Here is a 112,317-nt window from a genome sequence, read left to right on the forward strand (position 1 = left end):
TATTCATCTGTCAAGGAGCTCCGCCTCAGGACAAAAAACCACCTCAGGGACACCTCCTTCCCAGGAAGCTTCCCATCCAGTGACCGTCCAACCCTTCGGCAGGTTCACCAGTCGCCGCCCGTCAGCCCCCTCAGGAACCAACCGCGCCGCCGGTGAACGGGCTTATACGGGGGAGCCGTGGGGCTGTCAAAGCCTTTTCGACAGCTTCGTGATGTTTTTCGATCAGCCCCATGACAAAGGCCCTGGCACCCGTCTGCCGGGCCCCGGCCTAAGCGGTGGGGATCGCCTCCCAACCCTGCTCCAGCCACTCCGCGGCAGCCAGCACCGCTTCCCGCTGCACGGCATGGGCCAAGCGGAAATCTTCCCCTTCGATCGTCTCATCCGGGAATTCCGTGATCAGAGCCAAAGGCGGCCCCGGCCTTGGCCGTGGCGCGAGACTGTAGGGGATCCCAGCATGGCTTGGCTGCGGCGCTTCCCCCAGATGCGCCTCATAGAGGGCCGCATGCCGCCGGTTGAAAGCTGCCAACCCCGGGATGGCCGCGACACGTGCGGCCACGTGGCGCATCAGCTCCCCCGCCATCCCCTCCAGCCCTGGCCCGTGACGGAGGATCAGGAAAAATCCCCGGGGAATGCTCCAGGACTCGAAGCCGCGCGGCAGGTAGCCCGAAAGCGGCCTTGTCCATTCATGGGCGGGATAACCGTGGAGATTCACATGCAGCCGGGCGCCGGTCCGGCGGAAGGCTTCCAGCCGGGCCGCCTTCTCGTGCCAGGGCGGCCCATCCCGCGCCTCCAGATCATCCCCGAGCGCCGTGTAGCGCGCGGCGTGATGCATGTGATGCGGATGCACCCGCCGGAACCGCTCGTGCAACGCATAACCATCCGGATTTTCCAGCGGAATCAGGGCGAAGCCCAGCCTGCCCGCGCCGGCCAGGATCCGCGCGGCCCGCAGCGCCCCGACCACGCCGGAGGTCTCGTTGGCATGCTGCCCCGCCGTCACGACCAGGCCGATTCCGGTCGCGCCCGGTACCTGCACCCCGCGCACCGGCCTGCCCTGCACCGACAGGGCCCCGAAACGCTCGCCGGGCAGGGCTTCGAGCTCCAGCGCCACCCGTTCCAGCGGCAGGGGCCGGTCCGCTGCTTCCAGCCCATCTTCCACCCTCGCAGGGGCATGGCCCGGTTCGCCGTCCCCAGCCGCCTCCGCCACCTTCCCCGGAAGAATGGCGATCCGCAGGCGGGTCTCTCCCTGGGCAGGCCAGATATCCGGAACGATCTGGCCGGGCCGCAAACGCCGGTCCCCGGGCGGCAGCCCCGCGCGTGCACCGAAGAACTCCAGGGCCGAGAAATACAGATCCTCGTGCAGGGCCTCCCGCGTGCTGAGGCATTCCGCACCATAGGGCAGAGGCCGCTCGATGCCCCCTGTCTCCACCCGCATCTCCAGCATGCCGAAACGCGCCCCCGCTTCGCCCCAGTCGTGCCGCTCCAGGCTCTCCATCGCGAACCGGAAGGCCGCCTCGTATTCCGTCTCGAAGGCTTCGTCCTCCATGGGCCGTCCATCCGGGGCCGCCTCCCGGGAACGCCACCAGCCACAGGGCGAAAGGCTTTCCCGGCCCAGCAGATCCCGCCGAAGCCGGTTTGGCGCGAAAACCCGGTGGATCTCCTCGTCCCCGGAGCCCCGCCACAGGGTGACCTCATAATGCAGGTCGTCCCCACCGGGCTCGAAGCGCAACGGGCGGCCGCCCAGCAGTGCCGCCAGGGGATAGGCCTCCATCCGGAAGCGGAGCGGATTCGCCGCGGCAGGGACGGGGTGGCGGACACGGATCGCCGTGACCCCCTCCAGCGCCACCTCCTCCAGAAAGAAGTGCAGCAGCGGCTTATAGGCGCTGCGCAGCCTGGCCTCGATGCCGGCTTCGCGCAGCCTCTCCTCCGCGCCCCGCCGCGTGGCCTCGTCCTCGAAGAGCCAGGCCTCCGCCCGCCGCCCCGGCCCGCCGCCGAGACAGCGCCCGACCAGGAGATCCAGGCTGCGCGGAATCGCGATGTCGGTCAGGACGGTCATACCGGCCATCCTGGCATGGGCCGGCGCGGACAGCGATCCGCCTCCCGTCCCACTTCGGCACCCCGTCTCAGCCGCCCTTGCCGAGATGCTCCCGCAGATGCTCGATCAGCCAGCGCCCCGCCCGGCCCGGGGGGCTCTGGCGCCGGTGCACCACGGACAGGGCCACGCTGAACCCATCGCGCTCCTTGGGATGCAGGCGCTTGAGCGCGCCGCTGCTCAGATGCGGCTTCACCAGATGCAGCGGCATGTTGCACCAGCCGAAGCCGCCCAGCAGGAATTCCAGACGGGTGTGCATGTCGGCGAAGCGCCAGATGTGATGGCTGACCACCCCGACCGACCAGCCGGTCTGCTCCGAGACATCCGTCAGCACGAGTTGCACATGCTCCGCCAGCACGTCGCGCGACAGGGACCCCTCCATCGCGGCCAGGGGATGGGTGCTGCTCACCACCGGCACCATGGCCACGTCGGTCAGGAACTCGCGCTCCAGATCGGTGGCCCCGGTGACGGCGGTGGCATAGACGGCCAGATGCGCCCGCCCCTCCCGCAGATAACGTTCCGGCGCGCCGACCCCTTCCGTCAGCAGCCGGACCTGAAGCTGCGGGAATTCCAGGCTCATCGCCCGCAGCGCGGACATGAGGGCATCCAGCGGCAGGAGCTGGTCCACTGCCACGGTCAGCTCCGCCTCCAGCCCCGTGGCGATGCTGGCCGCCCGTTCCCGCAGTGCCGCCGCGCTGTCGAGCAGCCGCCGCGCATCGGCGATCATCACCCATCCCGCCTCGGTGGGGCGGGGCTTCTTCTCGGACCGGTCGAAAAGGGTCAGGCGCAGCGTGCCTTCCAGCGCCTGGATGGACTGGCTGACCGCCGACTGCACGCGCTGCAGCTTGCGGGCGGCGGCCGAGAAGCTGCCCGTATCCGCCACCGCCACGAGGACGCGGAGCTGGTCCAGGGTCAAGGGATCGAGCATGGGCTCACTCCAGGGCCGTGCGGACCTTGCTCAGGCCCGCGGCAGGGAGGCCGGGGATGCCTCGGCCAGCGAAACGGCCGGCGGCGCGCCGGCCGCCTCCTCCAACTCCACCGCCGCCATGCGCTCGGAGGCGCGGACGATCTTCTCCGTGGTGATGTCGATCATCCGCACATCGTCCTGCATGTCGGAGAAGTGCTTCTTGAGCTTGGCCACCCGCGTGTCGAGGCGGCCGACCTCGGTGGCCATGCGCTTCACCTCGTCCTGGATCCGCCTGGCCTCGGCCCGGATGCGCACGTCCTGCATCAGCGCCCGCATCGTGCCGAGCACGGCCCAGAGGGTGGAGGGCGAGACGATATAGACCCCCATCCGCGCCGCTTCCTCGACCAGCGGCGCCTGGGTGGCGTGCAGTTCCGCATAGATCGCCTCGGAGGGCACGAAAAGCAGTGCCCCCTCCGCCGTCTCGCCGGGGATCAGGTACTTGGTGGCGATGTCGCCGATATGCTTGCGCATGTCGCTGGCGAAGGCCTTGGCGGCGGCGTCGCGCTCCCGCCCCTCGGAGTCGCGCTGGTTCAGCCAGCCCTCCAGCGGGAACTTGCTGTCCACCACCACCGGGCCGGGCGGGTGTGGCAGGTGGATCAGGCAGTCGGCGCGGTGCCGGTTGCTCAGCGTGTGCTGCCAGGAATAGCCGTCCGCCGGCAGCCGGTCCTCCACCAGCCGGCGCAACTGCACCTCGCCGAAGGCGCCGCGTGACTGCTTGTTGGCCAGGATGCCCGACAGCGTCGTCACCTGCGCGCCCAGCGCCTCGATATTCCCGCGCGCGGCGTCGATCACCGCCAGACGCTCGCCGATCGCCTTGGCGGTTTCCTGCGTGGCGGCGAACTGCTCGGTGAGCTGCCGCGCCACCCGCTCGCTCTGCCCGGTGAGCGCGGCGTTCAGGCGTTCGTTCTGCGCTGCCACCGCCTCGTTCACCCGCCGGCCCTGCTCGATCAGGCTTTCGGTCATGGCCTGGGTCGCCTGCGCCAGCCGCTCGGCCAGCGCCGCCTCCTGCGCCCTGGCCCGCTCCGCCGCCAGGGCCTGGGCCTCCGCCAGCCGCTGGTTCTGCGCCGCCAGCGCCGCCTCGACCTCCCGCGCCTGCTGTGCCAGTTGCTCGCCGACACCGGACTGAATCGCGCCCAGCCGCTCCACCAGGGGCATCAGCGTTTCCGCCGGCAGGGCGGCGGGAGAGGGACGGCGGAAGAGCAGCAGGAGCAGTGCCGCCAGCCCGGGCAGCAGGACCAGAAGGATCAGCCAGGTTTCCAATCCGGAACTCCCAAAACTCGGTATCGCCGCGGATTCGGCGGGAAACGGCGCGAAAGGACGCGTTTCGTTCCCCTGTTTCCTTATGGACTCTGTCCGGCTCAGGCCCAAGGGCAAAACCCGCCGCTTCTGTCGCCGGCAGTGCCCGGGCGCCTGCAACCAGCAAGCGAATCCTTCCAGGATCATCCGCGTGTGAGGATTTATGTTGCGGCCGTCATGAAACGATTCAGTAATGCGCCTGGATCGATCCTCCTCTTGTGACCCCCCTCATGAGGACGCCCGCATGCCAAGGAAAAGCCTTCTCCCGGAACTGGTCGGAACGCTGGCCGTCACCGGCACGCTGCTCATGGTCTATCTGGCCGCTTTCCTGGTGATGGAGGATCAGATGGACCATGGCACTGCCTGGCTGCCCGTCCGCGTCGCGCTGAACGAGGGGCCGCCCGCCGTTCTGCCCTGGGAGACCACCGGGGGCTCCGCCATCTCCCCCTGATCCCCCCTTGCCCTTCCCGCCAGGGCGTCAGCGCGGCCGGCTCTCTCCCGGTCTGGAGTGCTATCCTTCGGGGAGATCGTGCAATTTCCTAAAAAACGCCGATTCGCCGTGATTTACGCCACAGCAAAACGGATTATCGTGGCCTCTTACGATTCTGTTATCGGAAGGTGTGACCATGAAGCCGACCCGGCGCGATGCCCTGTTGCTGGCCCCTGCCCTGGCCGCCGGCACGCTCCTCGGGCGCCGCGCCCTGGCCCAGGCCCCTCAAGGGGCCGCCGGCGTCACCCGCGGTGGGGTGCTCACGGCGCATCTGGCGGGCGAGCAGCGCATCCTGAACCCCGCGCTGCGCGCCTCCACCGGCGTCTACATCATCACCAGCAAGATAATCGAATCCCTGGTGGACCTGGATGCCGAGGGCAAGCCGGTCGGCATCCTGGCCACGGGCTGGGAGGCGGCGCCGGACGGCAAGACCATCACCTTCAGGCTGCGGGAGGGCGTGAAGTGGCATGACGGCAAGCCCTTCACCGCCGCCGACGTGCAGTACAACGCGATGGAGCTGTGGAAGACCCAGCTCAACTACTCCACCCAGTTGCAGCAGTACCTGACCGCGGTGGACACGCCGGACGAGCACACCGCCGTCTTCCGCTACTCCCAGCCCATGCCGCTGAACCTGCTGCTGCGCGCGCTCTGCGACCTCGGCTATGTGGTGCCGAAGCACGTCTTCGCCGGGACAAACGTGCTGGAGAACCCGGCCAACACCGCCCCGATCGGCACCGGCCCCTTCCGCTTCGTGCAGTACGAGCGCGGCCAGTACGTGATCGCCGAGCGCAACCCGGACTACTGGCGCCAGGGCTTCCCCTATCTCGACCGGATCGTCTGGCGCTTCATCAACGACCGCTCGGCGGCCTCGGCGGCGCTGGAATCGGGGCAGATCCAGGTCTCGGCCTATAACGGGCTGCCGATGGCCGATCTCGACCGGCTGGCGAAGGACAGCCGTTTCACCGTGACCACCCGGGGCACGGAGGCGAACGCCTTCAACAACACGCTGGAATTCAACCACCGGCGCAAGGAGCTGTCGGATGTCCGGGTGCGCCGGGCCATCGCGCATGCCATCGACGTGCCCTTCTTCATCGAGAACTTCCTCTACGGCCAGGGCCGCCCGGCCAATGGCCCCATCCCCTCCTCCTCCACGGCCTTCTACCCGGCCGACGTGAAGTTCCCGTATGCCTTCGACAAGAAGAAGGCCGAGTCCCTGCTGGACGAGGCGGGCTACAAGCGCGGCGCCGGCGGGGTGCGCTTTACCCTGCGCCTCGTGCCGATCCAGAACGGCGAGGATGTGCCGCTGCTCGCCACCTACATCCAGCAGTCGCTCCAGGCCGTGGGCATCCGGGTGGAGATCGTGAACCTCGACATCGCCGGCGCCCTTTCGGCCGTGTACCGCGACTGGAACTTCGACCTGGCCACGGGCTGGCACCAGTACCGCGGCGACCCCGCGGTCTCCACCACCGTCTGGTACCGTTCCGGCAGCCCCAAGGGCGCGCCCTGGACCAACCAGTGGGGCTGGAAGTCCGAGACGATCGACGAACTCACCGACCGTGCCGCGGCGGAGCTCGACCCGGCGAAGCGCAAGGCGCTCTATGCCGAGTGGACGAAGGAGATCAACGAGGCGCTGCCGATCTGGATGATCACCGAGCGCGAGTTCCAGACCGCCGCCAGCAAGCGGGTGCGGAACGGCATGAACTACCCACGCTGGGGCTCCGGCGACTGGCACGACACCTGGCTCGCCGCCGGCTGATCCGGTGCGTGTCCTGGCGCTCGCGGGGCGGCGGCTACTGGCCAGCCTGCCGACCCTGCTGATCATCCTGGTCGGCCTGTTCCTGCTGCTCCAGCTCGCCCCCGGCGACACGGTGGACGCGCTGATGGCGCAGATGGGCGGCGGTGACCCGGTGCAGATGGAACAACTCCGTCAGTTCTACGGGCTCGACGCCCCGGTGGCGGTGCAGCTCGGCCGCTACCTGATGCGGCTGGTGCGGTTCGACCTGGGCTTCTCCGCCATCTACGGACAGCCGGTGGTGCGGGTGATCGGGGAGCGCCTGCCGGTCACGCTGCTGCTGATGGGCTCGGCGCTCTGTTTCTCCTTCGCGGCCGGCACGGCGCTGGGGGTGCTGGCGGCACGGCGGGTGAACCGCTGGCCGGACACGCTGATCTCCACGCTGGGGCTGGTCTTCTACGCCACGCCGTCCTTCTGGTTCGGGCTGATGGGCATCGTGCTCTTCGCGGTCCATCTCGGCTGGCTGCCGGCCGGAGGGTTCGAGGAGATCGGCGCGGGCCATACCGGCCTGACCCGCGCGCTGGACATCGCCTGGCACCTCGTCCTGCCCACCGCGACGCTCGCTTTGATCTTCCTCGCCACCTATCTGCGGATCATGCGCGCCGCGATGCTGGAGGTGATGACGCAGGACTTCATCCGCACCGCCCGCGCCAAGGGACTGGGCGAGACCGGGGTGGTGGTGCGCCACGCGCTGCGCAACGCGCTGCTGCCGATGGTCACGCTGGTGGGGCTGCAGGCCGGGACCATGCTGGGCGGCTCGGTGGTGGTGGAAAGCGTCTTCGCCCTGCCCGGCCTCGGCCGGCTCGCCTATGACGCGGTGGTGCAGCGGGACCTGAACATGCTGCTCGGCATCGTCTTCACCTCCGCCTTGCTGGTGATCGTGGTGAATTTCTGCGTGGACCTGCTCTACGCGAAGCTCGACCCGCGCATCGCCGCCGACCGCTGAACGAGGCCATGGACGCTTTCCGACGCTATCTTCGCAGCCCGCCGGCGGTGATCGGCCTGCTGCTGCTGGTCCTGGTGGTGGCGGCCGCCCTGGCCGCGCCGCTGCTCTATCCGGACGACCCGCTGCGCCTGGCCGGGCGGCCGCTGCAATGGCCCGGCGCCAATCCGCGCTTCCCGCTGGGCACCGATCCCTCGGGCCGCGACATCGCGGCGCAGATCCTCTACGGCGCCCGCGTCTCGCTGCTGATCGGCATCGTCGCCACGCTGATCTCGATCGCCATCGGCATCGTGGTGGGCGCGCTGGCGGGCTATTACGGCGGCTGGGTGGACGATGCGCTGATGCGCGTCACGGAGGCTTTCCAGACCCTGCCGAACTTCCTGCTGCTGCTGGTGCTGGTGGCGGTCTTCGGCTCCGACATCGTGACGGTGACATTGGCGATCGGCCTCGTCTCCTGGCCCGCCACGGCGCGGCTGACCCGGGCGGAGTTCCTGAGCCTGCGGCAGCGGGAATTCGTCCAGGCCTGCCGCACGCTGGGCATGGGCAACCCGCGCATCATCTTCCGCGAGATCCTGCCCAATGCCCTGCCGCCGGTGATCGTCTATGCCGGGGTGGTGATGGCGACCGCGATCCTGCTGGAAAGCGCGCTGGCCTTCCTCAACCTCTCCGACCCGAACATCGCCTCCTGGGGCAACCTGATCGGCGCGGGCAAGGGCGTGCTGCGGGCGCAGTGGTATGTCTCGGCCATCCCGGGCGTGGCGATCCTGGTGGCGGTGCTGGCCGTCTCCCTGGTGGGGCAGGGGCTGAACGATGCGCTGAACCCCCGCCTGAAAGGGCGCGGCCCATGAGCTGCCTGGAGATCCGCGGCCTTTCCGTCGCCCTGCCGCCGGGCGCCGACCGGCCCTATGCCCTCCAGGACGTGTCCCTGACGCTGGAGAAGGGGAAGATCCTCTGCGTCGTAGGGGAAAGCGGCTCGGGCAAGTCCATGACCGCCGGCGCGGTGATGCGCCTGCTGCCGGAAGGGGTGCGCGTCACCGCCGGGCAGGTGCTGCTGGCGGGCGAGGATCTGCTGACCAGGTCCGAGGCGGAGATGCGCCGCCTGCGGGGGGCGCGCGTCGCGATGATCTTCCAGGAGCCGATGACGGCGCTGAATCCGCTGCGCAGCATCGGCGACCAGATCGGCGAGAGCTTCCGCATCCACACCAGCCTTGATGCCGCGGAGATCGAGCGCCGGGTGCTCGCTTTGCTGGAGGAGGTGCGCATCCCCGATCCGCGCCGGGCGCTGAAAGCCTATCCGCACGAGCTGTCGGGCGGGCAGCGGCAGCGCGCCATGATCGCCATGGCCCTGGCGCTGGAGCCGGAGGTGCTGATCGCCGACGAGCCGACCACGGCGCTCGACGTCACCACCCAGGCGCAGATCCTCGCCCTGATCCGCGACCTGCAGGCACGGCACGGCACGGCGGTGCTGTTCATCACCCACGATTTCGGCGTGGTGGCGGAGATCGCCGACCGGATCGCGGTGATGCGGCAGGGCGTGGTGGTGGAACAGGGCGAGGCCGGGGACATCCTGAACCGGCCGGAGCATCCCTATACCCGCGCCCTGATTGCCGCCGTGCCGCCGCTGCGCCCCACCGCGCCGGATGGCCCGCCACGCCGCGCCGCGCCGGCGCTGATGGTGCGGGGGGTGAGCAAGACCTATGGCAAGGCGGGACTCTTCCGCCGCAACCGGCGCATCGTGAAGGCGCTGGACGATGTCAGCGTCAGCCTGCCCAAGGGCGGCACGCTGGGCATCGTGGGGGAGAGCGGCTCGGGCAAATCCACCCTGGCCCGCTGCGTGGTGCGGCTGCTGGACCCGGACGAGGGCAGCATCCGCCTGGGCGGCACCGACCTCGCGAAGCTCTCGGCGCGCGAGATGCGGGCGGAAACGAAGCGCATCCAGATGGTGTTCCAGGACCCTTTCGCCTCGCTGAACCCCCGCCGCCGGGTGGGCGAGCTGGTGGCGCAGGGGCCGATGGTGCATGGCACGCCGCGCGCGGAGGCCATGGCCCGCGCCCGCGACCTGTTCGAGCTGGTCGGGCTGCGCCCCGATGCCATGGACCGCTACCCGCACGAATTCTCCGGCGGGCAGCGGCAGCGCATCGGCCTGGCCCGGGCGCTGGCCTTGCAGCCCGAGGTGCTGGTGGCGGACGAGGCGGTCTCGGCCCTGGATGTCTCGGTGCAGGCGCAGGTGCTCCGGCTGCTGGCGGGGCTGCGGCAGAGGCTCGGCCTCTCGGTGCTGTTCATCACCCATGACCTGCGCGTCGCGGCGCAGATCTGCGACCGGATCGCGGTGATGCACCGGGGCCGCGTGGTGGAGGAGGGTCTGGCGGTGCAGGTCTTCGGCGATCCGCAGCACGACTACACGAAATCGCTCCTGGCCTCGGTGCCGGGGCGCGGCTGGACGCCGCCGGGCGATCTCGCCCCGGTGCCGGAGGAAATCGCGTGAGCGGCCTCGCGGCGCTGGAAGCGGAGGTCCGCTGCGACCTCGCCCGGCTGAACCACCCGCCGGCCAACTGGCCCCTCGGCATCCCCCTGGGTGACGGGGCAGCCGACGGGGCGCCGGTGCTGGACGTGCTGGTGGTGGGCGGCGGCATGTTCGGGCAGACCGCCGGCTTCGCGCTGATCCGCGACGGCATCCGCAACATCCGTATCGTCGACCGCGCCCGGCGCGGCGAGGAAGGCCCCTGGGGCACCTATGCCCGCATGCCCACCCTCCGCTCGCCCAAGCACCTGACCGGACCGGATCTCGGCATCCCCTCCCTCACCTTCCGCGCCTGGTGGGAGGCGCAGCACGGCGCCGAGGGCTGGGAGAGGCTCTACAAGATCCACCGGCTGGACTGGCTCGCCTATCTGCTCTGGCTGCGCGACGCGGCGGGCATCCCGGTGGAGAACGAGACGGCGCTGACCGCGCTGGAACCGGTGGCGGCCAGGGGCGCGGGGGATTGCTCCGCGCCACGCTGCGCGGCCCGGGCGGGGAGGAAAACCTGCTGTGCCGGCAGGTCGTACTGGCCGGCGGGCGGGACGGTGCGGGCGGACCGAACATCCCCGCCTTCCCTTCCCTGCCGGCCGGGCTGGATGCGGCGGCGCGTGCCACGGGCCGGGTCTTCCACTCGGTGGACCTCGCCATCGATTTCGAACGCTTCCGGGGCGGGCGGATCGCCGTGCTGGGTGCCAATGCCTCGGCCTTCGACAATGCCGGCACGGCGCTGGAGGCCGGCGTCGCCGAGGTCACCATGTTCGCCCGCCGCGCCTTCCTGCCGCAGGTGAACAAGACGCGCGGCATGGTCTTTTCCGGCTTCCTGCGCGGCTTCGGGCGGCTGGACGATGCGACGCGCTGGCGCTTCCTGACCTATACCGCCGGGGAGGCCTCCCCGCCGCCCCATGAATCCGTGCTCCGCTGCGAACGGCATCCCGGCTTCCGGCTGGTCTTCAACGCGGGCTGGCGCGACGTGGCGGCGGATGCGGAGGGCGTCACGGTCACCATGGCGGAGGGGTCGCAGCGCTTCGACGCGGTGATCTTCGGCACCGGCTTCACGGTCGATCCGGCCCGCATGCCGGAACTCGCCGCCTTCCGCGACGCGATGCAGCTCTGGGGCGGCCGCGTGGCGCCGGAGGAAGCCGCGCGCTATCCGGAACTGGCGCGCGCACCCTATCTCGGCGAGGGATTCGAGCTGACCCCGCGCGACCCCGCCTCGCCGCTCGCGGGCGCCCTGGCGCGGCTGCGGCTGCTCGGCCCCGCCGCGGCCTCCAGCCACGGTATCCTGTCCGGCGACATCCCCGCCGTGGCCACCGGCTGCACCACCCTGGCGCGGGAGATCGGCCAGGCGCTCTTCGCCGAAGAGGTGGAGCGGCACTACGATGCCGTCGTCGCGTTCGAGGAGCCGGAACTGGCCCCGACGCCCTATTTCGTGCCGCCGGAGCAGCGCCTCCGTCGCGGCTGAGGAGTTTCCGATGTCGCAGGACCAGACCATCACCCCGATCATCGAGCGCCGCCGCATCGAGGCGGAGTTGCTGAAGGAGGTCTACGAGACGCTGAAGGCGAAGCTGGGTCGGGAGCAGGCGCAGGATCTCATCGCCGAATCCGTCCGCCGCTCCGCCATCGCCCAGGCCGCTGAATTCGCGAAATCCGCCCCCGGCGGCACCAGCCTGCAGAGCTTCGTGGACATCCAGCGCCACTGGACCGCCGGCGGGGCGCTGGAGATCGAGACGGTGGGCCGCGACGCGACGCATTTCGCCTTCAACGTCACCCGCTGCCGCTATGCCGAGATGTACAAGGCGATGGGGCTGGGCGAGATCGGGCACCTGCTGTCCTGCCAGCGCGACGGCGCCTTCTGCGAGGGCTATGACCCGAAGCTGAAGATGGAGCGGACGCAGACCATCATGGGCGGCGCCTCGCATTGCGACTTCCGCTACCGCTATGAGGAAAGCGCCGCCTGACACCGGTGGCCGAAAGCGACGGGGGAGCGGCATTGGCCAGCGAAGGGCGCATCATCTGCATCGGCGGTGTGCTGTGGGAGACGAGCTTCCTCGTCGATGAGATCCCCGGCCGTGGCATGAAGCTCCTCCCACGCGGGATGCAGCAGATCGCCTCCGGCATGGCGGTTAGCGCGGCGGCCGCGATCGCCCGGCTGGGCCATCCGGTGGAGCTCTGGTCCCTGGTGGGGCAGGACGCCAACGGGCGGGCCTGCCTCGACAACCTGGCCGCGGACGGCATCGATGTCGGGCACCTGCTCCGCCTGCCGGAGGCCCGCACGCCCGTCTCGACCATCCTGGTGGACCCGGCGGGGGAGCGGCTGGTCGTGCCCTATTTCGACCCCCGCCTCTATGCCGCACCGCTGGCCCTGCCGCTGGAACGGCTGGAGGGGGCCGGGGCTGTGCTGGTGGATATGCGCTGGGCCGATGCCGGGGAGGTCGCGATGCGCCATGCCCGCTCCCTCGGCGTGCCCACGGTGCTGGATGCGGACCTCGCCCCGCCGGAGCGCCTGCGCCGCCTGATGCCGCTGGCCGACCATGTGCTCCTGTCCGAAGTCGCCCTCGACGCCCTGTCCGGCGGCCAGCCGCCCGACGGGGCGCTGCGCGGCCTCATCGCGGAACTGCCCGGGGCCGCGGTCGTCGGTGTCACGCTCGGCCCGGAGGGGGCGCTGGTCTGGGAGCGCGCGGCGCCGGATCTGCTCCAGTCCTTCCCGGCGGAACGCATCCAGGCGGTGGACACGCTCAACGCGGGCGATATCTGGCACGGCGCCTATGTCCATGGGCTGGTGCGCGGCCTCGGCACCAGGGAGCGGGTGCGCTTCGCCCATGCCGCCGCGGCCATCAAATGCGAACGCCCCGGCGGACGCCTGGGCGCGCCCACACTGGCGGAGGTGCTGTCCCGCCTCGGCTGACCCCGTCCCCCCCGGTTGCCATCCACCCCCGGAACCGCCATATGTCGCCTCGGAAGGCCGGCCGCGGACGGGCGCCTCGCCAACCCGGTCAGGTCCGGAAGGAAGCAGCCGCAACGAGTTTCCGCCCGGGTCGTGTGTCGGTCTTCCACCCCGAGCAGGACCGCCTTCCCCCGCCGGTTCCGCAGTCGCCCCACCTGTCGTCCACGACGCCCTTTCCCCGGGACCGGATGCCCAGCGACCTTCCCTCGACCGAGAACGAGATCCCCGAGCCGCCCGCCGAGGGTCCCGGCCTGTTCGGGGAGGCCCCGGCTTCCCCGGCCCCCGGCCCCCTTCCTCCGCCGGCCGCCGCTCCGGCGCCCGCGGAGGCTCCGGCCCAGCCCTACCGCGTCCTCGCCCGGAAGTACCGGCCCAGCAGCTTCGCGGATCTGGTCGGGCAGGACGCCATGGTCCGCACCCTGCGCAATGCCTTCGCGCAGAACCGCATCGCCCATGCCTTCATGCTCACCGGCATACGCGGCGTGGGGAAGACCACCACCGCCCGCATCATCGCCCGCGCGCTGAACTGCACCGGGCCGGACGGCCAGGGCGGCCCGACCGTGGAGCCCTGCGGCGTCTGCCCCGACTGCCGCGCCATCCTGGCCGACCGGCACCCGGACGTGATGGAGCTGGACGCCGCCTCCAACAACGGCGTGGACAATGTGCGGGAGCTGCGGGAGCAGGTGCGCTTCCGCCCCGTCCAGGGCCGCTGCAAGGTCTTCATCCTGGACGAGGTGCACATGCTCTCCGGGCCGGCCTTCAACGCGCTGCTGAAGACGCTGGAGGAACCGCCGCCCGGGGTGCGCTTCATCTTCGCCACCACGGAGCTGCGCAAGGTCCCGGCCACGATCCTGTCGCGCTGCCAGACCTTCCACCTGCGCCGCATGTCGCAGGCGGAGCTGGCCGGCCTCTTCTCCCGCATCGCGGAGAAGGAGGGCGCGAGGCTGGAGGACGAGGCGCTGGCCATGATCGCCCGTGCCGCCGACGGCTCGGCCCGCGACGGGCTCTCCCTGCTCGATCAGGCCATCGCGCTCTCCGAGGATGGCGGCAGCGTCACCGCCCAGGCGGTGCGCGACATGCTGGGCCTCGCCGATCGCGCCCTGGTGCTGGATGTGATGGAGGCCGCCATGCGCGGCGACGTCGCCGCCATGCTCGCCACCATGGACCGGGCGCATGAGGTCGGCGCCGATCCGGGCGTGCTGCTTTCCGACCTCGCCGACCTGACGCACCAGCTCACCCGGCTGCGCTCCGTGCCCACGCTGCGCAACGACCCCACCCTGCCGGAGGAACTCCGCGGCCGTGGCGCCGCCCTGGCGGACAGGCTTTCCATCCCCGTGCTGGGCCGTGCCTGGCAGATGCTCCTGAAAGGGCTGGAGGAGATCGCCCTCGCCCCCGACCGCCGCGCGGCGGCGGAGATGGTGCTGATCCGCCTCGCCCATGTGGCGGAGATGCCGACGCCGGGCGAGATCCTGCGCCGCCTGCAGGAAGGCGGCAGCGTCCCGGCCCGCGCCCCCTCGCCGGGAGGCGGCCCCGCCCCCAATGGCGGCGCCCGCATGGCCGGTGGCGGCGGTTCCATGATGGCCGCCGGTGGCGGCGGGGCGGTGGCCTATGCCGAGGCCGCGCCCGCACCGCAGCCCGGCTCCTTCCGCGAGGTCGTGGCCCTGGCCTCGGGCCGCAAGCCGATGCTGCATGCCCATCTGGTGCACAGCGTCCGCCTCGTTTCCTTCGGGCGCGGCCGGCTGGAGCTGAACCCGACGCCGCAGGCGCCACGCGACCTCGCCGCCCAGCTCACCGCCCTGTTGAACGAGGTGACGGGTCAGCGCTGGACCGTGGTGCTCTCCAATGCCGGGGGCGAGCCGACCCTGGCCGAACAGGGCAAGGCCGTCGCCGCGCAGGCCCGCGAACTGGCCGAAAGCCACCCGCTGGTCCAGGCCGTGCTGGCCGCCTTCCCCGGCGCGAAGATCGAGGATGTGCGGGACAACACGCTGGACGAATACGGCCTGCCCCCCGCCGCCGCCGAGGAAGCCGCCTTCGGCACCGCCGGGATGGAGGAAGGCGACGACCGCGAGTTCGCCCCGCCGGATGCCGAGCCCGCCGGGATAGACGATCTCGACTGATCCGGACGACGACCCGGTCTGGCGTCGCTCTGTCCCGGGGGACAAGGCTCCGCCTTTTCCCCCGGCCCCCTTATCCGCCAGGACCCTGAGGGTCCTGGACCTCCCATTCGTTGGTACTTCCTGCGCCCGGATCACACCGGAGAGCTTGGCTCTCCGGCGACTGCCGGTGCCACCAGCGCGGAGAAGGATTCTTTCTTTTCGGGAGCTGCGCTGATCCACCTGCGCTCAGGAATCGGACGGCAGACTGACGACCACCATCGGTGCCAACGAAAGCCCGGGGTCCGGGGACCGGCTTCGGTCCCCGGCGGAGAGGGTGTGGGAGAGGCAGCGCCTCTCCCACGGAGGCATCCGGCGGCGACGCCGCCTCAGGACATGGCGGGCGCCGAGGGCATCGGCCCGTCGGGCAGCGGGATGAATTCCTGGTCGTCCGCATCGGGCAGCTTCATGCGCCCGGCCCGCCAGTCAGCCGCCGCCTGGGCCAGCCGGTCCTTCGAGGAGGAGACGAAGTTCCAGTAGAGATAGCGCGGCCCGACCGGCTCGCCGCCCAGGATCATCACGGTCGCCTCGCCGATGGCACGGAGCGAGGATTCCCCCCGGCCCAGCACCAGCATCCGCCCCGGCCCGTACTGCACGCCGCCCATCTCCACCGCGCCTGTGGCCACATAGAGCGCGCGTTCGGCGAAGCCCGCCGGGATCTCAGCCCGTGCCCCGGCTTCCAGCCCGAGATGCACGTAGAAGAGCGGCGAATGGGTGCGCGCCGCGGCATTCAGACCGTAGGCGCTGCCGGCGATCACCTGGCCATGCACACCACCTTCGCTCCATTGCGGCAGGTCGGCGCCGGCGTGATGGGAAAAGGCGGGGTCGGTCTCCTCCGCCCCGCTGGGCAGCGCGACCCAGGCCTGGATGCCATGCAGGCGGTCGCCTTCGGCGCGCGCCTTCTCGAATCGCTCGCTATGCGTGATGCCGCGCCCGGCCGTCATCCAGTTCACCTCGTTCGGCCGGATCGGCTGCTTCGAGCCGATGCTGTCGCGGTGCATGATCTCGCCGGAGAAGAGATAGGTCACGGTGGAGAGGCCGATATGCGGGTGCGGCCGCACGTCCAGCGACCGGTCGATGCCGGGGGCGAGCTCGATCGGGCCCATATGGTCGAAGAAGACGAAGGGCCCGACCATGCGCCGCTTCGCGAAGGGCAGGACGCGCCCGACCTCGATTCCACCGCCCAGGTCGCGGCGGCGCTGCTCGATCACCAGTTCCACCAGAGGTTCGGCCATGGGTCTCTTCTCCGCCGGAAGGGGAGTCAGCCTATCCCCCAATAGGCGTGATGGTCGAGGAAAGCGCGCAGGGCCGGAAACCCTGCGCGCCCCGGCAACCATGACGGCCCGTTGCCGGCCGCGTCAGAGCGTGGCCCGCAGGCTGAAGCTCGCCACCTCGATATCGAAGCTGCCATCGGGGCCGATGGCGAAATGCGCGCGCACCTGCGCCGGCGCGCCATCCTGCAGGGCGCGGATCGCCGTGGTCATCTCCGGCGGGGTGCGGGTGCGGGCGGCCCAGACGGGGAACTCCATCCGCAGCCGGTGCATCCCCATCCCCTCCACCGCGAAGCCGGCACGGGCCAGGGCCGCGACCCATTCCGCGACGCTGTAGTTGCGTACATGGGAAGCGTCGCGCAGCAGCTCCACCGCCTGGAGATGCGTGTCCAGCGCCCGTTCCGCCGACGCCACCGTGTCGATGAAGATCGCGCGCCCATCCGGCTTCAGCACGCGCCGCGCCTCGCGCAGCCCGGCCTCCATCTCCTGCCAGTGATGCGTGGTGAAGCGGCACAGCACCCAGTCGAAGGAGGCATCCGGGAAGGGCAGCCGCTCCGCCGGCGCCTGCTGCGTGGCGATGTTGGCCAGGCCGCGCTCCGCCGCCGTGGCGGCCACGGCCCGCAGCATGTCCGGCGTCACGTCGCAGGCCACGACCTCCGCCACATGGGGCGCGGCGCGATAGCTGACATGGCCGCCGCCGCAGCCGAGGTCGAGCACCCGCGCCCCGGACTGGCCGCGCAGGGCCTCCTCGATCCGGTCGAGATCCGCCCCGGCGCTGTGGACTGCGCTGGTGACGTAGTCCTGGGCCCGCGCCCCGTACTGGGCGGCGGCGAAGGCGTGCTGTGCGTGGCTCATGCGGGCTGTTCTCCGTGTCTGGCAGACTCCTTCTGCCCGTGTTCAGTGACTAGTATAAGTTGTCCGTTTATACGGGTATGAAAACTTCCCCCATCCAGGATTCCGCCCGCATGACCTCCATGGCATGACCCTTCCGGCCGAGCAGCGCCGGCTCCTCGGCGCCTTCCTGCGCGCGCATCGCGAGGCGCTGAGCCCCGAGGCCGCCGGGCAACCGACGAATCCCTTCGCCCGCCGCCGCACGCCGGGCCTGCGGCGGGAGGAGGTGGCGCAGCTCTGCGGCCTCAGCACCACCTGGTACACATGGGTGGAACAAGGCCGCGACATCGCCCTGTCCGCTGCCGCCCTGGCGCGGCTGGCCGACGCGCTGCGCCTGAATTCGCCGGAACGGCACTACCTCTTCGAACTGGCAAGGCGCCTGGACCCGGCCCCGCCACCCGCCGAAGCCGATGCCGCGGCCCCGCCCGAACTCCTCGCCGTGCTGGAGAGCCTGCCGCATCCGGCCTATCTGCTCGACCGGCTCTGGCATGTGCGGGGGCGCAACGCGGCGGCGGAGCGGCTCTTCGCGCCCTGGTTCGCCAGCAGCGAGCCCTGCCTGCTGCGCTGGGTCTTCCTCGACACCGCGGGGCGGCGCTTCATCCTGGACTGGGACAACCGCGCCCGGCGCCTCCTGGCGGAGTTCCGCGCCGACACCGCGCATCATCCGGAAGACCCGCCCATGCAGGCCCTGGTGCAGGAGCTGCTGCGGCACAGTCCGGACTTCGCCCGCTTCTGGAACAGCCACGCCGTGCTGGCGCGGGAAGGCGGTCTGCGCTGCTTCCTGCATCCGGAGGATGGGGAACTCCGCTACGAGCAGGTCACCCTGATCCCGGCGGCCCATCCCGAGCACAAGCTCGTCACGCTGCTGCCCGCGGCCTCCGGCTGAAGCCTTACGGCACGCGATGCGTGTCGTCCGGCCGCTGCGGCGGCAGCTTGATCGCCAGGACGCGGAACCGCCCTTCCGTGGCGTGGGAGCCGGCATGGACCGTGCCCTTGGGGATGGTGATCAGGTCGCCCGGCTTCACCTGCACCTCGCGGTCGCCCAGCCAGAAGGTGCCGCTGCCCGCCAGCACCAGCTGCACCTCGTTGGCATCGGCATGGTAGTGCTTGAAGACATTGCCGCTCTGCACCGCCACGGTGCCGTATTCCGTCGTGACCAGGGTCCGCGAGCGCAGGTCGGTGCCGCTGACCAGGGGGCCGATCTCCTCCTCGCTCAGCCCGGTCAGGTTGAGCAGACCCGGCGTCAGGGGAGGCGGGGCCGCCGGGCTGGCCGCCGTTTGGGCCCCCGCCGGGGTGGTGAGGCGCGGCAGGTCGGGCGCCGCCAGCAGCCCGGCCACGAAGCCGATGCCGAGACTGCCGCAGAGAAGCATGAGGCGCATGGTCGTTTCCCCTGGAATTCCTTTTGTTCCCAGGAGCATGGGGCCAGGACCACGGCTTCGGCAAGCATGCCGTGGCGATGCCCCTCAGCCCGCTGGCACCGAGGCGCAGAATTCCACCAGCCGGTCGATCTCGGCCTCGTTGTTGTAGTAGTGCGGCGAGGCGCGCAGCAGGCTGGGCAGGCCGCGCCTTTCGGCATCGATGCGCGTGCTGCCGGGTTCGGAGGCGCCGATGGTGATCCCCGCCTCCCCGGCCTGGGCAACCACGGCGCGGGCATCCCGCCCTTCCAGAGTGAAGCTGACGATGGCCGAGGGGTTCCGTCCCAGGTCGCGGAGCATGGCGCCGGGGATCGCGCGCAGCCCCTCCCGCAGACGAGTGGCCATGGCGTGGCAGCGCGCCTCGATCGCTTCCAGCCCCAATGTCAGCGCATAGTCCACCGCCACCCCCAGCCCGGCGCGGGCGGCGTAGTTGTTCTCCCAGGTCTCGAAGCGCCGGGCATCCGCGCGCAGCCGGCACTCGCCCCGGCTGACCCAGGGCGCGGCGAAATGGTCGATCATCACCGGCTCCAGCCGCTCCAGCAGCCCCTGCCGCACATAGAGGAAGCCCGTGCCGCGCGGCCCACGCAGGAACTTCCGCCCGGTGGCGGACAGCATGTCGCAGCCGAGGGCCTGCACATCCACCGGCATCTGCCCCACCGCCTGGCAGGCATCGAGGAGATAGGGGATGCCATGCGCCCGGGCGATCCGCCCGATCGCGGCAGCCGGGTTGGCCAGCCCGCCATTGGTCGGCACCCAGGTGACGGCGATCAGCTTCACTCTGCCATCGATCATCCGCTCCAGCGCCGCGAGGTCGAGTTCCCCAGTCGCGTCGCTCGGCACCACCTCCACCACCGCGCCGGTGCGCCGCGCCACCTGGAGGAAGGCGACGTAGTTCGCCGCGTATTCCGCCTCGGCGGTCAGGATGCGGTCCCCCGGACCGAAGCGGAGGCTGTAGAACGCCATCTGCCAGGCGACGGTGGCATTCTCGGTGAGGGCGATCTCCTCCGGCGCCGCGTTCAGCAGCCGCGCCACCGAGCGGTACACCCCGTCCAGCCGCACGGCCTCCTGCGCCGCGGCGGCATAGCCGCCGATCTCCGCCTCCAGGTCCAGATGCGCCTTGACCGCCCCGACCACCGGCACGGGCATCAGACCGGCCCCGGCATTGTGCAGATAGGCCCGCCGGGCCGTGGCCGGCGTGTCCGCCCGGACCCTCTCGATATCGATCATGCCACCCTCCGAAGCCGGCCTGGAACTCCGGGGCCAGCTTCATCCCCGCCGCCAGGGCTGCCAAGGCCACCAGCCGGCGCGACCGGGGCGGCCGCCCGGAATAAGGCACCGGAAACCGGGCGGGCCGGTGACGCAGGCCGACCCCTGCCCTAGATACCGGGGGAGACAGCTTTCCCCCCGGCGGCGGCCTCCGGCACGCCCCGGCAACCCTTAGCCAGGACATCCACGCATGAAGAACCTGACCAACATGCTCAAGCAGGCCCAGCAGATGCAGTCGAAGATGCAGGAGATGCAGGCCAAGCTGGAGGCCCAGGTGGTCGAGGGCCAGTCGGGCGCGGGCATGGTGAAGGTCTCGCTCTCCGGCAAGGGCGACCTCAAGAGCGTGACGATCGACCCCTCCCTGATGTCGGCGGAGGAGCGCGAGGTGCTGGAGGACCTGCTGATCGCCGCCCATGCCGATGCCAAGACGAAGGTGGAAGCGATGATGGCCGAGGAGATGCAGAAGGCCACCGCCGGGCTGAACATCCCCGGCATGGGTGGCGGCCTGCCGGGCGGCTTCAAGCTGCCGTTCTGAGCGGAGCCCGGTTGCCGGAGACGGTCCGGGGCCAATTCCTGGGGCCGCTCCCGGGAAGGCGGCGCCAGCGTGGCCCCCCGGCCGGAAGCGGTTCCAGCATCCGCGCCCCGGGGCGCCGGCAAGGCGGGGCCGGTGGCCCACCGCGACATGGGCCGGCACGGTGGGCACCCTCGCGGAACTCCCGGCCGATCCCTATATGTTCCGGGTATCGGTCAAGCCCGGTTCGCGCCCCGCGGCGGTGCGGAAGGTGCCGCGCGGAGCATGGAATGAGCCATCCCAACGACCCTGTCGAACAGCTTGTCGGCCTGCTGTCCCGCCTGCCCGGCTACGGCCGGCGCTCGGCGCGGCGGGCGGTGCTGAAGATGCTGCAGGACCCGCAGCGGCTGATGCTGCCCCTCGCCGACGGGCTGCGGATCGCGGCCGAGGCCGTGCGGCCCTGCGAGGTCTGTGGCAATCTCGACACCGCCTCCCCCTGCCATGTCTGCCGCGACCCGCATCGCGAGCGCGGGCTGGTCTGTGTGGTGGAGGGGGTGGCCGATCTCTGGGCGCTGGAACGGGCGGGGGCGCATCGCGGCCTCTACCATGTGCTGGGCGGCGTGCTGTCGCCGCTCGGCGGGGTGGGGCCGGAGGATCTGCGCATCCAGTCCCTGGTGCGGCGCGTGGCGGAGGATGGCATCCGCGAGGTGATCCTCGCCCTCCCCGCCACGGTGGAGGGCGCCACCACGGGCCACTACCTGCATGACCGGCTGCACGACCTGCCGGTGCAGGTCACGCGCCTCGCCCAGGGTGTTCCCATGGGGGGCGCACTGGATGTGCTCGACGATGGCACCCTCGCCGCCGCCTTGCGGGCACGCCGGCCGGTTTAGCCAGCCCCGTCCCGCGCGGCAGGATACGGCCGGGGCCACTGCCTTGGCCCTATCCCATCAGTCACAGTTTCCCGCCACGGGCGACAGGCGGCTCGTGAGACCGGACACATCGAAGGCCGCTACCCGCCCCTCCCCCGAACGCCGCATCAGTTCCACCGTGATGTTCCTGGCGGTCTCTATCCGCGCCAGCAACACGGCGGGCACGGGCGCATATGTTCGCTGCCGGTCTCCGGAAAGGCGCCAGACGCTGACCATGGCGGCATCCCTTTCGATCAGGACGGACACCCTGGGGTCCACGGAAGCGGCCGGCACCTTCCAGTCGATCCACAGGACGGCGTTGCCATTGCGGCAGCCGACCACAAGCTGCGGCCGTTGGCCATTCGTTCCACGGAAGGTTCTGGCCTCCACCCTGTGGACCGAAGTGACGATGTCCCCTCCACCGGGTGCCGCCACGTCGCCATCCTCGGACGATCGCCCCGGGGAGGGGAACTGCACGGGCGTTGCCAGGCCGGAGGGCAAATCCAGGGATCGCGCTTCCGGGAATGATACGCCCCGGAGTGGGTAAGCACGTGCCGCATCATCGGCCGCCCCGGCAGCGTCGGGGAGAATGTTCGATAGAACAAGGGCAAGAACCGCCAGCTTGGTCAGACTGCCAGCCGTCTTACGGCCGCACAGGGACATGGCAGTTTCTCCAGTTCAGGGAATGAGCAAAAGCTGCGGAACGCGACAGCCATCCCCCTGCTCTCAATGCAACCGCCACAACCCACAAGGCAACCATTGAAGGTATTTCTGCAAACATTCACACTTTTTTGTGTAAAATCTTAAGTTTCATACAACCATGGCGCCTCATATGGGTTCGCCCCCGAGAAGCCCCTCCTGGTCCGGTTCCGCCGCTACGGCACCGGCAGATCCGTCACCTCCGCCTCCACCCCGGCCTCGGCGGTGCCCAGGACGGTCAAGGCGTCGTTCTCCGGCACCACCTGTTCCAGGCGCAGGCTGGGCTTCGTCAGGGTCACGCGCAGCCCGCCGGTGAAGGCAGGGTCCGAGAGGCGGCGGCGCAACTCGGCCATGGCGCCGTCCATCACGTCCTTGAGGTCATAGACGGCGAGCTCGCTGATCCGCTCGCGGAGCTGGCGCTCGAAGATCAACGTGGCCAGCGACCAGGCCGTGCTGTCCAGGCTGCGGGCGAAACGCAGATCCTCCAGCCCGATCCGCGTGCCGCCCCGGCTCAGCACCGGCCGGGCCGAGAAGACCACCCGCCCCGTGGTGTCGGGCCAGAGGCCCGGCAGGTCGGCACTGAAGCGCACCGCCAGGGCGATGGCGGGGGCGCTGGGATACAGGAAGATCTCCTGCACCCGCAGCCGCGCCGTTCCCAGCGGAGTCTCGACCGGGATGTCGCGGTGACCGAATTCCCGCATCAGCCAGTCGCGGATCATGTCATAGCCGGCACGCACCGGAACGGAGAGACGCAGACGCCCGTCACGCTCGTTCCAGCGTTCCGGCAGGGTGTCGAGCGGCGGCAGGAAGCCCGGCGGCGCCTCCTCCGGCTTCCGCGAGGCGATGCTGGTGCGGGCGCGCAGACCCAGCACCACCCGCAGCCGTTCGGGCTCCACGAGCAGTTCCGACAGGCCCACCGATTGCGGCTGGATGCCGATCCAGAGCGGCGGCGCGGCGGGAAGCTGCACCCGGATGTCGCGCGGCTGCCAGAGTTCCAGCGCCTGCCGGCGGATGGCGTCGCAGGGCATCAGCTTGGCGAGTTGTTCCGGCAGGCCGCGCAGGGCCGTCTCGATCTGCGCCCGGACCCGCTCCTCGATGCCGATCCAGACGCCGCCGAGGATCTCCAGCCGCGGGCTGCGGGTCCAGCGATAGTCCACCGCCATGTCCACCACGGGGCACCAGCCCCGGTCGAGGGTCAGGCCCAGATCCGCCCGCACCATGGCGGCGGCGTCGATCTTCTTCTCGTCGAGCGACAGGAACTCCGCCAGCCCGCCGCCGAGCCCCACGGAGCCGGAGACGGAGAGCGGCACCTGGACCCGCAGCCTTCCCCCGGCATCCGAAAGGACAAAGCCTCCCTCGCGCCGGATCACCAAGTCATAAAGCGTTTCGGCATCCGCCTCGCTCGCTTGGCGGAACTCGGCCGGAACAGCCCGTTCGGCGGCTTGGCGCAGCAGGCCGAAGGGCAGGCGCAGTTGCAGGGCGACGGCACTCTCCCTCGCCGGCAGGTCCAGCCGGGCGGCGCGGCGCTCAGGTTCAGTGGCCAGCAGCATGTCCCGGTCCCGCAGCCAGAGGAGCCCACCCGCGGCGGCGAGGAGAATCAGGCCCGCCAAGAGCCCACGCGCCAGCCGGCGCGGCCACCGCCGGGACGGGGTGCCTGTCGCCTTGCGTTCCGCCACGGTCAGCGCGACAGGCCTGGGCGACAGGCCGGGGGCGACGCCCCGCGAAGGCAGCCCGTCACGCCTCTCCGCCCCCATTCCTCTGGGCACGCGGGCCGAAATGCTCCGTCAGGAAATCGATCAGGGCGCGGGTCTTGGGGACGGGCAGATGCCCCGGCGGCTGCACGGCATGGAGGATGAGTTCCCGCCCGCGGAATTCCGGCATCACCTCCACCAGCCGCCCTTCGCGGATGGCTGTCTGGGTCAGGTTCAGCGGCAACAGGCAGAGGCCGGCGCCATCCAGCGTCGCCTGCATCAGCACATCCACGTTGTTGACGGTGAAGCGGCTGGTGACCGGCACGGACACCGCGCCATCCGGTCCCTCGAAGCTCCAGGTCTGCCAGGCCGTGCCGATCAGGTGCAGGCAGGCATGCCGCGCCAGATCGGCCGGGTGGCGGGGCGTGCCGTGCTTCTCCAGATAGGAGGGCGAGGCACAGAGGAGCATCCGTGAGGTCGTGATCCGGCGGGAGATCAGGCTGGAATCGGGCAGGCGACCGACCCGCAGCACGAGGTCGTAGCCTTCCTCCACCAGATCCACGACACGGTCCGTCAGCACCAGCTCCAGCTCGATCTCCGGATAGCGGGCGAGGAAGGTGCTGACGAGCGGGGCGAGATAGTGCTGGCCGAAGGAGACGGGCGCGTTCACCCGCAGGCGCCCGCGCGGGGTCAGGGCGCCGACGCTGGCCTCCTCCTCCGCCAGGCCGATCAGGTCCAGCACCTGGCGGGCCCGCTCCAGGAAGACCTGCCCCTCGGATGTCAGGCTGACGCGGCGGGTGGTGCGGTTCAGCAGCCGCACGCCCAGATGCCGCTCCAGCTCCGCGACATGGTCACTGGTGGCGGAGCGCGACAGGTCCATGGCCTCGGCGGCCCGGGTGAAGCTGCCGGTTTCCGCGACCTTGGCGAAGACCTCCATGGCCTGCAGCTTGTTCATGGCCGTCCGGGGTCTCCGCTGTGCCGGGGCGGCTGTCAACCGTTGCGCACCACCGTGCCCGCAACGCCCCCGGCGTGGATCATAGGGCGTCCGGTCCGGGCCGGTGTCGTTCCCCGCCTTCACAATGGTTCGAGAGCGGGGGTTCGAGAGCGGGGGTTCGAGAGCGGGCGAGCCGGGGAAGGTTTCCGGCCCGCCCGCGGAGCCCGCATGAAGAAAGGGCGCCCCCATCCGGAGCGCCCTTGCATCGTATCGAGAGGGAGGGAGCCGCCTTAGCCGAGCCGGGGCGGCTGCTGCGGGTGGCCGGAAAGCCAGTCCAGCAGCAGCAAGATCCAGAGCGGGGAGGACGCGCTGTTCGTATCGTTTCCGGATTCCATGGTCCGACGTCCTTTCAAAAGGCTGGCCGAAAGGCCGGCGGTCAGCGCGAGGCCACCAGGGTGTGGTGGAAGGTGCGGGCCTGGGTGCCGTAGCCACCGCCCACCGCACTGGAACCCGAGCCCGAGAAGTCGGTGGGCGAGGCGCCGATGCTGTTCTGGCTGAGCATCACCTGCTCCGCCGCCAGGGGAGAGCCGATGCCGACGGCCGAGGAACCGGCATTGCTGGTGTTCCGGGGGGTGGAGCCGAACAGGGCATGGGTGGTCGCCTCATAGGAAGGCGTGCCCTGAATGCTGGAGGAGCCGGCGTTGGAGAAATCCGTCACCTCGGCGGCCCCGGCGAAGGGAGCGGCGAAAGCGCCCAGCGACAGGGCCAGGGTGGCAGCGGCGATACGGGAAGAGATGCGGGACATCGTCTGGCCTCTTTGAGCCGGTCGGGCCTGATTGCCCGTCGGTAAGGACGATATGCGCCGTGTTTGGCATCGCGAGAACGGGCAAAAAACTGATTGTACCGATCAGTTCATGTGATGCTCAGGAGGTTTCTTCAACCTTTCGCCGCTACCGGTCCCTCCCGGGCCGGGAGCACCGGATAGGCGCGTGAACGGGCCGATCCGGGACTGGCGGAGCAGGAAAGTCGGGAAAGAGGCCGCTGTCGGCGGCGCCATGGAGTAGGGCACCGGATAGGAAGGGGAAGCATCGGCCAGGGGCCAGGGCCGGCAGGAAATCCCGCACGGGGTGATCCGGCCCGGAAGAAGCCCGGGCCGGATCCGTCGTCTCAGGCGGCGGCCTTGATGGCGGCGGCCTTCACATCCTCGCCCACCGCGCTGGCGAAGGTCTCGAAGTTCTTCTCGAAACGCCCCTGCAGGTCGGCGGCGGTGCGGTCATAGGCGGCCTTGTCCGCCCAGGCGGCGCGCGGGTTCAGCACCTCGGAGGGCACGCCCGGCACGTTCTTCGGGATGGACAGCCCGAAGAAGGGCTCCGTCTCGAACTCGGCCTGGGCCAGCGAGCCGTCCAGCGCCGCGCGTAGCAGGGCACGGGTGTGCTTGATGCTCATGCGGCTGCCAGTGCCATAGGCGCCGCCCGACCAGCCGGTGTTCACCAGCCAGCAATCGGCGCCGTACTTCTCGATCAGCTCCGAGAGCATCTTGCCGTACACCTCGGGGAGGCGCGGCAGGAAGGGTGCGCCGAAGCAGGTGGAGAAGGTCGCCTGCGGCTCCTTGCCCAGCCCCTTCTCCGTGCCAGCGACACGCGCCGTGTAGCCGGACAGGAAGTGGTACATGGCCTGGGCCGAGGAGAGCTTGCTGATCGGCGGCAGCACGCCGAAGGCGTCGGCCGTCAGCATCACCACGTTCTTCGGCACCGCGCCCATGCCGCCCGGCTGGGTGTTGGGGATGAACTCGATCGGATAGCAGGCGCGGGTGTTCTCGGTCAGCGAATTGTCTTCGAGATCGAGGTTGCCGCGCTCATCGGCCACCACATTCTCCAGCACCGTGCCGAAGCGGTGGGAGGCGTTCCAGATCTGCGGCTCGGCCTCCTGGCTCAGCTTGATGACCTTGGCGTAGCAGCCGCCCTCGAAGTTGAAGACGCCCTTGTCCGACCAGCCATGCTCGTCGTCGCCGATCAGCTTGCGCTCGGGATCGGAGGAGAGGGTGGTCTTGCCGGTGCCGGACAGGCCGAAGAACAGCGCCGTGTCGCCATCCTTGCCGACATTGGCGGAGCAGTGCATCGGCAGCACGCCCTGGGCCGGCAGCAGCCAGTTCATGACGGTGAAGATGCTCTTCTTGATCTCGCCGGCATAGGAGGTGCCCGCGATGCAGATCAGCTTCTTCGCGAAGGAGAGCGCGATCAGCGTGGTGGAGTTGGCGCGGCCGCCATGCTCCGGCTTCGCCTCCATCTCCGGCGCGTGCAGGATCACGTAGTCCGGCTCGAAGGAGCCTCCCCCTCGGCCAGTTCCTCCACCGGCGGGCGGATGAACATGTTGCGGGCGAAGAGCGCGTGCCAGGCATTGGTGGTCACCAGCCGCACCTTGATCCGGTGCGCCGGGTCGGCGCCGGCATAGAGGTCCTCGGTGAAGAGCTCCTCGCGCTGGCCGAGCCAAGCGCGCACATCGGCGGTGAAGCTTTCGAACTTCGCCGGGTCGAGCTTCTGGTTGACCTTGCCCCACCAGATCTCCTTGGAGATCTCGGGGTCGTCGGCCACGAACTTGTCCTGCACCGAGCGGCCGGTGTGCTGGCCGGTGACGGCCATGAAGGCACCGTCCGCGGAAAGCCGGCCCTCGCCGCGCCGAAGGGCATGGGCGTAGAGACCCGAGGCCGTCAGATTCGCGTGAACCGTGTCGGCCGAGACGCCGGTACCCTTGAGAGCCGTGAGGGGCGTGACTGACATTCCGGCATGACCTCCTGAGAGAAGACGGTGGCTGAGTCCGCAGCCATATAAAAGATCCAGCCTCGCCTTGCTATCCCAGCATGTGGTCACGGGGGTGGATTTCCGATAAAAAACGTTTCCTCGTCTCAATAACGTCGATTTTCGCAACGGTTTCCAGCCGCCAGCGGGCGTCTCAAACCTGCCGGCCGAATCTCACAACAACGCGAGCAGCTCCTCCCGCAGCGCCTCGGGTGAACTGGCAGGGACCGGCAGGGGCAGCCTGACCACCGCCTCCTCGAGGCCCAGATCGGCCCCGTCCACATCCAGGCCGAGCAGCCTCCACTCCCCTGCCCTGCCCCCGGAAAGACGGGCGCCGGCGGCCGCCAGGGCCGTGGCGTGTCCGGCGTTCAGCGCCTCCAGGAGTTCCGCCTCGGCGCCGGCCAGGGCCGCCACCGCGCCCGGCTCCGGGGCCAGTTCCCCACCGCGCAGGCGGCGGGCCTGGGCGAAGCCCGCGACCAGCAACGCGCCGCCGGGCCGCACCCGCCAAAGGTCGAAATCGCCGAATCCCGCATAGAGCGCGGCATAGGGATGCCGCAGCAGCCAGCGCGACTTGAGCGCATCCGCCTCGTCTTCCGGCACGGGGATGGCCAGGCCGGTCACCGTCACGCGGGGGGCGGTCTGCGGGTTGATCTCCGGCGCGGGGCCTGTGAAGAGCAGGGCACAGCGCGGCTCGGCCATGAGATGGCGGGTGTGCTCGGACAGGGTCGAAAGGAAGAGCAGGACCGAACCGTCCGGCGCCACGGCGGGGGTGACGAGGCTGGCGAAGGGCTGTCCGCCGGCCTGGGTGGCCAGGGTGGCGGCCGCCGCGCCCCGCATCAGGCCCCTGGCCCTCGCACCGGCCGCGAAACCATCCTCGTTGCCGCTCCCCGGTTGCGCCACAATCTACCTCCAGTATCCAGAACCCAAGACCACGGAACGCCTGGACTCCCCTATAACATGCCTCAGACCATCGCCCTCGTGGATGACGACCGCAACATCCTCACCTCGGTCTCCATGACCCTGGAGCAGGAGGGCTATCAGGTGCGGACCTATACGGACGGGGAAAGCGCGCTGCAGAGCCTGCTCGCCCGGCCGCCCGACCTCGCCGTGCTCGACATCAAGATGCCGCGCATGGACGGGATGGAGCTGCTGCAGCGGCTGCGCCAGCGCACCAGCCTGCCGGTGATCTTCCTGACCTCGAAGGATGACGAGCTGGACGAACTGATGGGCCTGCGCCTCGGTGCCGACGACTACATCACCAAGCCCTTCTCCCAGCGCCTGCTGCTGGAACGCATCCGCACCTTGCTGCGGCGCAACGAGGCCTCCCGCGCCGAAGGATCGGGCGTGGCGGCCACCGGCGTGCTGTCGCGCGGCGACCTCGTGCTGGACGAGACCAAGCACACCTGCCTCTGGAAGGGGCAGCAGGTGCAGCTCACGGTCACGGAATTCCTCCTGGTCAAGGCGCTGGCCATCCGCCCCGGCATGGTGAAGAACCGCGACCAGCTCATCGACGCCGCCTATGGCGAGAACATCTATGTGGATGACCGCACCATCGACAGCCATGTGAAGCGGGTCCGCAAGAAGTTCCGCGTGGTTGATCCGGAATTCTCCCAGATCGAGACGCTCTACGGCATCGGCTACCGCTACAAGGAGGCCTGATGCCCGACGGCAGCGCCCCCCTCGGCCCCGCGGCCTCCCCGCCGGGCGGCCCCGCCCATGACGCCGTCGCGGCCTCCGCCCGCGACGAGCGGCCGCGCGGCTGGCTGGGCATGCGCCGCAACGTGTCGCCGCTGCTGCGGCGCATCCTGCTGCTCAACGCGCTGCCGCCTTTCCTGCTGGCGACCTCGCTGCTCTACCTCGACCAGTACCAGAACGGGCTTCTGGCCGGAGAGGTGCAGGCACTGCGCACCCAGGCGCGATCTATGCCAATGGCGTGGCCGAGGCCGCCGTCCGCATCCAGGACGACCATCCGGTGCTGGTGCCCGACATCGCCCGGCCGCTGCTGCGCCGCCTGACCGAGCCGAGCCCGGCCACCCAGGCCAAGCTCTTCGACAACAACGGGCTGCTGGTGGCCGACAGCCGGGTTCGGGAAAGCGCCAACGGCAATATCGTCGCCGAGCCCCTGCCCCCGCCCAGCCCGCCCGGCCCGGTGGGCGGCTTCGCCGACCGGCTGATCACCACGCTGCTGCGCTGGGGCGTGCCGCGCGCGCCGGACGACGTGGTGGTGGATGTCGGGCCGGATGCCCCTTCCTTCGACTGGCAGCCGGAATTCAACAACACCGCCGGTGGTCCGGACCGGCGGGAGGAGCTGCGCTTGGCGCTGGAGGGCGGCGTGGACCCCTATGTGCGCCGCACCGCCGACGGGCGCCTGCTGGTATCCGTGGCGGAACCGGCGCGGCGGGCCAACCAGCCGGTCGGCATCGTCCTGCTGACCCGCGAGGCGCGGGAGGTGGACCAGCGGCTGATCGAGATCCGCGGCTCGGTGCTGGCACTCTTCTCCATGGCACTGGTGCTGACGGTCGCGTTGTCCCTCTATCTGAGCCGCACCCTGGCCTCGCCGATCCTGGCACTGGCCTCCGCCGCCCGGGCCATGCGCCAGGGCAAGGGCCGCGCCGGCTCCGTGCCGCAACGCCTGCTGGAGCGGGGCGACGAGATCGGCACGCTGGCCCGTGCCTTCCAGGAGGCCGCAACCGCGCTCTGGGCGCGGGTGGACAGCAACGAGCGCTTCGCCGCCGATGTGGCGCATGAGCTGCGCAACCCGCTGACCTCGGTGCGCTCGGCCATCGAGACGCTGCGGCGGATCGAGAACCCGGAGCACCGCGCGCGGCTGCTGGCCATCATCGCCGAGGATGCGGTGCGAATGGACCGGCTGATCGGCGACATCTCCGATGCCTCCCGCGTCGATGCGGAGCTCTCCCGCACGGCGACGGAACCGGTGGACATCGCGCCCATCCTCTCGGCGCTGACCGAGCTGCATGCCGCGACGCGCGAGAACAGCCCGCTGGGCGAGGACGCGCCGGTCATGGTGCTGGAGGCACCGCCGAAGGGCCTGGTGGTGCGCGGCGTCGAGGGGCGGCTGGTGCAGGTCTTCCGCAACCTGCTCGGCAATGCCGTCTCCTTCTCCCCGCCCAGGGGCACGGTCTGGGTGAAGGCGCGCACCACGGGCAACGTGGTGGAATTCGCCGTGGAGGACGAGGGCCCCGGCATCCCCGAGGCGAAGCTGGAGAACATCTTCGACCGCTTCTACAGCGAGCGGCCCAAGGGCGAACAGTTCGGCCAGCATTCCGGCCTGGGCCTGTCCATCTGCCGGCAGATCGTGGAGGGGCTGAACGGCCGCATCACGGCCGAGAACCGCCGTGGCGAGGATGGCGGCATCGCCGGCGCCCGCTTCGTGGTGCGCTTGCCGAAGGGCTGATCCGGACCGGCGCCCGTCAGAGCAGGGGGTGGCGCAGCGAGGACAGCCCGCGGAACCAGCTTTCCCATTCATCGGCCGGCAAGGGGCGCCCCAGATAGAAGCCCTGCGCCTCGTCGCAGCCTTCCTGGCGCAGGCGATCGAGGATCCCCGGATTCTCCACCCCTTCCGCCACCGTGGTGACGCCCAGGCCGCGTGCCAGGCCGATGATGGCGCGCACGATGGCGGCATCCTCGCGCTTCTGCGGCAGGCCCTGGATGAAGGAACGGTCGATCTTGATCCGGTTGACCCGGAAGTGGCGCAGGTAGTCCAGGCAGGAAAAGCCGGTGCCGAAATCGTCCAGCGCGACGCTGACGCCATCGCGGCGGAGCGCGTCGAGGGTCTGGGCGGTGCTGGCGCTGCGGTCCATCACCACCCCCTCGGTCAGTTCCAGCTCCAGCCGCGACGGGTCGATGCCGGCGGCCTGGGTGGCCTGCATCACCAGGCGGTGCACGTCCTGCCGGCGGAACTGGTTGGGCGAGACGTTGATGGCGACGCGCAGGGGCGGCAGGCCGCGCGCCTCCCATTGCCGGATCTGGGTGCAGGTCTCGTTCAGCACCCATTCAGTCAGCAGCACGATCAGCCCGCCATCCTCCGCGGCGCTGAGGAAGCCGGCGGGCGAGCAGAGGCCGTGGCCGGGGCGGTTCCAGCGCAGCAGGGCCTCCAGCCCGATCACCTGCCCCGAATGCAGGTTGACCTGGGGCTGGTAGTGCAGGACGAACTGGCCGCCGGCGATCCCTTCCCGGATCCCCGCCTCCAGCGACTGCGCCTGTTCCAGCCGGAGCCGCAGGTCCGGGCGGAAGAAGCGGTAGCCGTGGCGCCCCTCGGCCTTCGCCTGGTACATGGCGAGGTCAGCGTTCTTCAGCAATTCGTCGATGTTCGAGGAATCGCGGCCGCAGACGGTGATGCCGATGCTGGCGCTGATGTTGACCTGGTGCCCGCGCACCTGGATCGGCTCCGCCAGGACCTGGCCGACCGAATCCGCCAGCGCCGCGGCCTCGCGGGTGTCGGAGATGCCTTCCTGCAGGATGGCGAACTCGTCGCCGCCGAGGCGCGCCACCGTGTCGTGCTCCCCCACATGCGTGCGGAGCAGCCGGGCCACGGTGATCAGAAGCTGGTCGCCGAAATCATGGCCCAGCGAATCGTTCACGTTCTTGAAGCGGTCGAGATCGAGAAAGTGCAGCGCGCAAAGGCGGCCGGAGCGCGCGGCCCGCTCGATGCCTTCCTCGATCCGCTGCGCCAGCAGGGAACGGTTGGGCAGATCGGTCAGCGCATCGTGGCGGGCCAGGTGGTGCAGGTGGCGCTGCGCGCTCTTCTGGTCGGTGATGTCGAGCGAGGTGGTGAGCACGTTCACCACCTCCCCGATGCTGTTGCGGAGCGGCGACTTGGTGGTGAGCTGGGTGCGCAGCACGCCATCCCGGTCGATGAAGTTCTCCTCGTAGCTCGGCAGGGCCGCGCCACGCTCGAAGACCAGGCGGTCGAACAGCACGTCGCGCTCGATCTGGTCGCGCGCCGTCAGCTCCTTCATCGGCAGGCCGACGCATTGCTGCACGCTGCGCCCGACATGGCGCGCATAGGCGGCATTGGCGAAGCGGCAATAGCCTTCCGGATCGGCGGTGTGGACCAGCACGGGCATGGTGTCGATGATCTGGGCCAGCAGGTCGGCCCGCTGCGGTGCCGCCCCGGGTTCCCTGACGCCGCCATGGATCTGGTCGTTGGCGGGCGGCGGGGGGAGGGATGGCGCGCGGCGTCCAGCAGGTCGCGGACCTGATTCTGGAATTCCGCATGCTTGATCGGCGTCTGCAGGAAGCCGGTCGCGCCGGCCTCCAGCGCCCGGATGCGGAAATTCGGGTCGTCATAGGCGGTGATGACGAGGATCGGCGTGGCGGCGCAGCCGGCGATGGCGCGCACGGAACGGGTGAAGTCGGCCCCGTCCATGCCCGGCATCCGGTAGTCGGTGATGATCAGGTCGGGGCGATGATGCGCGATCCAGGCCAGGGCGGCATTGGGGTCGGCGAAGGCCTCCGCCGTGGTGCCCTGCGTGACCGACTTGGCCAGCATCGTGAAGACTTGCCGATTCGTATTCTGATCATCGACAATCGCAATGACTGGCATCGGCCAAATACATCCACATCCGGACCTTGATCCAGATCGACCCGAGTGACGTGCATCGTGCTGGATGTTTTCATTTCATAGTGAAAAAACGCAATAAACTCAACTTAAAATTGCCGTGTTCAAAGACCGGACGCCTGATGCAGCCGAACGTTACGCGGCAGGTACCTTGCGTTGGTTGTGCCTTGAATGCCCAATGGCTGATTTTCTAACTTGAAATTGCAACGCCTGTTCCGGCCCGCCTGCCGGGCGGCGGGCCTCAGCCCGCCGAGGCGTCTCCGGCATCGCCGAAGGCCATCCAGCCGCCATCGACGCTCAGAACCGTTCCGGTGATGTAGGAGGCAGCCGGCGAGCAGAGGAACCAGGCGGCCTCGGCGAGTTCCTCCGGCTCCGCCAGGCGGCCCATGGGGATGCGGCGCCGGATTTTCGCCCCGTCCAGCCGCCCCTCCGCTTCCAGCTTCGCGACCAGGGCGGTGCGGACATAGCCGGGGGCGATGGCATTCACCCGGACGCCCTGCCCCGCCCATTCGCAGGCCATGCCGCGCGTCATGGCGACGATGCCCGCCTTGGCCGCGCCATAGGCGTTGCGGCGTGGCAGGCCGGTCAGCCCGGCGATGGAGGCGAGGTTCAGGATGGCGCCGCCGCCCGATTCCGCCATCGCCCGCGCCGCCTCGCGGGAGGCGGTGAAGCTGCCCTTCAGGTGCACCGCCAGGATGCGGTCGAAGGTCGCGACATCCTGTTCCAGCGTCGGGCGCTGCGGGTCACCGATGCCGGCATTGTTCACCAGCACGTCCAGCCGCCCGAGCTGTTCCAGCGTGTCGCCGACCATGCGGATCACCGCCGCCTCCTCGGCCACATCGGCGGCCAGGGCGACATGCCCGCGGCCGAGCTCCCAGGCGCGCTCCCGGACCCGTTCCTCCGCCAGGTCGGCCAGGACGACGCGGCAGCCGGCGGCGGCGAAGCGGCGGGCGATGGCCCAGCCGATGCCGTCCGCCGCGCCGGTGACCAGGGCGACCGGCTTGCGGCCGGCGCTCATGCCGGCCGCGCCTCGCCCGGCTTCCCGAAGCCGGGGCGCGGGATCAGGTTCATGATGCCGCGGGTGAAGCCGCCATCCACCACGATCTCGTCGCCGCTGACATAGGCGGCGCGGTCGCTGGCCAGGAAAAGCACGGCATCGCGGATATCCTCCGGCTGGCCGATCCGCCCCACCGGCACCACGGCGTTGCGGCGCTCCGTCACGCCCGGCGTGTCGTAGAAGCCCTGGCTGAGCGGCGTCACCACCATGCCGGGGCTGACCACGTTGCTGCGGATGCCGGCGGGGCCCCATTCGGTGGCGATCTGCCGTGACAGCATCACCGCCCCGGCCTTGCTGACGCTGTAGGCGCCGCTGAAGCCCTGGGCATGGCCGGCGGCGATGGAGGCGACATGCACCAGCGCGCCCCGCCCCGCCTGCCGCATCTGTGCGCCGAAGGCCTGGGAGCAGAGGAAGTAGCCGGTCAGGTTCACCGCGAGCAGCGCGTTCCAGGCGGCCAGCGTCAGGTCTTCCAGCGGGCCGGGGCGCAGCAGGGCGGCGTTGTTCACCAGCACATGGGCGGGGCCGAAGGCCTCCTGGCTGGCACGGGCTGCGCCGGTCACGCTCTCCGGGTCCGAAACGTCGCAGGCCAGGGCGAGCGGGGCGGCGCCCAGCGCCCGCGCCGCCGCCAGGGTGCCGTCCATGGCCTCCGCCGTGCGGTCCAGCAGCACCAGCCGCGCCCCCGCCGCGGCGAAGCCCAGGGCGATGGCGCGGCCCAGCCCGCCGCCCGCGCCGGTCACCACGCAGATCCGGCCTTCCAGGCCGAGCCAGCTCGTCTCCGTCATGGCAGCGTGCTCCTCAACCGGCCAGGGAAGGCATGTTGGCGCGCAGGATCAGCCGGTTCTCCTGCGCCACGATCAGCTCGGCCGAGGCCCTGAGATAGGCGGGCCAGTCGGGATCCCTGTCGCGCTCGGCGTGCCGGCGCTGGAACTCGCCCATGTCGTCGAAGCCCCAGAGGTGAACCACCTGGTTCAGCGGCCCGACGGCGCTGGTGAAGATGCCCAGCGGCCGGCCCAGGTAGCGGAGCTGCACCGGCATGGCGAGGCGGTCGAAGACCTCCAGGAACTCGCCCATGCGGCGCAGGCGGATGGTGTAGGTGCGCAGATCGACCAGCGGCTTGCTGTCCGTCATGGGCGGGCTCCTTCTCGTGCTTCAGCTACGGGTGATGGGGCAGCCGCCATCGGCGATGGGGCGGAAGGCCTCTTCCGCGCCGATGGCGGAGACCAGCTTGTAGATGTCGCCGGCCTTCTGGCTGTCCCCGGGCGGCTTCACCTGGAAGAGATAGGCCGGGTGGAGCTTGCGCCCGTCGGCGCGGATGCTGCCGGGGCCGAAGGCATCGTCGTCGGTGGGCAGGCGCTTCATCATCGCCACGGTCTCGCGGCCGGAGGCCTTGGCCTTCCCGACACCGAGTTCCTTCACCGCCTTGAGGTAGTGCAGCAGGCCGGAATAGTCCCCCGCCTGGCTCATGTTCGGGAAGGTGTTGGCGGGCAGCTTCGGCCGGATGCGCTCCATGAAGGCGCGGGTGCGGTCGTTCAGGTCCCAGTAGAAGGTCTCGGTGAGCGTCAGGCCCTTGGCCACCGGCAGCCCCATGCCGAGAACGTCGGTGATGTAGCCGACCATCGCCGCCATGCGCACGCCGCCGCGCGAGAGGCCGAATTCCTGCGCCTGCTTCAGGCAGTTGATCAGGTCCGTGCCGGAATTGGCGAAGGCGATGACATTGGCGCCGCTGCGCCGCGCCTGCAGCAGGAAGGAGGTGAAGTCCGTGGTGCTGCCATAGGGATAGCGCACGGCGCCCAGCACCTTGCCACCCGCGCTTTCCACGAAGCGCGTCGCATCCGCCTGCGCCGCATGGCCGAAGGCGTAGTCGGCGGTGACGAAGAACCACTTGTCGCCGCCGGTCTTCACCAGGCTGGTGGCGGTGGAATGCGCCAGGCACCAGGAGTCCCAGGACCAGTGCAGCGTGTTGGCGGAACAGGCCTTGCCGGTCAGGTCGGAACTGCCGGCGGAGGTGACGATGGAGACCTTGTCGCGCGCCTCCACCAGATCCCTGGCGCCCAGCGCCACGGAGCTGTTGCCGACATTGGTCAACACATCCACGCCGCCCTGGTCGAACCACTGGCGGATGATGGAAAGGCCGATATCGGCCTTGTTCTGATGATCGGCCACCAGCAGTTCCACGCGGATTCCCGGATTCTGCGCGGTGAACTCGTCGATCGCCTGCTGCGCGCAGGCAACGCTGGTCGGGCCTTCCACGTCGCGATAGACACCCGACATATCGGTGATATGGCCGACCCGGATCGTGCTGGCCGCCTGCGCGCGGGATGGCCCCGTCGCCAGCATGGCGGCCGCGGCGAGGCCGGAGGCCAGGATGTCACGCCTGTTCCACTGCATCTTGTCCGTTTCCCTGTTCTTGTCGTGGTTTTCGTCGCCGCTTCCGGCGCCGCTCAGTGCGGGGCGCCGGCCGTCTCCCGGCCCGTCCGGGCATCCTGTGCCGGCGCCATCTCCTGGCCCGCCAGGTGGTGGCCCAGCACGTAGCCGAAGGTCAGGTGCGGCCCGAGGGTGATGCCCGCGCCGGGATAGTTGCCGCCCATGATGCTGGCCGCGTCATTGCCCAGCGCGTAGAGGCCGGGGACCGCCTGCCCGTCCTCACCCAGCACGCGGCAGGCGGCGTCGGTGCGGATGCCGTTGAAGGTGCCGAGGTCGCCGACATAGAGCTTCACCGCGTAGAAGGGGCCTCGCTTCACCGGCGCCACGTTCGGGTTCGGCTTGTGCGCGGGATCGCCGAGGAAGCGGTTGAAGGCGGTGCTGCCGCGGTGGAATTCCGGGTCCTCGCCCCGCTCGGCAGTAGCGTTGTAGCGGCGCACCGTCTCCTCCAGCCCGGCGGCGTCGATGCCGGCCTTGCGCGCCAGATCGGCAAGCGTCGCGCCCTTCAGCAGGTAGCCGCTGCGTGTGTAGAGGGAGAGTGGCATCGGCGCCGGCTTGGCGAAGCCCAGCCCGTATTTGCGGATCGTGGCATGGTCGGCGATCAGCCAGGCGGCGGTCTCGCGCTCGCCCTCGCAGGTCCGCTGCATGGCGGCGCCGACATCGTGGTAGCTGTTGGACTCGTTGCAGAAGCGCTGCCCGTGGCGGTTCACCGCGATGATGCCGGGCTTGTAGCGGTCCACCAGATGCGGGAAGACGCCGGTCTTCCTGCCGCCGAGCGGCACCTTGGAGACGGGGATCCAGGCGGCGGCCTCGGGATAGTCGGTGACCATCCCGGCGCCCACCGTCCCGGCCAGCCGCGCGCCGTCGCCGGTATTGCCCGGCGGCGCGGGCGAGACATGCTCGCCGCCGCGCTTCACATGGCGGAACTGCTCCCCGGTGCGCTCCGGGTTGCGCGGATAGCCGCCCGCGGCCAGCACCACGCCGCGCCGCGCCAGCACGTGCACCGGCCCGTCCTTGCCCTGCACCACCGCGCCGGTGACACGGCCACCCTCGCGCAGCAGCTCGCGCGCCGGGCTGTCCGTCCAGATCGGGATGCCGAGGTCGAGCGCCGATTTCGCCAGCCGCGCGGCCAGCGCGTTGCCGGCGGTGAGCTGCACTCCGCGGCGATGCGTGGCGAGGTCCTTGAAGTGGCTGGCGAGCCGCTTGGCCACATAGGCGGCGGAGACGGGCGAGCGGGTGACGTTGAAGAAGTGCTTCAGGTCGGCGTTCGAGGAGTTGAACATCATCCCCAGGAAGGTGATCGTGCGCAGCGGCGGACGCAGCCGCGCCAGCTCCTTGCCGAGACGGCGCGCGTCATAGGGCGCCGCCACCACGGAGCGGCCGACCGCCACGCCGCCCTCCACATCCGGGTGATAGTCCGGATAGTCGGTGGCGATGAAGCGGACCTCGGTGTCCTTTCCGAAGAACTCGATCATGCGCGGGCCGTTCTCGAGGAAGACCTCGGCCTTCTCCGCATCGAAGCGGTTGCCCGCCTCGTGGCGCAGGTAGGTGCGCGCCGCCTCCTTCGTGTCGGCGATGCCGCGCGCCTTCGCCTGCGGGTTGCCGGGAATCCACAGCACGCCACCGGAGAAGGCCATGGTGCCGCCGAAGAAGGGCTCCTTCTCCACCACCAGCACGTCGAGGCCGAGCTTGCGCGCCGTGACGGCGGTGGAAAGCCCGCTGGCACCGGCGCCGATCACCAGGACGTCGCATTCGACGCCGCGCTGCGGGGAGGTGGATTCCGGGGAAAAGGGCATGGCAAGGGCGTTCCTGTCCAGCGGTGGTGGCCGGCCGGAGGCACAGGCCATGCCGCGATCGCGGCGGGGCCGGCCTGGAGCGGCGGGAGGGAAAGGGCAGGGGGGATGATGCAGGGGGGGGCATCGCCCCGGCCGGGGGAGATCAGGGCCGCTGGCTCATGGTGGTTTGCGGATCATGGATGCGGTTCCTCCTGGGCGGCGTCTTCGCCACGGGTTCCAGCCCCGGGGGGCGCCTCGATGCCAGGCAAGCTAGTCCTCGCTGCGCTGCACTCTCCATGGACACAACCCGGTCCTGCTTGCACTTTTCCCGGCCCCGTTTGGCGGGACAGGACAAGGGAAGGGTCCGGGGGAAGCAGTCCCGGCGGAACGCGGAGGAAGGACGCCATGGGAGGCAAGGCCCCGGAGAAGGGCACCGAGATCGAACGCTATGCCCTCTATGGCGAAAGCCTGGACGGCAGCGCGGTCCGCTTCCTGCACCTGGAGCCGATCCATGAGCGCAGCGGCGCGCATGGCTGGACCATCGCCCCCCATGCCCATGCCGGGTTGCATCAGATCCTGCTCGTCGAGGTCGGCGGCGGGCACATGCGGGCCGAGGCCACCCGTTTCGTGATCGAGCCGGCGGCGCTGGTGCTGGTGCCGGCAGGCATCGTGCATGCCTTCGGCTTCCGCCCGCAGACCGATGGCTGGGTGATCACCGTGGCCGATGCGCTGGTGGCGGAGGTCACGCGGGGCGACCCGGCGGTGGCGGCCCTGCTGCGGCAGCCCGCCTGCCTGGGCAGCCTGCCCGGCGCGGCGCGCGGCGCGCTCTCCGCGGTCTTCGCCGAGTTGTCGCGGGAGTTCCACTGGTCCGCCCCGGGGCGTTCCCTGGCCATCGAGGCCGCGCTGCTGCGCCTGCTGGTGCTCTGCCTGCGCGAGGCAGCGGAGCGCAGCGAGCTGCAAGGCGGCACGCGCAGCGCCGATGACAGGCTGACGGACCGTTTCCGCGCCCTGGTGGAGGAGGATTTCCGTGGCGGCGCGCCGGTCGCCGCCTATGCCGCCAAGCTGCATGTGACGGAGGACCGCCTCCTCGCCGCCTGCCGCCGCCGCCTGGGCGACACGCCGAAGGCTCTGGTCCAGCGGCGCGTCATGCTGGAGGCACAGCGATACCTGCTCTACACGAGCCTGTCCGTCGGGGAGATCGGGGCGGCGCTCGGATTCGAGGACCCGGCCTATTTCTCACGCTTCTTCCACCGCCATGCCGGGCGCTCGCCCAGCGCCTTCCGCACGGCGCAGATGCCGGAGATCTGACGGCGCCCCTTCCCCCCTCTCGCCTCCCGGCCGGTTTTCGCGCAGTTTAGGCAGCGAGGATGCAGAGTGCGAAACGGAGGCCCCGGATGTGCCGGGATGACGCCCGCCGGCCCGTTGCCGCATCCGCAGATCCGGCCGGAACCGCCGGCTGGAACCGAACGGCCATCGATGCGGCCCCGGAGGCGATCGCGCCTCGCCGGGCCGTGGGGACGGGAGTGGTATGATGCAGTTCTCGCGCCGCCTGCTGCTGGGCGCTTCCCTGACTCTTCCCGCCACGCTCGCCCGGCCCGGCCTGATCCGCGCCCAGGGCACGGCGCCCATCCGCATCGGCGAGATCAACAGCTACACCACCCAGCCCGCCTTCACCCTGCCCTATCGCGACGCCATGCATCTCGCGGTGGAGGAGATCAACGGCAAGGGCGGCGTGCTCGGGCGGCCGCTGGAGCTGATCACGCGCGACGATGCCGGCAAGCCGCAGGATGCCGTGCGCCTGGCGGGCGAACTGCTGAACGAGTCGAAGGCGGATGTGCTGGCCGGGGCCTATCTGTCCAATGTCGGGCTGGCGCTGGGCGAGTACGCCGCGCAGAACAAGCGCCTCTACGTGGCGGGAGAGCCGCTGACTGACGCGATGGTCTGGGAGAAGGGCAACCGCTTCACCTTCCGCCTGCGCCCCTCCACCTACATGCAGGCCTCCCTCCTGGCGGAGGAGGCGGCGAAGCTGCCGGCGAAGCGCTGGGTGACGGTGGCGCCGAACTACGAATACGGCCAGTCGGCGGTGAAGTGGTTCCGCCAGATCCTCTCGGCCAGGCGACCGGACGTGCAGTTCGTGGGCGAGCAGTGGCCCGCGCTGGGCCGCATCGATGCCGGCGCCACGGTGCAGGCGCTGGAGGGGATGAAGCCCGAGGGCATCTTCAACGTGCTGTTCGGGCCAGACCTGACGAATTTCGTGCGCCAGGGCAACACGCGCGGGCTGTTCGAGGGGCGCGGCGTCGCCTCCATGCTGACGGGAGAGCCCGAATACCTTGACCCGCTGGGCGACGAGGCGCCGGAGGGCTGGATCGTCACCGGCTATCCCGGCGAGGCGATCGACACCCCGGCGCACAAGGCCTTCGCCGAAGCCTATCGGGCCAAGGTCAAGACCAAGCCGATGTGCGGTTCGCTGGTCGGCTTCTCCCTGATCCATTCCATTGCCGCCGGCATCGCCCGGGCCGGGGCGCTCGATCCCGACAAGCTCGTGGAAGGCTTCCGCGGCGTGGAATTCGCCACGCCGGCCGGGCCGGTGGGCTATCGCGCCATCGACCACCAGAGCACGCTGGGCGTCTTCGTCGGGCGGACGGCGCTGAAGGGCGATGCCGGCGTCATGACCGACTGGCGCTATGTCGATGGGCGCGACCTGCTGCCGGGCGACGAAGTGGTGCGGAAGCTGCGTCCTTCCGAAAGCTGATCCGTCCGGCGTTGCGCCTCACGCGTCTGGCGTTGCGCTTTTCCCGGGGGACAAGGCTCCGCCTTTCCCCCGGCCCCCTATCCGCCAGGACGCTGCGCGCCCTGGACCCCATTCGTTGGCGCCTGCTGCGGCAGATCGCGCCGGAGAGCATGGCTCTCCGGCGACTGCGGGTGCCACAAGCGCGGACAAGGTGTTCTTTTTCTTTTCAGGATCCCCGCTGATCCACCCGCGCCAAGGGGACCAGCCTACAGACCAATGGCAGCCACCAGCACCAGCGAAAGCCCGGGGTCCGGGGACCGGCTTCGGTCCCCGGCGGAGTGGGGGTCCGGGGGCGAGGCGGAGCCTTGCCCTCGGAGGGCCACCACGAAGCGGAACGGTCCGCTCGTATCACCCCGGCCCGGCGATGCAGGCCGCCATGACCTGTTCGATCTCCGCGGCCGAGAGGGCACCGATCTCCGCGATGAAGACGATCCGCGCGCGGGGCAGGTCCGGCGGCGGCGGACCGGCCGGGGCCAGGGTTGCCCGTCCTCGGCGAGCTGGAACAGGAATTGGCGGCCCGGCTGCTCCACGGTCTCGAACAACCCCTTGGCGCGGGCGAGGCGGGGGGCGAGCCGGGCGATGGCCTGCTGCAACCGGGGCAGCGAGAGGGGCCGGCCGGAGGTCCAGCTCAGCGTCTCGAAACGGTCGGCGGATGGGCGGCGGCGGCCCGGGTCACGCGGCGCCGGCAGGTGGGCGGGGTCTTCCGGGAAGAGCAGTTCCAGCGGCACCCGGCCCTGCGGCGCATCGACGACGACCGCCGCCGGGCGCAGCGCCTTCACGGCGGCACGGACCGCGTCCCGCCCGGGGGCATCGGCGAGGTCCACCTTGCTCAGCGCCACCACATCCGCGGCACGGAGCTGGGCGCGGAGCAGCGGATCCTCCAGCGCCGCCGGCGGGGCGGCCGCATCCACCACGCAGAGCACGGTCTCCAGCGGCGCCTCGCGCCAGATCACCGGGTCCATGAGGTTGCGGACGATGTCGCCGGGCTCGGCCACGCCGCTGGTCTCGATCACGATGGCCTCCGGGCGCGGGTCGCGCCGCAGGAGGGTGGCCAGCGTGCGCAGCAGGTCGCCTTCCAGCGAGCAGCAGATGCAGCCGTTGGACAGGCTGACGACCCCGTCGCTGGCGCCGGCGATCAGCTCCGCGTCGATGTTGATCGCGCCGAAGTCGTTGACCACGGCGGCGATGCGCCGCCCCCCGGCATGGGCCAGGAGATGGTTCACCACCGTGGTCTTGCCTGCCCCGAGGAAGCCGGCGACCAGCAGGACGGGGACGGGCATGCCGCTCAGCGGGCGATGGCGGGGCGGCGCACCGGCCGGCCGGGCCGCGCCGCCACGTCCATCACGCCATCGGCGATCACCGGCTCGCCGCTGACGATCAGGTGCCGCACGCCTTCCGCAGGACGGTTCATCGCGGTGAACTCCGCCTTGTCGCTGAGCGTGTCGTAGTCGAAGACCACCACATCGGCATCGGCGCCCAGGGTCAGGCGCCCCTTGCCGGCCATGGCGGGCGTGCTGGCCTCTAGGATCTGCGCCGGGATCAGCGAGCACTTGCGGATGCCCTCGATCAGCGGCACCGCCTGGCGCTCCCGCACCCAGTGGCGGATGAAGCGGGTGAAGCAGCCGGCGGAGCGCGGGTGGGAGGTGGCTTCCTCCGGCAAGGGCCAAGCATCGCCCGTATAGGTGCTGCCATCCGGCATGCTCCAGGGCATCGCGTCCGAGGCGATGGCGCCGTCCGGATAGAGCACGGCCATGTCGAGCAGCTCGCGGTGGCGTTCGTTGTGCTCCGTGTCCAGCACGTGCCAGAGCACGAGCTGCGAGGGGTCCTCCGCCTGCGCCGCCAGCAGCTCCTCACGGTCGCGGAAGCGGTGGCCGTCCGTCACGCGCTGCACGGAATCATAGCCGAGGCCATTGCGGGACTCGAAATGCGGATCGCTGAAGAAGGCGGCCGCCAGCACGGTCGAACCGGTGCCGTAGGGATAGGCTTCGACGGTGATGTTCAGCCCCTTGCGCTGCGCGTTGCGCACCAGCTCGGTGCAGCGGGCGATGTCCGTCTTGCTGGAACTGTTGAAGTGGCAGATGTGCATGTGCGCGCCGGTCGCCGCGGCATAGCCGATCAGGCGGATATAAGCCTCGGCCGCGCTCTGCGGATCGATGCGCGCCATGTAGGCGACATGCGTGAAGGTCGGCACGTTCCTGGCGGCGGCGAGACGGCAGACCTCGATCAGCTCCTGCACGCCGGCGCCGGGCGCATAGGCGTTGAGGATGCCGATGCCGATGCCGCCCTCGTCGAGCCCCTGGGCCAGGCGCTCCAGGATGCCCTTCACCTCGGCCTCGGTCGCGATGTTGTCCATCCAGCGGCGGTCGCGCATGGCGCGGCCGAAGGCCTCCAGCGAGGATTCCTCGTTGGTGCCGACCATGGCGCCGATGCGGGCGAAGGCCCAGTTGGTGGCGGCACCGTAGTTCAGGATGCGGCCCTGTTCCGCCTGCCGCCGGTACCAGGAGGCGACGGGCATCACGCCGGCCTCCAGGTCGAGCGTCGTGGTCACGCCGTCGAAGGCCTGCATGCGGTCGGCGGGGATCGACTGGCCATGCGCGTGCAGGTCGATGAAGCCCGGCGCGACCACGAGCCCGGTGGCGTCGATCACACGCTCGGCGCCGCCCAGCCCGGTGCCGACAGCGGCGACCTTGCCATCCACCAGGGCGACGTCGCCCACGGCGTCCATCCCGCTCGCCGGGTCCACCACCCGGCCGCCGCTGATCACCAAGCCGCCCATTCCGTCACCTCGCGCGCCAGACATCCGCCCACGCACCGTGCCGGCGGCGACGCGTGCGGCCAGCCCGGTGCGGGCGCGGCACTAGAAACAGATTCTCCAGGGCTGGCAATCGCAGGGGACGGTTCCATGCGCGGGCCCAGGGTGCAAATCGTCCTGGCGGAGAGGGGGTTCCGGGGCGAGAGGCAGGGCCTCTCCCCCCGGGGCTGGCCACGAGGCGCGGCGCCGGACCCTCGCAGGCCCGTATTCGCACTTTGACGGCAAGAGCCCGCCGCCCTTAGGCTCAGCCCAGGGACAGGACAACACCAGCGCATCGCGGCTCCACCAGGATTTCGGGACACTGCGCAGTGGAACATGCGGGAAACGATGCGGTGCCTGTCCGCCATGATCCGGCGGCCGCCGCTTCCGTCCCGCTCGCCGGACGCGGATGCCGGCACGCCCTCCCCCCGACCAGGACCTTCGGAGAATGACGGCATGAGTGGCCATCGTCGCGACATGAAGCTCGGCTTGAACATCGTGGCCAACGGCGCGCACTCCGCGGGGTGGCGGATGCCCGATGCGCAGGAAACGGCGGCCATGGACTTCGCGCTCTGGAAGCGCCTGGCCCAGGCGGCGGAGCGGGCGCGCTTCCACTTCATGTTCTGGGCCGACGGCATCGCGGTCCGCCATTCCGCCAGGAGCGATGACGAGCTGAGCTACCTCGCCCGCATCGATGTCTTCGAGCCGCTGACGCTGATCGGCGCCCTGGCGGCGGTGACGGAGCGGCTGGGCTTCGTGGCCAGCGCCTCGACCACCTATAACGAGCCCTATCACATCGCGCGCAAGTTCGCCTCGCTCGACCATATCAGCGGCGGCCGCGTGGGCTGGAACGTCGTGACCTCCTGGAGCGAGCAGGAGGCGCACAACTTCGGCAGTGACCGGTTGCTGGCGCACGAGAACCGCTACCGCCGCGCCGAGGAATTCGTCGATGTCGTCTTTGGCCTCTGGGACAGCTGGGAGGACGATGCCTTCATCCGTGACAAGGTCTCGGGCCGCTACTTCGACCCGGCGAAGCTGCACAACCTGCGCCATGAGGGCGAGCATTTCCGCGTGGCCGGGCCTCTGAACGTCGCGCGGCCGGTCCAGGGCTATCCGGTGATCGCGCAGGCGGGCTCCTCCGGGCCCGGGCAGGTGCTGGGCTCGCGCATCGCCGACATCATCTACACGGCGCAGAAGTCGCGCGAGGATGCCGTCGCCTTCTACAGCAGCGTCAAGTCGCATGCCGCGGGCACGGGCCGCGATCAGGAGAGCATGCTGGTGATGCCGGGCATCATGCCGATCCTGGGCCGCACGCGTGCCGAGGCCGAGGGCAGGTTCGCGCAGCTCCAGGACCTGATCCACGAATGCCTGGGCCTGCCGATGCTGGCCTCCTCCTTCGGCGACCTGTCGGGCCTGCCACTGGACGGGCCGCTGCCCGCGCCGCTGGAGAACAGCAACGCGGTCAAGAGCGGGCACGAGAAGCTGGTGCGGATGGCCCGGCAGGAAGGCATGACGATCCGCAAGCTCTACCAGATCGTCGCCGGTGCTTCCGGCCATAACCTCGTGGTGGGCACCGCCGCCGACGTGGCCGACCTGATGGAGGACTGGTTCACCGCGCGCGGCTGCGACGGGTTCAACATCATGGCCTCCCACCTTCCGGCGCCGGCCTACGAGGCCTTCGAATGGCTGGTGCCGGAACTGCAGCGGCGCGGCCTGTTCCAGACCGAGTATGGCGGCGACGGCACCTTCCGCGGCAGCCTCGGCCTGGCGCGGCCGGCACACGGCTCGCACCGCAGGCGCGCCTGAGGCCATGATGCCCTTGTGAGCGATGTGGGCCTGGATGGAATGGAGGCCATCCGCCCGCGCGGTGTCAGCCCTGGCGCCGTGCCGGCACCTGTCCGGCGGCATGGTCGCGGGCGCTCATGGTGGGCAGGTCGAAGCGCTGGCGGGTGCCGGCATAGCCGTGCCCGCCCATGCGGCCCACGGCATCGATGACCGACGGGTCGATGTGCAGCCGCTCATCCACCGCATCGGCACGCAGATGCGCGTGGAGAACCTCGCCCAGCACGATCTCGCGGGAGTTGCCGATCTCCAGGAAGGAATGCAGGCGGCATTCCAGCGCGGCGGGGGCCCGGGCGATCCAGGGGCAGGCGACGGCATGGCCGGGGCGGATCTCCAGCCCGGCCTCGGCCAGCTCGTCCACGCCCGGATCGAAGGGGGTGGCGCAGACATTCATCGCCTCCACCAGCGCGTCGGAGACGATGTTGACGGTGAAGCAGCCCGTGTCGCGGATGTTGCGGCCGGTGTCCTTCGGCCTGCCATCGGCGCGGAACTCGATGCCCAGGGCCACGATGGCGGGATCGGCGGAGAGGCAGTTGAAGAAGGAGAAAGGCGCCGCGTTCGCGCGCCCATCCGCCCCGACCGTCGTCACCAGCGCGATGGGGCGCGGCACGACGCTGCCGATCAGGATCTTGTAGCGCTCGCGCGGGGACAGGGCGGCGAAGTCGAAGCCCAGGCTCCCTGTGGTGCTTTCCGTGGCGCCGGCGCGGGTGATGTCGCTCATGTCTCGTTCCTTCGGCATCGTCGCCAGACCGTATCGGTGGCCGCAGGTGGGAGGCTCCGGGATGCCATCGACAGCGGCCCCCCGGCAAGTTCCGCCCGGCCGGCTTGAATCCCGGGGATCGCCGGCGCTTCATGGCGGCGCGCGGCCGGGAGGGTCCGGCCCGCCATCGCCCCACCTGGAGGAAACGCCCCGCATGACGCATGACCTGCTGCTCCGGAACGTCCGGCCCATGGGGGGCGGGGCCACCGACGTGCTGGTCCGTGACGGGCGCGTGGCCGCCTGGGGCGCCGGCCCGGATGCCCTCCTGGAGGCGCCCGGCGTGCCGGTGGAGGATGGTGCCGGGGCCCTGCTGATCCCGGGCTTCGTCGAGGCGCACACGCATCTCGACAAGTCGCTCTGGGGCATGGGCTGGCGCCGGCACCAGGCCGGCCCGCGGCTGATCGACAAGATCGAGACCGAGCGCCGGCTGAAGAAGGAATGGGACATCGACCCGGCCCGCCAGTCGGCGCGGCAGGTGGTGCAGTCGCTGCGCATGGGCACGACGCATATCCGCACGCATGTGGATGTGGACGATGCGGTGGGCCTCGCTGGCATGGAGGGCGTGCTCGCCACCAGAGCCGCCTATGCCGGGGTGATGGAGATCGAGACCGTCGCCTTCCCGCAATCCGGGGTGATGGCCCGCCCGGGCGTGGCGGAATTGCTGGAAGAAGCGATGCGCATGGGTGCGGATGTGGTGGGCGGGCTCGACCCCTGCGCCATCGACCGCGACCCCAAGGGGCAGCTCGATCTGGTCTTCGCCCTGGCGGAGCGCTTCGGCAAGCCGGTGGACATCCACCTGCACGAGCCCGGGCAGCTCGGCGCCTTCAGCCTGGAGCTGATCATCGAGCGCACCCGGTCGCTGGGCATGGCCGGGCAGGTGACGGTGAGCCATGCCTTCTGCCTGGGCGACCCGGACCCGGCGCTGGTGAACCCGCTGCTGGAGCGGATCGCGGAGCTGGACATCGCCATCGCCACCACCGCGCCCGCCAGCCGCCCCGTGCCCGCCGCCGCCGCGCTGCGCCGCATGGGCATCCGGCTCTGCGCCGGCTCCGACGGCATCCGCGACACCTGGGGCCCCTACGGCAATGCCGACATGCTGGAGCGGGCGATGCTGATCGGACTGCGCAACAACTTCCGCCGCGACGAGGAGGTGGAGATGGCGCTGGACATCTGCACCCGGGGCGGTGCCGGAGTGATGCGGCTCGCGGGCTATGGGATCGAGCCCGGCTGTCAGGCGGATCTCGTGCTCGTGGACGGGGAATCGCTCACCGAGGCCGTGGCCGCCCGTCCACCGCGCCGCCTCGTGGTCAAGCGGGGCCGGGTGGTGGCGCGCAACGGCGCCTCCCTGGTCGAGGCGCCCTGACCCCCGCCCATCGCGACGGGGCGCTGCCGGCGCCCCCACCGCGATGTGAATTCCGCCTCTTCCCTGCCCCCGGCAAGGTCCGGAACAATGGGCTGCCGGTCGTCGACCAGGGATGCCGGCGGGTTCCATGGCAGGGAAAAGGCGAGGCGCATGGCTGAGGACCGCAGTCACAGGACCATGCTCGGCAACCACCGGCTGAGCCCCGAGACGCTGATGCTGGGTTATGGCTACGACCCGGCCCTGTCGGAAGGCGCGGTGAAGCCGCCGGTCTTCCTCACCTCCACCTTCGTCTTCCGCTCGGCGGAGGAAGGGCGCGACTATTTCGACGTGGTGGCCGGGCGCAAGCCGGCGCCGGAGGGCGGGGCGGGCCTGGTCTATTCCCGCTTCAACCACCCGAACAGCGAGATCGTGGAGGAGCGGCTGGCCCTCTACGAGGGGGCGGAGGGCGGGCTGCTCTTCGCCTCCGGCATGGCCGCGATCGCTACCACCATCCTGGCCCATGCGCGGCCGGGGCAGGTCATCCTGCACAGCCAGCCGCTCTACGGCGGCACGGAAACGCTGCTGGCCCGCACCCTGGCGGAATACGGCATCCTGGCCGAGGGCTTCTCCCACGGCACCGATGCCGGTGCCATCCGCGCCGCGGCGGACCGCGCCATGGCACGCGGCCCGGTGACGATGATCCTGGCCGAGACCCCCTCCAACCCGTTGAACACGCTGGTGGACCTCGCCCTGCTCCGGGAGGAGGCCGAGCGCGTTGGGGCTGCCCAGGGCGGGAAGCGCCCGCTGCTGGTCTGCGACAACACCCTGCTCGGCCCGGTCTTCCAGACGCCATTGGCCCAGGGGGCGGACATCTCCGTCTATTCGCTGACCAAGTATGTCGGCGGGCACAGCGACCTGATCGCCGGCGCGGCGCTGGGGTCGCGCGCGGTGCTGCAGCCGGTGCGGTTGTTGCGCGGCGCCATCGGCACGCAGCTCGACCCGCATTCCTGCTGGATGATCGGCCGCTCGCTGGAAACGCTGTCGCTGCGGATGCGGGCGGCGGCAGCCAATGCCGAGGCAGTGGCGGAGTTCCTGTCCGGCCATCCGCATGTGAGCCGGGTGCACGCGCTGGGGCCGGACCGGGGCGACGAGGCGACACGGCGGGTCTATGCGGCGCAGTGCAGCGGCCCCGGCTCGACCTTCAGCATCGAGCTGCGGGGTGGGCAGGCCGAGGCCTTCCGCATGCTGAACGCGCTGCGGGTCTTCAAGCTGGCAGTCAGCCTGGGCGGGACGGAATCGCTGATCAGCCACCCGGCCTCCACCACCCATTCCGGCGTGCCGGCGGAGGTGCGGGCACGGATCGGCGTCACCGACGGGCTGGTGCGGCTGAGCATCGGCATCGAGAACCCGGACGACCTGATCGCCGATCTCGCCCAGGCCCTGGCGGCGCTGGACGACTGACCGCCCGCCCCCGCGCAGGAGAGCACGGGCCGGGGCTGTGGCCCTGGCCAAGCCGGGCGGTTCATGCAAAGGGTTCGCAACAACTTCGCGGCCTCCCGTCGCCCCCGCCGGGCGCGGGGCCACCGGAAAGGCGTTGCGCCATGCCCGAGACATCCTCTCCCCCTGCCCGCCCCGCCGGGCCGTGCTGCGCCACGGGCTGGCCCTGGCTCTTTCGGGCCTTGCGGCCCCGCTGGCGGCCCCCACCGTGCTGCGGGCGCAGGAAGCCCCCCGCGCGCGCGACCTGCTGGGCCGGGAGATCGTCCTGAAGCAGCCGGCCCGGCGGATCGCCCTGGGCCAGGGGCGGCACCTCGCCGTGCTGAACCTGCTGCACCCCGACCCGGCCAGCCTCGTCGTCGGCTGGGCGGAGGACATGCGGCGCGGCGAGAAGGGGGAATACCAGGCTTATCTGCAGCGCTTCCCCGCCCTGGACAGCCTGCCGGTGCTCGGCTTCTCCACCGGGGTCGGAGTGCTGGAGCAGTTGCTGACGGTGAAGCCGGACCTGCTGCTGCTGAGCCGCCGCAATGTCGCCAGCCTGGGCGGCGACGCGGCCGCCGCCAGCTTCTTCGCGCCGCTGGAGGCGGCGGGCGTCGCCGTGGCGGTGGTGGACTTCTTCGTCCGCCCGCTGCGCGACACGGAGCCGAGCCTGGAGATCCTGGGGAAGCTGCTGGGGCGGGAGGAGCAGGCCGGCGCCTTCCTGGACTTCTACCGCGCGCGCATGCAGGCGGTGCAGGCGCGCCTCGCCGGGATCGGGGAGAACCGCCCCCGCGTGATGATGCACGCCCATGCCGGGGGGCTCGCCTGCTGCTTCTCCCCGGGCCGGGGCGTCTATGACGACTTCATCCGCTTCGCCGGCGGGCACAATATCGGCGCGGACAGCATCGCCACCGAGACCGGCCAGCTCAGCCTGGAATACGTGCTGACGCAGGATCCGCAGGTCTATATCGCCACCGGCGGCCCCTATGGCGGGCGCGGCGGGGTCAGCCTGGGGGCCGGGGTCGATCCCGCTTTGGCCCGGTCGAGCCTGGCGCAGGTGATCGAGAGCCAGCACCTCTCCGGCCTCGGCGCCGTGAAGCAGGGCCGGGCCCATGCGCTCTGGCACGCCTTCAACGACTCGCCCACCCATCTCATGGCCATCGAGGCCATGGCGCGCTGGTTCCACCCGGAGGCCACGGCCGGGATCGACCCCGCCGGCACGCTGGCGGCAATGAACCAGCGATTCGCCGCCGTGCCGATGCAGGGAACCTACTGGACCGACCTGGGCGCCTAGGCCCCTCCCCCGCCCTTCCGCATACGAACCATTGTGGAGGTGGCGGCATTCTTGCTCTGCTCCCCATGGCGGGGCCGGTTCATCCCGGCTCCGGGGGACAGCGAGGGGGTACACACCCGATGGACGACCAGACCAACCGCGCCAATCTCGTCCGGCGCGGCTTCTTCGGGCTTTCGGCGCTCGGTGCCGCGATGGGGACGGGCCTCGGCCTGCTCACGCCCAAAGCGGCACATGCCCAGGCGGCGGGCAGGAGCCGGTTGCAGGTGGTGAAGGACCGCGGCAAGCTGATCGTCGGCACCGGCAGCACCAACCCGCCCTGGCATTTCGAGGATTCCAGCGGGAAGCTGGTGGGCATGGACATCGACCTCGCCCGGCTGCTGGCGAAGAACCTGTTCGACGACTACGACAAGGTGGAGTTTGTGCTGCAGGGCTCCGATGCCCGCATCCCGAGCCTGGTCACCGACAAGGTGGACATCGTGGTGCAGTGGATGACCGTCACCGGCGGCCGCGCGCAGCAGGTGGAGTTCACCATCCCCTATTACCGCGAGGGCGTGACGCTGCTGATGCTGGCGCGCGGCGGCAAGTACAAGACCTTCGACGAGCTGAAGGCCGCCGGCGGCGGCGTCACCATCGGTGGCATGCAGAACGTCTTCCTGGAGGATTGGGTCCACAAGGCCCTGCCGCAGGCGAAGGTCGATGCCTTCGAGAGCCCCGACGCCGCGATCCAGGCGCTGAACGCCCGCCGCATCGACGCCTCGATGCAGGACCAGTCCGCCGCGCGCTGGCTGATGCAGCAGGCGCCGGGCCGCTTCGTCGATGCCGGCTATGGCTGGATGCCCAACTCCTATGCCTCCGCCGTCAAGCCGGGCGACCAGGTGTGGCTGAACTACGTCAACACCGTGTACAAGGAGGCCATGATGGGCGTCGATTTCGACTACTTCGCCGCCTCCTACAAGAAGTGGTTCGGCATCGAACTGCCGACGCCCAAGGTCGGCTTCCCGTCCGAATTCTCCTGATCCCCCCGCCGCCCCGCCGGAACCGTCCGGCGGGGCCCGCATCCTTTTGCACGCAGCGACCGGGACAGGCATGATCGACTACCATTTCGACTGGTCCGTCATCTGGCGGAACTGGGACCGTTTCGCGGCCTCGCTCGGCCTGGGCCTCGGGCTGGCGCTCGCCTCGCTCGCCATCGGCACGGCGATCGGCCTCTTCTGCGCCATGGGGCGCGTCTATGGGCCACGCTGGATCAGTTGGCCGGTCTGGGCCTATGTGGAGATCATCCGCAACACGCCGCTGCTGCTGCTGGTCTTCTTCATCTATTTCGGCCTGCCGGAGCTGGGTATCTACTGGCTGGACAAGATCCAGTCCTTCATCCTCACCCTCTCCATCTATGCCGGCGCCTATATGTGCGAGGTCTTCCGCGCCGGCCTCGGCACGGTGCCACGGCAGTACATGGAGGCCGCCAAGGCCATCGGCATGCGGCCCTGGCAGCGGCAGCGCCACGTCATCCTGCCCGTGACCTTCCGTATCACCCTGCCGGCGATCAGCAACAACCTGATCTCGCTGTTCAAGGACACCTCGCTCGCCGCCGCCATCGCGGTGCCGGAACTGACCTTCACGGCGCGGCAGATCAACGCCAACACCTTCCGCGTGATGGAATCCTGGCTCACCGCCAGCGCGCTCTATCTCGTCACCGCCTATGCGATCGCCTTGCTGCTGCGGCAGGTCGAGCGCCGCTACGCCGTGATCCGCTGAGGGAGAAAGAAGATGGATCTCGACCTCTTTCTCGAACAGGCCTGGCTCGCCCGCTTCTCGCTGCTCTCCGGCCTCCAGGTCACCATCGGCACCTCGCTGCTCAGCATCCTTCTCGCCACCCTGGCCGGGCTGGCGATGGGGGCCGTGCTTGCCTATGCCTGGGCCCCCTTCCGCTGGCTGGCGCGCGCCTATGTGGATTTCATGCGCGGCATTCCGGTGCTCGTGCTGATCCTCTTCACCTTCTACGGCCTGGCGCTGTTCAAGGTGAACGTCGCCCCCTTCACCGCCGGGGTGATCGCGCTCTCCGCCTTCGCCACGGCGCATGTGGCGGAGAACCTGCGCGGCGCGCTGCAATCCGTGCCCGCCGGGCAGATGGAGGCGGCCAAGGCCATCGGCCTGACCTTCCCGAAACGCCTCTGGTACGTGATCATCCCCCAGGCGGTGCGCCGCGCGCTGCCGCCCTGGGTGAACATCTGCCTGGAGATCGTGAAGGGCTCCACGCTGCTTTCGGTGATCGGCGTGGTCGAGCTGCTGCTGGCGACGCAGCAGGCGATCTCGCGCAACTACATGATCATCCAGTTCTACCTGCTCGCGGCGATCCTCTACCTGATCGTCAACTTCGCCATCGCCCAGCTTGGCGCGCTGCTGGAGCGGCGCTTCTCCTATATCCGCAGTTGAGGTTCCCATCATGAGCCAGAGTGACGGCGCCCAGCCCCTTCTCCGTGCGCGCGACGTGCACAAGAGCTTCGGCCCGGTGGAAGTGCTGAAGGGCATCGATCTCGAAGTGCGCCAGGGCCAGGTGGTCTCGCTGATCGGCGCCTCCGGTTCCGGCAAGACCACCTTCCTGCGCTGCGTGAACCTGCTGGAGGAACATGACGGCGGCGAGATCCTGCTTGATGGCGACCCGATCGGCTACCGCGTCGAGAACGGGCGGCGCCGGCGGCTGAGCGAAGTTCAGGTGTCCGCCCAGCGCGCCCGCATCGGCATGGTGTTCCAGAGCTTCAACCTCTTCCCGCATCTGACGGCGGAGGAGAACGTGATGCTCGGCCTCGTCCGCGTCCTCGGCAAGCGGAAGCCGGAGGCGCGCGACATCGCGGGACACTGGCTGGACCGCGTGGGCCTGGGGCCGCGGCGCGGGCATTATCCCTACCAGCTTTCCGGCGGGCAGCAGCAGCGCGTGGCCATCGCGCGCGCCGTGGCCATGCAGCCGCGCCTGCTGCTCTTCGACGAGGTGACCTCCGCCCTCGACCCGGAGCTGGTGGCCGAGGTGCTGGGCGTGATGCAGAACCTCGCCGAGAGCGGCATGACCATGCTCCTGGTCAGCCACGAGATGCTCTTCGTGCGCGACGTGTCGCACCATGTCGTCTTCATGGATGGCGGCCGCGTCGCCCAGGCCGGGCCGCCGAAGGAGATCTTCGGCAACCCTTCCAGCGACAGGCTGCGCAGCTTCCTCGGGCGCTTCCACGGCATCTTCGGGACCATGGGCTGACACCCGGCCCACTGTTCCGGCATTGCTCTGTCCCTCCGGGGGACAAGGCTCCGCCTTTTCCCCCGCCCCCTTATCCGCCAGGACCCTGCGGGCCCTGGACCCCGTTCGTTGGCACTCTCTGACGCTGGATCGCGCCGGAGAGCGATGCTCTCCGGCGACTGTGGATGCCACCAGCGCGGAGAAGGATTCTTTCTTTTCGGGAGCCCCGCTGATTCACCTGCTTCCCGGGTTTGGGCCACAGCACAGCGGCACCCACCAGGGCCAACGAAAGCCCGGGGTCCGGGGACCGGCTTCGGTCCCCCATCATGGTCATGGGCGGAGTGAGGGTCCGGGCGGAGAGGCAGAGCCTCTCCCCCGGGGCCAGCCATGGAAAGCAAGGACGATCAGACGAAGGCGATGCCGTTGTGGATACCGTCGCTGCCGGTGTTCGCCTTGGTCAGCGCCTGGTGTTCCGGGCTCTCGGACACGGCCAGCAGCACTCCCCCACGCGAAAGGGCGTGGGTTTCCAGCAGGTTCATGAAGAAGGCGTAGCCCCCCGCATCCGGCTCGCGATGCAGGGCGGTGTGATAGAGGCCGCTGACGAAGGCCGCGTCGCTCTGCTGCCCATGCACCATGTTCCATTCCGGCGTGGTCAGCCACAGTTCCGGCAGTTGCGCGAAGGTGAATTTCTCTCCCTTCACCGCCGTCACCCAGTTCTCGAGCCCCTCTCGGTCCGGCAGGCGCCCGAAGGCCGCGTCGTAGAGGCGGGCGATGGGGACCGCGGTCTGGTCGGGGATCCAGATTCCTGCCTCGATCTGGCTGGCCGTATTGGCGCGGTTCTCCCGCCCCTCGGACATCGACAGCACGGCCTGTTCCAGCCCCTCCGACGAGAAGGCGGACAACGAGACGATGCCGCTGGAGGCCGATCCGTAAACATGGCTCTCGATCCGCGCCAGGATGCCCGCCAGATCCGTCGCGCCTCCCGCCCGGAATTCCGGACTGGCCAGGAAGTCGTGCGCCAGTGTCTCCAGGCTGCCGCCCGCCTCCAGGAAGGCGACGTGATGCTGCAGGCCGGCCTGGTCCGGCAACCGGTTCAGGATGGATTTATAGAGCCGAACGACCTCCGCCGCCGCATCATCCGCGCCGAAGACCAGCCGGCCATCCGTCAGGGTGACGACATCCAGCGCCGCGGCGTGATAGGCGGTGCTGCCGTGCAGGATGGTGACGCCGCTGCTGCCGTCGCTGACCTGGACCTCCCGCAGCCCGGTCGCGTGCAGGGCGGCGACGCTCCGGCCCGCCGCATCCTGGGTGACGGCCAGGGCCTGCAACACCCCGGTGGTCACAGCCACGCCGGTGGCGGGAGTCCAGAGCGGCAGGCCCTGATCGTCATAGACCGCATGGCCCTGGCCCGAGCCGCTGTTATCCGCAAGCCGGCCATAGCCCCAGCCGTAATGGAGCGTCCCGCCCGTCAGCGGCAGGTCCGACGCGAAGTCCAGCCGCAGCGTGTCGCCATCCACGACCGTGACATGCGTGGCGGCGATGGAGGTTCCATCCGCCAGCCGGACCGTCCATCCCAGGCCGGAGGCCGCCGCGTCGCTGAGCGCGGCGAAGGCATGGGCGCCGTCATGCTGCACATCGACGGTCAGGCTGGTGGCGCCGATCCGCCGCGCCCAGATGACCTCCGGCCCCTCATTGTCGATATGGCCCAACGCCAGCGCGAGGGGTGAGCCGGGCAGGGCGTATTCCGCCCAGCCCTCCGCGATGCTGAGCGCGGCGCGCTGGATCACCAGAGCGGCATCGCCGGCAGACATGTGGCCGCCACCGTAATCCGTGGTGGCCGCATTGGCGTCGAGGTTGTCGAAACTCATGTCCAGGTCGAGGGCCCGGGCGGCGATCACGGCATTGAAGCTCGCATCGGCCGCCAGCTTCTCCATGACCTGGCGGATCACCTGGAGGCCATCAGGCGCGTAGTCGCGATAGGGGATCGCGCTGACGAAGTCATAGGACATGTCCAGCGCCGAATCGCCGAAGGCCGCGCGCAGCAGCGCGGCGTCGTAGCGGACAGCGCTTTCCCACATCGCCGCCGCGGTGGCCGTGGTGAGGCTGCCGTTCTGGATGCCGTGCTGCAGGGTCAGGCTGTCGGTCTCGTTGTGCAGCCAGAGCACGGTGGTGGGATTGTCCCGCAGATCGGCGGAAAGGCCCTGGACGTAGTTCAGCAGCCGCTGTTCCACCGTGCCGGCTGTCCAGCCCTGCTGCCAGTCGCCGTTCACCGCCGTCAGCCAGTCGCCCAGGAAGCCGGTGGCGCCCTGGATGGTGGTGGCCGTGCTGTCCGAGGCACTGAGAGGTCCGGCCAGGATATGGACCTGGTTCTGGACGCCATCGAAGCCGAGAAGCGCCTCGACGGCCTGTTTCAGCCTGTTCGCGCCGCCGAAATTGAGCGCCAGGAGCTCAGCATTGGACTGGCCCCGCACCAGAATGTTGAGATCCAATGAATTGCCCCCGCAAGAAATTCATTGGATGTCCAATACGCGCCCCGCATGTAATTTCCCTTAATCGAGAAAATTTCTATTTTTTATTGATTTCGTTTTGCCTTGTGGGTTCTTTGTTCATCACTTGTTCGTGGTTTAACCAGCGGACAACATTCCGAATCAGGAATTTCCCCTTTCCGGGCGGGTGACTGCAGCACGCGGATCCGCAAGTATGTCGGGCAGACGGGCGGCAAGCTCGCCACGCCCACCGTCATCACCACGGCCTTCACCGATGCGCCGTCCGGCCACACCGGCATGATCGCCGGGGCCATGTTTCACATGACCGGGGCCTGGCAGCAGTCCGCCGATGTCCAGAAGGAGGGCTTCTACCTCGCCGCCGCCCACAACGCGGCCTCGGGTGTCGAACTGATCCGGGTTTCCGATCCCGCCAAGGCCGACATCACCCCGCACTACGAGGAGGCGACGGAGGATGCCATCGGCCTGAGCATTCCCTTCGCCGGTACCTACAAGCGGCCGGAATACGAATGGAGCCGCGCCTATAGCGTGATGACCCAGCCGCCATGCCCTGAACCGGGAGGCCGATGCCGGCGGCCACGCGGCCTGGACGCAGATACTCGACAGCGGCGCGATGAGCCGGACCCAGGTGCTGCTCAACTTCGCCCATGGCGAGGCCCATCTGAGCGTGGACAAGGACCAGGTGATGAGCGACATCCCAGAGGCCACTACGGCATCGCCTTCGCCTGACAGCCCTGCCCGCTTCCTGGCGGACAGGCGCGCTCAGCGCGGCCTGTCCGTCAGGCTCGAATGGACCCAGCCCCAGGGCTGATCCGCCCCCACCTGGTACCAGCCGCCTAGGGCCTCCCGGAAGACGGACAAGGCGGTGCCGCGCGGCAAGGTGCGCAGGACCTGCGACGGGTTCCGTGGCTCGGTGCGCAGGTTGCCGGCCTGCCTCATCGTGATCCTCGCGATGACCGGGGCGGCCGGTGCCGCTTCCTCCACGCGCCGGGCCTGAGCGGGGGTTCCGCATCCGGTCTGGCCGGCACCGGCGCGGCATCCGGCAGGCGGGCCGCCGGGCGGGGATCATCCGTTCCCGGCCTCGCATCGGGGGCCGGCATGGGCGGCCGTGGCGATGGCGCCTGAGCCGGGGGGATGGCTCCGGGATCAGCGGAAGGCCCCGGCAGGGGCTGGGCCGGGAGAGCTTGAGGGGGAAGAGGCCGGGCGGGGGGTGGCTGAGGAGGCGCAGGGAAGAGCAGGGTCCGGACAGCCTCCACCCCCTCCGTGGGAAGCAGGATCCAACCACCGGCCAGCAGGCCGGCGCAAACCAGCAGGCCAGCCATCCACCCCCTGCCGTGGCGGGTGCCGGGCGGCCGGGATGCCTCGGGGTCGGAAAGTGGCGCGGGCCGATCGGCCAGTTGCTCCGCCCATCGCTCCCGGGAAGCCTGGGAAGTCGAGAGAAGCCGTTGGACCGCCATCAGCGTGGCCCGCATCTTTGCCGGGTCAGGCTGCTCGGCCCGAAGCTGCGTCCGGATGTCGAGCAGCAGGAATTCGATATTGGCACGTGCAGGATATGGGATGGAATGCAACCTGCCGGCGATGTCATCGACCGTTGCCAGGATCCTGAGGGCTTCGAATCTCCGCTTCGCCGTCTGTCCAGCCTGTGCGCCGAATTCCGCCTTGTTCGTTCCCTGCCGCGATCGCGCATCCTGCTGGAACATATTCACCCCTGATCTTCCCAGAGTAGCAAAAGGAACATCGCATCAACTTACGATGTTCCCGCGCAAGCCAGCGAAAGAGATCCTCCTCGTCGCCTCGCTCTTCGATTTCAGGGGACTTAAAAACAGACTCCGGGCATGAGTGCAAATTCCATCGGCGTGCCGCAGGAATTCTTTGGATGCCTGGAGTCAGGCTTTCTTGCCCTGCCCGGAAGACTCATCCGGACCACCGGATCGGGCAGCGAAACAATGGGCGGGACGCGCCGTGTCAGCCAAGCCCCTCTGCTTACCGGAGCAGAGGGGCATGCATCAGATCAGCGCGGCGCCTGCTGCCGACCCTCCGCCGGGGTGCCCGCAGCAGCAGCGGATATCCTGATCACCCCGACATCGCCATCCGTCTCTATGACGGTGTTGAAGGGCCGTGAGAAATCCTGCAGATCCTTCAGGATACGCTGCGCGACATCATGGTCCGGCACGCGCGGCGTGCCCATCTGCGACCCGTGCCGGTTGCGGCCCAGATCGAGCGGATAGAGCCGGATTTCGGCGAAGCGACCATTCCCGTAACGGGTCGTGGCCAGGACCGTCCCGAGATTGCAGGAGTTTGCAGCCAGGCCCAGCAGCGGGCATTCAACTGCCCGAGCCCCATGGCTGTCGTCGTCGGGCCCGGCATGATCTCGGTCTGGAACACGTGGCTGGACAGGCCGTAGAAGATTGGCCGCCCCTGTAGATCGCCGCCAGCAGGGCCTCGCCGGCGGTGCTGCCCAGGAGCAGCCGGTTTGGCTCCTCCCCCACAACGATGTACCACGGACAGATGCGCGGTGCGGGAGCGCCAGCCCTTGGTCCGGGGATGATCGGGCCAGGGATCGTTGCCGAGCAGGGCAAGGTGTTCAAGGCCATGGAGCGGCGAATGGCCGCCGAACCGGATGAAGAGTGCGTCACCCGCCACGTCACGTCGGAAGGACAAGAAAACCGGATGGTCACGTGATGTCCGGCGACAGCGAAAGACCCATGGCAGGCGTTGCTTTCGCCATCGCGCCTGCCATGTCCTTCTGGATCAGCCCTTCTGGATCAGCCCTTCTGGATCAGCCCTTCTGGGGCATGCCCTGCGGCACCACGGTCCTCACGATGGACGCATCCAGCGCCTCGTAATCGCCATAGCCGATGGTGGCGTAGAGTTCCGCACGGGTCTGCATGCGGTCGAGCATCTTCTGCGTGCCGCCGTCGCGGCGGATGGCGGCATAGAGTTCCTCCTGCGCCTTGTTCGCGACGCGGAGCGAGGAGACCGGCCAGATCACCATCGAATAGCCCATCTCCTCGAACTCCTGGGCCGTGAAGAAGGGCGTGCGGCCGAACTCCGTCATGTTGGCCAGCAGCTTCACCCCCGGCATGCGGCGGGCGAACTCGCGGAACATCTCCGCATTGGTCAGCGCCTCGGGGAAGATCGCATCCGCCCCCGCTTCCAGATAGAGCCTCGCCCGCGCCACGGCACCGTCGATGCCCTCGCTGGCCGCCGCATCGGTGCGCGCCACCAGAACGAGGTGCCGCCGCGCCCGCGCCGCCGCGGCCACCTTCGCCGCCATGTCATGCGCGTCGGCCAGCTTCTTGTCGTTCAGGTGCCCGCATTTCTTGGGCAGGAGCTGGTCCTCGATATGCACCGCGCCGGCCCCCGCCTCCTCGAAGGCGCGGACCATGTGCATGACGTTCAGCGCCTCGCCATAGCCCGTGTCGCCATCCACCAGCAGCGGCAGGCCGGAGGCACGCGCAATCTGGCGGATGAAGAAGCAGACCTCGTCCACCGTGATGATGCCGAGATCCGGCAGGCCCATCGAGGCGGTCATCGCCGCGCCGGACAGGTACAGCCCCTCGAAGCCCGCGGCCTTCGCCTGCAGCGCCGCCTGGCCGTTATGCGCGCCGGGGAGCTGGAGGATGCCGGGGCTGTCCAGCAGGGCGCGGAACCGTTCCCCGGCCGGACGGTCGGGGAGGTCGCTGGCGGTGAGATAGGTCAAGACAGGCTCTCCCGCTTCTCCAGTGGCACGAAGGGACGGTCCTCCGGGCCGGTGTAGTGGGCATTGGGACGGATGATCTTGTTGTCCGCCCGCTGTTCCAGCACATGGGCGGACCAGCCGGCCGTGCGGGCGATGACGAAGAGCGGCGTGAACATCGCCGTCGGCACGCCCATCATGTGGTAGGAAACGGCGGAGTACCAGTCGAGGTTCGCGAACATCTTCTTGGTGTCCGCCATCACCGCCTCGATGCGCTCCGCGATGCGGAACATCTTCATCGACCCGGCCTGCCGCGACAGATCCTCCGCCACCGCCTTGATCACCGCGTTGCGCGGGTCGGAGACGGTATAGACCGGGTGGCCGAAGCCGATCACCACCTCCTTGTTCTCGACGCGGCGGCGGATATCCGCCTCGGCCTCGTCCGGATCGGCATAGCGCTTCTGCACGGCGAAGGCGAACTCGTTGGCGCCGCCATGCTTGGGCCCGCGCAGCGCGCCGATGCCGCCGGCGATGGCGGAATAGAGGTCGGACCCCGTGCCCGCGATCACCCGGCAGGTGAAGGTGGAGGCGTTGAACTCGTGCTCGGCATAGAGGTTCAGCGAGGTGTGCATCGCCCGCACCCACTCCGCCGGCGGCTCGCGCCCGTGCAGAAGGTGCAGGAAGTGGCCGCCGATGCTGTCATCGTCCGTCTCGACCTCGATGCGCCGGCCGTTCTGCGAGAAGTGGTGCCAGTAGAGCAGCATCGAGCCAAGCGAGGCCATCAGGCGGTCGGCGATGTCGCGCGCACCGCTCGGGTTGTGGTCCTCCTGCTCCGGCAGGACGCAGCCCAGCGCCGAGACGGCGCTGCGCATCACATCCATCGGATGCGAGGCCGCGGGCAGCGCCTCCAGCACCTGCTTCACCGCATGGGGGATGCCGCGCCAGGAGCGTAGCTTGGCCTTGTAGCCGCGCAGCTCCGCCTCGGTGGGCAGGGAGCCATGGACGAGGAGATAGGCGATCTCCTCGAACTCGCATTGCGCCGCGATCTCCAGGATGTCGTAGCCGCGGTAATGCAGGTCGTTGCCGCTGCGCCCCACGGTGCAGAGCGCGGTGTTGCCGGCGACGACCCCCGACAGGGCGACGGATTTCTTGGGTTTCGGCGTGCCCGTGGAGGCATGGGTCCCGCTCATGGCTTCTCCTCCCTTACCCGTGCCAGCCAAAGATGCCGCGCCGCTCGTTGCGCGCCAGCCTGCCCTGCGGCAGCGCCACGGTCAGCCCGGCGAGTTCCTCCGCCCGCAGTTCCGGCAGGCGCTGCACCAGCGCGAGGAAGCGCTCCGCCTCCGCCGTGTCGAGGATGCCTTCGGTCAGCGTGCGGAACTTGCGGATGTAGTCCGGCCGCTTCCAGGGGGTGGCGCCCAGGCTGTGCGCATTGGCCACGGCCAGCTCGTCGCTGATCGTGCTGCCATCCTTCATCCGGATGGTGATGCGGCCACCGAAGGCCTTCACCGCCGGGTCATGCGTGTGATAGCGCTCGGTCCATTTCGGGTCCTCCACCGTGCGGATCTTGTGCCAGAGCCGCACCGTGTCGGGGCGCCGCGCCCGCTCCGGGGCATAGGAGCGCACATGGTGCCACTCGCCGTCCTGCAGGGCGACGGCGACGATGTACATGATGGAATGGTCAAGCGTCTCGCGCGACGCTTCCGGGTCCATCTTCTGCGGGTCGTTGGCGCCGGTGCCGATGACGTAATGCGTGTGATGGCTGGTCTCGATCAGGATGTCGTCCACATCCTCCCAGTCCTTCACCTTCCGGCCCATGCGGAAGGCGAGGTCGATCAGCGCCTGGCTCTGGTATTCCGCCGAATGCTCCTTGGTATAGGTGTCGAGGATGGCGCGCTTCGGCTCGCCCTTGCCCGGCAGCGGCACGCGGTAATGCGCGTCCTTGCCGTCCAGCATCCAGGCGATCACGCTGTCCTCGCCTTCGTAGATCGGGCTCGGCGCGCCCTCGCCCAGCATGGCGCGGTCCACCGCCTCCACCGCCAGCTTGCCGGCATGGGAGGGGGCGAAGGCCTTCCAGGAGCTGATCTCCCCCTTGCGGCTCTGGCGCGTGGCCGTGGTCACGTGCAGCGCCTGCTGCACCGCCTGGTAGATGGTGGCCGTGTCCAGCCCCAGCAGCGTGCCGATGCCCGCCGCCGCCGAGGGGCCGAGATGCGCCACATGGTCGATCTTGTGCTTGTGCAGGCAGATCGCCTTCACGAGATCGACCTGGATCTCATAGCCTGTGGCGAGGCCGCGGATCAGCGCCTTGCCGTCCGCGCCGCATTGCTGCGCCACGGCCAGGACGGGCGGGATGTTGTCGCCGGGATGGGAATATTCCGCTGCCAGGAAGGTGTCGTGGTAGTCCAGCTCCCGCACCGCCGTGCCGTTCGCCCAGGCGGCCCATTCCGCATGGACGCGGACATCCGGCCCCAGGCCGAAGACCGTGGCGCCGCCCGCGCGGGGATGCGCCAGGGCCTGGGTCCGCGCCGTGGTGACGGGGTGCCGGTTGATCGCGGCGATGGCGACGGAGGCGTTGTCGATGATCCGGTTGACGATCATCTCGGAGACTTCCGCCTCGACCGCCACCGGGTCGGTCGCCACCTCGGCGATCTTCCAGGCCAGTTGCTCTTCCCGCTTCAGCCGGTCGGCCTCGGGATGCACGTGCACGTCATGGATCTGCATGGGCTGACCCTCGCTCCCTGGTATTTTGCCAAGTTTGTCATGCTACCCCTGGGAGGTCAGCCCGGCTTTCGGCATAATCGTGCCATTTCCGGCAGATGTTTTGTGAAATCTGTGAAGACCCCACGGCAGCAGGACAGCAAGCTTTTCGCCGGCGACCGGCTGCGGCGGCTGCGCCTGTCACGCGGGCTGAGCCAGGCGGCGCTGGCGGAGACGCTCGGCATCTCGCCCAGCTATCTGAGCCAGATGGAGGCGGATCTGCGCCCCCTCACCGCCCGGCTGCGCCGTCGCGCGGCGGAGCGGCTGGGCGTGCCCGAGGGGCTGTTCGGCGAGGAGCGGGACGAACGCCTCGCCGACAACCTGCGCGAGGCCTGCGGCGACGCGCTTTTCGGCAAGGGCACCGTCTCGCCGGAGGAGGCCCGGGCGGCGGTGCGGGCGGCGCCGGAGGTGGCGGACCGCTTCCTCACCCTCTACCGCGCCTATCTGGCCTTGAGCGAGCAGCACCAGGAGCTGCACGACCGCGTCGCCACCAGGGGGGATGCCGGCGAGGATTTCACCGCCGTGCCGCATTTCCCCTATGACGATGTCGGGGACTGGGTGCAGTCGCGCAACAACCATTTCGACCGGCTGGACCGCGCCGCCGAGTCCCTGGCGCAACGGCTGAGCCCCGACGGTGCCATCACCCAGGAGCATCTGGCCCGCCATCTGCGCGACCGGCACGGCATCGCCACCGCCGAGATGCCCGGCCTGCTGGCCCAGGGCACGGTCTGGCGGCTGCAAAGGCGGGAGGGGCAGCTTCTCCTCGCCAAGGAGGCCGCGCCCGCCAGCCGGCTCTTCTGGATGGCGCATGTGATCGCCCTGCTGGAACAGCGCGCGCTGATCCTGGCCGAGATCCGCGCCGCCGGCCTCGCCAGCGCCGAGGCTCGCGCCCTGGCGCGGATCGGGCTGGCCAACTACTTCGCCGGCGCGCTGCTGATGCCCTACGAGCCCTTCCTGCGCGAGGCCGAGTTGCTGCGCTACGACATCGAGCAGTTGCAGACGCGCTTCGGCGCCAGCTACGAGCAGGTCTGCCACCGGCTCAGCACCCTCCAGCGCCCGGGCCGCCCCGGCATCCCCTTCTTCCTGGTGAAGACGGACATCGCCGGCAATGTGCTGAAGCGCAGCAGCGCCACGCGCTTCCGCTTCGCCCGCTTCGGCGGCCCCTGCCCGCTCTGGAACGTGTACCGCACTTTCACCCAGCCCGGCCGCGTGCTGGTGCAGGTGGCGCAGACGCCGGACGGGGTCGCCTATCTCAGCATCGCCCGCACGGTGGGGCGCAGCGGCGGCGCCTATCTCAGCCGCCCGCGCAACGTCGCCGTCGTGATCGGCTGCGAGATCGACTATGCCGGGCGCACCGTCTACGCCACCGGCCTCGACCTGCGCGACCCGGGCTTCCACGACCCGATCGGCCCCGGCTGCCGCGCCTGCGAGCGCACGGGATGCCGCCACCGCGCCGTGCCGCCCGCCAGCCAGTCGATCGATGTCGGCAGCCTGGAACGCGGCGTGGTGCCCTATCGCGTGCGGACCTGATCCGGGCCGCCGTCGTGCTTCACGGCTGGCCGCCGGGGGCAAGGCTCCGCCTCGCCCCCGAGACCCCCACTCCGCTGGGGACCGAAGCCGGTCCCCAGACCCCGGGCTTTCGTGGGCGTTTGTGGTAGCCGTTGGCCTGACGCTCCATCCCTGGACGCGGGTGAATCAGCGGGGTTCCCGAAAAAGAAAGAAGACACCGTGTCCGTGCTGGCGATACCGGCAGTCGCCGGAGAGCCATGCTCTCCGGCGCGATCCGGCGTCAACAGGAACCAACGAATGGGGTCCAGGGCGCGCAGCGTCCTGGCGGATAAGGGGGTTCCGGGGGGAAAAGGCGGAGCCTTATCCCCCCGGCCACAGAGCGACGCCGGATCACCCCGGGGCGGAGGGTCTTTCCGTGTCCGGGCATCCTCTGCCACCCTGCCGTCCCTCGCGACATGGAGTGCCAGCGCATGACGGACAGGATGATCGATGGCCCCGAAGGTCGCCCCGAGGAGGTCGGGCTGTCCGGCGCGCGGCTGGCGCGCGTGGATGCCTGGCGGGAGGCGCTGGTGCGGGACGGCAGGCTGGCCGGGGCCACCACGCTGGTGATGCGGCGCGGGCGGGTGGCGCATCTCGGCTGCTCGGGCCTCGCCGATCTCGCGCGGGGCGTGCCGATGGCGCCGGACAGCATCCTGCGCATCTATTCGATGACCAAGCCGCTCACCAGTGTGGCCATCATGATGCTCTACGAGGAAGGGCGCTTCCAGCTCGATGACCCGATCACGCGCTTCCTGCCCTGCTTCCGGGACATGCGCGTCTTCACCACCGGCAGCCGGGGCAGCTACGAGACCGTACCGGCGGAACGCGACATCACCTTCCGCGACCTGCTGACGCATACCTCCGGCCTGACCTACGGCATGATGCACGCCAACATGGTCGATGCCCTGTACCGGGAACGCGGCGTGGACTTCCAGACCTCGGAGCGCAGCCTGGGGGAGGTGGTGGAGATCGCGGCCTCGCTGCCGCTGCTGGCGCAGCCGGGGCGCGAATGGAACTACTCCATCGCCACGGATGTTCTGGGGCATCTGGTGGCCGTCATCTCCGGCCAGGAGTTCGGCGATTTCCTGCGGGAGCGCGTCATCGGGCCGCTCGGCATGGCGGATACGGATTTCCATGTGCCGGAGGCGAAGCTGCCGCGCTTCGCCGCCAACTACCGCCGGGGCGAGGATGGTGGCCTCGCCTTGCTGGAGGACCCGCGGGACAGCCTGTTCGGCCGCCCGCGCCGGATCTGCTCCGGCGGCGGCGGGCTGGTCTCGACGGTGGGCGACTATGCGCGCTTCTGCCGCTTCCTGCTGAACAAGGGGGAGCTGGACGGCACCCGCCTGCTCGGCCGCAAGACGGTGGAGCTGATGATGACCAACCACCTGCGCGGCGACATGGCCTCGATGGGGCAGCCCCGCTTCTCCGAGAGCACCTATGAAGGCATCGGCTTCGGCCTGGGCTTCTCGGTGATGCTCGATCCGGCACGGGCGCAGATCCTGGGCACGCCGGGGGAATGCGCCTGGGGCGGCGCGGCCAGCACCGCCTTCTGGGTCGATCCGGCGGAGGAGATGGCGGTGATCCTGCTGACCCAGCTCATGCCATCCTCGGCCTATCCGCTGCGGCGGGAGCTGCGGGTGCTGACCTATCAGGCGATCATCGATTGAGGCGGGAGCGACCCATGAGCGACAGGACCTATGGCACCTGGTACCGCGACACCTCGCGAGAGGCGGCGATGGAGGAAGGGCACCGCCCTCTCTGGCGCCACTTCATCGACATCGTGCCCGAGACCGACCTTTCGACGCGCGACGTGCTGGATTTCGGCTGCAACCGCGGCGGCTTCCTGCGCCTGCTGCACGCGCTGAAGCCGTTCCGCCACGGGCTGGGCGTCGATATCGCGGAGGAATCCATCGCGGCGGCCCAGGCCCTCAAGGGCGTCGCGCCGCTGGACTTCGCCGTGGCGACGGATCTCTCGCGCTGGCGGAACAGCTTCGACATCGCCTTCAGCTATGAGGTGATCTACCTGCTGCCGGACCTCGCGGCGCATGCCGCCGGCATCCATGCGGCACTGCGCCCGGGCGGCGTGTACTACGCCGTGACCGGCTGCCACACCGCGATGCCGCTCTGGCCCGCCTGGCGGGAGCTGATCGGCGGCATCACCCATGCGCCGGTGCAGGACCGCTCGCCGGAGGACTATGCCGCGGGCTTCGCCGAGGCGGGCTTCGACGTGTCCGTGCGGCGCTTCGGCTATGACGGCTTCGTGCCGGCGGGGAAGCGCAGCGACTACTACCCGACGCTGCGGGACGCCCTGGCCTATCCCGCCGAGCACAAGCTGCTGTTCCGCATGGTGCGGCGGGAGGCGGCCTGAACCGATGCGCGACGGGGAGGGCCGTCCTCCCCGCCGCGCCGGGTTTCAGGCCTCCGGCCCGTCACTCCAGTCCGGCGCGAAATCCGGGCTGACCATCCGCTGGTCCTTGGGCAGGCGCGCGATGGCGGCGCGGTCCTCGTCATCCAGCCGCAGCTTCAGCGAATCCAGGTTGGCCTGCTGGTTGGCGCGGCTGGCGGCCTTGGGCACCGCCGCGACCCCTTCCTGATCCAGCAGCCATTTCAGCGCGACCTGCGCCGGGGTGGCGCCGTGCTTCTTCGCGATGGCCTGGATCTCGGGGATCTCCGCCACCTTGTTGCGGGCCAGGAGGCTGTAGGCGGTGAGCGCGATGTCGTGCCGGCGCGCATAGTCCAGCAGCTTCGACTGGCCGAGCGTCACATGGTACTCGACCTGCAGGCAGGCGATCGGCGCCTTCAGCTCCTCCACCACCTTGCGCAGCAGCGGGCGCGGGAAGTTCGCCACGCCGATCTGGCGCGCCTTGCCCTCTTCCTTCAGACGGACCAGCGCCTCGATGCTGCGCGGCAGGTCCCAGTCCTTCGCCGGCCAGTGGATCAGATAGAGGTCCACATAGTCGGTCCGCAGCTTTTCCAGGCTGCGCGCCATGGCCTCGCTCATCGCCTGCGGCGCCAGATGGTCCCACCAGACCTTGGTGGTCAGGTGCACATCGCCGCGCGCCACGCCGGAGGCGGCGAGGCCGGCGCCCACCGCATCCTCGTTCTCGTAGCGCTCGGCCGTGTCGAGATGGCGGTAGCCGAGTTCCAGCGCCTGCTTCACCGCGGCCTCGCATTCCGCGCCCGTCATCGGCCAGGTGCCGAAGCCCAGTTTGGGCATGCGCAGCCCGTGTTGGGTCAGGTTTTCCATGCTCTCCGCTCCTCTTCCATCCGCCGTCGCCGGCCATGACCGCCGGTCCGCTCCCTGGCCCCGGTGCTGCCATGGCAACCGGCCCTGGCCAGACCCCTGGCGCCCATCCTGACAGGGCCGAGGGTATCTGGTAAAATTTGGAATTGAATTCCAGTTTGGAACACCCTATCAGGATAGGCACGGGAACCGACAAGTCCATAGGGAGAGGACGCCCATGCCATCCGTCGCGGTCATCGGAGCCGGGGTCATCGGCCGTGCCCATATCCGCATCCTGGCGGGCCTGCCGGCGGAACAAGGGCGGCTCGCCGCCATCGTCGATCCCACGCCCGCCGGCGCCGAACTGGCCGCCTCGCTGGGCGTGCCGCATTTCGCCGAGGCCGAGGCGATGCTCGACACGGTCCGCCCGGATGGCGCCGTCATCGCCACACCGAACACGCTGCACGTTCCCGGCGCCCGCGCCTGCATCGCGCGCCGCACCGCCATGCTGATCGAGAAGCCGATCGCCGAGGATCTCGACCTCGCCCTCGCCGTGGCGAAGGAGGCCGAGGAGGCCGACGTGCCGCTGCTGGTCGGTCATTTCCGTCGCCACAACCCGGTGACACGCCGGGCGCGGGAGATCCTGCGCGGCGGCGGGCTCGGCAGGCTGGTGGCGATCAGCGCCGATTCCATGGTGCTGAAGCCGGACCCCTACTACAACGTCGCCTGGCGCCGCGAGCCGGGCGGCGGGCCGGTGCTGATCAACCTTGTCCATGACATCGACGCGCTGCGCTTCCTGTGCGGCGAGATCGAGACGGTGCAGGCCGTCACCGGCAGCACCGCGCGCGGCTTCCTCGTCGAGGACACGGCGGCGGTGATCCTGCGCTTCCGCAGCGGCGCGCTGTGCACCATCACCCTGTCCGACGCCGTGCCCTCCCCCTGGTGCTGGGACCAGACGGCGGGCGAGAACCCCACCTTCCCGCGCCACGACGCCAATGCCTACCGGATCTGCGGCACCGAGGCGTCGCTGGAAATGCCGCGCCTGGCCCTGTGGCGCTATCCCGGCCAGCGCGGCTGGGACCAGAGGCTGGAGCGCGAGGCCCTGCCGGTCGAGGAGCGCGACCCGCTGGTGGAGCAGATGCACCACTTCCTGCGCGTGATCCGGCGGGAGGAGGCGCCGCTCGTCTCCGGCCGCGACGGTGCCGCCACGCTGGCGGCGACGCTGGCCGTCCCCCGTTCCGCCGCCACCGGCGAGGCGGTGCGGCCCGCCTATACGCTGGACGCGGCATGAGCGGGCGGGCGCAGCCCGGGGAAGGCGGCGATGACCGCTGTCCTCGACCGCAGCCTGCGCCTGCTGGAGCAGTTGGCGCTGCAGGCGGAGGGGCTGCCGCTGCATGTGCTGGCCGACCGCCTGCAGATCCCGCGCAGCGCCGCGCACCGGCTGCTGAACGAGCTGATCCGCGAGGGCTATGTGCGGCAGGAGCGCGAGGGCGGCCCCTACAGCCTGACCATCCGTCTCGTCTCGCTGGGCCTTACCTACCTCGCCCGCAACGGCATCCCGGATGTGGCGCAGCCCATCCTGGACAGCCTGGCACGGCGCAGCGGCGAGCTCTGCCGCCTCGGCATCACCGACACCACCGGCCTGACCTGGGTGGCCAAGGCACAGGGCGCGCGGGACGGGTTGCGCTACGACCCCGATGACGGCGCCCGGGCCATGCTGGCCCCCACCGCCAACGGCCAGGCCTGGCTCGCCAGCATGAGCGACGAGGAAGCCCTGGCCCTGGTGGCGCGGCAGGAGATCGGGAATGGCGGCTTCGGCGACCCGGCCCGGATGGGCCCCGGCGCGCCACGCACGGTGCGGGCCCTGCTGGAACAACTCGCCCAGGCGCGCCGCCAGGGCTACGCCATCATGGTGGAAGGCTCCGCCCCCGGCACCGCCGCCGTGGCCGCGGTGATCCGCCAGCCGGAAAGCGGCGCGGTGATCGGCACGCTGAGCCTCGCCGGCCCCTCGGTGCGGATGATGGAAGCCCGGCTGCACGCGCTGGCGCCCGACCTGCTGGCGGCGGCGGCGGAGATGGGCGAGGCCAGCCGCGCCTCCCGCCTCTTCGCCCCGCGCCCGGCACCGGAAGCCGGCAGCGCGGCCGCCTGAACGAGATGCGGGCGCGGCGGGGATTTCCGCCGGCCCTGCGGAACACGCCAAACTACGGAAGGAGGACATGATGCAACGCTACGAGATCGCGACGCTCAACACGGCCCTGGGCGGGGCGGCCAAGGCCGCCCCAGGGATCGAGGGATTCTGCCGCGAGGGCGGCGGCAGGCTGCTCGGCTGCTGGGCCACGGAGATCGGCCCGCTGAACCAGGTGCTGATCCTGCGCGGCTTCGACACGGCCGAGGATGCCGCGAAGGAACGCGAGCGCACCCTGCGTGCCGCCAATCCCTTCGGCGCGGCCGAGGTGCTGAATGGCATGACCCTGGACAGCTACGTGCCCTTCCCCTTCCTCCCTCCGGTCGAGCCCGGGGAGTACGGTTCGGTCTATGAGATCCGCACCTATGTGCTGAAGACCGGCGGCGTCGAGCCGACGATCGAGGCCTGGAAGGCCGCCGTGCCGCCGCGCGTGAAGTACTCGCCGCTGACCATCGCCATGTACGCGGTCGATGGCGCGCCGCGCTTCACCCATATCTGGCCCTACAAGGGCCTCGACGACCGGGCCGCCGTGCGCGCGAAGACGGTGGCCGAGGGCGTCTGGCCGCCCAAGGGCGGGCCGGCCTGGCTGACCTCCGACATGCGCTCCACCATCGGGCTGCCGCTGCCCATCTCTCCGCTGCGCTGAGGGACCGGCCGTGGAACGTGTCTTCTCCCTCGCCGCGCTCACCGCGCTGGAACTGCCGCCGCCCGCGCTGATCGACGTGGCGGCCGCCACCGGCTGCCGCCATGCCGGGCTGCGGCTGATCCCCGTCGCGCCGGGGGCCACCGCCTATCCGCTGATGGACGACAAGCCCCTGATGCGGGAAACCCTGGCCCGCATCCGCGACACCGGCGTCACCGTGGCGGATCTGGAGATCGTCATGCTGCGGCCGGACACGGATATCGCGGCGCTGCGTCCCTTCCTGGAGGCCGGGGCGGAGTTGGGTGCGAAGAACGTGCTCGTCGCCGGCTATGACCCCGACGAGGCGCGGCTGATCGACAGCTTCGCCCGCTTCTGCCAGGAGGCCGCGCCCTTCGGCCTGACCGGCGACCTGGAATTCATGCCCTGGACCCAGGTGCCGGATCTGTCCACCGCGACCCGCATCGTGGAGAAGGCGGGGCAGCCCAATGGTGGCGTGCTGGTGGATGCGCTGCACTTCGACCGTTCCAACAGCACGCTGGAGGATGTGGCGAAGCTGCCGCGCCACCGGATGCACTACTGGCAGATGTGCGACGCACCGGGTGGGCGGAACTGGCAGGACTGGAGCACGGAGGAACTGCTCCACACTGCCCGCGCCGAACGCCGCTTCCCCGGCGATGGCGGGATCGACCTCGTGGCGCTGACCCGTGCCATGCCGGCGGACATCCCCGTCAGCCTGGAGATCCCGACGCTGGAACTGGCGAAGACCGTGGGCGCCGAAGAGCGCGTCCGCCGCGCCGTTGCGGCGGCGAAGCGGGTGATCGCGGCCGCGGAAGGCTGAGCGCCGGCTTCCTGGGCCGGCCCCGGGGGAGAGGCGCTGCCTCTCCGCCCGGACCCCCACTCCGCCGGGGACCGGAGCCGGTCCCCGGACTTTCGTTGGTTCGGGTGATGAGCGTCAGCCTGACGCCCGATCCCTGGGAGCAGGTGGATCGGCGGGGCTCCTGAAAAGCGCGATCCGGTGTCAGAAAGCACCAACGCACCGGGTCCAGGGCGCGCAGCGTCCTGGCGGATGGGGGTCCGGGGGAAGGCAGAGCCTTCGCCCCGGGACGGTGCACCGCCGGAACGCTCAGCGCCGCTGGTTGTACACATCCACGCAAACGGCGCCGAGCAGGACGATGCCCTTGATCACCTGCTGGTAGTCGATGCCGATGCCCAGGATCGACATGCCGTTGTTCATCACGCCCATGATCAGGGCGCCGATCACCGCGCCGACCACCTTGCCCACGCCGCCATAGGCGGAGGCGCCGCCGATGAAGCAGGCGGCGATCACATCCAGCTCGAAGCCCAGCCCGGCCTTGGGCGTCGCGGTGTTCAGGCGGGCGGTGAAGATCAGCCCGGCCAGCGCCGCCAGCACGCCCATGTTCACGAAGGTGAGGAAGGTCAGCCGTTCCGTCTTCACGCCGGACAGCTTCGCCGCCTTCTCGTTGCCGCCCACCGCATAGATCTGCCGCCCCACCACCGTCCGGTTGGTGACGAAGGCATAGAGCCCGATCAGCAGCAGCATGATCAGCAGCACGTTGGGCAGGCCGCGATGCGAGGCGATCAGATAGGTCAGGTAGATGGTCATGCCCGCGATGACGAGGGTCTTCACCGCGAAGAAAGGCAGCGGCTCGACCTCCACCCCATGCCCCTGCTGCCGCAGCCGCCCGCGCCAGGCGAACCAGACCATGGCCAGCGCCATGACCACGCCGAGCAGCAGCGAGGTCAGGTAGACGCCACCCTGCTGGCCGAAGAACTCCGGGATGAAGCCGGAGGAGAGGCGCTGGAACTCCACCGGGAAGGGGCCGACCGACTTGCCGCCCAGGACGGACAGCATCAGCCCCTTGAAGACCAGCATCCCCGCCAGGGTAACGATGAAGGAGGGGATTCTCAGATAGGCGACGAACCAGCCCTGCACCCCGCCGATGATGCCGCCGGCCACGAGGCAGAGCAGTGCCGCCGGCACGAAGGGGATGTTGAACTGCACGATCAGCACGGCGGAGAGCGCGCCGATGAAGCCCGCCACCGAACCGACCGAGAGGTCGATATGGCCGGTGACGATCACCATCAGCATGCCGAGCGCCATGATGACGATATAGCTGTTCTGCAGCACGAGGTTGGTCAGATTCAGCGGCCGTAGCAGCGTGCCGTCCGTCACCACCTGGAAGAACAGCATGATGGCGAAGAGCGAAAGCAGCATGCCATAGCTGCGCTCAGGCTCTCCTTCACCAGATGGGCATGGCCCGTCCGCGCCGGGGGCGGGCCGGGGAATGTGGCCTGTTCGCTCATGGCACCGTTTCTCCCATGGGTTCCGCCTGGAGGGCGCGGTTGGTCACGATGGCCCGCATGATCCGCTCCTGCGACGCCTCCGCCGCCGGGAACTCGCCGACGAAGCGGCCCTCGTTCATCACGCAGATGCGGTCGCAGATGCCGAGAAGCTCCGGCATCTCGGAGGAGATGACGATCACGCCCTTGCCGCTGTCGGCCAGCTCCTGGATGATCTGGTAGATCTCGTACTTGGCCCCGACATCGATGCCGCGCGTCGGCTCGTCGAGGATCAGCACCTCCGGCCCCGAGAAGAGCCACTTGGACAGCACCACCTTCTGCTGGTTGCCGCCCGAGAGCTTGCCCGCCTCCTGATAGACGCTGGAGCAGCGGATCCGCATCCGGGCGCGGAAGCCCTGCGCCACCTTCAGCTCCTCGATATCGTCGATCACCGAACGGTTGGACACGGCGGGCAGGTTGGCCAGGGTGATGTTCTTGCGGATGTCCTCGTCCAGCAGCAGGCCGAGATGCTTGCGGTCCTCGGTCACATAGGCGAGGCCGGCATCGATGGCACGGCGGACGGTGGAAAGGTCCGCCTCCCGCCCCTGCAGGAAGGCGCGCCCGGTGATGTTGCGCCCATAGGAACGCCCGAAGACGCTCATGGCGAGTTCGGTGCGCCCGGCGCCCATCAGCCCGGCGATGCCCAGGATCTCCCCGCGGCGGAGCCTGAGGCTCACATCCTTCACCACCTTGCGGCCGGGATGCAGCGGATGGTCCACGGACCAGCCCTCGATGCGGAAGATCTCCTCGCCGATCCGCGGCGTGTGGTGCGGGTAGCGGCTTTCCAGGTCCCGGTCCACCATCCGGCGGATGATGTGGTCCTCCTCCACCGGCGCGGCGTGGCAGTCCATCGTCTCCACCGTCTGGCCATCGCGCAGCACGGTGATGCGGTCGGCGACGGTCGAGATCTCGTTCAGCTTGTGGGAGATCAGGATGGAGGCGATGCCCTGCGCCCGGAACTCCACCAGCAGGTCCAGCAGCGCCTGGCTGTCGCGCTCGTTCAGGCTGGCGGTGGGCTCGTCCAGGATCAGCAAGCGCACCTCCTTGGACAGGGCCTTGGCAATCTCCACGAGCTGCTGCTTGCCGACGCCGATATCAGTGACCAGCGTGTCCGGCGAATCCGTCAGCCCGACCTTCGCCAGCAGTTCCCGGGTGCGCCGGTACACCGCGCCCCGGTCGATCACCCCGAAGCGGGTGGGCGCATTGGCCAGGAAGATGTTCTCCGCGATCGACATCAGCGGGATCAGGGCGAGTTCCTGATGGATGATGATGATCCCGAGCGCCTCGGAATCGTTGATGTCGCGGAACTGGCGGGTCTGGCCGTCATAGATGATCTCGCCCTCGTAGCTGCCATGCGGATAGACGCCGCTCAGCACCTTCATGAGGGTGGACTTGCCGGCGCCGTTCTCGCCCACCAGCGCGTGGATCTCGCCGGGCATGACAGTGAGGTTGACGTTGTTCAGCGCCCTCACCACGCCGAAGCGCTTGGTGATGCCGCGCATTTCCAGGATGGGTTCCATCGCCGTCCTCCGGATCGCAGCCTGGTGCGGAGCGCGCAGGCAGCGCGCCCCGCGCCGGAGGTCAGACGATCTCCTGCTTCTTGTAGTATCCGCTGCCGACCAGCACCTGCTCCCAGTTGCTCTTGTCCACCACCACGGGCTTGAGCAGGTAGGAGGGCACGACCTTCACGCCGTTGTTATAGGTCTTGGTGTCGTTCACCTTGACCTCCTGGCCGGACAGCACGGCATCGACCATGTCGGCCGTGACCTTGGCCAGCTCGCGCGTGTCCTTGAAGATCGTGGAATACTGCTCGCCCGCCAGGATCGACTTCACCGAGGGGATCTCGGCATCCTGGCCCGTCACCACCGGCATGGGCATGTTGCCGCTGCCATAGCCGACGCCCTTGAGCGAGGAGAGGATGCCGATGGAAAGCCCGTCATAGGGCGAGAGCACGGCATTCAGGCGGCGGTCGGTGTAGAAGGCGCTGAGCAGGTTGTCCATGCGCGACTGGGCCGTCGCCGGGTCCCAGCGCAGGATGGAGACCTTGTCCATGCCCATCTGCCCGCTCGGCACCACCAGCTTCTTGCTGTCGATGTAGGGCTGCAGCACCGACATCGCGCCGTTGTAGAAGAAATAGGCGTTGTTGTCGTCCGGAGAGCCGCCGAACAGCTCGATGTTGAAGGGGCCGGCGCCGTCCTTCAGCTTCAGCGCGGATTCGATGGACTGCGCCTGCAGCACGCCCACCTGAAAATTGTCGAAGGTGGCGTAGTAGTCGACATTCGCGGAGCCGCGGATCAGCCGGTCATAGGCGATGACCTTGGTGCCCGCCGCCGCCGCCTGGTTCAGCACGTCGGACAGGGTGGTGCCGTCGATCGAGGCAATGACCAGGACCTTGGCGCCCTTGGTCAGCATGTTCTCGATCTGCGAGAGCTGGTTGGGGATGTCGTCGTCGGCGTATTGCAGGTCGGTGGTGTAGCCCCGCTCCTTCAACACCCTGACGATGTTGTCGCCATCCTGGATCCAGCGGGTGGAGGACTTGGTGGGCATGGCGATGCCCACATTCCCCTTCTTCTGCGCATAGGCGGGCCTGCCCAGCCCGGAAACCAGTCCGGCACCACCGAGCATGGCCACGGAGGCCGTCATCAGGGTTCTGCGCTTCATCATTTCCTCGCTCTCTTATCATTATGGGCCGCTTCCGGCCGGTCTTCCGCGGACCCACCGCATCGCGGGGGCGGCTTCCGGGCTCTCAGGCCTCGTGAAACGCCTCCACGGTGTTCCGTTGTCCCAGCATGAAGGCATCCGCGACATGGATCATAGGGGAGAGGTCCACATCGCAGCCGCCCTGCCGGATTAAATCGACGAAATGCCGGTAGATTCCACGATATTCGGCCTCCGGCGCCTCCAGCAGCAACTCACCATTCCGTTCCAGCCGGGCGCCGCCGCGCGAAAGGGTCAGGCGCTCGGTGTCCGTCTCCAGATGGATGTCCCAGCTCTGCGGCCCGGTCTGGCGCCAGTCGAACTCGGCACGGAAATCGCCGCCCTTCATGGCGTCATGCGCGGCGCCGAAGCGCAGCGCGGCCGCGATCGGCGCCGCGCGGTTGGCCGGAAAGGACAGCTCGGCCCCGGTCAGGAAGACGGGGAAGGGCAGGATGCGGGTGAGGATCGAGAGCGCGTTGATCCCCGGATCGAAGACGCCGAGGCCGCCCGGCTCCCAGATCCATTCCTGGCCCGGATGCCAGACCCTCACATCCTCCTTCCACTGGATCAGCAGCGAGCGGATACGCTGTCCGGCGAGGCGTTCGCGCAGCGGCTCCACCACCGGGGCGAAGCGGGAATGCCAGGTGGCGAAGAGCGTCAGCCCCTTCCGCCGCGCCATCTCCTGCAAGGGGCCGATCTCGGCCAGGGTGGCGCCGGGCGGCTTTTCCAGCAGCACATGCTTGCCGGCGGCGAGGGCCTGCGCCGCCAGCGCGTGGCGCCCCTGCGGCGGCGTGCAGAGCGCCACCGCGTCAATGGGCGTACCGGAGGCCAGCAGCGCCTCCAGCGTCGGGAAGGAAGGGAGATCCGGCAGCCCGGCGTTGCGGCTCGCGATTCCCGCCAGGGCGATGCCCGGCGTGGCCGCGATGGCGGGAAGATGCTGGTCGCGCGCGATCTTGCCCAGCCCGACCAGCCCCAGCCGAATCTCACCCATGCATGGACTCTCCCCTTCTACCGGCCCCAGCGCAGCACCAGCGGATCGAGCCGCCGTGCGATCTCCATCAGCCCCGCGCGTGTGGCCGGATGCAGCGGCATCAGCGGGTGGCGCACCGCCTCGGAGCGGATGACGCCACCTTCCTTCATCAGTGCCTTGCACGCCACCAGCCCGCACTGGCGATTCTCATAATTGATCAGCGGCAGCCAGCGGGCATAGGCATCCACCGCCTCCTCGCGCCGCCCGGCCTCCCAGGGGTCCATGATCTGGCGGATGCCGTCGGGATAGCCGCCTCCGGTCATCGCCCCCGTGGCCCCGGCATCGAGGTCGGCCATCAGCGTGATCGCCTCCTCGCCATCCCAGGGGCCGACGATCGAATCGCCGCCGATCTCGATCAGGCGGCGCAGCTTGGCAGCGGCCTGCGGGACCTCGATCTTGAAATAGGCGACATTGGCGATCTCGCGCGCCATCCGGGCCAGGAACTCGGCGGAAAGCGGCGTGCCCGCCACCGGCGCGTCCTGGATCATGATGGGGATGCGGATCGCATCCGAGACGCGCTGGAAGAACTCGTAGATCCCGGGCTCGGCGACGCGGAAGGTCGCGCCGTGATAGGGCGGCATGATCATCACCATGGCCGCGCCCATGTCCTGCGCCCGCTTCGAGCGCTCGGCGCAGATCTCGCTGCCGAAATGCGTGGTGGTCACGATCACCGGCACGCGGCCGGCGACATGCTCCAGCACCACCCGCATCACCTGGTCGCGCTCCTCGTCCGTCAGCACGAACTGCTCGGAGAAGTTGGCCAGGATGCAGAGGCCGTGCGAGCCGGCGTCGATCATGAAGTCGATGGCCCGGCGCTGGCCGTCGAGGTCCAGGCGCCCGCGGTCGTCGAAGACGGTCGGGGCCACGGGGAAGACGCCGCGATAGGCGTGGGGGTTGGTGTCCGTCATGGTTCGGTCTCCGGCGGCGTCAGTGGTTGTCGCGGGCAACGGGGGAGCCGCTGCCGCCGACGAGGAAGTCCAGATCGACGCCCTTGTCCGCCTGCAGCACGTGCTCGACATACATCTTGGTGTAGCCGCGCTGGGCGAGCGGCGTTTCCGGCGGCACCCAGGCGGCCCGGCGCGCCGCCAGCACCTCGTCGGAGACATGCAGGTTCAGGCTGCGCGCCGCGACGTCGAGGGTGATCATGTCGCCGTTCTCGACCAGAGCGAGGTTGCCGCCCGCCATGGCCTCCGGCGCCACATGCAGCACGACGGTGCCATAGGCGGTGCCGGACATGCGGGCGTCGGAGATGCGGATCATGTCGCGCACGCCCTGGCGCAGCAGCTTGGGCGGCAGCGGCATGTTGCCGACCTCCGCCATGCCGGGATAGCCCTTCGGCCCGCAATACTTTAGCACCATGACGCAGCTCTCGTCGATGTCGAGATCCTCGTCGTTGATGCGGGCATGCAGGTCCTCGATGCTCTCGAAGACCACGGCGCGGCCGGTGTGCTGCAACAGGTGCGGCGAGGCGGCGGAAGGCTTGATCACCGCGCCGTCCGGGCAGAGGTTGCCGCGCAGGATGGCGATGCCGGCATGCGGCTTGAACGGCGCGTCATAGGAATGGATGACGTCGCGGTTCCAGCACTCGGCCTCCGCCACGTTCTCCGCCAGCGTGCGCCCGTTGGCGGTGATCGCATCGGCATGCAGCAGCCCGCGCTCCACCAGCTCCCGCAGCACCACGGGCAGGCCGCCGGCGTAGTAGAAATCCTCCATCAGATGCTCGCCGGAGGGCTTGAGGTTCACGAGGCAGTTCACCTCGCTCGCCAGCCGGTCGAAATCCTCCAGCGTCAGCGGGATGCCGAGCCGCCCGGCGATGGCCAGAAGGTGCACCACCGCGTTGGTGGAACCGCCGATCGCGGCCAGGGTACGGATCGCGTTCTCGAAGGCCTGCCGTGTCAGGATCTTCGACATGCGCATGTCCTCGCGCACCATCTCCACGATCCGCCGCCCGGCGAGCCGCGCGAGCTGGTTGCGCCGCGCATCCGGCGCCGGGATGGCGGCGTTGGTGGGCAGGCCGATGCCCAGCGCCTCGACCATCGAGGCCATGGTGGAGGCCGTGCCCATGGTCATGCAGGAGCCGGCGGAACGCGACATGGCGCCCTCGGCCTCATGGAACTGGCGCAGCGTGATCTCGCCGGCGCGGAGCTGCTCGCTCATCGAGATGGTGTTGGTGCCGGAGCCGATCTTCTGCCCGCGGTAATGCCCGCTCAGCATCGGCCCGCCGGACACGCCGATGGTCGGCAGGTCCACGCTGGCCGCGCCCATCAGCAGGGCCGGGGTGGTCTTGTCGCAGCCCATCAGCAGCACCACGCCGTCCAGCGGGTTGGCGCGCAGCGCCTCCTCCACATCCATCGAGGCGAGGTTGCGGTAGAGCATGGCCGTCGGGCGCATCTGCGTCTCGCCCAGGCTCAGCACCGGGAATTCCAGCGGATAGCCACCGGCCTCCAGGATGCCGTGGCGGACGTGCTCGGCGATGGTGCGGAAATGCCCGTTGCAGGGCGTCAGCTCCGACCAGGTGTTGCAGATGCCCACCACCGGGCGGCCATCGAACTGGTCGTCGGGCAGGCCGCGGTTGCGCAGCCAGGATCGGTAGTAGAATCCCATCTTGTCCTGCCGCGCGAACCACTGGCGGCTGCGCAGACCCTTGCCCTCGGGCTTCTCGTCCATCTCGAATTCCTGACGTCCTGGCCGGCGGCGCCTGCCTGCCGGCAATTCCTCTGTGTGCCGGGCGCCCCGGATGGGCCTCCCCCCGGCGCCCTCCTCAGCTCCGCCCGGACCGGCGCGCGGGCGGCAGGCCCGCCCCATGGGGCAGGGTCCGTGGCGCCGCCTCCGGCACGATGCTGTCCGGCACGATGCTGTGGAGATTCATGCGAACCCGTCCTCCTCGCCGCGCCTCTGCTCCGGGGTGTCGGTCGCCTTGCGCGTCCCGGGGGCACGATTCCTTGGGCGACAGGGATAGGGAGCGCGGCAGAACAAGTCCAATGCCAAGACGGGGAGAATCGATACCAGAACTGGTATGCTTCCTGGATGCCCCTCCCCACTCCCCTGCCCCTGCCCCTGCCGCCGGACTGGTTCGCGCGCTTCCGGCTGAAGCTGCGGCACCTGCAGCTCCTGGCCTCGCTGGACGAGACCCGGAACCTGAACCGCACGGCCGAGGCGCTCGGGATCACCCAGCCCGCGGCCTCCCGCCTCCTGGCCGAGATCGAGCGCATCCTGGGCGAGCCGGCCTTCCTCCGCCGCCCGCGCGGCCTGGTGCCGAACGCCCTGGGCGAGGTGCTGGTCCGCCGCGCCCGCACGGTGCTGATCGACCTGACCCAGGCCGCCGCCGAGATGAACAGCCTGCGCGGCGGGCTGGGCGGCGCCGTCGCGGTCGGCGCGGTGACCGGCCCGGCGGTGGATATCCTGAGCCGCGCCGTTGAGGCGGTGCAGCGCAGCAGCCCCGGCCTGCAGATCACGGTGGAGGTGGACACCAGCGCCCCGCTGGTGGCGCATCTGCTGGAAGGACGGCTGGATTTCGTGCTGGCCCGGCTGCCGCCGGAGATGGGGCCGGATGCCATCCTCTATCGGGAGGCGGCCGAGGAGGAGCTCTGCTTCCTGGTGCGGGCCGGGCACCCTCTGCTGCACCGGCGCGGCCTGGCGCTGCGCGACCTGCTGAACCTGCCCTGGGTGCTGCAACCGCCCGGCACGCTGCTGCGGCGGCGGGTGGACCTGCTGTTCCTGCGCCTCGGCCTGCCCCTGCCGGGGCGGATGCTCAACACCTCCTCGGTGCTGCTCACCCTGGCGAACCTGTCCCGCAGCGACGCGGTCGGCGTCATCAGCGCCTCCGTCGCCAGCATTTTCGCGCCGAAAGGCCAGTTCCGCCGCCTCGCCCCCCTGCGCGACGTGCCCCGCCTCGCCGTGGAGCCCTTCGGCCTGATCCAACTGCGCGAACGCCCCCTCTCCCCTCCTGCGCAACGCCTCTTCAGCGCGGTCGAGGGGTCGCTCTTTCCGGAAGGGTGAAGGCCGCGCTCTTGTCTGGCCCCCGGGGGCAAGGCTCCGCCTCGCCCCCGGAACCCCCACTCCGCCGGGGACCGAAGCCGGTCCCCGGACCCCGGGCTTTCGTTGGCGCCGGTGGTGGGCGTCAGCCTACTGGCTGATCCATGAGAGCAGGTGGATCAGCGTGGTGCCCGAAAAGAAAGAAGCCGTGTCCGCGCTTGTGGCGCCCGCAGTCGCCGGAGAGCATCGCTCTCCGGCGCGATCCGGTGTCAGCGAGCGCCCACGAACCGGGTCCAGGGCCCGCAGGGTCCTGGCGGATAAGGGGGTCCGGGGGGAAAAGGCGGAGCCTTGTCCCCCCCGGGGATAGCGAGACGCCAGCCGTAACGCACAACCGGCGATGCTTCCGGATCAGTCGTTATGCGTTTCGTGTGCCCCGGCGGCGCCGATCTGCCAGTATCCGGCGGCCTTGACCCGTTCCTTGGGCAGGCCGCGCTCATCCAGCAGGATGCGGCGCAGGCGCTTGGCGACCAGGGATTCGCAGGCGACCCAGGCATAGCCTTCGCCGCCCGGCAGACGCAGGGCACGCAGCGCCTCCTCCAGCCCGGTGCCCTGGCCCGGCGGCACGCGGCCGCGATGGACCCAGCGCAGGTCGAGCTTCGCCCGGCTTTGCCAGACCTGCTCCTCCTCCGGCCCGGCCACCTCGGCGATGACCAGGGCATGGCTGCCCTCGGGCAGTTCCTCCAGGCGGCGGCCGATCGCGGGCAGGGCGGTCTCGTCGCCGATCAGCAGGTGCCAGTCGAAATCCAGGGGGATCACGAAGGAGCCGCGCGGGCCGCCGAGGCCGATGCGGTCGCCGGGCCTGGCGCGGCTGGCCCAGTCCGTCGCCGGTCCGTTCTCGTGCAGGGCGAAGTCGATCTCCAGCACCCCTGCCGCCTCGTCATAGCGGCGCGGGGTGTAGTCGCGCGCAGGGGGGCGCGGCTGGCCCTCGGGGAAGACGACGCCGTTCGGCCCCGCCACCGGCAATGTCACCGGCGCGCCCGGCTCAGGGAAGAAGAGCTTCACGTGGTCGTCGAAGGAGAGGCTGGTGAAGCCGGCGAGGTCCGGCCCCGCCAGGGTGATCCGGCGCATGGCCGGGGTGATGTCCTCCACCCGTGTCACTTCGAGCTGGCGGAAGCGAAGCTCGTGGCGGACCCGGCGCGCCACCCGCGCCGGGGCCTTCTCCATGCCCGTATCCATGGCTGGTTCCCTTATTCCCGCTCGATCCGTGTCGCGGTGGCGTCGATGGCCTCCACGATGCGGCGGAGCTGTTCCTCGGAGAGGTTGCCGCGACCGAGACGCAGCCGCAGGGCGAGCTTGAGGTTATGCATGGCGCGGAGGATCTGCAACTTGCCGCCCTCGGGGCTGTCGCCGCCAGCCGCCGCCATCCGGGCGAAGAGGGCATCGGCCTCCGCCTTCTGTTCCGTCAGGACGCGTTCGCCCTCCGGGGTGACGGCATAGAGCTTCTTGGCGCCCTCAGTGGCGGAAACGGCGATCTGGCCGAGTTCCTCCAGCAGGGTCAGGGTGGGGTAGATCGTGCCGGGGCTGGGGCGGTAGGCACCGCCGAGCCGGGTCTCGATCTCCTCCATCAGCTCATAGCCGTGGCGGGGCCGTTCCGCGATCAGGCGCAACAGGACGAGGCGGAGGTCGCCGCTCTCGAAGAAGCGGCCACCGCGTCCGCCGCCGCGCCTGCCGTGATGGCCATGCCGGCCGAAGGGGCTGGAGCCGCGTCCGCCACGCTCGCCATCCCCGAAATCGCGGTGGAAGCGGCGGGCTTCGCCGTGGCTGCCCTGATCGGGCCAACGGGGCTCGGAGAGGCGTGGGTCACGGCGGTGGGAGAAGAAATGTCTCACGAGATATCCTCGATAGGGTTTCGATATATCGAAAAATAGGACACCTCTATCTGCGGCGCAAGATTCGATATATCGAAAATATTCACTTCGCCGGGATATGCCCCCGGCAGGGAGCACAGGCTCGCTCGGCGCTTGGTCCCCGGCGCCGGGTGGCTTATCTGAGGGGCGACAACCTTCCCGCGCGGCCGAAAACCCGCCTCAAGCCCGCATTCCGGCCGGATCCTCCATGACCGACACCCCCTCTCCCGCATCCGCAACTTCTCGATCATCGCCCATATCGACCATGGCAAGAGCACGCTGGCCGACCGGCTGATCCAGAAGACCGGCGCCCTGTCCGACCGCGAGATGACCAACCAGGTCCTCGACAACATGGAGCTGGAGCGCGAGCGCGGCATCACCATCAAGGCGCAGACGGTCCGGCTCGACTACCGCGCCGCGGATGGGGAGATGTACCAGCTGAACCTCATGGACACGCCGGGCCATGTGGACTTCGCCTACGAGGTCTCCCGCTCGCTGGCGGCCTGCGAGGGCTCGCTGCTGGTGGTCGATGCCTCCCAGGGCGTGGAGGCGCAGACGCTCGCCAATGTCTATCAGGCCATCGAGGCGGGGCACGAGATCGTCCCCATCCTGAACAAGGTGGACCTGCCGGCCGCCGAGCCGGAGCGGGTGAAGCAGCAGATCGAGGACGTGGTCGGCATCCCGGCCGACGACGCGGTGATGATCTCGGCCAAGACCGGGCTGAACATCGAGGGCGTGCTGGAGGCTATCGTCACCCGCCTGCCGCCGCCGCAGGGGAACCCGGACGCGCCGACCAAGGCGCTGCTGGTGGACAGCTGGTACGACGCCTATCTGGGCGTGATCATCCTGGTGCGGGTGAAGGACGGCCACCTGCGGCGCGGCCAGAAGATCCGCATGATGGCCAATGGCACCACGCATGTGATCGACCAGGTGGGCGTGTTCCGGCCGAAGATGCAGGCCGTCGAGAGCCTCGGGCCGGGCGAGATGGGCTATTTCACCGCCGCCATCAAGACGGTGGCCGACACCAATGTCGGCGACACGGTGACGGACGACCGCAACCCGGCGCCGGAGCCGCTGGCGGGGTTCAAGCCCTCCATCCCCGTGGTCTGGTGCGGCCTCTATCCCGTCGATGCCGATGATTTCGAGAAGCTGCGGGAATCGCTGTCCAAGCTGCGGCTGAACGATGCCTCCTTCCACTACGAGGCCGAGACTTCCGCCGCGCTGGGCTTCGGCTTCCGCTGCGGCTTCCTCGGCCTGCTGCACCTGGAGATCATCCAGGAGTGAGCCGTGAGTTCGACCTCGACCTGATCGCGACCGCGCCCAGCGTGGTCTACAAGATCAACAAGACGAACGGCGAGAGGATGGAGCTGCACAACCCGGCCGACATGCCGGACGGCTCGGTGATCGACACGATCGAGGAGCCCTGGATCAAGGCGACGATCTTCGTCCCCGACGAATATCTCGGCTCCGTGCTGGCGCTCTGCTCCGAGCGGCGTGGGCAGCAGATCGACCTCACCTATGTCGGCACCCGCGCCATGGCGGTCTACAAGCTGCCGCTGAACGAGGTGGTCTTCGACTTCTACGACCGGCTGAAGTCGATCTCCCGCGGCTATGCCTCCTTCGACTACACGATGGACGGCTACGAGGAGAGCGACCTCGTGAAGATCTCCATCCTGGTGAACAGCGAGCCGGTGGACGCGCTGAGCTTCATGGCGCACCGCTCCCAGGCGGAGAAGCGCGGGCGGCAGATCTGCGAGCGGCTGAAGGACCTGATCCCCAAGCAGCTCTTCAAGATCGCCATCCAGGCCGCGATCGGCTCCCGCGTCATCGCGCGCGAAACGATCGGCGCGCTGAGCAAGGACGTCACCGCCAAGTGCTACGGCGGAGACATCTCGCGCAAGCGCAAGCTGCTGGAGAAGCAGAAGGAGGGCAAGAAGCGCATGCGGCAGTTCGGCAAGGTCGAGATCCCGCAGAGCGCCTTCATCGCCGCCCTCAAGATGGACGCCTGACGGACGCCTCCCCGCGCGGGAGGCGCCCTGCCTTTTTCCCGGCCTGCCCCTCGCCGGCAGGCCGGCCCCCGCTCCGGACATTGGTTCCGGGCAGTGCCAGGATCGGGTTCCCAGGGCGCAGGGCAGATTGTTTCGATAAAGCAACATAATAGACTCTTTCCACAAGCCCCGACCCGCTTCTTCGTCGTTGACCTTTGCACCGGCGCATCCTTCCATGAAGGAATTATAATCCGGAGGTAACGACATGATTCGGCGCTGTGCCCTCGCCCTGGCGGCCGCCTTCCTGGCCCTGCCGGCCGCCGCGCAGGATGCCTATCCCAGCCGCACGATCACCATGACCGTGCCCTTCGCCGCCGGCGGGCCGACCGACACGGTGGCGCGGCTGGTCGCCGAGGCCATGGGGCGCGACCTGAAGCAGACGGTGGTGATCGAGAATGTCGGCGGGGCCGGCGGCACGCTCGGCGCCGCCCGGGTCGCCCTGGCCAAGCCGGACGGCTACGCCATCCTCATGCACCATATCGGCATGGGCACGACGCCGACCCTGTACCGCCGCCTGTCCTATGACCCGGTGAACGGATTCGAAACGGTCGGCCTCGTCACCGAGGTGCCGATGACGGTGATCGCGCGCAAGACTATCGGCGCGAACACGCTGGCCGAGCTGACGGCGCTGATGAAGCGCGACGGCACGAAGATCAACCTCGCCAATGCCGGGATCGGGGCGGCCAGCCATCTCTGCGGCCTGCTCTGGCAGAGCGCCATCGCCACGCAGGTGACCACCGTGCCCTATCGCGGCACCGCCCCGGCGATGACCGATCTGATCGGCGGCACGGTGGATGTGATGTGCGACCAGACCACCAACACCACGGAGCAGATCAAGGCCGGCGCCGTGCGTGCCTTCGCCGTGACGACGAAGGAGCGCCTGGCCGCCCTGCCCGACCTGCCGACGGTACGGGAAGCCGGGCTGCCAGGGCTGGAGGTCTCCATCTGGCACGGCATCTACACACCGCGCGGCACGCCGGCCGCCATCAACGAGCGGCTTTCCGCCGCCCTGCGCGTGGCGCTGAAGGACCCGCAGGTCGTCTCGCGCTTCGCGGAACTCGGCACCGCACCGGTGGCCGATGCGATGGCCACACCCAAGGCGCACCGGGACTACTGGATGGCCGATATCGCGAAATGGCGCCCGGTGATCCAGGAGGCTGGGCAATACGCCGACTGATCCCCCGGCGGCGGCGCCACGCGTGCCGCCGCTGGTCCCATCGCCCGGCCTCCGCCCCCCGGCACGGAATGCGGCCGGAAGGAGATGTCCTGACGGTGCATCGCAATCAGGCCGGGTCCAGGCTATAAGCGAGGCCGGACGAAAACAGAATTGAGCGGGCATCTGGCATGAGCACACTGGAGGGACGTCGGGTCCTGGTCGTGGAAGACGAGACACTCGTGGCAATGCTGGTGGAGGATACGCTGCTCGACGCCGGCGCGCAGGTCCTGGGGCCCGTGGCGACGGTGGCGGCTGCCCTGCAACTGATCCAGGCCGAGAGGCCCGATGTCGCCGTACTCGACCTGAATCTGGCAGGCGAGACCTCCGAGCCGATCGCCGACGCACTGACGGGCATGGGCGTGCCCTTCGTGGTGGCCTCCGGCTATGGGCAGGCCGGCGTGCCGACCCGGCATGCCAACGTCCCGGTGCTGGCCAAGCCCTATGCCCCCGAGGAACTCACCCAGGACCTCGCCCGCCTGCTGCCCTGACTGAAGCTCCCGTCCCGCGCCGGGGCCGGGATGCATCGGATGCCCCGGTCCGGCGGGAATGCCGCGCAGCTTGCCGATATGAACGGCCGCCTCTTCTGACCGTCCCGCTCGTGGCCGGCCCCCGGCGGCAAGGCGAAGCCTTGCTCCCAAGGACAGCGCAACGGCCGTGCATCAGGACTTCCCCGCCGGAGCGGCTTCACGGCCTCCGGCTGGCGCCATCCTTGTGGCCAGGCTTCACCCCGGCAGCCAGCCGGCCAGTTCCTCGCGCAACAGGGCTTCCAGCAGCGCCACGGCACCGGGGGAATCGTTCAGGCAGGGGATCACCGTGTAGTCCTCGCCCCCGGCCTCCAGGAAGACATGCCGCGATTCCCGGCCGATCTCGTCCAGCGTCTCGACGCAATCGGAAAGGAAGCCCGGCGTGATCATCGCGACGCGCCGGATGCCGCGCCCCGGCAGTTCCGACAGGACATCGTCGGTATAGGGCTCCAGCCAGGGGTCCCGGCCGAAGCGGGACTGGAAGACAAGGGGGAATTCCGCCTCCGGCAGGCCGAGCTCCCGGCGCAGCGCCACCATGGTCCGCTCGCATTCGGCCAGATAGGGGTCGCCCTTCTCGACATAGGAACGCGGCAATCCATGGAAGGAGGCGAGCAGCAGTTGCGGCTGCCGCTCCAGCCTGGACAGCGCCTGCCGCACCGAATCGGCCAGGGCGCGGATATAGGCGGGATGGTCCGGGAAGGAGGGCGCGACCCGCAGTGCCGGCTGGCGCCGCATCCGCATCAGCGCGCGGAACGCATCATCCGCCACCGTCGCTGTGGTGGAGGCGCTGTATTGCGGATAAAGCGGCAGGAGCAGCACGCGGTCGCAGCCATCGGCCATCAGCGCCCGCAACCGCTCCTCCACGCTCGGGCGGCCATAGCGCATGGCCCAGTCCACCGCGACCTCGCCCATGCCGCCCGCCGCCGCCAGCCGTCCGCGCAGCATCTCCGCCTGGGCCCGGGTGAAGCTCCGCAGGGGGATTCATCCTCCGCCGCACGCCAGATGCGGCGGTAGTTCGCGCCGGAGCGGAAGGGCCGCGTGGCCAGGATCACGCCCTGCAGCAGGGGCTGCCAGAGCAGCGGATTCACCTCGATCACCCGCCGGTCGCTGAGGAACTGCGACAGGTACCGACGCATCGGCCAGTAGCCCGTGCCGTCCGGCGTGCCGAGATTGACCAGCAGCACGCCGATCCGGCCCCGTACCGGCTCCCGTACCGGCTCCCGTACCGGCCCTGGGCCGCCGCTCCGCGGCGCGGCTCCGCCGGAGGCGAGGGAGATCGGGGCGACATGGGTCACGACAGAATGTCCGCGGGGCTCCCGGCCCGCAGCCATTCGCCCAGCCCGGCACCCAGCCGCGCCGCGTCGCCGGGCGCGCCTTCCAGGCTGCGCTTCAGCAGGAAGGAACCGTCCTCCCGCGCCAGCAGGCCGGTCAGCCGCAGCCTTCCGCCGGGCAGGATGCGTGCATAGGCGCCGACCGGCGTGCGGCAGGAGCCGTCGAGCGCCGCCAGCAGCGCCCGTTCCGCCGTGGCGGCGATGCGGGTGGGGCGGTGGTCGATCATCGCGAAGAGGCGCCGCGTCTCCACATCTTCCTCCCGGGCGGTGACGGCGATGATGCCCTGTCCGGCCGCCGGCACCAACTCCTCCTCCGGGTCCAGCGCCATCACCGCCGCATGCTCCAGCCCCAGGCGGCGCAGCCCGGCCATGGCCAGCAGCGTGGCCGCGAAATCGCCGCCCTCCAGCGCCCGCAGCCGCGTGCCGACATTGCCGCGCAGCAGGCCGAAGCGCAGGTCGGGCCGCAGGTGGCGCAACTGCGCCTGCCGTCGCACGGAGGCGGTGCCGATCCGCGCGCCCTGCGGCAGTTCCGGCAGCGCGCCCCGGCGGAAGACCGGCGGCACGGCGGGGCCCAGGACCAGGGCGTCGCGCACATCCTCGCGCGGCAGCACGCCGGCGATGACGAGGCCGGGCGGCAGTTCCGTTTCCAGGTCCTTGAGGCTGTGCACGGCGAAATCGATCCGCCCATCCAGCAGCGCCTCGTGGATCTCCCGGGCGAAGAGCCCCTTGCCCCCGATCTCGGCGAGGCGCCGGTCCTGGACCTGATCCCCGGTGGTGCCGATCACACGCGCCCGCACGGAACGCCCACCGGGCGTCCCGTCATCACCCAGCAGGGCCAGCACCTCCCGCGTCTGCGCCAGCGCGAGCGGGGAGCCGCGCGTGCCCGCCCGCAGCACCGGCTTCGCGGCGCGGCCGGGGGAAGCCAAGGGGGAGGACAGGGCGGTCGCCGGCTGGGAGGTCGCCGGCTGGGCGGTGGCCGGGGAGATGGGCGGGAGCAGGGCGGCGGACATCCGGAAGGTTCCCGTTCGCAGGAGTTCGGGTCGGGAAAAGAACGGACCTCCGGCTGGGAAGAGGGGAATTGTGCCGGAGGTCCGTGGCGGCGCGGCATGGATCGGCCCGCCGCCGGAGTGCGCCGCGGCCCAAAGGGGCGGACCACGGCGGTTTCTCAGGCCGGGATCACTCGGCGGCCTGCTGCCCGCCCACGTCGGCGGCGGTGGTGGGGGCCGAGGCCGGGCTGGTATGGACCCGGTTCAGCGCGCGCTCCACGCCGGCGGCATAGGCCGGGTCCGCCCTGCGGAAATGCTCGAGTTGGCGGGTGACGATCTCCTGCGGCACGCCCTGCATCGCGGCGGCGATGTTGCGGAACAGCCGCTCCTGCTGCTCGGCGCCGAGCAGGCGGAACAGGTTGCCCGGCTGGTTGTAGTCGTCGTTGCCGTCGCGATGATTGTAGTGGTCGGCATTCCCGTCGATGCGCAGGGGCGGCTCCTTGGCCGCGGGCTGTTCCACCGGGCCGTTGAAGGAATTGGGCTCGTAGTAGTGGTCCGTGCCGCGCGGCGCGTCGAAGCGCATCGGCCCGTCGGCGTGATAGGTGTTCACCTGGCTGCGCGGGCGGTTCACCGGCAGCATCTCGTAATGCGTGCCCACGCGGTAGCGGTGCGCGTCGGCATAGGCGAAGATGCGGCCCTGCAGCACCTTGTCCGGGGAGAAGCCGATGCCCGGCACGATATTCGACGGCGAGAAGGAGCTCTGCTCGATCTCCGCGAAGTAATGCTCCGGGTTCCGGTTCAGCTCCAGCACGCCCACCTCGATCAGCGGGTACTCCGCATGCGGCCAGACCTTGGTCAGGTCGAAGGGGTTGTAGGAGGTCTTCTCCGCATCGGCCTCGGGCATGATCTGCACGCACATGCGCCAGCGCGGGAAGTCACCCTGCTCGATCGCGTCGTACAGGTCGCGCTGCGCGCTTTCGCGGTCCTCCGCGATGACGGTGTTGGCCTCCTCGTTCGTCCAGGTCCGGATGCCCTGCATGGACTTGAAGTGGAACTTCACCCAGTACCGCTCGCCGGCATCGTTCCAGAAGGAATAGGTGTGCGAGCCGTAGCCGTTCATGAAGCGGTAGCCCTGCGGCAGGCCGCGATCCGAGAACAGGATCGTCACCTGGTGCAGGCTTTCCGGCGAAAGCGACCAGAAATCCCACATCGCGGTCGCCGAGCGCATGTTGGTGCGCGGGTGGCGCTTCTGCGTGCGGATGAAGTCGGGGAACTTCATCGGGTCGCGGATGAAGAAGACCGGCGTGTTGTTGCCGACCAGATCCCAGTTGCCTTCCTCGGTGTAGAACTTCAGCGCGAAGCCGCGCACGTCGCGCTCGGCATCCGCCGCGCCGCGCTCGCCGGCCACGGTGGAGAAGCGCAGCAGCACCTCGGTCTTCTGGCCGAGCCGGGAGAAGATCTTCGCCCTGGTGTAGCGGCTGATGTCGTTGGTGATCGTCAGCGTGCCATAGGCGCCCGAGCCCTTGGCATGCACCACGCGCTCCGGGATGCGCTCCCGGTTCTGGTGCGCCAGCTTCTCGATGAGCTGGTAGTTCTCCAGCAGGATCGGCCCGCGCGGGCCGGCGGTCAGGCTGTTCTGGTTGTCGGGCACCGGGGCGCCGGCCGTGGTGGTCAGCACCGGACGGGCGGCGCCGTTCTGGATGTCCTGGGTCATGAAGTCCCCTCCTCGAACCTCGGAAGCTCTGGGGGCAACTATGACCCGCCGCGCATGATCGGCAAAATTGAACGTCCCTATCTTTGTGATAGGTATTTCCTAAGAATGGACGGGATGAAGCCATGACTCCGAACACCCTGGCCGGCCTCTCGCTCCGCGACCTCGAATACGCCGTCACGGTCGCGGAACTGCGCCATTTCGGCCGGGCCGCCGAACGCTGCGGCGTCAGCCAGCCGGCCCTGAGCGAGCAGATCCGCAAGCTGGAAAGCCTGCTGGGCGTGACGCTCTTCGAAAGGTCCAGCCGCCGGATCGAGCTCACCAACCAGGGGGCGAACCTGCTGCGGCAGGCGGAGACGGTGATCCGGGAGGCGCGCGGCCTGCTGGAAATGGCCCGGGGGGCGGCTGAGCCGCTGACCGGCCCGCTCCGCCTGGGCGTGATCGCGACGCTCGGCCCCTATTACGTGCCCTGGCTGCTGCCGGACATGCGGGCCCGCTATCCCGGCCTGAGCCTGCGCCTCCAGGAAGGGCGGACCGGCGAGTTACTGGATTCGCTGCAACGCGGCACGCTCGACCTGGCGCTGGTCGCCCTGCCTTCGGGGGCCGCCGGGCTCACCGAGGTTCCGCTCTTCTTCGAGCCCTTCCAGCTCGCCTGCCCGCAGGGGCACCCGCTCCTGGAACGGGAGCGGATCGGCCTCGCGGAGCTCGACGGCCAGGGGCTGCTGCTGCTGGAGGAAGGGCACTGCCTGCGGGAACAGGCGCTTTCGCTCTGCCATGTCCCCGCCGGGATGCGCGAGGCGCGCTTCGCCAGTTCCCTCGAAATGCTGCGCCACATGATCGCGGCTGGGGAGGGCTATTCCCTCCTGCCCCTGCTGTCGCGCCGGGAAGGCACGGCGCTGGACGGGCTCATCGGCTACCGCCCGATGCGGGAGCCCCGGATCGGCCGCAGCATCGGGCTGGTCTGGCGCGGCACGGACCCACGCGGCCCGGTCTTCACGGAACTCGCGGAGGTGCTGCGGGACACCGCCCCGCCGGGGACCGATCCGGAACGGTGAAACAGGCGGGCGCGGTCCGATCTTCCGGCGAAATGCCCGCAAATGGGTCGGTTCAGCCGGAACGGCCTTCCCGGGCGTCTCCCTCATCGGGGTCCGCCTCATCCTCCAGGGGCGGCGCAGCCGGCGGGATCTCCTGGGCGGCCTCCCGTGACGGGTCCCGCAGGCGTGAATCCTGCGGTGGCAGATCGTGGGGAGGCGGCTCATCCCGGAGCCAGGATTCCTCCGCCATGACCTCCCCCACTGGCGCCATGGCCGGCGCGGCCGCGCCCGTCCCGCCTGCCCGGAGCAGGGCCAGCAACCCCTCCAGCACCTGTTCCGGGGACGGTGGGCAGCCGGGGATCAGCAGGTCCACCGGCAGCACCGCCCCGACCCCGCCCTCCACCGCCGGGGAGGTGTGGAAACAGCCGCCATCCACCGCGCAGTCGCCCACGGCCACCACCCAGGCGGGCTGCGCCATGCAGGCATGGGCGCGGCGCAGCGCCTCGGCCATGTTGCGTGTCACCGGGCCGCTCACCAGCAGCAGGTCGGCCTGCCGCGGCGAATCCACGAAGCGCAGGCCGAAGCGCTCCAGCTCATAGGGCGGCGCGTCGAGGGCGGCGATCTCCGCCTCGCAGCCGCCGCAGGAACCGGCATCGATCTCCCGGATCGCCAGGCTGCGCCCCAGCCGGGCGCGGGCGCCGGTGGCCATCTGTGCCGCCAGGGCGGCGACCAGATCGCCTGGCGGCTGCGGCGGCGCCTCCGCCGGCGGGGCATGGAGCAGGTTGCGGATCAGGCGCGACCAGGGCAGGCGGGCGCTCACCGGGCGGCCCTCCATGGGGGCGGGCTCACAGGTCCACCCCGCTGCAGGTCAGGCCGAAGGAATGCTCGCACAAAGCGAGATCGGCCAGTTCGCTCCCCTCCATCACCGCCTCCAGCAAGGGCCAGTGCAGCCAGGCCGGATCGCGGACGAAGCAGGCCCGCACCAGCCCCTCGCCATCCAGGGAAAGCCAGTGCAGCACCTCTCCCCGCGCCCCTTCCACCACGCCCACCCCTTCCCCGGCACGCGCCGGCAGGGGGATGGCGATCTCCCCGTCCGGCAGGGCATCGAGCAGCAGGGGCAGGAGCTGAAGGCTTTCCCGGGCCTCGGCCAGGCGCAGCGCCAGCCGGGCGGCCGCATCGCCGCCCTGGGCGCGCGGGATCTCCATCCGGTCATAGGGTGCATAGGGCAGGTCCCGCCGCGCATCGAAATCCCGCCCCGAGGCCCGGCCGACCACACCCCCCGCCGCGAAGCGCTCCGCCAGGGGCAGCGGCAGGCTCCCGGCCCCGGCCAGGCGCTCGGCCGCCGGGGCGGGCTGCGGCGGCAGCGCCGCCAGCCCCGCCGCCACCACCTCCAGCGCCGCGCGCAGCGCCGCCTCCCCCTCCGGCGAAAGGTCCACCGCCAGCCCGCCCGGCACCACCACATCCATGGCCAGCCGGTGCCCGAAAGCGGCGCCGAGCGCCCGGCGCAGGATCTCCCGCAGGCGCGCGGCGGCGGCCGCGCATTCGCCCGCCCCCGCCGCGCGGCAGGCGGCTGCCCAGGCGTCGAGGTGGTTCGCCACGCGCTCCAGCTCCGCCAGCACGCCGCGCAGCACGGTGGCGCGGGGCGGCACGGCGCGGCCGGCGGCCGCCTCCGCCGCCATGGCGAAGGCCCAGCCATGGGCCACCGCATCCACCGCGGACAGGCGTGCGGCGAAGCGCGCGGCGCCGCGCGGCGACTTGCCACGGATCAGCCCCAGCGTGCCCTTGTGGGCATAGCCCAGCCGCGCCTCCAGCCGCGCCACGCGCTCGCCCAGCAGATCCAGGCGCAGATGCGCGGGCTCGGCGATGCCGGCGCGCACGGGGCCGAGGGCAAGCTGGTGCAGCCCCTCGCCCTCCGGCGGGGGGCGGAACTCCGGCTGCGGCGGCGGGGCCGACCGGCGCACCGGCACGGCGGCCAGGGGCCGGTCGAACAGCCAGCGGCCATGATCCAGCCAGGGGCGAGGATCGGCCGCCCCCGCAGGGGGCGGGGGGAGAGGCCACCGCCCCTGGCCGGCATGGCGGGGGCCGGGCCGTTCTCACCCTGCGCGGCAGCCCCCCAGAGATCGCGCGCCGCGCGCTCGAACAGGGCGGCGCCCGGCCGCGCGGGGGACAGCGCGGCGAAGCGGCCCTCACGCAGCGGCGCCGAGGCCAGCAATAGCCGCGCCGGCGCGCCGCCCTCCGGGATGCGCTTCAGGAAGGCGGCATGGACCAGCCCGGGTTCCGACCAGAGGCCCAGCAGTTCCAGCCCCGGCTCCTGCCGCAAGGCGTCCGGCAGGGCGTCCCAGTCCGTGCTGCGGAGCAGGTAGCGCTCATGCGGATGGCAGTTCTGCGGGCTGCCGGAACGGATCAGGCGGGAAGCGGCTTCGGTCATGCACCCCAGGAGGTTCCGGGACGATCGGGAAGGATGCACCAAGAGGCAGGCGGGGCCGTCTGGCAAGGTCCCTCTGGCAAGATGGCCGCACGGGCTTGTCATACGCCCTCTTCCCATGTGCCGCCGGTGCCTTGCCAAACCGGCGGGGCGGGTTTCCCCTGCGGCGTCGCGCCTCTCCGCCGGCCCCCGATGCGACCGGGGCCGGGTGGCGGAGGCCAGAGGAACCGCCCGAGGGCGGAAGGGGTGAGCATGGAATACCGCAGCATCGAGGCCGCCGCCGAGGCCCTGGCAGACTGGCGCACCAGCAGCCTGGAACTGGTGGAGGCCGCGCTGGCGCGGATCGCCGAGCCGGAGGGCGAAGGGGCTCGGGCCTTCGTGGCGGTGCAGGCGGAACAGGCCCGCGCCGCCGCCGGAGCGATGGACGCGCTGCGCCGGGCCGGGCGGGCGCCGTCGCGCTGGGCGGGCATCCCGATCAGCATCAAGGATCTCTACGACCAGGCGGGCGTCACCTCCACGGCCGGCTCCACGGCGCTGCGCGACGCGCCGCCCGCCACCCGCACCGCGCTTTCCGTGGCACGGCTGGAACGGGCGGGCTTCGTGGTGCTGGGACGCACCAACATGGTGGAGTTCGCCTTCTCCGGCCTGGGGGTGAACCCGCATCACGGTACCCCCCGCTCGCCCTGGGACCGTGCCACCGGGCGCCTGCCGGGCGGCTCCTCCTCCGGTGCCGCCGTGGCGGTGGCGGATGGCATGGGCCTCGCCGGGCTGGGCTCCGACACGGGCGGCTCCTGCCGCGTGCCGGCGGCGCTCTGCGGCATCGTCGGCTGGAAGCCCACGGCGAACCGCGTGCCGCTGACGGGCACCGTGCCGCTCAGCCATACGCTGGACAGCCTCGGCCCCCTCGCCAACACCGCTGCCTGCTGCGCCGTGCTCGATGCGATCATGGCGGACGGGGAGGAGGGCGCGGCCCCGGCCCCCGCGCCGCTGTCCGGCGCCCGTTTCGCCGTGCCGCGCGGCACCTTCCTCTTCGACGGGATCGAGGCCGCCGTGGCCGAAGCCTTCGACGCGGCGCTGCGCAGGCTGGAAAAGGCCGGGGCGCGGATCGAGGAGCTCGACTTCCCCGAACTCGCGGAGATCCCCGCCGCCAATGCCAAGGGCGGCTTCGCGGCGGCGGAATCCTGGGCCTGGCACGCATCGCTGATCGCGCGCGCGCGGGATGCCTACGACCCGCGCGTGCTGGCGCGCATCGAGAAGGGCGCGGCGATGACGGCGGCGGACTATCTCGATCTCCAGGTGGCGCGGGCGCGGATCATCGCCGCCGCGAATGCCCGCACCGAGGGGTTCGACGCCTTCCTCTGCCCGACCTGCGTCGTGACGCCCCCGGCCATCGCCGCGGTGGAGGCGCCGGATGAGTATCATCGCATCAACCTCCTGCTGCTGCGGAACACGGCGGTGGGCAATTTCCTCGACCGCTGCTCCATCAGCCTGCCCTGCCAGGCCCCTGGCACGGCCCCGGTCGGGCTGATGCTGACGGGTGCAGCGGGGGCGGACCGGGCGCTGCTGGCGCTGGCCCAGGGCGCCGAGGCCGCGCTGCGGGCATGACCCCGGTGCCGCGCTTCGGGCGGCTGTCGGACGGGGCGCGGCCGGCGGCGGGCGGCGAGGTCTTCACCGATCTCGCCAGCCTGCCCGGCGCCCGGATCGAGCGCATCGCCTCGCGTGGTCCGCTCGGCGCGGGGAGCCAGGGCTGGTACGAGCAGGACTGGCCGGAATTCGTCCTGCTGGTCGCCGGCGCGGCGGTGCTGGATTTCGGCGAGGGCCGCGAACGCCGCCTTTCGCCCGGCGACTGGGTGATGCTGCCGGCGGGGTGCCGCCACCGTGTCGCCTGGGTGGCGCCGGAGGAGGACACGCTCTGGCTCGCCGTGCATGGCAACCCGGCCGGGGCGGTGACCATCGCGCCGGCATCCCCGGACAGGCCCCTGGGCAGGGTGGGCGAGCCCGGCGGCTGAGTGCTGCCCCGGGGTGATCGAGCGGGGGGATCATGCGAATGGCGGCGTGCATGGGCCTTCGGAGACATCACAGCCCGGTGCCTGTGCTGTCTGCCCCTCCACCTGCACGGGCCAGGGTCTTCACCCTGTGCGCCATCCGGGATTTGAGGGTTTTAAGGTTTTAGGTTTTTAGCCCTTTATCCATTCGGATGGATGCGGGGCCTTACCTCGGGTGATGAGCAGGGTTGCCCGGGCTTTCGCCTCCAGGGCGGTGATATTGGCGCACTGTTGATTATATTCCTATATTCCAACCAGATTAGGGAATCAAGTCCTTCTGGCTGATCCTGAAGCGCGGCGCTGGCCCCTCGCGAGCCCATGGGCCGGCGCATTCCGCCACTCGTTTCAGGCCGTCCTGGACCGCTGCGACGGCACGAGCACCTTGTCGCGGTAGTTGCAGGATTCCCGCGCCACGCAGCGCCAGCATTCCGGCAGCCGGGCCTTGCAGACATAGCGCCCGTGCAGGATCAGCCAGTGATGCGCGTCGCGCAGCCATTCCGGCGGACAGCGCTTCAGCAGCGCCTCCTCCACCTCCCGCACATCCTTGCCGGGGGCGAGGCCGGTGCGGTTGCCCAGGCGGAAGATATGCGTGTCCACCGCCATGGCGGGCTGGTGGAAGGCGACGCTCAGCACCACGGAGGCGGTCTTGCGGCCGACGCCGGGCAGGGCCTCCAGCGCCTCGCGGCTGTCGGGCACTTCCCCGCCATGCCGGTCGAGCAGCATCTGCGACAGGGCGACCACGTTGCGCGCCTTGCCCTGCCACAGGCCGATGCTGCGGATGTGGCGGCCCACGCCCTCCACGCCGAGGGCCAGCATGGCGGCGGGGTTGTCCGCCGCCGCGAAAAGGCCCCCGCGTTCCGGGTCCGTGGCCCGGTTCACGGCCGCGTCGGTGGTCTGGGCGGACAGGACCACGGCCACCAGCAGGGTGAAGGGGTTGCTGTAGTGCAGCTCGGTCCGCGCATCCGGATTGGCGTCGCGCAGGGCCTCCAGGAAGCGGATGGCTTGGTCCGCCGCCATCCGCCGGGCCCGCCGGGGCGCCCCCGCCGTGCCATGCAGGGCGGTGGCGGGGCGGCGGGCAGTCCGCGGCCGGACGGCGCGCGGCTTTTCGGAGGATTCGGCTGGCACGGCGATCTCGCTAGCCTATCTTTCCCCACCATGACAGTGGAAGTGCCCATGGGGGATGCGCCCCTCGGGGGTGCCCCGCTCCGGGAGGAGCCGGTGCTCTTCGAGGCGGTCAGCGTACCGCCACGCTCCTGGACGCCACGGGGCTTCCTGGTGCTGGCGCTGCTCCTGGGCGCGGCGGCGGCGGCGGCCTGCGTGGTGTTCGTCCGGCTCGGCGCCTGGCCCATCCTGGGTTTCATGGGGGCCGAGATCCCCCTGGTGCTGGGCCTCATGGTGCTGCACCACCGGCGTTCCGGACGGGTGTCGGAGGTTCTTTCCCTGACGGCGGACCGGCTGAGGGTCCGGCGCACCGATGCGCGGGGAAGGCGGGAGGAGTTCCTGTTCCAGCCCTACTGGACCCGCGTGGAGTTGCGCAGCCATCCGGGTTCGTCCGGCCAGCTCCGGCTGCTGTGCCGCGACCGGGGGGTCGAGATCGGCCGCTGCCTTTCGGGTGAGGACAAGCGCGATCTGGCGCGGGCCCTGGAGACGGCCTTGTTCCGCTATCGGGAGCCCCGCTTCGACAATCCTCAACTGCGGCCCCAGATCCGGAACTGAGACCCGCATCGCCTGAGCGCAGGGACGGGCTGGCGTTCAGGCGATGCCGACAGCCCCCGGCGGGGGCGCTGCCTCAATCGACCGGGGCGAGGCTCTTGATCAGGTCGAAGACCCGCTTGCGCACGGCCGGTTCCGTGATGCGGTAATAGGCGCGCACCAGTTCCAGCGTCTCGCGCCGGTTCAGCGTGTCGTCCTCGAAGCCTTCCTGCCCCTCGGCGAAGCCGGCCAGCCGCGTGCGGTTGCCGCCACCCAGCGCGTCGGGCATGTCGTCGAAGAAGAAGCCGATCGGCACGTCCAGCACGCGCGCGATGTCGAACAGGCGGGATGCGCCGATCCGGTTCACGCCGCGTTCGTATTTCTGGACCTGCTGGAAGGTGAGGCCCAGCGCCTCGCCCAGCTTCTCCTGGCTCATCCCCAGCAGGGTGCGACGCAGGCGGACGCGTCCCCCCACATGGACATCGATCGGGCTGGGGCGATGCTCTCGCTCGCCACGCTCAGCCGGCTCGTCCCTCGACATCTGACCGTTCTCCAATTTTCCGTTCGGCCGGCTCTTGCCAGGCACATCATCCGTGTGACGGCGCGTTTCCTGGGCGTCTCGGGCGAAGGCTATCGACTGCACCATGGAGCGGCTGCCCCCTCTGTTCTCTCTATAACCTGCGATTGCAGAAAGAATTTGTCAACTCTTTTGAGATTTCTCTTTTTTTAGATCACTCCCCCTGGCTTTGCCAGCATAATTTTCGGCTTCCGCCGCCGGAAACCCGCCAAAAAACAGAGCAGGGCGAGAAGGCCGGGGCTCCACAATCCCGTTTCCGAGAACAATGTCGGGGGCAAACGGCCGGGGAGCGGGGTGGTTACAGCCCCCATCAGCCCCAGGCCCAGATGGGCGCGCTCACGTCCTTGCGAATCGAAAACGGCCGAGATGCCCGTCTGCGCCGCACGGGCCAGGGGCAGCCCTTCCTCCACCGCCCGGAGACGGGCGGCCGCCAGATGCTGGTAGGGTCCGGCGGACTGGCCGAACCATGCGTCATTGGTGACGTTCAGCATCCAGTCGGGCCGGTCCTGCGGCAGCACCACGGCCCCTGGAAAGATGACTTCGTAGCAGATCAGGGGCGAGAAGCCGGGCAGCCCGCCCAGCCGCAGCGTCACCGGCCCCGAACCGGCGGAGAAGTCGATGCCGCCCCGGATGACACGCAGCGGCAGCAGGCCGGAGAGCGGCATGTACTCGCCGAAGGGCACCAGATGGCTCTTGTCGTAGCCGCCCAGTAGCGTCCCTTCGGAATCCACCCCGACCAGGCTGTTGTACACGGCCTGGAGGCTGCGGTCGGGGCCGAACTCCGCCCGGTCCGTCCCGCCCAGCAGGAGGCCGCCCGGCGGCAGGGCCTCGGCCACATAGCGCCGCGCCTCCGGGTCCTGCGCCAGCAGGAAGGGGCTCGCGGTTTCCGGCCAGACCGCCACGATGCGGTTGCCGGGCGGCGCGGTTTCCGCCGCGCGGGCCGTCGCCTGCTTCGTCAGGTCGAGATAGCGGCGGAAGATCGCCCAGCGCGAGGCCGGGTCCCATTTGAGCTGCTGCGCGATGTTGCCCTGCACCAGGACCAGCGTCACCGGCTGGTCCGGCGGCATGGCCTGTTGCAGGCGCCAAGCGCCGAGCAGGCCGAAGCCCGCCAGCCCGGCCAGGGCCCCGGCCATGCCGCGCCGGCCGAGCAGCGGCGCGCAGGCCAGCAGCACCGTGACCAGCGACAGCCCATAGGCACCGATCCAGGCCGCCCCCTGTACCGGCAGGGCATCGAAGGCCCAGACGGAGCCGAGAAGGTTCCACGGGAAACCGGTGAAGGCCCAGCCCTTGAGCATCTCCGCCCCGGTCCAGGCCCCGGCGAAGGCCAGGATGCGGCGCCAGCCGGGCGGCGAGGCCCAGGCCGCCAGGGCCGGCAGGATGGTGAAGGCCCCCATCGGCAGGGCCAGGGCCGGCACGGCCAGCGGCACCGCCCACCACAGGCGGTCCACCTCCACCAGGATCGCCTCGGTGATCCAGTAGAGGCCGGCGAGCTGGAAGCCCCAGCCCCAGGCCCAGCCCACCATCAGGGCGCGCCGGCGGCCGGGCGCCGCGTCGAGCAGCAGGAGCAGGCCCGGCAGGGTCAGCCACAGCACCGGCACGAGATGCAGCGGCGGGAGGGCCAGGGCCGTCAGGGCGCCCAGCAGGGCGGAAACCGCGAGCAGGCGCCAGCCGTGGAGCCGCGCGGCGAATCGGGACAGGTTCGAGAGCACGCCGGGCTGGTAGCCAGGGGGACTCCCCCCGGCAAGCCACAGTTGGTGACGATCGGGGGAGGGAAAGGCGCGCGGCGCCTCTCCCGGCCTGTCCCTTCTCCCCGCTACTCCGCGGCCTGCTGCGTGCCGGCCGGGCTTTCCGCCAGGGGGCGGCGCACGCGCAGGCGGCGGATGCGGCGCGGATCGGATTCCAGCACGCGGAATTCCAGCCCCGAGCCGGGGTGCGAGACCAGTTCGCCCTTCTTCGGCACCCGGCCGGCCAGGGTGAAGACCAGCCCGCCCACCGTGTCGATGTCCTGGTGGTGCTCCTCCGGCGTCAGGATGGGACCCATGCGGGCCTCGAAATCCTCCACCGGCATGCGGGCATCGACGTCGAGCGTGCCATCCGGCCGTTCCACGATCTGGGGCAGCGCCTCCTCATCGTGTTCGTCGGAGATGTCGCCGACGATGGTCTCGACGAGGTCCTCGATCGTCACCAGCCCGTCGATGCCGCCATATTCATCCACCACCAGGGCGAGGTGGATGCGGGCCATGCGCATCTGCAGCAGCAGGTCCAGCACCGGGATCTGCGGCGCCACGAAGAGCGGCTTGCGCAGGATGGCCTTGAGGTCGAAGGCCGCCTCATGCCCCACCGCGGCGAAGACATCCTTGATGTGGACCATGCCCACGATGTCGTCGAGATTCTCGCGGTAGACCGGCAGGCGGCTGTGCCCCTCGCGCTGGATCAGCTCGATGGCCTGCTGCAGCGTCAGGCTCTCGGGCATGGCGACGATGTCGGCGCGCGGCACCATCACGTCCAGCGCCGTCTTGCCGCGCAGCTTCAGGACATTGCCCAGCAGCAGGCGCTCGGCGGCGTCGAGTTCGGGCGCCTCACCCGGCTCGCCATCCTCGCCGCTGCCATCCACCAGCGCCTCGAAACGCTCGCGGACGCTTTCCGCCTCCTTCTTGCGGGTCAGTGCCCCCAGCCACCAGAGCAGGCCGCGCTCGCCGCCCTGGCCATTCCCGTTGCCGGTGGCCGGTGTGTGCTCGCTCATCTCAGGCCACTCCCCGCCAGGGATTGGGCAGGGCGAGGCGGCGCATGATCCGCGCCTCCGCCCGTTCCATCCGCCGGGCCTCGCCGGCATGGAGGTGGTCGTAGCCCGCCAGGTGCAGCGCGCCATGCGCCACCAGATGCGCCAGATGCGCGTGCAGCGGCCGGCCGGCCGCCCGGGCCTCCCGCCGCACGACGCCCAGCGCCACGGCGATGTCGCCCAGCAGGCCCGGCATCCCGGCCGGGAAGGACAGGACGTTGGTCGGCTTGTTCTTGCCGCGGTGCAGGCCGTTGAGGCGCTTCACCGCGCGGTCGTCGGTCAGCAGCACCGTGACCATGCCGCCGACCGGGCCGCCGGCGCCGCCGGCCTCGGCCAGGGCGGCCTCGGCGGCCTCCTGGGCCAGCCGCGCGACGCGTGGCACCGCCGCATGCCAGCGCGGGTCCTCCACGACCACGTCAATGCATGGCTCCGCCATGACCACGTCAATGCATGGCTCCTCCCCGGAGCCATGCCTATCAGCCAGAAACGATTCCCGGGCGACGCCCGGGCTACTACTCGACGGGTCCATCCCTGTCCTTTCCGCGCCGGCTTGCCCTCATGGCTCCGGCCCTGTCGTCCTTGGCATCGAATCGTGCGTAGGCCGCAACGATCCGGCCCACCAGCGGGTGGCGCACGACATCGCCCTCCGCGAAACGCGTGACGCCGATCCCCTCGACGCCCTCCAGCACATTCAGCGCCTGCACCAGGCCCGAGCTCTGGCCCGGCGGCAGGTCCACCTGGGTCGGGTCGCCGGTGATCACCATCCGCGTGCCCTCGCCCATGCGGGTGAGGAACATCTTCATCTGCGCGGGCGTGGTGTTCTGCGCCTCGTCCAGGATGGCGAAGGAATGCGCCAGCGTGCGCCCGCGCATGAAGGCCAGCGGCGCCACCTCGATCTCGCCCGTGGCGATCCGGCGCGTCACCTGCTCGGCCGGCATCATGTCGTGCAGCGCGTCATAGAGCGGACGGAGATAGGGGTCCACCTTCTCCTTCATGTCGCCGGGCAGGAAGCCCAGCCGCTCCCCGGCCTCGACCGCCGGGCGGCTCAGCACGATGCGGTCCACCCGCCCCGCCATCAGCAGGGCCACGCCCTGCGCCACGGCGAGATAGGTCTTGCCGGTGCCGGCCGGGCCGATGCCGAAGACCATTTCCTGCCGCGCCAGCATGTCCATGTAGCCCGCCTGGGCGGGGAGCGCGGCGCGATGGCGCCCTTGCGGGTGCGGATCGCCGGCAGGTCGGAGAGCGGCAGGCGCGGGTCCTCGGCCTGTTCCGCGCCCTTTACCGCGAAGCGCAGCGCCGCCTCGACCTCCGACATCCCCACACCTTCCCCCGGCGCAATCGGGCCCAGAGGCCGCGCAGCACGGTTTCGGCGGCCTCGGTCTCGCCCCCGCCGCCGGTGACCGTCACCCGGTTGCCGCGCGCGGCGATGCGCACGCCCAGCTTCTGCTCGACCCGCGCGATATGGCGGTCGTGATGGCCGAGCAGCAGCGGCAACAGGGTGTTGTCGTCGAAGGTCAGGGAGACCGACCGCGTCCCCGGCCCGGCATCAGCCAGGAGGGGGCGGGCGAGGGCCTGGGGGTCCGCCCGGAGGGCGATGGCGGGGCTGGTCAAGCGGTGGCGTGCTCCGATGCCGGGTGAAAGGAATCCAGAAGGGTGGCTGACAGTGAATTGGGGTGCGCGGTGTCCAAGCGCACCCTCGCCATCCCGCCGATCAGCCCTGCGGGGGCGGAAAAGTGAACCGGCTGCAGCCAGGGGGAGCGGGCGGCGAGCTGGCCGGGATGGCGGCCGGGGCCGGTGACCAGCACCTCCACCTCCCGCCCCACGCAGCCGGCGTTGAAATCCTGCTGCTGCTCGCGCAGCAGGGCCTGGAGGGCCTGGAGCCTCGCATCCTTCTCCGCCTCGGGCACCTGGCCGGCCATGTTGGCCGCCGGGGTGCCGGGGCGGGCCGAGTACTTGAAGGAATAGGCGAGCGCGAAGCCGGTCTCGCGCACCAGCGCCATGGTGTCGGCGAAATCCTTCCCGCTCTCCCCCGGATGGCCCACGATGAAATCGGAGGACAGGGCGATGTCCGGCCGCGCCCGGCGCAGCTTCTCCACGATGCCGCGGAACAGGGCGGCGTCATGGCCCCGGTTCATGGCGCGCAGGATGCGGTCCGAGCCCGACTGCACCGGCAGGTGCAGGAAGGGCATCAGCGCCGGCACCTCCCCATGGGCGGCGATCAGGTCATCGTCCATGTCGCGCGGATGGCTGGTGGCGTAGCGCAGGCGGGCGAGGCCGGGGATCTCCGCCAGTTCGCGGATCAGCCGGCCCAGCGTCCATGTCCGCCCGTCCGGCCCCTCCCCGTGATAGGCGTTCACGTTCTGCCCGAGCAGCGCGATCTCGCGCGATCCCTGGGCCACGAGGCGCCGCGCCTCGGCCAGGATGGCGCCGGCGGGGCGGGAGAACTCGGCGCCGCGGGTATAGGGCACGACGCAGAAGGAGCAGAACTTGTCGCAGCCCTCCTGCACCGTCAGGAAGGCGATGGGCCCCTGGGGCGTGGCGGCCTCGGGCAGGTGGTCGAACTTGTCCTCGGCCGGGAAGTCGGTCTCGATCACCTGGCCGGCGGCGCGGCTGGCGCGGGCCACCATCTCCGGCAGGCGGTGATAGGTCTGCGGCCCCAGCACGATGTCCACCCAGGGGGCGCGGGCGGTGATCTCGGCGCCCTCGGCCTGGGCGACGCAGCCGGCGACGGCGATGATCGTCTCCTTGCCCGCGGCCGCGCGCTCGCGCTTGGTGTCGCGCAGGCGGCCGAGGTCGGAGAAGACCTTCTCCGAGGCCCGCTCGCGGATATGGCAGGTGTTGAGGACGACCATGTCGGCCTCCTCCACCACCTCGGTCGGGGCATAGCCGAGCGGCGCCAGGACATCCGCCATGCGGGCGCTGTCATAGACGTTCATCTGGCAGCCCCAGGTGCGGATCAGCAGCTTCTTGCGGGGGCCGCCACGGGAAGCAGCGGGAGCCTGCCCTGCCTGCGTCGGGGCGGGTTCGGTTCCGGACATCGCCATCGCCTCAGTCATGCGCACAAACCATCCTTCCGCCCGGCGGTGGAAAGGCCGGGTCGCGGCGGGGATGTGCGGCCCCTGGGTGCAGGGGTCAAGCGACTCCGGAAGAGGGATGCCGTGTCATGCAGCGCAGCGTCATGGATGCTGCGGTGCCCGGTCAAGGGTCCCGAAGGCCCGTCACGGGGCGCACGGAGGGGCGGCGGGAGGGGCCGGAAGCGCCGTGCGGCATGCCGGAGCCCATGAATTCAGGATGTTCCGGCCGGTGGTGCGGGCCTGGAAGCGGTGCCGGGGGTGCCCGGACGGCGGGGATGGTCTCCAAAATGTCACTTCGCTTCCCGGTCCCGGGGGCCTCGCCCGGCGGGGCCGGGGGCCGGGGCACCTTCAGGCTCCGGCCGGCCTGTCCGGCGCGGGCGGCACGGGCGGCCGGTTCTGCCGCAGCGCGGCCGCCCCCTCCGCCACCATCCGTTCCGCCAGGGCGGAAAGCTGCTTGCGGCTCGGGACACCGGAGGGGTGGACGGGCGGATGCAGCAGCACCGTGGCGCGGGCCCCGGGCAGGCGGGCCAGCCTCCAGGCATGGTCGGCGATGCCCATGTCGCCGTACCAGGCGAAGAGGGGGCGGTCGATGCGCGTCAGCGGCATGTAGCCCAGGCGGTCATAGACCACCGAGACCGGCTGCACCCATTCGGCGGCATCGGCGATGCCGAGGAAGGAGGAGCGGAAGGGCAGCACCCGGTTGCCGTCGTTGCTGGTGCCTTCGGGGAAGAGCAGCAGGTTCTCGCCCTGGGCCAGATGCTCCCGCATCGCGGCCGCCTCCTCGCCCGTCCGGGCACGGGTGCGGCTGACGAAGATGGTGCGTCCCAGCCTGGCCACGGTGCTGATCACCGGCCAGCGCCCGACCTCCGCCTTGGCGACGAAGCAGGCCTCCAGCGTGCCGCCGAGCACCAGGATGTCCAGCCAGGAACTGTGGTTGGACAGATAGAGCGCGCGCGGGCCCGCCGGTGCCGCACCCAGCACCCGCACCTCCAGCCCGAAAAGCCGGCAGGCGTTGCGCCAGAAGAAGCGGGCGAAGCGGATCTTGCCCCGCCCCGGCAGGGCCAGCAGCACCGCCTGCACCGGCATGCAGCAGAGCAGCAGGAGCAGCACACAGGACAGGCGCCGCACCGCGCGCAGGCGCCCGCCCAGCGGCCGGGGCCCCATGACATCGGAAAAGGCCCGGCCCGGCAGGGCGGGACGGTAATGCGGCGGCTGCCTGCGCCCGCCCGGCCCGGCCGGGGATGGGGCATCATCCCCGGGTACCGTCCCCTGGGGCATCACGCCGGATGCTGCCGAGGCGGGAACGGGGGCGGGCTTTGCGCCCACGGATGTTCCGGCGGGTGACCGGCCGGCGACCGGAGCAGCGGGTGTGGCGGCCTCCATGCCCATCCGCCTAGCGCGTGCGGGGCCGCGCCGCAATCATGCCGCCGTGACACGCCACGCTCCGGGCAGGACATGCCGTGGCGGGATGGAACGGGCATCGTCAGCCCGGCAGGGCGGCGATCGCCTGGATCTCGAAGCGCATGCCGGGCGCGACCAGCCCGGCCACCACGACGCTGGCCCGGTTGGGATAGGGCGGCTGGAAGAATTCGCGGTAGACCTCGTCCACCGGGGCCATGTCGGCCCCGTCCAGCAGGAAGATGGTGGCCTGCACCACCCCGTCCAGGCTGCCCCCCGCCCGTTCCAGTGTGCGCCGCAGGTTCTCCAGGGTGAGCCGGGCCTGCTCCCGGATTCCCGCCTGGAGGATCGTGCCATCCGGCTGCACGGGGCCATGGGTGGTGAAGAGCAGACCGCCGCTGCGGATCGCCCAGGCGAAGGGTTGCCGGGGCGCCGGCAGGCCCGCGTCGATCTCCTGTCTCATCCCCTCTCCTCCATGCCCAGCAGCTTCGCGATTTCCCGGCCCAGCGGCGAGGCCGGGTCGCCGGCCTCGTCCAGCAGGCTGAAATGCGTGTGGCGCGGCAGCAGCAGCGGCGTGACCGGGCAACCGGCCTCGCGCCAGTTCCAGGCCAGGAGGCGGCTCTGCTCCTGGAAGGCGACGGATTCACGCTCGCCCACCGCGACCAGCAGGGGCAGCGGGAGGGCGGGGTCCTGCCGGGCGGGGCTGAGCGCCGCCGCCTCCGCCTCGTCCATGCCCACGGCCTCGTTGACATAGCTGCGCCGGACCGGCTCCAGCTCGAAGACGCCGGACAGCAGCGCCAGGCCGCGCAGGGGCACCGCCGTGCCGATCTGGGTCATGGCGGCCAGGTGCGCGCCGGCCGAATGCCCCGCCACCACCACCCGCCCCGGATCGAAGCCCAGGGCGCCGGCCTGGGACAGCAGCCAGGACAGGCCGCGCCGTGCCTGCTCCACGATGGCGGGCAGCGTGACCTCCGGTGCCAGGGCATAGTCCATCACGGCCACATCGACGCCCGCCTCCACCCAGCCGGGGGCGAGGAAGCCGGATTCCTCCTTCGAGACGTGCTGCCAGAAGCCGCCATGCAGATAGACCAGCAGCGCGCCGGATGGCTCGGCGGCGCGGAAATAGTCGATCCTCTCGCGCGGATGCGGGCCATAGGCGAGGCCGGGGCGCAGGCGCCCGGCATGGCGGGCCTTGGCCAGGGCGGTGCGCCGCGCCCAGTCCCCGATCACCGCCGGCAGGGATTCCACGAAAAGGCTGGGGCTGTAGTCGCGGTCCAGCTCCTCCCGGCCGCGGCCGGAGGAGAGGAAGGGCGAACGGGTCCGGCAGGGGGTCATCGGCTCCGGTGCGTCGGATGGAACGGTGCTATCCTGGCCGCTGACGCGGCCGGCCGCAAACCGGCGCCCTTCTCCAGACCCGGAGCCCCGCCCTGATGAGCGCCCCGACAGATCCTCCGGCAGGCACCGGTGCCGGGCCCCTGCCCAGCCGCGTCACCGATGGCATCCACACCGATTTCGCGCGCAGCATGGGCTATGGGGAGTATCTGCGGCTCGACCTCCTGCTCTCGGCGCAGCAGCCGCTGAGCACGCATCACGACGAGATGCTGTTCATCACCATCCATCATGTGCAGGAAATCTGGCTGAAGCTGATCACCCACGAGGTCCATCTGGCGCTGGATTCCATCCGCCGCGACGCGCTGGACCCGGCCTTCAAGGCGCTGGCGCGGGTCTCGCGCATCCAGACGCAGATGATCGGGGCCTGGGACGTGCTCTCCACCATGACGCCGGCGGACTATCTCAGCTTCCGCGGCGTGCTGGGGAAGTCCTCGGGCTTCCAGTCCTTCCAGTACCGGATGCTGGAATTCCTGCTGGGCGCCAAGGATGCGAGGATGATGCTGCCGCACCGGCACGACGCGGCGGCGCATGCGGCGCTGGACGCGGCGCTGCGGGCGCCGAGCCTCTATGACGAGGCCATCCGCCTGCTGGCCCGCCGCGGCTTCGATCTGCCCACGGAACTGCTGGAGCGCGACCTGACGCAGCCGCACCGCCATAGCCCGGCGCTGCAGGCGGCCTGGCTGCGGGTCTACCGCGAGGCGGAGACGCATTTCGACCTCTATCAGCTCGCGGAGGAGCTGGTGGATGTGGAGGATTCCTTCCAGCAATGGCGCTTCCGCCACATAATGGCGCTTCCGCCACATGAAGACGGTGGAGCGCATCATCGGCTTCCGCCCGGGCACCGGCGGTTCCGCCGGCGTCGCCTTCCTGCGCACGGCGCTGGAGCGTTCCTTCTTTCCGGAACTCTGGCAGGTCCGCACCGAGATCTGAGCGGGGTGACGGGGCTGCGTCGTCGCGAGAGGTTGAAGCATGCCGCCCCGATCCCCGCCGCTGACACATGGACGCAGTCGGCCACCAGTTCCATAAGTCAGCGGCAAGTCATCGGGTCAAGTCTTGAAACTCGAATACTTGTGATCGATATGAACGATTGGTCACGCGGAGTATAGAATATGGATTCATTTTCCCGCCGGAATGTCCTCGCCGGGACCGCCGCCGCTGCCACCCTGGTGCCCGTGGCGGCAAGCGCACAGCAAGCCCCGCAGACCCCGCAGCCCAGCCGTGCCGCCGGGACCGGGGGCACCGACCCCGGCCCGCGCGACCTGCCGCGCACGCGGCAGAACCCGGACATGCTGAACCCGCCCTCCACCGATCACGGGACGCTGCCCAACCTGCGCTTCTCCTACGCCGATGCGCATGTGCGGCAGGAAAGCGGCGGCTGGACGCGGCAGATCACGGTGCGCGAGCTCGGCGTGTCGCATGACATCGCCGGGGTGAACATGCGCCTCAATGCCGGCGGCGTGCGGGAGCTGCACTGGCACAAGGAAGCCGAGTGGGCCTACATGCTCTATGGCACGGCCCGCATCACCGCGATCGACACGCAGGGGCGGCAGTTCGTGGACGATGTGGGCGTCGGCGACCTCTGGTACTTCCCCGGCGGCATCCCGCATTCGATCCAGGGCCTGGGCGATGACGGCTGCGAGTTCCTCCTCGTCTTCGACGACGGGAATTTCGACGAGGACAGCACCTTCCTGATCAGCGACTGGTTCCGCCGCGTGCCGACGGAGGTGCTGGGCAAGAATTTCGGCGTGCCCGCCAATCTCTTCGGCCATACGCCGAGCCCGGACGAGCTCTATATCTTCAAGGCGGACAAGCCTGGGCCGCTGGCGCAGGACCGCTTCGCCGGGGTGACGCAGGTGCCTCCGGCCGAGGCGTTCAGCCACCGCATGCTGGCGCAGGACCCGATCCGCACGAAGAGCGGCACGGTGCGGATCACGGATTCCTCCGTCTTCAAAGCCTCGAAGACCATCGCCGCCGCGCTGGTGGAGGTCGAGCCCGGCGGGCTGCGCGAGCTGCACTGGCACCCGAACACCAATGAATGGCAGTACTACATCGAAGGGCAGGCGCGCATGGGCGTCTTCGCCGCCAACGGGCAGGCGCGCACGTTCGACTACACCGCGGGCGATGTCGGCTACGTGCCCTTCGCCACGGGGCATTACGTCGAGAACACCGGCAACACCACGCTGCGCTTCCTGGAGATGTTCCGCAGCGACTACTATGCCGACCTGTCGCTGAACCAGTGGATGGCGCTGACGCCGCAGCAGTTGCTGCAGTCGCACCTGCGCCTGGACCAGCAGGTGATCAACGCACTGCGCCGGGACAAGGCGCCGATCGTGCCGGCCTGACGTTGCACCGTCCCCGGGGGACAAGGCTCCGCCTTTTCCCCGGCCCCCTTATCCGCCAGGACGCCCAAGGGTCCCATGGGGCGCCCTGGACCCCATTCGCTGACGCCTGCTGCGGGCCGGATCGCGCCGGAGAGCGATGCTCTCCGGCGACTGCGGGCGCCACGAACACGGACAGGGTGTTTGCTTTTTTCGGGAGCCCCACCGATCCATCAGCTCCCGGGATCAGGTGCTGGACTGACAGCCACCACAGGCGCCAACGAAAGCCCGGGGTCCGGGGACCGGCTTCGGTCCCCCATCCTGGTCATGGGCGGAGAGGGTGTGGGAGAGGCGGCGCCTCTCCCACGGCGGGTGGCCACGGAGAGCGGCGCCGGATCAGCCCATCGACGGCACCAGAGTGCCCGGCTGTGTCAGGGGCGCGCGCGTCAGCAGATCGGCGAAGGTGAGCAGGAAGAGGAAGGCGATCCACAGCAGCGCCGCGCAGGCGGCGATGCGGACCAGCGGCACCGCGTCGCGCAGCTTCATGAAGAAGAGGCCGATCAGGATCGTCTTCACGCCCGAGATGCCGAAGGCCACCGCCGCGCTCCAGCGCCCGAGCGGCACATAGGCGAGGCCGAGCGTGGCGGCGAGGAGCAGCATCAGCGCCAGCCAGATCGGCAGGGTCGCGCGCAGGATGTCGCGTGTGCTGCGCGGGCCGGCCTCGGCCAGGCCCTGCCGCGCGTTCACGAGCGGCCTCCGAGGTAGAAGAGCGGGTAGAGGAAGACCCAGACGACATCGACCAGATGCCAGTAGAGCGCCGCCACCTCATAGGCCGGGCTGCGCAGCGCCCGCTGGCGCCTCCAGGCCTGCCAGCTCAGCCACCCGACCACGACGAGCCCTGCCGTCATGTGCAGGGCGTGCAGCGCGGTCATGCCCCAGTAGAAGCCGAAGAAGATCTGCGAGGCCGGATCGGGCAGCGGAAAGCCCGGCCCGGGCACGAGGTTCTCCGCGATGTCCTTGTGGTACTCGAAGCCCTTCACCACCAGGAAGGCGAGGCCCAGCATCAGGGTCAGGACGAAGCCGCGCAGGGCCGTGCGCCGCAGCTCCGCCTGGGCGGCCTCGGCGGCGATGGCCATGGTCAGGCTGCTGGTCAGCAGGATGGCGGTGTTGAGCGTGCCCAGCACCACATCCGTCTCATGCCCGGCGGCGGCGAAAGCCTGCGGATGCAGGACCCGGTTCGCCACCACGGCCATGATCAGCCCGCCGAAGAGCATCGTCTCGCTGCCCAGGAAGATCCAGATGCCGAGGCTGGAACCCAGGCGCTGCCGGTGGAAGCTCTCCCAGGGCTCCCGGACCGGATCGGGCCCTGGGGCAGTTTCCACCGGCAGAGGAAGCTCCGACGCGCTCATCGGGGGCCACCCTGGTTCCGGTGCGGCTCCGCCACCCGCCGGTCCGGCCCGGAACCATCCTCGTGATAGAGGTAGGGGCCGTTTTCCACCACCGGCGGGCTGCGGAAGTTGTCGCGCGGCGGCGGCGAGGAGGTCTGCCATTCCAGCCCGGTGGCGTCCCAGGGATCGTCCCCGGCACGCTGCCCGCGCAGCAGCGACCAGGCGAGATAGCCCATGGGCAGCAGATAGGCCCCCGCCAGCAGCACCGCGCCGCAGGAGGACATGACGTGATAGACCTGGAACTCCGGCGGATAGGCGCCGTAGCGCCGCGGCATGCCGAGATAGCCCATGATGAACTGCGGGAAGAAGGTGAAGCCGAAGCCGAAGAACATCAGGATGGCGGCGAAGCGCGCCCAGCCATCCGGGTAGAGGCGGCCGGTGATCTTCGGCCACCAGAAATGCAGCCCGCCATAGAAGGCCGTGACCGCGCCGCCCACCATGATGAAGTGGAAATGCGCCACGACGAAATAGGTGTCGGTCACATGCACGTCGATCGGGATGGAGGCCAGGAAGAGCCCGGTCAGCCCGCCGATGGTGAAGAGCCCGATGAAGCCGATGGCATAGAGCATCGGCGCCTCGAAGACGACCTCGCCGCGGTAGAGGGTGAAGGTCCAGTTGAAGACCTTGATGGCCGAGGGGACGGCGATGACGAAGGAGAGGAAGGAGAAGACCAGCGAGGCGTAGAGCGACTGCCCCGAGACGAACATGTGGTGGCCCCAGACCAGGAAGCCGATCACCGCGATCCAGAGGATCGCATAGACCATGAAGGTATAGCCGAAGATCTGCCGCCGGGCGAAGCAGGTGACGATCTCGCTGATCACGCCGAAGGAAGGCAGGATCATGATGTACACGGCCGGGTGGCTGTAGAACCAGAAGAGGTGCTGGAACAGCAGTGGATCGCCGCCCCGCGCCGGGTCGAAGACGGGCAGGCCGAAGGCGCGTTCGGCGAAGATCAGCAGCAGCACGGCGGTCAGCACCGGCGTCGCCAGCACCATCACCAGGCTGGTGCCGTAGAGCGCCCAGACCAGCAGCGGCAGGCGGAACCAGTGCATCCCCGGCGCGCGCAGCATGTGCACCGTGGCGATGAAGTTCAGCCCCGTCATGATGGAGGAGAAGCCCACGGCGATCACCGCGAAGACGGCGGCGAGCACGTAGGAGTTGGAGAACATCGTCGAATAGGGCGTGTAGAAGGTCCAGCCCGTATCCACCCCGCCGGCGATCAGGGCATAGACCAGGAAGGCCCCGGCACCGACGAAGAGGTACCAGGAGGACAGGTTCAGGCGCGGGAAGGCGACGTCCTTCGCCCCGATCATCAGCGGCAGCAGGAAGTTGCCCAGCGTGTTGGGGATGGAGGGCACCAGGAAGAACCAGACCATCACCGTGCCGTGCAGGGTGAACATCCGGTTGTAGGTATCCGCCGACATCAGGTCCTGCTGCGGCGTGAAGAGTTCCAGCCGGATCGCCACCGCCCCCGCCCCGCCGATGAAGAAGAAGGCGGTCAGAGCCGCCGCGTAGAGCAGGGCGATGCGCTTGTGGTCGGTGGTCAGCAGCCAGGAGGCGATGCCCCGCTCCGCGGTCAGGTAGCTTTCCCCCTCCATGGAACCGGCGGGGGGCGCCATGGCGGCGTCGGCGGCGATGTCGCTCATGGTGACTTCTCCTCCCGCAGGGAGCGGATATAGGCGACGAGGCGCTGCAGCTCGTCCTCCCCCACCAGCCCGGCGAAGGAGGGCATCAGCGGCTGGAACCCGGCCACGACCTGCTTTGCCGGCTGCAGGATGGAATCGCGCAGATAGGCCTCGTCGGCGGTGACGAAATGCCCGTCCGAGAGTGGCACCTGGCGGCCGTAAAGCCCCTCCAGCCGTGGCGCGCGGACGGTGGCGCTGCCGGCATGGC

97 protein-coding genes, 1 other RNA gene and 5 pseudogenes (1 of these 103 only partly in view) are annotated in these 112,317 nt (G+C 70.1%); 45 read left to right on the forward strand and 58 right to left on the reverse strand.

What is annotated here, in order from left to right; all coding sequences use genetic code 11:
• Positions 1–268: 268 nt before the first annotated feature.
• From MVG78_RS01770 to MVG78_RS01780, 3 genes are all read right to left on the reverse strand, one after another.
• Positions 269–2,053 carry a M14 family metallopeptidase gene (locus tag MVG78_RS01770; RefSeq protein ID WP_247557705.1) on the reverse strand — a complete coding sequence of 595 codons (1,785 nt, stop codon included), beginning with the start codon at positions 2,051–2,053 and terminating at the stop codon, positions 269–271.
• 67 nt (positions 2,054–2,120) lie between these two features.
• A complete protein-coding gene (locus MVG78_RS01775) occupies positions 2,121–3,017 on the reverse strand; it encodes a LysR family transcriptional regulator (protein ID WP_247557708.1) in 897 nt (298 codons plus the stop codon).
• Positions 3,018–3,047: 30 nt separating this feature from the next.
• Positions 3,048–4,316, reverse strand: a complete 1,269-nt coding sequence (locus MVG78_RS01780; protein ID WP_247557709.1) for a DNA recombination protein RmuC — start codon at positions 4,314–4,316, stop codon at positions 3,048–3,050.
• A 280-nt stretch (positions 4,317–4,596) separates the two neighbouring features.
• Here MVG78_RS01780 and MVG78_RS01785 point away from each other — a divergent pair, with 280 nt between their 5' ends.
• The 10 genes from MVG78_RS01785 to MVG78_RS01830 all read left to right on the forward strand — a co-directional run bounded on the left by MVG78_RS01785 (position 4,597) and on the right by MVG78_RS01830 (position 15,153).
• A complete protein-coding gene (locus MVG78_RS01785; protein ID WP_247557710.1) occupies positions 4,597–4,803 on the forward strand; it encodes a hypothetical protein in 207 nt (68 codons plus the stop codon).
• Between the two features lie 175 nt (positions 4,804–4,978).
• Positions 4,979–6,598 (forward strand): ABC transporter substrate-binding protein, encoded by a 1,620-nt coding sequence (locus tag MVG78_RS01790; RefSeq protein WP_247557711.1) that lies wholly within the window; start codon positions 4,979–4,981, stop codon positions 6,596–6,598.
• A gap of 4 nt (positions 6,599–6,602) precedes the next feature.
• A complete protein-coding gene (locus MVG78_RS01795) occupies positions 6,603–7,580 on the forward strand; it encodes an ABC transporter permease (RefSeq protein ID WP_247557712.1) in 978 nt (325 codons plus the stop codon).
• Between the two features lie 8 nt (positions 7,581–7,588).
• Positions 7,589–8,425: an ABC transporter permease gene (locus tag MVG78_RS01800; RefSeq protein ID WP_247557713.1), complete on the forward strand. Its 837-nt coding sequence runs from the start codon at positions 7,589–7,591 to the stop codon at positions 8,423–8,425.
• Positions 8,422–10,062, forward strand: a complete 1,641-nt coding sequence (locus tag MVG78_RS01805; protein ID WP_247557714.1) for an ABC transporter ATP-binding protein — start codon at positions 8,422–8,424, stop codon at positions 10,060–10,062. Before MVG78_RS01800 ends, MVG78_RS01805 begins: the two co-directional genes overlap by 4 nt.
• A complete protein-coding gene (locus MVG78_RS21670) occupies positions 10,059–10,883 on the forward strand; it encodes an FAD/NAD(P)-binding protein (protein WP_345892846.1) in 825 nt (274 codons plus the stop codon). Before MVG78_RS01805 ends, MVG78_RS21670 begins: the two co-directional genes overlap by 4 nt.
• Before the next feature lie 684 nt (positions 10,884–11,567).
• Positions 11,568–12,053: an L-2-amino-thiazoline-4-carboxylic acid hydrolase gene (locus MVG78_RS01815; protein WP_247557716.1), complete on the forward strand. Its 486-nt coding sequence runs from the start codon at positions 11,568–11,570 to the stop codon at positions 12,051–12,053.
• A gap of 32 nt (positions 12,054–12,085) precedes the next feature.
• On the forward strand, positions 12,086–13,000 hold the full coding sequence (locus tag MVG78_RS01820; RefSeq protein WP_247557717.1) for a PfkB family carbohydrate kinase: 915 nt from the start codon (positions 12,086–12,088) through the stop codon (positions 12,998–13,000).
• Positions 13,001–13,052: 52 nt separating this feature from the next.
• Positions 13,053–13,149: signal recognition particle sRNA small type (ffs, locus tag MVG78_RS01825), an RNA gene on the forward strand.
• A gap of 78 nt (positions 13,150–13,227) precedes the next feature.
• Positions 13,228–15,153: a DNA polymerase III subunit gamma/tau gene (locus tag MVG78_RS01830; protein ID WP_247557718.1), complete on the forward strand. Its 1,926-nt coding sequence runs from the start codon at positions 13,228–13,230 to the stop codon at positions 15,151–15,153.
• Between the two features lie 365 nt (positions 15,154–15,518).
• Here the strand turns inward: MVG78_RS01830 and MVG78_RS01835 are convergent, their stop codons facing one another.
• Together MVG78_RS01835 and MVG78_RS01840 are read right to left on the reverse strand one after the other, a co-directional pair.
• Entirely contained in the window at positions 15,519–16,424 is a 906-nt protein-coding gene (locus MVG78_RS01835; RefSeq protein WP_247557719.1) for a pirin family protein, read from the reverse strand.
• Positions 16,425–16,547: 123 nt separating this feature from the next.
• Complete coding sequence (locus MVG78_RS01840) at positions 16,548–17,315, reverse strand: class I SAM-dependent methyltransferase (protein WP_247557720.1); 768 nt, start codon at positions 17,313–17,315, stop codon at positions 16,548–16,550.
• Between the two features lie 124 nt (positions 17,316–17,439).
• Between MVG78_RS01840 and MVG78_RS01845 the strand changes: the two genes are divergently transcribed.
• Positions 17,440–18,237: a helix-turn-helix transcriptional regulator gene (locus tag MVG78_RS01845; RefSeq protein ID WP_247557721.1), complete on the forward strand. Its 798-nt coding sequence runs from the start codon at positions 17,440–17,442 to the stop codon at positions 18,235–18,237.
• A 4-nt stretch (positions 18,238–18,241) separates the two neighbouring features.
• Here MVG78_RS01845 and MVG78_RS01850 read toward each other — a convergent pair whose 3' ends face one another.
• Both MVG78_RS01850 and MVG78_RS01855 read right to left on the reverse strand, forming a co-directional pair.
• Positions 18,242–18,730: a cupin domain-containing protein gene (locus MVG78_RS01850; RefSeq protein WP_247557722.1), complete on the reverse strand. Its 489-nt coding sequence runs from the start codon at positions 18,728–18,730 to the stop codon at positions 18,242–18,244.
• An 84-nt stretch (positions 18,731–18,814) separates the two neighbouring features.
• The gene (locus MVG78_RS01855) at positions 18,815–19,993 is read right to left on the reverse strand and encodes an aminotransferase class V-fold PLP-dependent enzyme (protein WP_247557723.1); all 1,179 of its coding nucleotides are present in this window, start codon (positions 19,991–19,993) and stop codon (positions 18,815–18,817) included.
• Positions 19,994–20,222: 229 nt separating this feature from the next.
• Between MVG78_RS01855 and MVG78_RS01860 the strand changes: the two genes are divergently transcribed.
• Positions 20,223–20,567, forward strand: a complete 345-nt coding sequence (locus MVG78_RS01860; RefSeq protein ID WP_247557724.1) for a YbaB/EbfC family nucleoid-associated protein — start codon at positions 20,223–20,225, stop codon at positions 20,565–20,567.
• 266 nt (positions 20,568–20,833) lie between these two features.
• Positions 20,834–21,433, forward strand: a complete 600-nt coding sequence (recR, locus tag MVG78_RS01865; RefSeq protein WP_027281484.1) for a recombination mediator RecR — start codon at positions 20,834–20,836, stop codon at positions 21,431–21,433.
• A 57-nt stretch (positions 21,434–21,490) separates the two neighbouring features.
• On the opposite strand, the gene MVG78_RS01870 is transcribed toward recR, so the two are convergent.
• The 6 genes and pseudogenes from MVG78_RS01870 to MVG78_RS01895 form a co-directional block, all read right to left on the reverse strand.
• Positions 21,491–22,114, reverse strand: coding sequence for a hypothetical protein (locus tag MVG78_RS01870; protein WP_247557725.1), 624 nt, complete (start codon positions 22,112–22,114; stop codon positions 21,491–21,493).
• 212 nt (positions 22,115–22,326) lie between these two features.
• Entirely contained in the window at positions 22,327–23,760 is a 1,434-nt protein-coding gene (locus MVG78_RS01875; RefSeq protein ID WP_247557726.1) for a DUF4403 family protein, read from the reverse strand.
• Between the two features lie 124 nt (positions 23,761–23,884).
• The gene (locus MVG78_RS01880) at positions 23,885–24,796 is read right to left on the reverse strand and encodes a LysR family transcriptional regulator (RefSeq protein WP_247557727.1); all 912 of its coding nucleotides are present in this window, start codon (positions 24,794–24,796) and stop codon (positions 23,885–23,887) included.
• 415 nt (positions 24,797–25,211) lie between these two features.
• Complete coding sequence (locus MVG78_RS01885) at positions 25,212–25,580, reverse strand: hypothetical protein (RefSeq protein ID WP_247557728.1); 369 nt, start codon at positions 25,578–25,580, stop codon at positions 25,212–25,214.
• A 362-nt stretch (positions 25,581–25,942) separates the two neighbouring features.
• A pseudogene (pckA, locus tag MVG78_RS01890) lies at positions 25,943–27,552 on the reverse strand (phosphoenolpyruvate carboxykinase (ATP)).
• Between the two features lie 192 nt (positions 27,553–27,744).
• The gene (locus MVG78_RS01895; protein WP_247557729.1) at positions 27,745–28,407 is read right to left on the reverse strand and encodes a HugZ family pyridoxamine 5'-phosphate oxidase; all 663 of its coding nucleotides are present in this window, start codon (positions 28,405–28,407) and stop codon (positions 27,745–27,747) included.
• Between the two features lie 120 nt (positions 28,408–28,527).
• Between MVG78_RS01895 and MVG78_RS01900 the strand changes: the two genes are divergently transcribed.
• Entirely contained in the window at positions 28,528–29,229 is a 702-nt protein-coding gene (locus MVG78_RS01900; RefSeq protein WP_027281488.1) for a response regulator transcription factor, read from the forward strand.
• A 110-nt stretch (positions 29,230–29,339) separates the two neighbouring features.
• A pseudogene (locus MVG78_RS01910) lies at positions 29,340–30,985 on the forward strand (stimulus-sensing domain-containing protein).
• Between the two features lie 16 nt (positions 30,986–31,001).
• Here the strand turns inward: MVG78_RS01910 and MVG78_RS01915 are convergent.
• From MVG78_RS01915 to MVG78_RS01945, 7 genes are all read right to left on the reverse strand, one after another.
• Positions 31,002–32,657, reverse strand: coding sequence for a sensor domain-containing protein (locus MVG78_RS01915; protein ID WP_247557732.1), 1,656 nt, complete (start codon positions 32,655–32,657; stop codon positions 31,002–31,004).
• The gene (locus tag MVG78_RS01920) at positions 32,546–33,082 is read right to left on the reverse strand and encodes a response regulator (RefSeq protein ID WP_247557733.1); all 537 of its coding nucleotides are present in this window, start codon (positions 33,080–33,082) and stop codon (positions 32,546–32,548) included. Before MVG78_RS01920 ends, MVG78_RS01915 begins: the two co-directional genes overlap by 112 nt.
• 310 nt (positions 33,083–33,392) lie before the next feature.
• On the reverse strand, positions 33,393–34,169 hold the full coding sequence (locus tag MVG78_RS01925) for a glucose 1-dehydrogenase (RefSeq protein ID WP_247557734.1): 777 nt from the start codon (positions 34,167–34,169) through the stop codon (positions 33,393–33,395).
• Positions 34,166–34,990: an SDR family NAD(P)-dependent oxidoreductase gene (locus MVG78_RS01930; protein WP_247557735.1), complete on the reverse strand. Its 825-nt coding sequence runs from the start codon at positions 34,988–34,990 to the stop codon at positions 34,166–34,168. Before MVG78_RS01930 ends, MVG78_RS01925 begins: the two co-directional genes overlap by 4 nt.
• 13 nt (positions 34,991–35,003) lie before the next feature.
• Positions 35,004–35,336, reverse strand: coding sequence for an NIPSNAP family protein (locus tag MVG78_RS01935; protein WP_247557736.1), 333 nt, complete (start codon positions 35,334–35,336; stop codon positions 35,004–35,006).
• Positions 35,337–35,357: 21 nt separating this feature from the next.
• Positions 35,358–36,596, reverse strand: a complete 1,239-nt coding sequence (locus tag MVG78_RS01940; RefSeq protein ID WP_247557737.1) for an ABC transporter substrate-binding protein — start codon at positions 36,594–36,596, stop codon at positions 35,358–35,360.
• 53 nt (positions 36,597–36,649) lie between these two features.
• Positions 36,650–38,425 (reverse strand): FAD-dependent oxidoreductase, encoded by a 1,776-nt coding sequence (locus MVG78_RS01945; RefSeq protein ID WP_247557739.1) that lies wholly within the window; start codon positions 38,423–38,425, stop codon positions 36,650–36,652.
• 384 nt (positions 38,426–38,809) lie between these two features.
• Between MVG78_RS01945 and MVG78_RS01950 the strand changes: the two genes are divergently transcribed.
• Positions 38,810–39,712: a helix-turn-helix domain-containing protein gene (locus MVG78_RS01950; RefSeq protein ID WP_247557741.1), complete on the forward strand. Its 903-nt coding sequence runs from the start codon at positions 38,810–38,812 to the stop codon at positions 39,710–39,712.
• Positions 39,713–39,932: 220 nt separating this feature from the next.
• Entirely contained in the window at positions 39,933–41,156 is a 1,224-nt protein-coding gene (locus MVG78_RS01955) for an ABC transporter substrate-binding protein (RefSeq protein WP_428480727.1), read from the forward strand.
• Between the two features lie 245 nt (positions 41,157–41,401).
• Here the strand turns inward: MVG78_RS01955 and MVG78_RS01960 are convergent, their stop codons facing one another.
• A complete protein-coding gene (locus MVG78_RS01960) occupies positions 41,402–42,475 on the reverse strand; it encodes a CobW family GTP-binding protein (protein ID WP_247557742.1) in 1,074 nt (357 codons plus the stop codon).
• Between the two features lie 5 nt (positions 42,476–42,480).
• Positions 42,481–43,971, reverse strand: a complete 1,491-nt coding sequence (locus tag MVG78_RS01965) for an amidohydrolase family protein (protein ID WP_247557744.1) — start codon at positions 43,969–43,971, stop codon at positions 42,481–42,483.
• A 471-nt stretch (positions 43,972–44,442) separates the two neighbouring features.
• Here MVG78_RS01965 and MVG78_RS01970 point away from each other — a divergent pair, with 471 nt between their 5' ends.
• Positions 44,443–45,792, forward strand: a complete 1,350-nt coding sequence (locus tag MVG78_RS01970; protein WP_247557746.1) for an LLM class flavin-dependent oxidoreductase — start codon at positions 44,443–44,445, stop codon at positions 45,790–45,792.
• A gap of 64 nt (positions 45,793–45,856) precedes the next feature.
• Here MVG78_RS01970 and MVG78_RS01975 read toward each other — a convergent pair whose 3' ends face one another.
• Complete coding sequence (locus MVG78_RS01975) at positions 45,857–46,549, reverse strand: flavin reductase family protein (protein ID WP_247557748.1); 693 nt, start codon at positions 46,547–46,549, stop codon at positions 45,857–45,859.
• 193 nt (positions 46,550–46,742) lie between these two features.
• Here MVG78_RS01975 and MVG78_RS01980 point away from each other — a divergent pair, with 193 nt between their 5' ends.
• The 7 genes from MVG78_RS01980 to MVG78_RS02010 all read left to right on the forward strand — a co-directional run bounded on the left by MVG78_RS01980 (position 46,743) and on the right by MVG78_RS02010 (position 53,941).
• A complete protein-coding gene (locus tag MVG78_RS01980; RefSeq protein ID WP_247557750.1) occupies positions 46,743–47,951 on the forward strand; it encodes an amidohydrolase family protein in 1,209 nt (402 codons plus the stop codon).
• Between the two features lie 150 nt (positions 47,952–48,101).
• Positions 48,102–49,391 (forward strand): cystathionine gamma-synthase family protein, encoded by a 1,290-nt coding sequence (locus MVG78_RS01985; protein WP_247557752.1) that lies wholly within the window; start codon positions 48,102–48,104, stop codon positions 49,389–49,391.
• Between the two features lie 133 nt (positions 49,392–49,524).
• Complete coding sequence (locus MVG78_RS01990) at positions 49,525–50,697, forward strand: ABC transporter substrate-binding protein (RefSeq protein ID WP_282615036.1); 1,173 nt, start codon at positions 49,525–49,527, stop codon at positions 50,695–50,697.
• A gap of 119 nt (positions 50,698–50,816) precedes the next feature.
• Complete coding sequence (locus tag MVG78_RS01995) at positions 50,817–51,713, forward strand: transporter substrate-binding domain-containing protein (protein WP_247557754.1); 897 nt, start codon at positions 50,817–50,819, stop codon at positions 51,711–51,713.
• Between the two features lie 70 nt (positions 51,714–51,783).
• Complete coding sequence (locus MVG78_RS02000) at positions 51,784–52,452, forward strand: amino acid ABC transporter permease (RefSeq protein WP_247557756.1); 669 nt, start codon at positions 51,784–51,786, stop codon at positions 52,450–52,452.
• Positions 52,453–52,464: 12 nt separating this feature from the next.
• The gene (locus tag MVG78_RS02005; RefSeq protein ID WP_247557757.1) at positions 52,465–53,130 is read left to right on the forward strand and encodes an amino acid ABC transporter permease; all 666 of its coding nucleotides are present in this window, start codon (positions 52,465–52,467) and stop codon (positions 53,128–53,130) included.
• Between the two features lie 10 nt (positions 53,131–53,140).
• A complete protein-coding gene (locus MVG78_RS02010; protein ID WP_247557759.1) occupies positions 53,141–53,941 on the forward strand; it encodes an amino acid ABC transporter ATP-binding protein in 801 nt (266 codons plus the stop codon).
• Positions 53,942–54,324: 383 nt separating this feature from the next.
• On the opposite strand, the gene MVG78_RS02015 is transcribed toward MVG78_RS02010, so the two are convergent.
• A complete protein-coding gene (locus MVG78_RS02015; RefSeq protein WP_247557761.1) occupies positions 54,325–56,409 on the reverse strand; it encodes a DUF4214 domain-containing protein in 2,085 nt (694 codons plus the stop codon).
• A gap of 610 nt (positions 56,410–57,019) precedes the next feature.
• On the opposite strand from MVG78_RS02015, the gene MVG78_RS21895 reads away from it, so the two are divergent.
• Positions 57,020–57,235 (forward strand): hypothetical protein, encoded by a 216-nt coding sequence (locus tag MVG78_RS21895; protein WP_428480794.1) that lies wholly within the window; start codon positions 57,020–57,022, stop codon positions 57,233–57,235.
• Here MVG78_RS21895 and MVG78_RS02025 read toward each other — a convergent pair.
• Positions 57,187–57,363, reverse strand: a complete 177-nt coding sequence (locus MVG78_RS02025) for an SH3 domain-containing protein (RefSeq protein WP_247557765.1) — start codon at positions 57,361–57,363, stop codon at positions 57,187–57,189. The genes MVG78_RS21895 and MVG78_RS02025 overlap by 49 nt on opposite strands.
• 506 nt (positions 57,364–57,869) lie before the next feature.
• Between MVG78_RS02025 and MVG78_RS02030 the strand changes: the two genes are divergently transcribed.
• Positions 57,870–58,136: a hypothetical protein gene (locus MVG78_RS02030; protein ID WP_247557766.1), complete on the forward strand. Its 267-nt coding sequence runs from the start codon at positions 57,870–57,872 to the stop codon at positions 58,134–58,136.
• A 299-nt stretch (positions 58,137–58,435) separates the two neighbouring features.
• On the opposite strand, the gene MVG78_RS02035 is transcribed toward MVG78_RS02030, so the two are convergent.
• The gene (locus MVG78_RS02035) at positions 58,436–58,612 is read right to left on the reverse strand and encodes a hypothetical protein (protein WP_247557768.1); all 177 of its coding nucleotides are present in this window, start codon (positions 58,610–58,612) and stop codon (positions 58,436–58,438) included.
• 305 nt (positions 58,613–58,917) lie between these two features.
• Between MVG78_RS02035 and MVG78_RS02040 the strand changes: the two genes are divergently transcribed.
• Positions 58,918–59,106: a hypothetical protein gene (locus MVG78_RS02040; RefSeq protein ID WP_247557770.1), complete on the forward strand. Its 189-nt coding sequence runs from the start codon at positions 58,918–58,920 to the stop codon at positions 59,104–59,106.
• 97 nt (positions 59,107–59,203) lie between these two features.
• Here MVG78_RS02040 and prpB read toward each other — a convergent pair whose 3' ends face one another.
• From prpB to MVG78_RS02055, 3 genes are read right to left on the reverse strand one after another with little or no spacing between them, the layout of a single operon-like run.
• Complete coding sequence (prpB, locus tag MVG78_RS02045; RefSeq protein WP_247557772.1) at positions 59,204–60,127, reverse strand: methylisocitrate lyase; 924 nt, start codon at positions 60,125–60,127, stop codon at positions 59,204–59,206.
• Positions 60,124–61,293: a bifunctional 2-methylcitrate synthase/citrate synthase gene (prpC, locus tag MVG78_RS02050; protein ID WP_247557774.1), complete on the reverse strand. Its 1,170-nt coding sequence runs from the start codon at positions 61,291–61,293 to the stop codon at positions 60,124–60,126. Before prpC ends, prpB begins: the two co-directional genes overlap by 4 nt.
• Positions 61,294–61,306: 13 nt before the next feature.
• Positions 61,307–62,821 (reverse strand): MmgE/PrpD family protein, encoded by a 1,515-nt coding sequence (locus MVG78_RS02055; RefSeq protein ID WP_247557776.1) that lies wholly within the window; start codon positions 62,819–62,821, stop codon positions 61,307–61,309.
• 111 nt (positions 62,822–62,932) lie between these two features.
• Between MVG78_RS02055 and MVG78_RS02060 the strand changes: the two genes are divergently transcribed.
• The 3 genes from MVG78_RS02060 to MVG78_RS02070 all read left to right on the forward strand — a co-directional run bounded on the left by MVG78_RS02060 (position 62,933) and on the right by MVG78_RS02070 (position 66,773).
• On the forward strand, positions 62,933–64,387 hold the full coding sequence (locus MVG78_RS02060; protein WP_247557778.1) for a helix-turn-helix domain-containing protein: 1,455 nt from the start codon (positions 62,933–62,935) through the stop codon (positions 64,385–64,387).
• A 449-nt stretch (positions 64,388–64,836) separates the two neighbouring features.
• The gene (locus tag MVG78_RS02065) at positions 64,837–66,072 is read left to right on the forward strand and encodes a serine hydrolase domain-containing protein (RefSeq protein WP_247557779.1); all 1,236 of its coding nucleotides are present in this window, start codon (positions 64,837–64,839) and stop codon (positions 66,070–66,072) included.
• Between the two features lie 14 nt (positions 66,073–66,086).
• Entirely contained in the window at positions 66,087–66,773 is a 687-nt protein-coding gene (locus MVG78_RS02070) for a class I SAM-dependent methyltransferase (protein ID WP_247557781.1), read from the forward strand.
• Positions 66,774–66,818: 45 nt separating this feature from the next.
• Here the strand turns inward: MVG78_RS02070 and MVG78_RS02075 are convergent, their stop codons facing one another.
• The gene (locus tag MVG78_RS02075) at positions 66,819–67,652 is read right to left on the reverse strand and encodes an aldo/keto reductase (protein WP_247557783.1); all 834 of its coding nucleotides are present in this window, start codon (positions 67,650–67,652) and stop codon (positions 66,819–66,821) included.
• 214 nt (positions 67,653–67,866) lie between these two features.
• Here MVG78_RS02075 and MVG78_RS02080 point away from each other — a divergent pair, with 214 nt between their 5' ends.
• From MVG78_RS02080 to MVG78_RS02095, 4 genes are all read left to right on the forward strand, one after another.
• Positions 67,867–68,919 carry a Gfo/Idh/MocA family protein gene (locus MVG78_RS02080; RefSeq protein WP_247557785.1) on the forward strand — a complete coding sequence of 351 codons (1,053 nt, stop codon included), beginning with the start codon at positions 67,867–67,869 and terminating at the stop codon, positions 68,917–68,919.
• A gap of 30 nt (positions 68,920–68,949) precedes the next feature.
• On the forward strand, positions 68,950–69,777 hold the full coding sequence (locus MVG78_RS02085) for an IclR family transcriptional regulator (RefSeq protein ID WP_247557787.1): 828 nt from the start codon (positions 68,950–68,952) through the stop codon (positions 69,775–69,777).
• 67 nt (positions 69,778–69,844) lie between these two features.
• Entirely contained in the window at positions 69,845–70,459 is a 615-nt protein-coding gene (locus MVG78_RS02090; protein ID WP_247557789.1) for an NIPSNAP family protein, read from the forward strand.
• 10 nt (positions 70,460–70,469) lie between these two features.
• A complete protein-coding gene (locus MVG78_RS02095) occupies positions 70,470–71,294 on the forward strand; it encodes a sugar phosphate isomerase/epimerase family protein (protein ID WP_247557790.1) in 825 nt (274 codons plus the stop codon).
• Between the two features lie 285 nt (positions 71,295–71,579).
• On the opposite strand, the gene mmsB is transcribed toward MVG78_RS02095, so the two are convergent.
• From mmsB to MVG78_RS02125, 6 genes are all read right to left on the reverse strand, one after another.
• On the reverse strand, positions 71,580–72,692 hold the full coding sequence (gene mmsB / locus MVG78_RS02100) for a multiple monosaccharide ABC transporter permease (protein ID WP_282615037.1): 1,113 nt from the start codon (positions 72,690–72,692) through the stop codon (positions 71,580–71,582).
• An 85-nt stretch (positions 72,693–72,777) separates the two neighbouring features.
• Positions 72,778–74,337: a multiple monosaccharide ABC transporter ATP-binding protein gene (gene mmsA, locus MVG78_RS02105; protein WP_247557792.1), complete on the reverse strand. Its 1,560-nt coding sequence runs from the start codon at positions 74,335–74,337 to the stop codon at positions 72,778–72,780.
• Positions 74,338–74,398: 61 nt separating this feature from the next.
• Positions 74,399–75,478 carry a multiple monosaccharide ABC transporter substrate-binding protein gene (chvE, locus tag MVG78_RS02110; protein WP_282615038.1) on the reverse strand — a complete coding sequence of 360 codons (1,080 nt, stop codon included), beginning with the start codon at positions 75,476–75,478 and terminating at the stop codon, positions 74,399–74,401.
• Positions 75,479–75,563: 85 nt separating this feature from the next.
• Positions 75,564–76,505: a Gfo/Idh/MocA family protein gene (locus MVG78_RS02115; protein ID WP_247557794.1), complete on the reverse strand. Its 942-nt coding sequence runs from the start codon at positions 76,503–76,505 to the stop codon at positions 75,564–75,566.
• A gap of 17 nt (positions 76,506–76,522) precedes the next feature.
• Positions 76,523–77,452, reverse strand: coding sequence for a dihydrodipicolinate synthase family protein (locus MVG78_RS02120; protein WP_247557796.1), 930 nt, complete (start codon positions 77,450–77,452; stop codon positions 76,523–76,525).
• Positions 77,453–77,471: 19 nt separating this feature from the next.
• Positions 77,472–79,211, reverse strand: coding sequence for an IlvD/Edd family dehydratase (locus tag MVG78_RS02125; protein ID WP_247557798.1), 1,740 nt, complete (start codon positions 79,209–79,211; stop codon positions 77,472–77,474).
• A 360-nt stretch (positions 79,212–79,571) separates the two neighbouring features.
• On the opposite strand from MVG78_RS02125, the gene MVG78_RS02130 reads away from it, so the two are divergent.
• Positions 79,572–80,543 carry a LysR family transcriptional regulator gene (locus tag MVG78_RS02130; protein ID WP_247557800.1) on the forward strand — a complete coding sequence of 324 codons (972 nt, stop codon included), beginning with the start codon at positions 79,572–79,574 and terminating at the stop codon, positions 80,541–80,543.
• Between the two features lie 384 nt (positions 80,544–80,927).
• Here MVG78_RS02130 and MVG78_RS02135 read toward each other — a convergent pair whose 3' ends face one another.
• Positions 80,928–81,743 (reverse strand): siderophore-interacting protein, encoded by an 816-nt coding sequence (locus MVG78_RS02135; RefSeq protein WP_247557802.1) that lies wholly within the window; start codon positions 81,741–81,743, stop codon positions 80,928–80,930.
• Between the two features lie 23 nt (positions 81,744–81,766).
• Positions 81,767–82,408: a PadR family transcriptional regulator gene (locus tag MVG78_RS02140; RefSeq protein ID WP_247557803.1), complete on the reverse strand. Its 642-nt coding sequence runs from the start codon at positions 82,406–82,408 to the stop codon at positions 81,767–81,769.
• Between the two features lie 219 nt (positions 82,409–82,627).
• On the opposite strand from MVG78_RS02140, the pseudogene lepA reads away from it, so the two are divergent.
• The 3 genes and pseudogenes from lepA to MVG78_RS02155 all read left to right on the forward strand — a co-directional run bounded on the left by lepA (position 82,628) and on the right by MVG78_RS02155 (position 86,178).
• A pseudogene (gene lepA / locus MVG78_RS02145) lies at positions 82,628–84,435 on the forward strand (translation elongation factor 4).
• A 244-nt stretch (positions 84,436–84,679) separates the two neighbouring features.
• Positions 84,680–85,651, forward strand: coding sequence for a tripartite tricarboxylate transporter substrate-binding protein (locus tag MVG78_RS02150; RefSeq protein ID WP_247557805.1), 972 nt, complete (start codon positions 84,680–84,682; stop codon positions 85,649–85,651).
• 167 nt (positions 85,652–85,818) lie between these two features.
• The gene (locus tag MVG78_RS02155) at positions 85,819–86,178 is read left to right on the forward strand and encodes a response regulator (RefSeq protein WP_247557807.1); all 360 of its coding nucleotides are present in this window, start codon (positions 85,819–85,821) and stop codon (positions 86,176–86,178) included.
• Positions 86,179–86,412: 234 nt separating this feature from the next.
• On the opposite strand, the pseudogene hemH reads toward MVG78_RS02155, so the two are convergent.
• The 3 genes and pseudogenes from hemH to MVG78_RS02170 all read right to left on the reverse strand — a co-directional run bounded on the left by hemH (position 86,413) and on the right by MVG78_RS02170 (position 90,245).
• A pseudogene (gene hemH / locus MVG78_RS02160) lies at positions 86,413–87,509 on the reverse strand (ferrochelatase).
• Positions 87,506–88,555 (reverse strand): hydroxymethylbilane synthase, encoded by a 1,050-nt coding sequence (hemC, locus tag MVG78_RS02165; RefSeq protein ID WP_247557809.1) that lies wholly within the window; start codon positions 88,553–88,555, stop codon positions 87,506–87,508. Before hemC ends, hemH begins: the two are co-directional and overlap by 4 nt.
• A gap of 166 nt (positions 88,556–88,721) precedes the next feature.
• A complete protein-coding gene (locus MVG78_RS02170; protein ID WP_247557811.1) occupies positions 88,722–90,245 on the reverse strand; it encodes a catalase in 1,524 nt (507 codons plus the stop codon).
• Positions 90,246–90,367: 122 nt separating this feature from the next.
• On the opposite strand from MVG78_RS02170, the gene MVG78_RS02175 reads away from it, so the two are divergent.
• Positions 90,368–91,297 (forward strand): LysR substrate-binding domain-containing protein, encoded by a 930-nt coding sequence (locus MVG78_RS02175; protein WP_247557813.1) that lies wholly within the window; start codon positions 90,368–90,370, stop codon positions 91,295–91,297.
• Positions 91,298–91,349: 52 nt separating this feature from the next.
• Here the strand turns inward: MVG78_RS02175 and MVG78_RS21675 are convergent, their stop codons facing one another.
• From MVG78_RS21675 to MVG78_RS02190, 3 genes are read right to left on the reverse strand one after another with little or no spacing between them, the layout of a single operon-like run.
• The gene (locus MVG78_RS21675) at positions 91,350–92,096 is read right to left on the reverse strand and encodes an NADH-quinone oxidoreductase subunit B family protein (RefSeq protein ID WP_345892847.1); all 747 of its coding nucleotides are present in this window, start codon (positions 92,094–92,096) and stop codon (positions 91,350–91,352) included.
• A gap of 25 nt (positions 92,097–92,121) precedes the next feature.
• Positions 92,122–93,153 carry an NADH-quinone oxidoreductase subunit D-related protein gene (locus tag MVG78_RS02185; protein WP_247557815.1) on the reverse strand — a complete coding sequence of 344 codons (1,032 nt, stop codon included), beginning with the start codon at positions 93,151–93,153 and terminating at the stop codon, positions 92,122–92,124.
• Positions 93,042–93,704, reverse strand: coding sequence for a hypothetical protein (locus MVG78_RS02190; protein ID WP_247557817.1), 663 nt, complete (start codon positions 93,702–93,704; stop codon positions 93,042–93,044). The genes MVG78_RS02185 and MVG78_RS02190 overlap by 112 nt, the downstream gene beginning before the upstream one ends.
• A gap of 249 nt (positions 93,705–93,953) precedes the next feature.
• Here MVG78_RS02190 and MVG78_RS02195 point away from each other — a divergent pair, with 249 nt between their 5' ends.
• Both MVG78_RS02195 and MVG78_RS02200 read left to right on the forward strand, forming a co-directional pair.
• The gene (locus MVG78_RS02195) at positions 93,954–95,306 is read left to right on the forward strand and encodes an amidase (RefSeq protein WP_247557819.1); all 1,353 of its coding nucleotides are present in this window, start codon (positions 93,954–93,956) and stop codon (positions 95,304–95,306) included.
• Entirely contained in the window at positions 95,303–95,710 is a 408-nt protein-coding gene (locus tag MVG78_RS02200; RefSeq protein ID WP_247557821.1) for a cupin domain-containing protein, read from the forward strand. The genes MVG78_RS02195 and MVG78_RS02200 overlap by 4 nt, the downstream gene beginning before the upstream one ends.
• Positions 95,711–96,091: 381 nt before the next feature.
• Here MVG78_RS02200 and nth read toward each other — a convergent pair whose 3' ends face one another.
• Entirely contained in the window at positions 96,092–96,763 is a 672-nt protein-coding gene (gene nth / locus MVG78_RS02205) for an endonuclease III (RefSeq protein WP_247557823.1), read from the reverse strand.
• 156 nt (positions 96,764–96,919) lie between these two features.
• On the opposite strand from nth, the gene MVG78_RS02210 reads away from it, so the two are divergent.
• Positions 96,920–97,462, forward strand: a complete 543-nt coding sequence (locus MVG78_RS02210) for a DUF2244 domain-containing protein (protein ID WP_247557825.1) — start codon at positions 96,920–96,922, stop codon at positions 97,460–97,462.
• Positions 97,463–97,535: 73 nt separating this feature from the next.
• Here the strand turns inward: MVG78_RS02210 and MVG78_RS02215 are convergent, their stop codons facing one another.
• The 9 genes and pseudogenes from MVG78_RS02215 to MVG78_RS02260 all read right to left on the reverse strand — a co-directional run bounded on the left by MVG78_RS02215 (position 97,536) and on the right by MVG78_RS02260 (position 106,601).
• Complete coding sequence (locus tag MVG78_RS02215; RefSeq protein ID WP_247557827.1) at positions 97,536–97,979, reverse strand: helix-turn-helix domain-containing protein; 444 nt, start codon at positions 97,977–97,979, stop codon at positions 97,536–97,538.
• A 185-nt stretch (positions 97,980–98,164) separates the two neighbouring features.
• On the reverse strand, positions 98,165–99,724 hold the full coding sequence (lnt, locus tag MVG78_RS02220) for an apolipoprotein N-acyltransferase (RefSeq protein ID WP_247557829.1): 1,560 nt from the start codon (positions 99,722–99,724) through the stop codon (positions 98,165–98,167).
• Positions 99,725–99,828: 104 nt separating this feature from the next.
• The gene (locus tag MVG78_RS02225; RefSeq protein ID WP_247557831.1) at positions 99,829–100,758 is read right to left on the reverse strand and encodes a hemolysin family protein; all 930 of its coding nucleotides are present in this window, start codon (positions 100,756–100,758) and stop codon (positions 99,829–99,831) included.
• 1 nt (position 100,759) lies between these two features.
• The gene (gene ybeY / locus MVG78_RS02230; protein WP_247557833.1) at positions 100,760–101,230 is read right to left on the reverse strand and encodes an rRNA maturation RNase YbeY; all 471 of its coding nucleotides are present in this window, start codon (positions 101,228–101,230) and stop codon (positions 100,760–100,762) included.
• Between the two features lie 76 nt (positions 101,231–101,306).
• Positions 101,307–102,348, reverse strand: a pseudogene (locus MVG78_RS02235) (PhoH family protein).
• A gap of 53 nt (positions 102,349–102,401) precedes the next feature.
• Entirely contained in the window at positions 102,402–103,850 is a 1,449-nt protein-coding gene (gene miaB / locus MVG78_RS02245; RefSeq protein ID WP_428480730.1) for a tRNA (N6-isopentenyl adenosine(37)-C2)-methylthiotransferase MiaB, read from the reverse strand.
• Positions 103,851–104,216: 366 nt separating this feature from the next.
• Positions 104,217–105,146, reverse strand: a complete 930-nt coding sequence (locus MVG78_RS02250) for a lysophospholipid acyltransferase family protein (RefSeq protein ID WP_247557837.1) — start codon at positions 105,144–105,146, stop codon at positions 104,217–104,219.
• Between the two features lie 205 nt (positions 105,147–105,351).
• A complete protein-coding gene (locus MVG78_RS02255; protein WP_247557839.1) occupies positions 105,352–105,729 on the reverse strand; it encodes a RidA family protein in 378 nt (125 codons plus the stop codon).
• Complete coding sequence (locus MVG78_RS02260; RefSeq protein WP_247557841.1) at positions 105,726–106,601, reverse strand: alpha/beta hydrolase; 876 nt, start codon at positions 106,599–106,601, stop codon at positions 105,726–105,728. The genes MVG78_RS02255 and MVG78_RS02260 overlap by 4 nt, the downstream gene beginning before the upstream one ends.
• 95 nt (positions 106,602–106,696) lie before the next feature.
• On the opposite strand from MVG78_RS02260, the gene MVG78_RS21900 reads away from it, so the two are divergent.
• Both MVG78_RS21900 and MVG78_RS02270 read left to right on the forward strand, forming a co-directional pair.
• Complete coding sequence (locus MVG78_RS21900) at positions 106,697–107,764, forward strand: tryptophan 2,3-dioxygenase (RefSeq protein ID WP_428480731.1); 1,068 nt, start codon at positions 106,697–106,699, stop codon at positions 107,762–107,764.
• Between the two features lie 3 nt (positions 107,765–107,767).
• Entirely contained in the window at positions 107,768–109,000 is a 1,233-nt protein-coding gene (locus MVG78_RS02270; RefSeq protein WP_247557843.1) for a cupin domain-containing protein, read from the forward strand.
• A 372-nt stretch (positions 109,001–109,372) separates the two neighbouring features.
• Here the strand turns inward: MVG78_RS02270 and MVG78_RS02275 are convergent, their stop codons facing one another.
• The 4 genes in view from MVG78_RS02275 to coxB are tightly spaced (at most 23 nt apart) and all read right to left on the reverse strand, a layout consistent with a single transcriptional unit that may run on beyond the window.
• Entirely contained in the window at positions 109,373–109,723 is a 351-nt protein-coding gene (locus MVG78_RS02275) for a cytochrome C oxidase subunit IV family protein (RefSeq protein WP_247557845.1), read from the reverse strand.
• Positions 109,720–110,358 carry a cytochrome c oxidase subunit 3 gene (locus MVG78_RS02280; RefSeq protein ID WP_247557847.1) on the reverse strand — a complete coding sequence of 213 codons (639 nt, stop codon included), beginning with the start codon at positions 110,356–110,358 and terminating at the stop codon, positions 109,720–109,722. Before MVG78_RS02280 ends, MVG78_RS02275 begins: the two co-directional genes overlap by 4 nt.
• A gap of 23 nt (positions 110,359–110,381) precedes the next feature.
• Positions 110,382–112,070: a cytochrome c oxidase subunit I gene (locus tag MVG78_RS02285; protein WP_247557849.1), complete on the reverse strand. Its 1,689-nt coding sequence runs from the start codon at positions 112,068–112,070 to the stop codon at positions 110,382–110,384.
• Positions 112,067–112,317, reverse strand: partial view of a cytochrome c oxidase subunit II gene (gene coxB / locus MVG78_RS02290; RefSeq protein WP_247557851.1) — the final stretch only. 694 nt of this gene lie beyond the right edge of the window; 251 of the gene's 945 nt are visible here — the last part of the coding sequence; its start codon lies off the right edge, out of view; the stop codon is at positions 112,067–112,069. The genes MVG78_RS02285 and coxB overlap by 4 nt, the downstream gene beginning before the upstream one ends.

This window comes from Roseomonas gilardii subsp. gilardii (genome assembly GCF_023078375.1).
Classification (GTDB): Bacteria; Pseudomonadota; Alphaproteobacteria; order Acetobacterales; family Acetobacteraceae; genus Roseomonas; species Roseomonas gilardii.

Excerpts from the sequence above, each read along its gene's own strand:
- MVG78_RS02285 (WP_247557849.1), bottom strand. The coding sequence starts at position 112,070 with ATGAGCGACATCGCCGCCGACGCCGCCATGGCGCCCCCCGCCGGTTCC.
- MVG78_RS02130 (WP_247557800.1), top strand. The coding sequence starts at position 79,572 with ATGCCCCTCCCCACTCCCCTGCCCCTGCCCCTGCCGCCGGACTGGTTC.
- MVG78_RS01805 (WP_247557714.1), top strand. The coding sequence starts at position 8,422 with ATGAGCTGCCTGGAGATCCGCGGCCTTTCCGTCGCCCTGCCGCCGGGC.
- MVG78_RS02125 (WP_247557798.1), bottom strand. The coding sequence starts at position 79,211 with ATGGACGAGAAGCCCGAGGGCAAGGGTCTGCGCAGCCGCCAGTGGTTC.
- MVG78_RS02200 (WP_247557821.1), top strand. The coding sequence starts at position 95,303 with ATGACCCCGGTGCCGCGCTTCGGGCGGCTGTCGGACGGGGCGCGGCCG.
- MVG78_RS01975 (WP_247557748.1), bottom strand. The coding sequence starts at position 46,549 with ATGAGCGACATCACCCGCGCCGGCGCCACGGAAAGCACCACAGGGAGC.
- MVG78_RS02260 (WP_247557841.1), bottom strand. The coding sequence starts at position 106,601 with ATGACCCCCTGCCGGACCCGTTCGCCCTTCCTCTCCTCCGGCCGCGGC.
- MVG78_RS01870 (WP_247557725.1), bottom strand. The coding sequence starts at position 22,114 with ATGTCCCTGTGCGGCCGTAAGACGGCTGGCAGTCTGACCAAGCTGGCG.
- MVG78_RS02215 (WP_247557827.1), bottom strand. The coding sequence starts at position 97,979 with ATGTCGAGGGACGAGCCGGCTGAGCGTGGCGAGCGAGAGCATCGCCCC.
- MVG78_RS01895 (WP_247557729.1), bottom strand. The coding sequence starts at position 28,407 with ATGCGGGGCGCGGCGGCCGCCACCCTGGCCACCCAGGCCGGCGGACAG.
- MVG78_RS01925 (WP_247557734.1), bottom strand. The coding sequence starts at position 34,169 with ATGAGCGCCGGCCGCAAGCCGGTCGCCCTGGTCACCGGCGCGGCGGAC.
- MVG78_RS01980 (WP_247557750.1), top strand. The coding sequence starts at position 46,743 with ATGACGCATGACCTGCTGCTCCGGAACGTCCGGCCCATGGGGGGCGGG.
- ybeY (WP_247557833.1), bottom strand. The coding sequence starts at position 101,230 with ATGGCGGAGCCATGCATTGACGTGGTCGTGGAGGACCCGCGCTGGCAT.
- MVG78_RS01885 (WP_247557728.1), bottom strand. The coding sequence starts at position 25,580 with ATGTCCCGCATCTCTTCCCGTATCGCCGCTGCCACCCTGGCCCTGTCG.
- MVG78_RS02070 (WP_247557781.1), top strand. The coding sequence starts at position 66,087 with ATGAGCGACAGGACCTATGGCACCTGGTACCGCGACACCTCGCGAGAG.
- nth (WP_247557823.1), bottom strand. The coding sequence starts at position 96,763 with ATGGCGGCGGACCAAGCCATCCGCTTCCTGGAGGCCCTGCGCGACGCC.
- MVG78_RS02175 (WP_247557813.1), top strand. The coding sequence starts at position 90,368 with ATGACTCCGAACACCCTGGCCGGCCTCTCGCTCCGCGACCTCGAATAC.
- MVG78_RS02195 (WP_247557819.1), top strand. The coding sequence starts at position 93,954 with ATGGAATACCGCAGCATCGAGGCCGCCGCCGAGGCCCTGGCAGACTGG.
- MVG78_RS02120 (WP_247557796.1), bottom strand. The coding sequence starts at position 77,452 with ATGACGGACACCAACCCCCACGCCTATCGCGGCGTCTTCCCCGTGGCC.
- MVG78_RS01930 (WP_247557735.1), bottom strand. The coding sequence starts at position 34,990 with ATGACGGAGACGAGCTGGCTCGGCCTGGAAGGCCGGATCTGCGTGGTG.
- MVG78_RS01965 (WP_247557744.1), bottom strand. The coding sequence starts at position 43,971 with ATGGGCGGCTTGGTGATCAGCGGCGGCCGGGTGGTGGACCCGGCGAGC.
- MVG78_RS02270 (WP_247557843.1), top strand. The coding sequence starts at position 107,768 with ATGGATTCATTTTCCCGCCGGAATGTCCTCGCCGGGACCGCCGCCGCT.
- MVG78_RS01860 (WP_247557724.1), top strand. The coding sequence starts at position 20,223 with ATGAAGAACCTGACCAACATGCTCAAGCAGGCCCAGCAGATGCAGTCG.
- miaB (WP_428480730.1), bottom strand. The coding sequence starts at position 103,850 with ATGACTGAGGCGATGGCGATGTCCGGAACCGAACCCGCCCCGACGCAG.
- MVG78_RS01900 (WP_027281488.1), top strand. The coding sequence starts at position 28,528 with ATGCCTCAGACCATCGCCCTCGTGGATGACGACCGCAACATCCTCACC.
- MVG78_RS02035 (WP_247557768.1), bottom strand. The coding sequence starts at position 58,612 with ATGGGCACGCCGCGCGTGCCGGACCATGATGTCGCGCAGCGTATCCTG.
- MVG78_RS02170 (WP_247557811.1), bottom strand. The coding sequence starts at position 90,245 with ATGACCCAGGACATCCAGAACGGCGCCGCCCGTCCGGTGCTGACCACC.
- MVG78_RS01950 (WP_247557741.1), top strand. The coding sequence starts at position 38,810 with ATGGGAGGCAAGGCCCCGGAGAAGGGCACCGAGATCGAACGCTATGCC.
- MVG78_RS02255 (WP_247557839.1), bottom strand. The coding sequence starts at position 105,729 with ATGAGACAGGAGATCGACGCGGGCCTGCCGGCGCCCCGGCAACCCTTC.
- mmsB (WP_282615037.1), bottom strand. The coding sequence starts at position 72,692 with ATGCTGCTTTCGCTCTTCGCCATCATGCTGTTCTTCCAGGTGGTGACG.
- MVG78_RS01815 (WP_247557716.1), top strand. The coding sequence starts at position 11,568 with ATGTCGCAGGACCAGACCATCACCCCGATCATCGAGCGCCGCCGCATC.
- MVG78_RS02080 (WP_247557785.1), top strand. The coding sequence starts at position 67,867 with ATGCCATCCGTCGCGGTCATCGGAGCCGGGGTCATCGGCCGTGCCCAT.
- mmsA (WP_247557792.1), bottom strand. The coding sequence starts at position 74,337 with ATGGAACCCATCCTGGAAATGCGCGGCATCACCAAGCGCTTCGGCGTG.
- MVG78_RS01835 (WP_247557719.1), bottom strand. The coding sequence starts at position 16,424 with ATGGCCGAACCTCTGGTGGAACTGGTGATCGAGCAGCGCCGCCGCGAC.
- hemC (WP_247557809.1), bottom strand. The coding sequence starts at position 88,555 with ATGTCCGCCGCCCTGCTCCCGCCCATCTCCCCGGCCACCGCCCAGCCG.
- MVG78_RS02250 (WP_247557837.1), bottom strand. The coding sequence starts at position 105,146 with ATGCCCCAGGGGACGGTACCCGGGGATGATGCCCCATCCCCGGCCGGG.
- MVG78_RS02065 (WP_247557779.1), top strand. The coding sequence starts at position 64,837 with ATGACGGACAGGATGATCGATGGCCCCGAAGGTCGCCCCGAGGAGGTC.
- MVG78_RS01830 (WP_247557718.1), top strand. The coding sequence starts at position 13,228 with ATGCCCAGCGACCTTCCCTCGACCGAGAACGAGATCCCCGAGCCGCCC.
- MVG78_RS01935 (WP_247557736.1), bottom strand. The coding sequence starts at position 35,336 with ATGACGGACAGCAAGCCGCTGGTCGATCTGCGCACCTACACCATCCGC.
- MVG78_RS01850 (WP_247557722.1), bottom strand. The coding sequence starts at position 18,730 with ATGCGCCTCATGCTTCTCTGCGGCAGTCTCGGCATCGGCTTCGTGGCC.
- MVG78_RS02085 (WP_247557787.1), top strand. The coding sequence starts at position 68,950 with ATGACCGCTGTCCTCGACCGCAGCCTGCGCCTGCTGGAGCAGTTGGCG.
- MVG78_RS02090 (WP_247557789.1), top strand. The coding sequence starts at position 69,845 with ATGATGCAACGCTACGAGATCGCGACGCTCAACACGGCCCTGGGCGGG.
- MVG78_RS02150 (WP_247557805.1), top strand. The coding sequence starts at position 84,680 with ATGATTCGGCGCTGTGCCCTCGCCCTGGCGGCCGCCTTCCTGGCCCTG.
- MVG78_RS01955 (WP_428480727.1), top strand. The coding sequence starts at position 39,933 with ATGATGCAGTTCTCGCGCCGCCTGCTGCTGGGCGCTTCCCTGACTCTT.
- MVG78_RS01785 (WP_247557710.1), top strand. The coding sequence starts at position 4,597 with ATGCCAAGGAAAAGCCTTCTCCCGGAACTGGTCGGAACGCTGGCCGTC.
- MVG78_RS01945 (WP_247557739.1), bottom strand. The coding sequence starts at position 38,425 with ATGCCCTTTTCCCCGGAATCCACCTCCCCGCAGCGCGGCGTCGAATGC.
- MVG78_RS01960 (WP_247557742.1), bottom strand. The coding sequence starts at position 42,475 with ATGCCCGTCCCCGTCCTGCTGGTCGCCGGCTTCCTCGGGGCAGGCAAG.
- MVG78_RS01840 (WP_247557720.1), bottom strand. The coding sequence starts at position 17,315 with ATGAGCCACGCACAGCACGCCTTCGCCGCCGCCCAGTACGGGGCGCGG.
- MVG78_RS01790 (WP_247557711.1), top strand. The coding sequence starts at position 4,979 with ATGAAGCCGACCCGGCGCGATGCCCTGTTGCTGGCCCCTGCCCTGGCC.
- MVG78_RS02055 (WP_247557776.1), bottom strand. The coding sequence starts at position 62,821 with ATGCAGATCCATGACGTGCACGTGCATCCCGAGGCCGACCGGCTGAAG.
- MVG78_RS01775 (WP_247557708.1), bottom strand. The coding sequence starts at position 3,017 with ATGCTCGATCCCTTGACCCTGGACCAGCTCCGCGTCCTCGTGGCGGTG.
- MVG78_RS02075 (WP_247557783.1), bottom strand. The coding sequence starts at position 67,652 with ATGGAAAACCTGACCCAACACGGGCTGCGCATGCCCAAACTGGGCTTC.
- MVG78_RS01915 (WP_247557732.1), bottom strand. The coding sequence starts at position 32,657 with ATGCCCGTGCTGGTCCACACCGCCGATCCGGAAGGCTATTGCCGCTTC.
- MVG78_RS02155 (WP_247557807.1), top strand. The coding sequence starts at position 85,819 with ATGAGCACACTGGAGGGACGTCGGGTCCTGGTCGTGGAAGACGAGACA.
- MVG78_RS01800 (WP_247557713.1), top strand. The coding sequence starts at position 7,589 with ATGGACGCTTTCCGACGCTATCTTCGCAGCCCGCCGGCGGTGATCGGC.
- MVG78_RS02010 (WP_247557759.1), top strand. The coding sequence starts at position 53,141 with ATGAGCCAGAGTGACGGCGCCCAGCCCCTTCTCCGTGCGCGCGACGTG.
- MVG78_RS01880 (WP_247557727.1), bottom strand. The coding sequence starts at position 24,796 with ATGAACAAGCTGCAGGCCATGGAGGTCTTCGCCAAGGTCGCGGAAACC.
- recR (WP_027281484.1), top strand. The coding sequence starts at position 20,834 with ATGAGCCATCCCAACGACCCTGTCGAACAGCTTGTCGGCCTGCTGTCC.
- chvE (WP_282615038.1), bottom strand. The coding sequence starts at position 75,478 with ATGAAGCGCAGAACCCTGATGACGGCCTCCGTGGCCATGCTCGGTGGT.
- MVG78_RS01920 (WP_247557733.1), bottom strand. The coding sequence starts at position 33,082 with ATGCTGGCCAAGTCGGTCACGCAGGGCACCACGGCGGAGGCCTTCGCC.
- MVG78_RS02190 (WP_247557817.1), bottom strand. The coding sequence starts at position 93,704 with ATGACCGAAGCCGCTTCCCGCCTGATCCGTTCCGGCAGCCCGCAGAAC.
- MVG78_RS02225 (WP_247557831.1), bottom strand. The coding sequence starts at position 100,758 with ATGAGCGAGCACACACCGGCCACCGGCAACGGGAATGGCCAGGGCGGC.
- prpC (WP_247557774.1), bottom strand. The coding sequence starts at position 61,293 with ATGAGCGGGACCCATGCCTCCACGGGCACGCCGAAACCCAAGAAATCC.
- MVG78_RS01770 (WP_247557705.1), bottom strand. The coding sequence starts at position 2,053 with ATGACCGTCCTGACCGACATCGCGATTCCGCGCAGCCTGGATCTCCTG.
- MVG78_RS21900 (WP_428480731.1), top strand. The coding sequence starts at position 106,697 with ATGAGCGCCCCGACAGATCCTCCGGCAGGCACCGGTGCCGGGCCCCTG.
- MVG78_RS02210 (WP_247557825.1), top strand. The coding sequence starts at position 96,920 with ATGGGGGATGCGCCCCTCGGGGGTGCCCCGCTCCGGGAGGAGCCGGTG.
- MVG78_RS02025 (WP_247557765.1), bottom strand. The coding sequence starts at position 57,363 with ATGAGGCAGGCCGGCAACCTGCGCACCGAGCCACGGAACCCGTCGCAG.
- MVG78_RS01855 (WP_247557723.1), bottom strand. The coding sequence starts at position 19,993 with ATGATCGATATCGAGAGGGTCCGGGCGGACACGCCGGCCACGGCCCGG.
- MVG78_RS01985 (WP_247557752.1), top strand. The coding sequence starts at position 48,102 with ATGGCTGAGGACCGCAGTCACAGGACCATGCTCGGCAACCACCGGCTG.
- MVG78_RS01995 (WP_247557754.1), top strand. The coding sequence starts at position 50,817 with ATGGACGACCAGACCAACCGCGCCAATCTCGTCCGGCGCGGCTTCTTC.
- MVG78_RS02005 (WP_247557757.1), top strand. The coding sequence starts at position 52,465 with ATGGATCTCGACCTCTTTCTCGAACAGGCCTGGCTCGCCCGCTTCTCG.
- MVG78_RS02115 (WP_247557794.1), bottom strand. The coding sequence starts at position 76,505 with ATGGGTGAGATTCGGCTGGGGCTGGTCGGGCTGGGCAAGATCGCGCGC.
- MVG78_RS02135 (WP_247557802.1), bottom strand. The coding sequence starts at position 81,743 with ATGGAGAAGGCCCCGGCGCGGGTGGCGCGCCGGGTCCGCCACGAGCTT.
- MVG78_RS01970 (WP_247557746.1), top strand. The coding sequence starts at position 44,443 with ATGAGTGGCCATCGTCGCGACATGAAGCTCGGCTTGAACATCGTGGCC.
- MVG78_RS02040 (WP_247557770.1), top strand. The coding sequence starts at position 58,918 with ATGTACCACGGACAGATGCGCGGTGCGGGAGCGCCAGCCCTTGGTCCG.
- MVG78_RS02000 (WP_247557756.1), top strand. The coding sequence starts at position 51,784 with ATGATCGACTACCATTTCGACTGGTCCGTCATCTGGCGGAACTGGGAC.
- MVG78_RS01940 (WP_247557737.1), bottom strand. The coding sequence starts at position 36,596 with ATGCAGTGGAACAGGCGTGACATCCTGGCCTCCGGCCTCGCCGCGGCC.
- MVG78_RS01845 (WP_247557721.1), top strand. The coding sequence starts at position 17,440 with ATGACCCTTCCGGCCGAGCAGCGCCGGCTCCTCGGCGCCTTCCTGCGC.